At 38.9% G+C, this 115,343-nt stretch carries 110 protein-coding genes and 2 pseudogenes (1 of these 112 running past the window's edge); 84 read left to right on the top strand and 28 right to left on the bottom strand.

The genetic code is table 11. From position 1 onward, the window contains the following. Nucleotides 1-222: the start of a Glu/Leu/Phe/Val dehydrogenase dimerization domain-containing protein gene (locus tag L1S31_RS12665; RefSeq protein ID WP_236465105.1), read on the bottom strand. It extends 1,005 nt beyond the left edge of the window; 222 of the gene's 1,227 nt are visible here — the first part of the coding sequence; it begins with the start codon at nucleotides 220-222; its stop codon lies beyond the left edge, outside the window. Nucleotides 223-566: 344 nt separating this feature from the next. On the opposite strand from L1S31_RS12665, the gene L1S31_RS12660 reads away from it, so the two are divergent. Continuing rightward, complete coding sequence (locus L1S31_RS12660; protein ID WP_236465103.1) at nucleotides 567-4,565, top strand: reprolysin-like metallopeptidase; 3,999 nt, start codon at nucleotides 567-569, stop codon at nucleotides 4,563-4,565. Nucleotides 4,566-4,616: 51 nt separating this feature from the next. Here L1S31_RS12660 and L1S31_RS12655 read toward each other — a convergent pair whose 3' ends face one another. Continuing rightward, the gene (locus L1S31_RS12655) at nucleotides 4,617-5,048 is read right to left on the bottom strand and encodes a response regulator (RefSeq protein WP_236465102.1); all 432 of its coding nucleotides are present in this window, start codon (nucleotides 5,046-5,048) and stop codon (nucleotides 4,617-4,619) included. A gap of 255 nt (nucleotides 5,049-5,303) precedes the next feature. Here L1S31_RS12655 and L1S31_RS12650 point away from each other — a divergent pair, with 255 nt between their 5' ends. The 3 genes from L1S31_RS12650 (at nucleotide 5,304) to L1S31_RS12640 (ending at nucleotide 10,434) form a co-directional block, all read left to right on the top strand. Further along, on the top strand, nucleotides 5,304-6,824 hold the full coding sequence (locus L1S31_RS12650; protein ID WP_236465101.1) for a helix-turn-helix domain-containing protein: 1,521 nt from the start codon (nucleotides 5,304-5,306) through the stop codon (nucleotides 6,822-6,824). 6 nt (nucleotides 6,825-6,830) lie between these two features. Further along, a complete protein-coding gene (locus L1S31_RS12645; RefSeq protein ID WP_236465100.1) occupies nucleotides 6,831-7,973 on the top strand; it encodes a tetratricopeptide repeat protein in 1,143 nt (380 codons plus the stop codon). Nucleotides 7,974-8,127: 154 nt separating this feature from the next. Then, nucleotides 8,128-10,434 (top strand): YCF48-related protein, encoded by a 2,307-nt coding sequence (locus L1S31_RS12640; RefSeq protein WP_236465099.1) that lies wholly within the window; start codon nucleotides 8,128-8,130, stop codon nucleotides 10,432-10,434. Between the two features lie 60 nt (nucleotides 10,435-10,494). On the opposite strand, the gene L1S31_RS12635 is transcribed toward L1S31_RS12640, so the two are convergent. Together L1S31_RS12635 and L1S31_RS12630 are read right to left on the bottom strand one after the other, a co-directional pair. Continuing rightward, nucleotides 10,495-10,779: a hypothetical protein gene (locus L1S31_RS12635; protein WP_236465098.1), complete on the bottom strand. Its 285-nt coding sequence runs from the start codon at nucleotides 10,777-10,779 to the stop codon at nucleotides 10,495-10,497. 65 nt (nucleotides 10,780-10,844) lie between these two features. Beyond that, nucleotides 10,845-11,912 carry an anhydro-N-acetylmuramic acid kinase gene (locus L1S31_RS12630; RefSeq protein ID WP_236465096.1) on the bottom strand — a complete coding sequence of 356 codons (1,068 nt, stop codon included), beginning with the start codon at nucleotides 11,910-11,912 and terminating at the stop codon, nucleotides 10,845-10,847. Nucleotides 11,913-12,005: 93 nt separating this feature from the next. Between L1S31_RS12630 and L1S31_RS12625 the strand changes: the two genes are divergently transcribed. The 16 genes from L1S31_RS12625 to L1S31_RS12550 all read left to right on the top strand — a co-directional run bounded on the left by L1S31_RS12625 (nucleotide 12,006) and on the right by L1S31_RS12550 (nucleotide 29,043). After that, the gene (locus L1S31_RS12625; RefSeq protein WP_236465095.1) at nucleotides 12,006-13,142 is read left to right on the top strand and encodes an acyl-CoA dehydrogenase family protein; all 1,137 of its coding nucleotides are present in this window, start codon (nucleotides 12,006-12,008) and stop codon (nucleotides 13,140-13,142) included. 111 nt (nucleotides 13,143-13,253) lie between these two features. Continuing rightward, entirely contained in the window at nucleotides 13,254-13,934 is a 681-nt protein-coding gene (locus L1S31_RS12620) for a Crp/Fnr family transcriptional regulator (protein ID WP_236465094.1), read from the top strand. After that, entirely contained in the window at nucleotides 13,931-14,464 is a 534-nt protein-coding gene (locus tag L1S31_RS12615; RefSeq protein ID WP_236465093.1) for a GNAT family N-acetyltransferase, read from the top strand. Before L1S31_RS12620 ends, L1S31_RS12615 begins: the two co-directional genes overlap by 4 nt. An 88-nt stretch (nucleotides 14,465-14,552) precedes the next feature. Next, on the top strand, nucleotides 14,553-15,008 hold the full coding sequence (locus tag L1S31_RS12610) for a YHS domain-containing (seleno)protein (protein ID WP_236465092.1): 456 nt from the start codon (nucleotides 14,553-14,555) through the stop codon (nucleotides 15,006-15,008). Between the two features lies 1 nt (nucleotide 15,009). Next, nucleotides 15,010-15,399, top strand: a complete 390-nt coding sequence (locus L1S31_RS12605; RefSeq protein WP_236465091.1) for a DoxX family membrane protein — start codon at nucleotides 15,010-15,012, stop codon at nucleotides 15,397-15,399. Between the two features lie 47 nt (nucleotides 15,400-15,446). Continuing rightward, the gene (locus L1S31_RS12600) at nucleotides 15,447-15,935 is read left to right on the top strand and encodes a DinB family protein (RefSeq protein WP_236465090.1); all 489 of its coding nucleotides are present in this window, start codon (nucleotides 15,447-15,449) and stop codon (nucleotides 15,933-15,935) included. Next, entirely contained in the window at nucleotides 15,923-16,633 is a 711-nt protein-coding gene (locus tag L1S31_RS12595; protein WP_236465089.1) for an NRDE family protein, read from the top strand. The genes L1S31_RS12600 and L1S31_RS12595 overlap by 13 nt, the downstream gene beginning before the upstream one ends. 13 nt (nucleotides 16,634-16,646) lie before the next feature. Beyond that, nucleotides 16,647-17,681: an ATP-grasp domain-containing protein gene (locus L1S31_RS12590; RefSeq protein WP_236465088.1), complete on the top strand. Its 1,035-nt coding sequence runs from the start codon at nucleotides 16,647-16,649 to the stop codon at nucleotides 17,679-17,681. Continuing rightward, the gene (locus tag L1S31_RS12585) at nucleotides 17,681-18,304 is read left to right on the top strand and encodes a hypothetical protein (RefSeq protein ID WP_236465087.1); all 624 of its coding nucleotides are present in this window, start codon (nucleotides 17,681-17,683) and stop codon (nucleotides 18,302-18,304) included. Before L1S31_RS12590 ends, L1S31_RS12585 begins: the two co-directional genes overlap by 1 nt. 54 nt (nucleotides 18,305-18,358) lie before the next feature. After that, nucleotides 18,359-19,036 (top strand): SDR family NAD(P)-dependent oxidoreductase, encoded by a 678-nt coding sequence (locus tag L1S31_RS12580; protein ID WP_236465086.1) that lies wholly within the window; start codon nucleotides 18,359-18,361, stop codon nucleotides 19,034-19,036. Nucleotides 19,037-19,059: 23 nt separating this feature from the next. Further along, nucleotides 19,060-19,413 (top strand): four helix bundle protein, encoded by a 354-nt coding sequence (locus L1S31_RS12575; protein ID WP_236465085.1) that lies wholly within the window; start codon nucleotides 19,060-19,062, stop codon nucleotides 19,411-19,413. 25 nt (nucleotides 19,414-19,438) lie between these two features. Further along, nucleotides 19,439-20,041: a SprT-like domain-containing protein gene (locus tag L1S31_RS12570; protein WP_236465084.1), complete on the top strand. Its 603-nt coding sequence runs from the start codon at nucleotides 19,439-19,441 to the stop codon at nucleotides 20,039-20,041. 6 nt (nucleotides 20,042-20,047) lie between these two features. Next, nucleotides 20,048-20,548, top strand: a complete 501-nt coding sequence (locus L1S31_RS12565) for a hypothetical protein (protein WP_236465083.1) — start codon at nucleotides 20,048-20,050, stop codon at nucleotides 20,546-20,548. Continuing rightward, nucleotides 20,541-21,602, top strand: a complete 1,062-nt coding sequence (locus L1S31_RS12560; RefSeq protein WP_236465082.1) for a mannose-1-phosphate guanylyltransferase — start codon at nucleotides 20,541-20,543, stop codon at nucleotides 21,600-21,602. The genes L1S31_RS12565 and L1S31_RS12560 overlap by 8 nt, the downstream gene beginning before the upstream one ends. A gap of 76 nt (nucleotides 21,603-21,678) precedes the next feature. Beyond that, nucleotides 21,679-25,143 carry a T9SS type B sorting domain-containing protein gene (locus L1S31_RS12555; protein ID WP_236465081.1) on the top strand — a complete coding sequence of 1,155 codons (3,465 nt, stop codon included), beginning with the start codon at nucleotides 21,679-21,681 and terminating at the stop codon, nucleotides 25,141-25,143. 108 nt (nucleotides 25,144-25,251) lie between these two features. Further along, nucleotides 25,252-29,043, top strand: a complete 3,792-nt coding sequence (locus tag L1S31_RS12550) for a T9SS type B sorting domain-containing protein (RefSeq protein ID WP_236465080.1) — start codon at nucleotides 25,252-25,254, stop codon at nucleotides 29,041-29,043. A gap of 1 nt (nucleotide 29,044) precedes the next feature. Here L1S31_RS12550 and L1S31_RS12545 read toward each other — a convergent pair whose 3' ends face one another. The 7 genes from L1S31_RS12545 to L1S31_RS12515 all read right to left on the bottom strand — a co-directional run bounded on the left by L1S31_RS12545 (nucleotide 29,045) and on the right by L1S31_RS12515 (nucleotide 34,743). Beyond that, nucleotides 29,045-29,812 (bottom strand): ABC transporter ATP-binding protein, encoded by a 768-nt coding sequence (locus L1S31_RS12545; protein ID WP_236465079.1) that lies wholly within the window; start codon nucleotides 29,810-29,812, stop codon nucleotides 29,045-29,047. Further along, the gene (locus L1S31_RS12540; RefSeq protein ID WP_236465078.1) at nucleotides 29,812-30,558 is read right to left on the bottom strand and encodes an MlaE family ABC transporter permease; all 747 of its coding nucleotides are present in this window, start codon (nucleotides 30,556-30,558) and stop codon (nucleotides 29,812-29,814) included. Before L1S31_RS12540 ends, L1S31_RS12545 begins: the two co-directional genes overlap by 1 nt. A 115-nt stretch (nucleotides 30,559-30,673) precedes the next feature. Next, nucleotides 30,674-31,525, bottom strand: coding sequence for a glycosyltransferase family 2 protein (locus tag L1S31_RS12535; RefSeq protein WP_236465077.1), 852 nt, complete (start codon nucleotides 31,523-31,525; stop codon nucleotides 30,674-30,676). 99 nt (nucleotides 31,526-31,624) lie between these two features. Further along, a complete protein-coding gene (locus tag L1S31_RS12530; RefSeq protein ID WP_236465076.1) occupies nucleotides 31,625-32,266 on the bottom strand; it encodes a WG repeat-containing protein in 642 nt (213 codons plus the stop codon). Between the two features lie 351 nt (nucleotides 32,267-32,617). Further along, entirely contained in the window at nucleotides 32,618-33,142 is a 525-nt protein-coding gene (locus L1S31_RS12525) for a methyltransferase (protein ID WP_236465075.1), read from the bottom strand. A 39-nt stretch (nucleotides 33,143-33,181) separates the two neighbouring features. Then, nucleotides 33,182-34,240 carry a 3-oxoacyl-ACP synthase III family protein gene (locus L1S31_RS12520; RefSeq protein ID WP_236465074.1) on the bottom strand — a complete coding sequence of 353 codons (1,059 nt, stop codon included), beginning with the start codon at nucleotides 34,238-34,240 and terminating at the stop codon, nucleotides 33,182-33,184. Between the two features lie 122 nt (nucleotides 34,241-34,362). Further along, the gene (locus L1S31_RS12515) at nucleotides 34,363-34,743 is read right to left on the bottom strand and encodes a group III truncated hemoglobin (RefSeq protein WP_236465073.1); all 381 of its coding nucleotides are present in this window, start codon (nucleotides 34,741-34,743) and stop codon (nucleotides 34,363-34,365) included. Nucleotides 34,744-34,914: 171 nt separating this feature from the next. Between L1S31_RS12515 and L1S31_RS12510 the strand changes: the two genes are divergently transcribed. The 3 genes from L1S31_RS12510 to L1S31_RS12500 all read left to right on the top strand — a co-directional run bounded on the left by L1S31_RS12510 (nucleotide 34,915) and on the right by L1S31_RS12500 (nucleotide 38,296). Further along, a complete protein-coding gene (locus L1S31_RS12510) occupies nucleotides 34,915-35,343 on the top strand; it encodes an Hsp20/alpha crystallin family protein (protein WP_236465072.1) in 429 nt (142 codons plus the stop codon). A 292-nt stretch (nucleotides 35,344-35,635) separates the two neighbouring features. Further along, the gene (locus tag L1S31_RS12505) at nucleotides 35,636-36,361 is read left to right on the top strand and encodes a hypothetical protein (RefSeq protein WP_236465071.1); all 726 of its coding nucleotides are present in this window, start codon (nucleotides 35,636-35,638) and stop codon (nucleotides 36,359-36,361) included. A gap of 165 nt (nucleotides 36,362-36,526) precedes the next feature. Next, the gene (locus tag L1S31_RS12500) at nucleotides 36,527-38,296 is read left to right on the top strand and encodes an AAA family ATPase (RefSeq protein ID WP_236465070.1); all 1,770 of its coding nucleotides are present in this window, start codon (nucleotides 36,527-36,529) and stop codon (nucleotides 38,294-38,296) included. Between the two features lie 163 nt (nucleotides 38,297-38,459). Here L1S31_RS12500 and gcvP read toward each other — a convergent pair whose 3' ends face one another. Next, nucleotides 38,460-41,303 (bottom strand): aminomethyl-transferring glycine dehydrogenase, encoded by a 2,844-nt coding sequence (gcvP, locus tag L1S31_RS12495; RefSeq protein WP_236465069.1) that lies wholly within the window; start codon nucleotides 41,301-41,303, stop codon nucleotides 38,460-38,462. A gap of 153 nt (nucleotides 41,304-41,456) precedes the next feature. Here gcvP and L1S31_RS12490 point away from each other — a divergent pair, with 153 nt between their 5' ends. Beyond that, nucleotides 41,457-42,275, top strand: coding sequence for a UbiA prenyltransferase family protein (locus L1S31_RS12490; RefSeq protein ID WP_236465068.1), 819 nt, complete (start codon nucleotides 41,457-41,459; stop codon nucleotides 42,273-42,275). Nucleotides 42,276-42,328: 53 nt separating this feature from the next. Beyond that, nucleotides 42,329-44,248, top strand: coding sequence for a zinc-dependent metalloprotease (locus tag L1S31_RS12485; RefSeq protein ID WP_236465067.1), 1,920 nt, complete (start codon nucleotides 42,329-42,331; stop codon nucleotides 44,246-44,248). A gap of 1 nt (nucleotide 44,249) precedes the next feature. Here the strand turns inward: L1S31_RS12485 and L1S31_RS12480 are convergent, their stop codons facing one another. The 5 genes from L1S31_RS12480 to L1S31_RS12460 form a co-directional block, all read right to left on the bottom strand. After that, nucleotides 44,250-46,277 (bottom strand): M3 family metallopeptidase, encoded by a 2,028-nt coding sequence (locus tag L1S31_RS12480; RefSeq protein ID WP_236465066.1) that lies wholly within the window; start codon nucleotides 46,275-46,277, stop codon nucleotides 44,250-44,252. Nucleotides 46,278-46,296: 19 nt separating this feature from the next. Beyond that, a complete protein-coding gene (locus L1S31_RS12475) occupies nucleotides 46,297-46,887 on the bottom strand; it encodes a hypothetical protein (RefSeq protein ID WP_236465065.1) in 591 nt (196 codons plus the stop codon). A gap of 12 nt (nucleotides 46,888-46,899) precedes the next feature. Beyond that, nucleotides 46,900-47,385: a 5-(carboxyamino)imidazole ribonucleotide mutase gene (gene purE, locus L1S31_RS12470; protein WP_236465064.1), complete on the bottom strand. Its 486-nt coding sequence runs from the start codon at nucleotides 47,383-47,385 to the stop codon at nucleotides 46,900-46,902. 299 nt (nucleotides 47,386-47,684) lie between these two features. After that, nucleotides 47,685-48,839, bottom strand: a complete 1,155-nt coding sequence (locus tag L1S31_RS12465) for a 5-(carboxyamino)imidazole ribonucleotide synthase (protein WP_236465063.1) — start codon at nucleotides 48,837-48,839, stop codon at nucleotides 47,685-47,687. Nucleotides 48,840-48,895: 56 nt separating this feature from the next. After that, nucleotides 48,896-49,426 carry a HEAT-like fold family protein gene (locus L1S31_RS12460; protein WP_236465062.1) on the bottom strand — a complete coding sequence of 177 codons (531 nt, stop codon included), beginning with the start codon at nucleotides 49,424-49,426 and terminating at the stop codon, nucleotides 48,896-48,898. A gap of 105 nt (nucleotides 49,427-49,531) precedes the next feature. Between L1S31_RS12460 and hpt the strand changes: the two genes are divergently transcribed. From hpt to obgE, 4 genes are all read left to right on the top strand, one after another. Next, nucleotides 49,532-50,062, top strand: coding sequence for a hypoxanthine phosphoribosyltransferase (gene hpt / locus L1S31_RS12455; RefSeq protein ID WP_236465061.1), 531 nt, complete (start codon nucleotides 49,532-49,534; stop codon nucleotides 50,060-50,062). 34 nt (nucleotides 50,063-50,096) lie between these two features. After that, nucleotides 50,097-50,669, top strand: coding sequence for an adenylate kinase (locus tag L1S31_RS12450; protein WP_236465060.1), 573 nt, complete (start codon nucleotides 50,097-50,099; stop codon nucleotides 50,667-50,669). Nucleotides 50,670-50,777: 108 nt separating this feature from the next. Continuing rightward, nucleotides 50,778-52,004, top strand: a complete 1,227-nt coding sequence (locus L1S31_RS12445; RefSeq protein ID WP_236465136.1) for a hemolysin family protein — start codon at nucleotides 50,778-50,780, stop codon at nucleotides 52,002-52,004. Nucleotides 52,005-52,008: 4 nt separating this feature from the next. Then, complete coding sequence (gene obgE / locus L1S31_RS12440) at nucleotides 52,009-53,043, top strand: GTPase ObgE (protein WP_236465059.1); 1,035 nt, start codon at nucleotides 52,009-52,011, stop codon at nucleotides 53,041-53,043. Nucleotides 53,044-53,083: 40 nt separating this feature from the next. On the opposite strand, the gene L1S31_RS12435 is transcribed toward obgE, so the two are convergent. From L1S31_RS12435 to L1S31_RS12425, 3 genes are all read right to left on the bottom strand, one after another. Beyond that, nucleotides 53,084-53,311: a hypothetical protein gene (locus L1S31_RS12435; protein ID WP_236465058.1), complete on the bottom strand. Its 228-nt coding sequence runs from the start codon at nucleotides 53,309-53,311 to the stop codon at nucleotides 53,084-53,086. Nucleotides 53,312-53,594: 283 nt separating this feature from the next. After that, complete coding sequence (locus L1S31_RS12430; RefSeq protein ID WP_236465057.1) at nucleotides 53,595-54,617, bottom strand: T9SS type A sorting domain-containing protein; 1,023 nt, start codon at nucleotides 54,615-54,617, stop codon at nucleotides 53,595-53,597. Nucleotides 54,618-54,780: 163 nt separating this feature from the next. Further along, nucleotides 54,781-56,337 carry an FAD-dependent monooxygenase gene (locus L1S31_RS12425; protein WP_236465056.1) on the bottom strand — a complete coding sequence of 519 codons (1,557 nt, stop codon included), beginning with the start codon at nucleotides 56,335-56,337 and terminating at the stop codon, nucleotides 54,781-54,783. Nucleotides 56,338-56,517: 180 nt separating this feature from the next. Between L1S31_RS12425 and L1S31_RS12420 the strand changes: the two genes are divergently transcribed. After that, nucleotides 56,518-58,674, top strand: a complete 2,157-nt coding sequence (locus L1S31_RS12420) for a S46 family peptidase (RefSeq protein ID WP_236465055.1) — start codon at nucleotides 56,518-56,520, stop codon at nucleotides 58,672-58,674. Nucleotides 58,675-58,771: 97 nt separating this feature from the next. Here the strand turns inward: L1S31_RS12420 and L1S31_RS12415 are convergent, their stop codons facing one another. Next, nucleotides 58,772-59,575: a hypothetical protein gene (locus L1S31_RS12415; RefSeq protein ID WP_236465054.1), complete on the bottom strand. Its 804-nt coding sequence runs from the start codon at nucleotides 59,573-59,575 to the stop codon at nucleotides 58,772-58,774. A gap of 326 nt (nucleotides 59,576-59,901) precedes the next feature. Here L1S31_RS12415 and L1S31_RS12410 point away from each other — a divergent pair, with 326 nt between their 5' ends. Both L1S31_RS12410 and L1S31_RS12405 read left to right on the top strand, forming a co-directional pair. Continuing rightward, a complete protein-coding gene (locus L1S31_RS12410) occupies nucleotides 59,902-60,600 on the top strand; it encodes a tetratricopeptide repeat protein (RefSeq protein ID WP_236465053.1) in 699 nt (232 codons plus the stop codon). After that, the gene (locus L1S31_RS12405) at nucleotides 60,600-61,952 is read left to right on the top strand and encodes a UDP-N-acetylmuramate--L-alanine ligase (protein ID WP_236465052.1); all 1,353 of its coding nucleotides are present in this window, start codon (nucleotides 60,600-60,602) and stop codon (nucleotides 61,950-61,952) included. Before L1S31_RS12410 ends, L1S31_RS12405 begins: the two co-directional genes overlap by 1 nt. A gap of 2 nt (nucleotides 61,953-61,954) precedes the next feature. Here L1S31_RS12405 and L1S31_RS12400 read toward each other — a convergent pair whose 3' ends face one another. Next, nucleotides 61,955-63,454, bottom strand: coding sequence for a T9SS type A sorting domain-containing protein (locus L1S31_RS12400; RefSeq protein ID WP_236465051.1), 1,500 nt, complete (start codon nucleotides 63,452-63,454; stop codon nucleotides 61,955-61,957). Nucleotides 63,455-63,578: 124 nt separating this feature from the next. Here L1S31_RS12400 and radC point away from each other — a divergent pair, with 124 nt between their 5' ends. The 3 genes from radC to L1S31_RS12385 are packed head-to-tail and all read left to right on the top strand — an operon-like array spanning nucleotide 63,579 to nucleotide 65,702. Beyond that, complete coding sequence (radC, locus tag L1S31_RS12395) at nucleotides 63,579-64,268, top strand: RadC family protein (RefSeq protein ID WP_236465050.1); 690 nt, start codon at nucleotides 63,579-63,581, stop codon at nucleotides 64,266-64,268. A 1-nt stretch (nucleotide 64,269) separates the two neighbouring features. After that, nucleotides 64,270-64,953: a YjjG family noncanonical pyrimidine nucleotidase gene (locus L1S31_RS12390; protein ID WP_236465049.1), complete on the top strand. Its 684-nt coding sequence runs from the start codon at nucleotides 64,270-64,272 to the stop codon at nucleotides 64,951-64,953. Continuing rightward, nucleotides 64,953-65,702 carry a hypothetical protein gene (locus L1S31_RS12385; RefSeq protein WP_236465048.1) on the top strand — a complete coding sequence of 250 codons (750 nt, stop codon included), beginning with the start codon at nucleotides 64,953-64,955 and terminating at the stop codon, nucleotides 65,700-65,702. The genes L1S31_RS12390 and L1S31_RS12385 overlap by 1 nt, the downstream gene beginning before the upstream one ends. Here L1S31_RS12385 and L1S31_RS12380 read toward each other — a convergent pair. Then, a complete protein-coding gene (locus tag L1S31_RS12380; protein WP_236465047.1) occupies nucleotides 65,699-66,976 on the bottom strand; it encodes a replication-associated recombination protein A in 1,278 nt (425 codons plus the stop codon). The genes L1S31_RS12385 and L1S31_RS12380 overlap by 4 nt on opposite strands. A gap of 91 nt (nucleotides 66,977-67,067) precedes the next feature. Here L1S31_RS12380 and L1S31_RS12375 point away from each other — a divergent pair, with 91 nt between their 5' ends. Further along, complete coding sequence (locus tag L1S31_RS12375; RefSeq protein WP_236465046.1) at nucleotides 67,068-67,820, top strand: rhomboid family intramembrane serine protease; 753 nt, start codon at nucleotides 67,068-67,070, stop codon at nucleotides 67,818-67,820. Here L1S31_RS12375 and rlmB read toward each other — a convergent pair whose 3' ends face one another. The 4 genes from rlmB to L1S31_RS12355 form a co-directional block, all read right to left on the bottom strand. Beyond that, entirely contained in the window at nucleotides 67,821-68,555 is a 735-nt protein-coding gene (rlmB, locus tag L1S31_RS12370) for a 23S rRNA (guanosine(2251)-2'-O)-methyltransferase RlmB (protein WP_236465045.1), read from the bottom strand. Between the two features lie 67 nt (nucleotides 68,556-68,622). Continuing rightward, the gene (locus L1S31_RS12365; RefSeq protein ID WP_236465044.1) at nucleotides 68,623-70,077 is read right to left on the bottom strand and encodes a SusD/RagB family nutrient-binding outer membrane lipoprotein; all 1,455 of its coding nucleotides are present in this window, start codon (nucleotides 70,075-70,077) and stop codon (nucleotides 68,623-68,625) included. 3 nt (nucleotides 70,078-70,080) lie between these two features. Continuing rightward, on the bottom strand, nucleotides 70,081-73,356 hold the full coding sequence (locus L1S31_RS12360) for a SusC/RagA family TonB-linked outer membrane protein (protein ID WP_236465043.1): 3,276 nt from the start codon (nucleotides 73,354-73,356) through the stop codon (nucleotides 70,081-70,083). Nucleotides 73,357-73,569: 213 nt separating this feature from the next. Then, nucleotides 73,570-75,237, bottom strand: coding sequence for a BamA/TamA family outer membrane protein (locus tag L1S31_RS12355; protein ID WP_236465042.1), 1,668 nt, complete (start codon nucleotides 75,235-75,237; stop codon nucleotides 73,570-73,572). Nucleotides 75,238-75,419: 182 nt separating this feature from the next. Between L1S31_RS12355 and rpsL the strand changes: the two genes are divergently transcribed. The 33 genes and pseudogenes from rpsL (at nucleotide 75,420) to carA (ending at nucleotide 94,082) form a co-directional block, all read left to right on the top strand. Beyond that, nucleotides 75,420-75,803, top strand: coding sequence for a 30S ribosomal protein S12 (rpsL, locus tag L1S31_RS12350; RefSeq protein ID WP_007136570.1), 384 nt, complete (start codon nucleotides 75,420-75,422; stop codon nucleotides 75,801-75,803). 23 nt (nucleotides 75,804-75,826) lie between these two features. After that, the gene (rpsG, locus tag L1S31_RS12345) at nucleotides 75,827-76,303 is read left to right on the top strand and encodes a 30S ribosomal protein S7 (protein WP_236400946.1); all 477 of its coding nucleotides are present in this window, start codon (nucleotides 75,827-75,829) and stop codon (nucleotides 76,301-76,303) included. A 10-nt stretch (nucleotides 76,304-76,313) separates the two neighbouring features. Further along, complete coding sequence (gene fusA / locus L1S31_RS12340; protein WP_236465041.1) at nucleotides 76,314-78,470, top strand: elongation factor G; 2,157 nt, start codon at nucleotides 76,314-76,316, stop codon at nucleotides 78,468-78,470. An 11-nt stretch (nucleotides 78,471-78,481) separates the two neighbouring features. Next, the gene (rpsJ, locus tag L1S31_RS12335; RefSeq protein WP_026710316.1) at nucleotides 78,482-78,787 is read left to right on the top strand and encodes a 30S ribosomal protein S10; all 306 of its coding nucleotides are present in this window, start codon (nucleotides 78,482-78,484) and stop codon (nucleotides 78,785-78,787) included. A 99-nt stretch (nucleotides 78,788-78,886) separates the two neighbouring features. Then, entirely contained in the window at nucleotides 78,887-79,504 is a 618-nt protein-coding gene (rplC, locus tag L1S31_RS12330) for a 50S ribosomal protein L3 (RefSeq protein ID WP_236465040.1), read from the top strand. Continuing rightward, on the top strand, nucleotides 79,504-80,133 hold the full coding sequence (gene rplD, locus L1S31_RS12325; protein ID WP_236465039.1) for a 50S ribosomal protein L4: 630 nt from the start codon (nucleotides 79,504-79,506) through the stop codon (nucleotides 80,131-80,133). Before rplC ends, rplD begins: the two co-directional genes overlap by 1 nt. Nucleotides 80,134-80,140: 7 nt before the next feature. Next, nucleotides 80,141-80,431 (top strand): 50S ribosomal protein L23, encoded by a 291-nt coding sequence (gene rplW, locus L1S31_RS12320; protein ID WP_236465038.1) that lies wholly within the window; start codon nucleotides 80,141-80,143, stop codon nucleotides 80,429-80,431. A gap of 5 nt (nucleotides 80,432-80,436) precedes the next feature. Continuing rightward, on the top strand, nucleotides 80,437-81,261 hold the full coding sequence (gene rplB / locus L1S31_RS12315) for a 50S ribosomal protein L2 (protein ID WP_236465037.1): 825 nt from the start codon (nucleotides 80,437-80,439) through the stop codon (nucleotides 81,259-81,261). A 10-nt stretch (nucleotides 81,262-81,271) separates the two neighbouring features. Continuing rightward, a complete protein-coding gene (rpsS, locus tag L1S31_RS12310) occupies nucleotides 81,272-81,550 on the top strand; it encodes a 30S ribosomal protein S19 (RefSeq protein ID WP_007136562.1) in 279 nt (92 codons plus the stop codon). 6 nt (nucleotides 81,551-81,556) lie between these two features. Then, a complete protein-coding gene (rplV, locus tag L1S31_RS12305; RefSeq protein WP_171222652.1) occupies nucleotides 81,557-81,967 on the top strand; it encodes a 50S ribosomal protein L22 in 411 nt (136 codons plus the stop codon). A 5-nt stretch (nucleotides 81,968-81,972) separates the two neighbouring features. Further along, entirely contained in the window at nucleotides 81,973-82,737 is a 765-nt protein-coding gene (gene rpsC, locus L1S31_RS12300; protein ID WP_236465036.1) for a 30S ribosomal protein S3, read from the top strand. A 21-nt stretch (nucleotides 82,738-82,758) separates the two neighbouring features. After that, nucleotides 82,759-83,184 (top strand): 50S ribosomal protein L16, encoded by a 426-nt coding sequence (gene rplP / locus L1S31_RS12295; protein ID WP_236465035.1) that lies wholly within the window; start codon nucleotides 82,759-82,761, stop codon nucleotides 83,182-83,184. Between the two features lie 13 nt (nucleotides 83,185-83,197). Beyond that, a complete protein-coding gene (gene rpmC, locus L1S31_RS12290) occupies nucleotides 83,198-83,389 on the top strand; it encodes a 50S ribosomal protein L29 (protein WP_236465034.1) in 192 nt (63 codons plus the stop codon). Between the two features lie 17 nt (nucleotides 83,390-83,406). Beyond that, the gene (gene rpsQ, locus L1S31_RS12285) at nucleotides 83,407-83,664 is read left to right on the top strand and encodes a 30S ribosomal protein S17 (RefSeq protein WP_162128603.1); all 258 of its coding nucleotides are present in this window, start codon (nucleotides 83,407-83,409) and stop codon (nucleotides 83,662-83,664) included. Between the two features lie 2 nt (nucleotides 83,665-83,666). Further along, on the top strand, nucleotides 83,667-84,035 hold the full coding sequence (rplN, locus tag L1S31_RS12280) for a 50S ribosomal protein L14 (protein WP_007803649.1): 369 nt from the start codon (nucleotides 83,667-83,669) through the stop codon (nucleotides 84,033-84,035). Nucleotides 84,036-84,046: 11 nt separating this feature from the next. Beyond that, on the top strand, nucleotides 84,047-84,331 hold the full coding sequence (gene rplX / locus L1S31_RS12275; protein ID WP_236465033.1) for a 50S ribosomal protein L24: 285 nt from the start codon (nucleotides 84,047-84,049) through the stop codon (nucleotides 84,329-84,331). Nucleotides 84,332-84,333: 2 nt separating this feature from the next. Continuing rightward, nucleotides 84,334-84,885 (top strand): 50S ribosomal protein L5, encoded by a 552-nt coding sequence (gene rplE, locus L1S31_RS12270; RefSeq protein ID WP_236465032.1) that lies wholly within the window; start codon nucleotides 84,334-84,336, stop codon nucleotides 84,883-84,885. Nucleotides 84,886-84,888: 3 nt separating this feature from the next. Continuing rightward, nucleotides 84,889-85,158 carry a 30S ribosomal protein S14 gene (gene rpsN, locus L1S31_RS12265; RefSeq protein WP_169523144.1) on the top strand — a complete coding sequence of 90 codons (270 nt, stop codon included), beginning with the start codon at nucleotides 84,889-84,891 and terminating at the stop codon, nucleotides 85,156-85,158. Between the two features lie 141 nt (nucleotides 85,159-85,299). Continuing rightward, nucleotides 85,300-85,698 carry a 30S ribosomal protein S8 gene (gene rpsH / locus L1S31_RS12260; protein ID WP_236465031.1) on the top strand — a complete coding sequence of 133 codons (399 nt, stop codon included), beginning with the start codon at nucleotides 85,300-85,302 and terminating at the stop codon, nucleotides 85,696-85,698. A 13-nt stretch (nucleotides 85,699-85,711) separates the two neighbouring features. Further along, a complete protein-coding gene (gene rplF / locus L1S31_RS12255; RefSeq protein WP_236465030.1) occupies nucleotides 85,712-86,254 on the top strand; it encodes a 50S ribosomal protein L6 in 543 nt (180 codons plus the stop codon). Nucleotides 86,255-86,265: 11 nt separating this feature from the next. After that, the gene (gene rplR / locus L1S31_RS12250; RefSeq protein WP_236465029.1) at nucleotides 86,266-86,619 is read left to right on the top strand and encodes a 50S ribosomal protein L18; all 354 of its coding nucleotides are present in this window, start codon (nucleotides 86,266-86,268) and stop codon (nucleotides 86,617-86,619) included. A 6-nt stretch (nucleotides 86,620-86,625) separates the two neighbouring features. Next, nucleotides 86,626-87,150: a 30S ribosomal protein S5 gene (rpsE, locus tag L1S31_RS12245; RefSeq protein ID WP_236465028.1), complete on the top strand. Its 525-nt coding sequence runs from the start codon at nucleotides 86,626-86,628 to the stop codon at nucleotides 87,148-87,150. Between the two features lie 12 nt (nucleotides 87,151-87,162). After that, entirely contained in the window at nucleotides 87,163-87,345 is a 183-nt protein-coding gene (gene rpmD / locus L1S31_RS12240; RefSeq protein ID WP_121312865.1) for a 50S ribosomal protein L30, read from the top strand. 11 nt (nucleotides 87,346-87,356) lie between these two features. Beyond that, nucleotides 87,357-87,809 carry a 50S ribosomal protein L15 gene (gene rplO / locus L1S31_RS12235; protein ID WP_236465027.1) on the top strand — a complete coding sequence of 151 codons (453 nt, stop codon included), beginning with the start codon at nucleotides 87,357-87,359 and terminating at the stop codon, nucleotides 87,807-87,809. Between the two features lie 11 nt (nucleotides 87,810-87,820). Next, entirely contained in the window at nucleotides 87,821-89,164 is a 1,344-nt protein-coding gene (gene secY, locus L1S31_RS12230; RefSeq protein WP_236465026.1) for a preprotein translocase subunit SecY, read from the top strand. A 5-nt stretch (nucleotides 89,165-89,169) separates the two neighbouring features. Continuing rightward, a complete protein-coding gene (infA, locus tag L1S31_RS12225; RefSeq protein WP_026714631.1) occupies nucleotides 89,170-89,385 on the top strand; it encodes a translation initiation factor IF-1 in 216 nt (71 codons plus the stop codon). A 10-nt stretch (nucleotides 89,386-89,395) separates the two neighbouring features. Further along, nucleotides 89,396-89,512 carry a type B 50S ribosomal protein L36 gene (ykgO, locus tag L1S31_RS12220; protein WP_002987490.1) on the top strand — a complete coding sequence of 39 codons (117 nt, stop codon included), beginning with the start codon at nucleotides 89,396-89,398 and terminating at the stop codon, nucleotides 89,510-89,512. Nucleotides 89,513-89,514: 2 nt separating this feature from the next. After that, nucleotides 89,515-89,889, top strand: a complete 375-nt coding sequence (rpsM, locus tag L1S31_RS12215; RefSeq protein WP_236465025.1) for a 30S ribosomal protein S13 — start codon at nucleotides 89,515-89,517, stop codon at nucleotides 89,887-89,889. Between the two features lie 8 nt (nucleotides 89,890-89,897). Further along, nucleotides 89,898-90,281 carry a 30S ribosomal protein S11 gene (gene rpsK, locus L1S31_RS12210; protein ID WP_236465024.1) on the top strand — a complete coding sequence of 128 codons (384 nt, stop codon included), beginning with the start codon at nucleotides 89,898-89,900 and terminating at the stop codon, nucleotides 90,279-90,281. Nucleotides 90,282-90,364: 83 nt separating this feature from the next. Next, a complete protein-coding gene (gene rpsD, locus L1S31_RS12205; RefSeq protein ID WP_236465023.1) occupies nucleotides 90,365-90,970 on the top strand; it encodes a 30S ribosomal protein S4 in 606 nt (201 codons plus the stop codon). Between the two features lie 21 nt (nucleotides 90,971-90,991). Continuing rightward, complete coding sequence (locus tag L1S31_RS12200) at nucleotides 90,992-91,984, top strand: DNA-directed RNA polymerase subunit alpha (RefSeq protein WP_136151653.1); 993 nt, start codon at nucleotides 90,992-90,994, stop codon at nucleotides 91,982-91,984. Between the two features lie 61 nt (nucleotides 91,985-92,045). After that, a pseudogene (gene rplQ, locus L1S31_RS12195) lies at nucleotides 92,046-92,528 on the top strand (50S ribosomal protein L17); the annotation flags it as partial. 432 nt (nucleotides 92,529-92,960) lie between these two features. Then, a complete protein-coding gene (gene carA / locus L1S31_RS12190; protein ID WP_236465022.1) occupies nucleotides 92,961-94,082 on the top strand; it encodes a glutamine-hydrolyzing carbamoyl-phosphate synthase small subunit in 1,122 nt (373 codons plus the stop codon). A gap of 39 nt (nucleotides 94,083-94,121) precedes the next feature. Here the strand turns inward: carA and L1S31_RS12185 are convergent, their stop codons facing one another. Beyond that, the gene (locus tag L1S31_RS12185; RefSeq protein ID WP_236465021.1) at nucleotides 94,122-95,183 is read right to left on the bottom strand and encodes a hypothetical protein; all 1,062 of its coding nucleotides are present in this window, start codon (nucleotides 95,181-95,183) and stop codon (nucleotides 94,122-94,124) included. Nucleotides 95,184-95,512: 329 nt separating this feature from the next. On the opposite strand from L1S31_RS12185, the gene eno reads away from it, so the two are divergent. From eno to L1S31_RS12110, 15 genes and pseudogenes are all read left to right on the top strand, one after another. Next, the gene (gene eno / locus L1S31_RS12180; RefSeq protein WP_236465020.1) at nucleotides 95,513-96,805 is read left to right on the top strand and encodes a phosphopyruvate hydratase; all 1,293 of its coding nucleotides are present in this window, start codon (nucleotides 95,513-95,515) and stop codon (nucleotides 96,803-96,805) included. A gap of 101 nt (nucleotides 96,806-96,906) precedes the next feature. Continuing rightward, nucleotides 96,907-99,432 carry a DUF7619 domain-containing protein gene (locus tag L1S31_RS12175; protein WP_236465019.1) on the top strand — a complete coding sequence of 842 codons (2,526 nt, stop codon included), beginning with the start codon at nucleotides 96,907-96,909 and terminating at the stop codon, nucleotides 99,430-99,432. 45 nt (nucleotides 99,433-99,477) lie between these two features. Then, complete coding sequence (gene guaA, locus L1S31_RS12170) at nucleotides 99,478-101,007, top strand: glutamine-hydrolyzing GMP synthase (RefSeq protein ID WP_236465018.1); 1,530 nt, start codon at nucleotides 99,478-99,480, stop codon at nucleotides 101,005-101,007. A gap of 96 nt (nucleotides 101,008-101,103) precedes the next feature. After that, a complete protein-coding gene (locus L1S31_RS12165) occupies nucleotides 101,104-103,167 on the top strand; it encodes a PBP1 and LysM peptidoglycan-binding domain-containing protein (RefSeq protein WP_236465017.1) in 2,064 nt (687 codons plus the stop codon). Continuing rightward, on the top strand, nucleotides 103,167-103,571 hold the full coding sequence (locus L1S31_RS12160) for an OsmC family protein (RefSeq protein ID WP_236465016.1): 405 nt from the start codon (nucleotides 103,167-103,169) through the stop codon (nucleotides 103,569-103,571). Before L1S31_RS12165 ends, L1S31_RS12160 begins: the two co-directional genes overlap by 1 nt. Nucleotides 103,572-103,576: 5 nt before the next feature. Further along, the gene (locus L1S31_RS12155; RefSeq protein ID WP_236465015.1) at nucleotides 103,577-104,257 is read left to right on the top strand and encodes a hypothetical protein; all 681 of its coding nucleotides are present in this window, start codon (nucleotides 103,577-103,579) and stop codon (nucleotides 104,255-104,257) included. Nucleotide 104,258: 1 nt separating this feature from the next. Continuing rightward, a complete protein-coding gene (locus L1S31_RS12150; RefSeq protein WP_236465014.1) occupies nucleotides 104,259-104,495 on the top strand; it encodes a DUF3820 family protein in 237 nt (78 codons plus the stop codon). 131 nt (nucleotides 104,496-104,626) lie between these two features. Beyond that, nucleotides 104,627-106,240 carry a CTP synthase gene (pyrG, locus tag L1S31_RS12145; RefSeq protein ID WP_236465013.1) on the top strand — a complete coding sequence of 538 codons (1,614 nt, stop codon included), beginning with the start codon at nucleotides 104,627-104,629 and terminating at the stop codon, nucleotides 106,238-106,240. Between the two features lie 26 nt (nucleotides 106,241-106,266). After that, nucleotides 106,267-108,165, top strand: a complete 1,899-nt coding sequence (gene yidC, locus L1S31_RS12140) for a membrane protein insertase YidC (protein ID WP_236465012.1) — start codon at nucleotides 106,267-106,269, stop codon at nucleotides 108,163-108,165. Nucleotides 108,166-108,239: 74 nt separating this feature from the next. Beyond that, nucleotides 108,240-109,040, top strand: a complete 801-nt coding sequence (gene proC, locus L1S31_RS12135) for a pyrroline-5-carboxylate reductase (RefSeq protein WP_236465011.1) — start codon at nucleotides 108,240-108,242, stop codon at nucleotides 109,038-109,040. Nucleotides 109,041-109,102: 62 nt separating this feature from the next. Beyond that, entirely contained in the window at nucleotides 109,103-109,930 is an 828-nt protein-coding gene (locus L1S31_RS12130) for a toxin-antitoxin system YwqK family antitoxin (protein ID WP_236465010.1), read from the top strand. A 100-nt stretch (nucleotides 109,931-110,030) separates the two neighbouring features. After that, nucleotides 110,031-111,218: a tRNA 2-thiouridine(34) synthase MnmA gene (mnmA, locus tag L1S31_RS12125; RefSeq protein WP_236465009.1), complete on the top strand. Its 1,188-nt coding sequence runs from the start codon at nucleotides 110,031-110,033 to the stop codon at nucleotides 111,216-111,218. Nucleotides 111,219-111,245: 27 nt separating this feature from the next. Then, complete coding sequence (locus L1S31_RS12120) at nucleotides 111,246-112,856, top strand: S8 family serine peptidase (protein WP_236465008.1); 1,611 nt, start codon at nucleotides 111,246-111,248, stop codon at nucleotides 112,854-112,856. After that, nucleotides 112,856-113,800 carry an NAD(P)H-dependent flavin oxidoreductase gene (locus tag L1S31_RS12115; RefSeq protein ID WP_236465007.1) on the top strand — a complete coding sequence of 315 codons (945 nt, stop codon included), beginning with the start codon at nucleotides 112,856-112,858 and terminating at the stop codon, nucleotides 113,798-113,800. The genes L1S31_RS12120 and L1S31_RS12115 overlap by 1 nt, the downstream gene beginning before the upstream one ends. A gap of 370 nt (nucleotides 113,801-114,170) precedes the next feature. Continuing rightward, nucleotides 114,171-115,343: pseudogene (locus L1S31_RS12110) on the top strand (hypothetical protein); the annotation flags it as partial.

Below are 115,343 nucleotides of genomic sequence, written 5' to 3'. Positions count from 1 at the left end.
ACCAATCGCTGGTCCTGAAACCGAGAATTTAACCTCCATGGTTTTAGCCAACGAAAGTACTTCGTTCATATCAAGTCCTTTTCTCATCCTCGTTCCGCCACCGGCAGCACCTCCGCGAAGGGAGTTGATTACGGTCCATCCTTCAGCCTCAGTTTCAGCATCTTTCCAGTTAAATACTATTTCAGGTGTTTTATTTTCGAATTTTTTAAGTAAATCTTTCATTAGGGTTTAGTTGTATTATTTTGGTGCAAATATAATAATTCAAAACATGAATTTGTTGCCTTGTGAAGAAACTTATTTCGATTAAAGTAATGTTAAAATGATTGACTCCTGAAGAATAAGTTAGTAAATTTATCATAAGAAATAATCGTAAAATATTTAGGTTATCCAAAAAAGCGAAAGACGGGAGTGTTTCGCTTTTTTTTGTGGGTTATAACTTCGTATTTTAGGTTATATGTTTAATTTATTATAATGAAATTGTTAATAAATTAAAGTATTATCAACATTCTGTCAACGGTAATGGGAAATTAATATATTTGGCGTCTAATAATTAACCAACCAAATTTATGAAAAACAAATTACTCCTGATTGCTGCCTTGGCAATCTCAGGTTTTTCCTTTGCCCAAAACGGAAGAACAGCTTGGACCAGAACCACCGAAAAAGCCAATGATGTGGTGGTCGCTAACAAGCAATCAATTCGAAATCCCAATTTATTTGCATTAGACACAAACGCATTGCGGCAGTCTTTAAGCAATGCGCCTAAAAGGTTTTCTTCGGGAAAATCAAATGTGGTTGTAGCTTTCCCAAATGCTGATGGGCAAATGGAAAGTTACCGCATTCAGGAATCCTCAAACATGGATCCGGCATTAGCTGCGCGTTATCCGGAAATCAAATCCTATATCGGACAGGGAGTTGAAAATCCAACTTCGACAATATATTTTAGTTTGTCACCACTGGGCTTGCAGACGATGGTGGTCAGAGCAGACCAAAGTGCCGAGTTCATTGAACCCTACACTACAAACTTAAGTACTTATACTGTATATCGAAAAGCAGATAAGGCTGCATCATTAAACAGGTTTGAATGTAAAATTATTGAAACGGCTCATCAGGATTTGGCAAATACAGCCTTTGCACGTCCAAATGCGGATGATTCTACCTTAAGAACCTATCGTTTAGCAATGTCGGTTACTGGTGAATATACTGCTTATTTTGGTGGAACAAAAGCTTTGGCTTTGGCAGCAATAAATAACACTATGACTCGTGTGAATGGTGTTTTTGAAAAAGATTTTGCCACCAGGATGGTATTGATTTCCAATACGGATGCAGTAATTTACACCAGCGCTTCTACAGACCCTTATTCTCCAGCTTCAGGTTTGGACAACTGGAACCTGCAATTGATGAATACCTTGAGTTCTGTGATTGGCAATGCCAATTTTGATATCGGACACCTTTTTGGAGCAACAGGAGGCGGAGGAAACGCAGGCTGTATCGGTTGTGTTTGTAGCAATGATATGTCTACAGAAGTTGTAGACGGAATTACAACGCCATCCAATTATAAAGGAAGCGGATACACCTCCCCAAATGACGGTGTGCCATCAGGTGATAATTTTGACATTGATTACGTAGCGCACGAAATGGGGCACCAATTTGGAGCGAACCATACTTTTACACATAGCAATGAGGGAACCGGTGTTCAAATGGAGCCAGGTTCAGGGTCAACAATTATGGGGTATGCAGGAATTACGGACTTGGACATTCAGGCGCATTCCGATCCTTATTTCCATGCAGTAAGCATTCAGCAGGTAACCAATTTTATTAAAACAACAACCTGCCAGACAAATACAGCAACAGGGAATTCTATTCCAACTGCCAATGCAGGATTGGATTATACTATCCCAAAAAGCACTCCGTTTATGTTGACCGGAAGCGGAACAGATGCCAATGGAGATACATTGACTTATTGCTGGGAACAAATGAACTCACAAAGTACTGCAGCTGCGCCAAGCGCGACTAAAACTACCGGAGTAAATTATAGGTCTTACACTCCAACAACTTCGCCAACGCGTTATTTTCCAAAAATGTCTTCTGTATTGACAGGAGCAACGACTACAGCTGGAAGCGAAATTACGGTTGAAGCCTTATCATCTGTAGCAAGAACCTTAAATTTCAGATTGACGGTTCGGGACAACAGAGCCGGTGGTTCGGGAAATAATAGCGACGATACGGTTATTTCAGTTAATGGAACTGCGGGGCCATTTAGTGTAACCGCACCAAATACTGCTGTTTCGTATGTAGGCGGAAGCACACAAACCGTTACCTGGGCAGTAGCCGGAACAACAGCTAATGGTGTAAATTGTGCCAATGTTGATATTTTGATTTCAACAAATGCGGGTTCAACCTGGACAACTTTATTGGCGGCTACGCCAAATGATGGAACGCAGGCAGTAACAATTCCGAATACACCGGGAACAACCAACAGGATCATGGTCAAAGGAACCAATCATATTTTCTTTGATGTTTCCAATGCGAATTTTACGATTACAGCAGGTTCTTCTGATACGACTGCACCAAGCGCACCAACAAGTTTGACAGCATCAGGCACAACATATAATTCTACTAACTTATCGTGGACAGCTTCTACAGATAATGTTGCGGTTACGGGTTATGATGTTTATCAAGGGGCAACTTTATTAGGTTCGACTACAACTGCTACAACTTACGCTGTAACCGGATTGTCGGGTTCAACAGCTTACGCTTTTACAGTAAAAGCAAAAGATGCAGCCGGAAACATTTCTGCTGCAAGCAATACAGCCAATGTAACGACACCAGCAGCTCCGATTTCTTATTGTTCTTCACAAGGAAACAGCACAGCTGATGAGAAAATTGGAAGAGTTGTTTTTGGAACTATTGATAATACTTCAACCGGAACTACAGGTTATGAAAATTTTACGGCGCAAACTACAAATGCTACAAGAGGAAGTGCTTATACAATCACAGTAACTCCATCATGGACCAGCACTGCCTACCCGGAAGGTTATGCAGTTTTTATCGACTACAATCAAAATGGGGTATTTACTGACAGCGGAGAAACTGTTTGGACTAACGCTGCTTCAACTACAACTCCGGTTTCAGGTTCTATCACGATTCCGGCAACGGCAACTTTAGGAACTACCAGAATGAGGGTTTCGATGAAATATAATGGAGTACCAACTTCCTGCGAAGCGTTCTCTTACGGACAGGTTGAAGATTACACGGTAAACATTCAGGCTGCAGTGGCTGATACTACGGCTCCAACAGCTCCAACAAGTTTAACGGCATCGGGGACAACACAAACGACCACCAATTTATCATGGACTGCTTCAACTGATAATGTAGCAGTTACGGGTTACGATGTTTACCAAGGAGCTTCTTTGATAGGTTCAACTACTACAGCTACAACTTACGCTGTAACCGGATTGACAGCATCAACGGCTTATGCCTTTACGGTAAAAGCGAAAGATGCTGCTGGGAATATTTCAGCTGCGAGTAATACTGCTAACGTAACTACGCTTACGCCACCAGACACTACAGCTCCAACAGCTCCAACAAGTTTAACCGCTTCGGGAACGACACAGACTACCACCAATTTGTCATGGACAGCCTCAACAGACAATGTAGCTGTAACAGGTTATGATGTGTACCAAGGAGGTTCATTGATTGGTTCAACCACAACTGCCACAACTTATGCAGTAACGGGATTGACAGCTTCAACAGCTTATACTTTTACAGTAAGAGCAAAAGATGCAGCTTCAAATGTTTCTGCAGATAGTAATACGGCCAACGTTACAACATTGGCAAATTCCAGTAATGCAACCGATTTGATGTTCTCTGAATATATTGAAGGTTCATCAAACAATAAAGCACTGGAAATTGCAAACAATACCGGTGCAGCGGTGAGTTTATCAATCTATACGGTTAAAAAACAAACCAATGGAGCAGGAGCTTGGTCAACAGGGATTACACTTTCGGGAACATTGAATAACGGAGCCAAATTTGTCATGGTAAACAGCTCAATCGCTTTGGCTTGTTACAATTCGGCGAGTGCCAATATTTCTACAGCTGGTAATGAGATGACTTTTAATGGTAACGATGCTGTTGGATTATTTAAAAACGGAGTTTTGATTGATATCATCGGGACTTTTGACGGAGGAACAGCCAACTTTGCAATTGACGTTACCTTGAGAAGAAAAACTACTGTTTTATCTCCAAATACAACCTTCAATTTGGCTGGCGAATGGGATTCGTTTGCAACCGATACTTGTGGCGGATTGAACAGCCGTCCAAGTGATGCTTCGGCTAACATGAACAATGTCAAATTATACCCTAACCCTGTTAAAGGAGATTACCTGAACATTTCAGATTCAGAAAATGCAAGCTATAGAATCCTGAATGCATTAGGGCAGCAAATTGCCAAAGGAACCGTTCAGAATGGGCAGATTTCTGTTTCAGGATTGACGACCAATATGTATTTGCTGGAAATTGAAAAGAATGGTCAAATCGTTGTAAAACGTTTTGTAAAGGAATAGTGTAAAGATTTGTAGAATTAAAAACGCCACTTATTGAGTGGCGTTTTTTTATTAATTAGGGAAAACAGAACTTGTGGATATATGTTTGTGTTCAGGATGGATCATTCCAAGAAAATTTTCTATCGGCAGCGGTTTGCACAACACGTCCTTGACATAAGGATTGTTCCTGCCTTTTTTAATTTCCTTTATGCAAAGTGTTGACGAAAGCATGAAGATTTGCGTTCCTTTTTTAATTTCATCCGGAAGTTTGTCATATTTGGCAAGGAACTGGAATCCATCCATTACCGGCATCGTAATATCTGACAGGATAATAAGCGGTTTATTCAATTTTTCCCTATTTGCTTTTAACCAATAAATTGCCTCTTTACCATTGTTGACAATACTTATTTTTGGGGATGAAAATGCCATTTTTAAAATATGGCTGGATATAATCTGGTCAATTACATTATCTTCAATCAGCAAAAAGGCATAATTATATTCCATAACATTCTGGTTTAGTTGTTTTAATTCGGTGCAAGCTATTGTAAATGTTGCGATTATAATAATGATTGTCTTTTGAAATTCGTGAAATTTGGCATTGAAAAAAATTGCATAAACGACTGTTTTTTAGTGATTTAAAAATTATTTTCACTTAAATAAATAACTGTTAAAAAAGCGTGGCGAGAGCCTCGTTTATTGGGTGAAATAATTTATTTTTGTTATACAACCACTCAACTTATGCGCAAGTTTTTAGTCTGTATGGCAACTTTTCTAATTGGGACATCTTTTTTGTTTTCGCAAAAAGGAGAAGAGACAAGTACGCTGATACAAAAAGCGAAAATTGAATTGTATATCAATCCGGGTCAAAGCCTAAAAATAACAGAATACATTCTTCACAATTATGATTATTCGAATAAGGTGCTTGTTCAATGCAATTCGTTATTGGCCAATTATTATTTCGTTACAGGAAAGTATGCCTTGGCTGTAGATAATGTTATGTTAGCTGTGAAACAGTTATCGCAAATTGACGACAAAAGCATTAAAATTGAGACCTTACTCCAGGCAGCAGAAATTTTTAGTTTTTTAGACCTATATGAAGCATCGTCGGAATACATTGCCATTGCAAAAAAAATGGCAAATGGCGATATTAAATGGGAGAAGAAAATAAAAAACTACGAACTCTTATATGCAAAATCCTATACAGGTATTGACACCTACCTCCGTTTACTAAAAGAAACCAATCCAAATCAAATCAACGATTATGCGTCTTTGGCAAAAGGCACTATAACCACCCAATTAGCTGAAAAATATCTTGAAAACGAAAAAGTAGATTCCGCGGCGTTCTATTTTAGCCGGGACATTACAAATAATGCAAAAAATATTTATTGGGAAATGATTGCCGATCTTCATTACAGTGATTGTGATTTTAAAACTGGGAATTATCAGAATGCTGTAAAGGCACTAAAAGCAGCATTTGAAAGAGCCACAATATTCAAAAATCCTTACTTTGATGCAGCGATTTACGAAAAGTGGGCCAAAAATTACCTGGCGTTAAAAGACAAGGAAAAGTATCGTGAGTTTAGCCTAAAGGCTTCGGTAGCAAACAACTTATTAAACACCGAAAAAACGTTGGCTGTCAATGCTGCTTTTGACAAACTGCAGAATGAGGAATCTGAAAATGTAACATTAGTCCAGGAACATGAAAACCGCCTTCTTTGGGTTTTAGGAATTGCTGTAGTTATTGTCGCATTTGTATGGCTTTTTATCAGATGGCAATACCAAACACGTATTAATTACACTTCTAATATAGTCAATTACCTCAAACTAATCAAGGCTACAGAAATTAAGCCTGATGCACCTGAAAAACTTATTCTGAAAAGCAATCAGAGACCCAAGGAAACCGATGAATTATTGTTGAGTAAGTTGGCCAAATTTGAAACCGGCAATAAATACTTAAGCAAGGATATATCGTTGGCGCAGTTGGCTTCGCAGTTTGATACCAATACTAAATATCTTTCGGAGGTTATCAATCAGTACAAAGAGAAGAATTTCAATGTCTATATTAATGAGTTGCGAATTCACTATATCGTTAACAAACTCAAAACCGACCCAATTTATCTTTCTTATAAAGTCAGTTATTTGGCAGAAGAATGCGGTTTTTCTACGCACAGTAGTTTTTCGACAGTATTTAAGAACATTACCGGGATTACACCTAATGTTTTTATCCAGTTCCTGACTCAGGACAAAATAGAGGAGAACAATGTTTTTAGCCTAAATTAAACCAGTATGAAAAGTAAAAAATTGCATATTCGCTTCTTGGTTTTAATGTTAGCATGTTGCTGTACCTCAATGTATGGACAGAAGGAAATTGACAGCCTTTTGAAAGTCATTAATTACGATTTATACAAGAACCCCGACAAAGTCATTGCTCAGGCAGAAAGAATCATCGAATCTGACAATATTACAACAGAAAACAAAATACAGTTTTCAATACTGATTTCTACGGCTTATTCTTCCAAAAGGAATTATACAAAATCCTTGTATTACGCTACCAAGGCATTAAGATTATTGCCTAAAGTGGAAGATGACTTTTTTAAGGCCAGGATTTACAATCGAATTGGGCTGCAGTACCAGCAGTTAAAATTATACGACAAGGCATTGATTTATCTTGATAAAGGATTGCAGATAGCAACCAAATCCAGGCAAACCAAATCATTTGATAAATTACTTGGATTCAACTATGCATCAAGGGCATTCATTTACCGTGAACAGATGAGTTGTGATATTGCCAATGATTACTTTAACAAGGCGCTTTATTATTATAAGAAGTCACTCGATGATCCTTTAATAAATGCTAATTTGAGCGTGATATGCAGTAATAAAGCTAATTGTTTTACGAATTCCAATCAGTTGGATTCAGCCAAAATCTGTTACACACAGGCCATAAGATATGGTAAGATAATTGATGCCAAAACCTTGGTGGCTTACGGATATAAAGGCCTGGGTGAAGTCAATACGCTTGAAGGCAATTACGATGAGTCCATTAACCAACTAACGCAAGCCTTAAAAACATCCACCGATAGCAATGACCTGATTTTAAATCAAGGCATTTATCAGGGATTATCTGATAATTACCTGGCACAAAATAATAGTGAAAAACACCATTTATATGCTACAAAATGCCAGCAAACCATCAAAACAATCAATGCGACCGAGAGCCAATCCATCAATAAGCTGCTTTTCCAGATTAAAAAGAATGGTGAAACAGCAACAGGCCAAATAAAAACAAAGACAATTTGCTACAAAATAGCATTTATAATACTGCTTATATTACTCCTGTTATTCCTGTTTTTTGAAACAAGGACTCTTCATTTTAAACTCAAAAAACTGGAAATAGAAAGAAAAGAACTCGAAAATAGAAATCCATAATAGTATTTTTTTAAATGCCATAAGTATTTGTTTTTCAATTGTTTAATTGTTGTTTTGCTGTATCGAATTTCGTGAATTTGAAAAGTCTTTGTCTTTTTTCATAGTGTCATTTGAGATAAGTTTGTCTCATAAGTTTACTAAATCTATGACAACTATGAAAAAAACTACTTCTATGATGCTATTGGCATGCTTTCTTTTTGCCAATAATTTATTTGCCCAATTTTTAATTAAGGACACTTTTTATGAAACCTGTGGTGTTTCCAATCAGGGAACGGTATCCGGTTATGAAGCTCAGGCTGGTCCTTACTCATTATGGTTCCCTGAAACAAATACTGTACAACAGATAGGTGGTGCAGCCCCTGGATTCGGTATCGGTGGTAGTGCCGAATTTTCCTCAAATGGTAATTTGCTTTCAGGGACCAATAATATTGTTACTCCTTTATCAATGGAATGGCAAAGGAATGTATTGGCGTCGAATCAGTACATTTACAGAAGCATTGCTTTTCCGGACAACCAGGATAGGGTTGGTTTTGCTGCTGGTCAACAATACACGTCTAATGGGAACGGCATTGTATTGAGGACCATAAACGGTGGTGAAACCTGGACTCCTGTTTGGACAGACAACTCTCACAGAGGCATTGAATCGATGAGCTTTGTCAATTTTTCTACAGGCTATGTTTGTGGCTGGAATCAATATTGCGCCAAAACGATCAATTCGGGAATGTCATGGACAGCGTTAACTCCAGGAGGTAGTGATTCTGTTTACATCTACACCAGTATTGATTTTATGGATGAAAGCAACGGAATTGTTGGAGCTCAATTGGACGACAGCCCCGCTCTTTATATAACGAATGATGGGGGTGATACCTGGACAACCGCAACAGGACTTGAAGGAATCCCTTATAAGATAACGCATATAGGAGGTGTTTATTTTTTAATTACTAATGGTGGTACTATTCAAAAATCAACTGATTTAGGCTTGAGCTGGACAACGATTTATAACAATCCGGCCAATTTATTGGTGGGGATTAATTTTTATGATGAAATGACGGCAATAGTAACGTGTGAAACTTATATCCTTAAAACCATTGATGGTGGCGAAACCTGGACACAATCAAGTATATCTCCAATGACTGAAGGGATGATTTGGAGAGACGTTGCCTGGACAACAGCAAACAATCTTATACTTGTTGGAACACCAGATTTAATATTTGAATCTAACGATGGTGGCACAACCTGGAACTGGGCAAATGAAACATTGTTCAATGCTGAACCCGCCTTATATGACATTGCGGTTACGGGTACTGATATCCATGTTTGTGGTTCTCAGGGGAATTTTTATAAAAAATCATTGATTCCAAATAGCACAAGAACCGAAATGGCCCGCTACGATATTACCAATAACCAATGGACAAATTTAGGCAGCCTGGGCATTAACGTAGATGGCAATGTAAGTGGTGGTTTTGATATCTCTGGGGATGGAAATACGCTGGTTGGCCTTTCCTGGGCAAATCCTGCGGTTGGTAACGGGACAACCCTATTCGGTCATTCTGTGGCATGGTCAGCAGCTGAAGGATTTATGGATCTTGGGAGTCTTTATGATAGCACAAACAGGAGTACAAGGGCTAATGCTGTCAGCCATGACGGAAATGTGGTTGTAGGATGGCAGGACCTTAATGGTCCATGGAAATCGGCAGTATGGAGAAAAAATCCAGCTGGAGGATATTTTCCAAATGAGTTCTTATTAATCAATCCCAATGGAAGTGCTACGGACGAATACAATCAATTAGGGGAATGTAGCGCTGTTTCCAGTGATGGTAACTGGATTGGCGGTATCGGGGATTATGCAAATAATAATGAGCCTTGGATATGGAGCCAGAGCACTGGAGTCATTAATTTGGGCAGCCTGACAGGAGGAAATGGCACAGGTTATGTGGCTTCGATAAATCATGACGGAACTATGGTCATCGGATGGTTTGACATTGGTCCCTTTGATCCTACTGTTCCTTTTATATGGACACCAACCGGTGGACTTCAGGAATTTAATGCTTACGTAGAGAATGCATTGGCAACGGATTTGGGGAATAAATTGATTTTCATTCCGAATTCGATGTCGGAAAATGGTAGGTATATTGTAGGATGGGGCGTTGATTTTGATGCCAGTGAATGGGGTGAACTTTTTACTTTCCGTGTTCAATTGCCCGACAGTTTAGGAACCAGTAATCCTGGCATGGCGCATGTAAGTGTTTTCCCAAATCCTGTCAGGGATATTTTAAATCTAACGGCGATGGATTCAATAATCTCAGTTTCTGTCTATACGATTAGTGGACAAATTGTATTTTCAGAAAAATCAGAGACCCCAATCCAAAAAATAGATTTGTCGACATTGAGCAGCGGTGTATATTTTGTAAAAGCAGCTACCAAAAATGGCAGTAAAACAATAAAGATAATAAAGGAGTGATTGTAGTGATTTAAATTAGTTAAGTTAAAAACGCCACTTATTGAGTGGCGTTTTTTATAATTATTTTTTGTTCTCTTTATATCTTTTGTCCGGAGTTCCGTCTTTTTTTACAGGCGCTTTCGGAGCTTTGTTTTCCTTGTAACGTTTGTCCGGCGTACCGTCTTTTTTAAGTGGAGCCTTTGGAGCCTGATTCTCCTTATAGCGTTTGTCCGGAGTTCCGTCCTTTTTCAAAGGTGCTTTTGTTTCGGTAGCTGGTTTTGCAGCCGCTTTTTTTGATTTATCCTGAGCATTTACACTCAAAGTCAATCCTAATAATGCTATTACAGCAAATAGTAGTTTTCTCATAGTATTAAAAATTTTTTGGTTTGAAAAGCTAATGTATGAAAAAGCAAAAAGCACTTTTCTTAAATTCAACTTAAAAAAACAACCCCCGAAGAATGGTCCTGTTTGGCTCCGGTAACACTACTCAAAACATTGATTTCGTTTCGGAGCTTTAATACGCCAAGCAACGCAAAAATCAAGGCTTCCTTAAACTCAAGTGTTTTCTTATCGGGAATTATGATTTCCAAATTGGGTAACCAAAATTTTATTCGTGCGATTAAAAAATCATTGTAGGCACCACCACCTGTTGCTAAAAGTTTTCCCGTTTTATTGGGCAAAGCCTGCGAAACCTGAAAGGCAAGATGCTCTGTGAAAGTATGCATTTGGTCTTCAGTCGAAATGCTGTGCTTTTCAATCAATGGTAAAACAATTTCCTTGACATATTCAAATCCAAGTGATTTTGGGAATGGTTTTTTGTAATAATCCAAAGCATTTAATTCATTCAGCAAATCCTCATTGAGTGTTCCCGATTTTGAAATAATTCCTTTATCATCATAATCCAATCCCAATTTATTGGCATAAAAATTCAAAACCGTATTCACAGGCGAAATGTCAAACGCAATCCGTTTTCCATCCTGTTCAAACGAAACATTCGAAAATCCGCCAAGATTCAGGCAGTAATCATAATCGGAAAAAAGAATCCTATCACCAATCGGAACCAAAGGTGCGCCCTGTCCGCCCAATTCAACATCCTGAACCCGAAAATCGCAAACGACGGTTTGATTCAGGGTTTCGGCAATTTCGGGCAAATTACCAATTTGTAAAGTGAAACCCTTCTGAGGTTGATGTAGTATCGTGTGTCCGTGCGAACAAACCGCATCGAGATTTCCGATTTGATGCTTTTCGATAAATGTTTTGATGGCATTTGCTAAAAGCACCGTATAATCCTGATTCAGTTTTGTCAAATCCTCTTTTGAAAAATCAACGGCATTTTTGAATTTTTCCAGCCAATCATTGTCATAGGAAACCGTTTCCGCTTCCAGGATTTCGAAACTCCATTTGGCATCCGCAATTGAAAAGTGAATGTGGGCCAAATCAATACCGTCGAGCGAAGTGCCCGACATAACTCCAATAACATTATAAGTTTCTTTGTGCATTGGCTAAATTTACGAAAACGTTTGAAATTTTAACTTTATTATTATACTTTTGGGCACCAAAATTAAAGAATAGAAACACATAATTTTCATACTATGGATTTTAATTTAACCGAAGAACAGTTAATGATTCAACAAGCAGCGAGAGATTTTGCTCAAGCTGAATTATTGCCTGGCGTAATTGAAAGGGACGAACATTCGAAGTTCCCAACAGAACAGGTAAAAATGATGGCGGAATTAGGATTCCTGGGAATGATGGTAGATCCAAAATATGGCGGTGCCGGATTGGACAGCGTTTCCTATGTTTTGGCAATGACCGAAATTGCAAAAGTAGATGCTTCTGCAGCTGTAATCATGTCAGTTAACAACTCTTTGGTTTGTGCCGGAATGGAAAAATACTGTTCGGAAGAGCAAAAAATGAAATATTTGGTGCCTTTGGCAAAAGGTGAGGTTATCGGGGCATTTTGTTTGTCGGAACCTGAGGCAGGTAGTGATGCAAGTTCGCAAAAAACAACCGCAAAGGATATGGGCGATTACTATTTGTTAAACGGAACCAAAAACTGGATTACCAATGGTGGAACCGCTTCGACGTATTTGGTAATTGCACAAACCGATATCGAAAAAGGGCACAAAGGAATCAACGCTTTTATCGTTGAAAAAGGTTGGGCAGGATTTGAGATTGGGCCAAAAGAAAAGAAAATGGGAATCCGCGGAAGCGACACACATTCCTTAATGTTCACCGATGTTAAGGTTCCAAAGGAAAACAGGATTGGTGCTGACGGTTTCGGATTTAATTTTGCGATGAACGTACTAAACGGTGGACGGATCGGGATTGCTTCCCAGGCTTTAGGAATTGCAACAGGTGCTTATGAATTGGCTTTGAAATATGCTCACGAAAGAAAAGCATTCGGAAAGGAAATTTTCAAACACCAGGCAATTTCATTCAAATTGGCTGATATGTTTGTGAAAATTACAGCGGCAAAACTTTTGATTATGAAAGCTGCCTGCGAAAAAGACGAAGGAAAAGATATTGCACATTCCGGTTCAATGGCAAAATTATACGCTTCTGAAATCGCTTTGGAAGTGGCAAATGACGCGGTTCAGATTCACGGAGGAAATGGATATGTGGCGGAATACCACGTAGAACGTATGATGCGTGACTCCAAAATCACACAGATTTATGAAGGAACTTCAGAAATTCAAAGAATTGTAATTTCGCGTGGTTTGGTATAATATTTTTTTATATCTTTGAAGAACTACTTTTAAAATTTAAAATTAATACTCATCAAGCCCTTTCAGAAATGAAAGGGCTTTTTGATTTGGAAAAATTGCTACATTTACCTTATGTATGAAGAACTAAAATACTGGTATCTCCGTGACCACAAGCTTTTTCGGACTTTGAGCATGTCTCAAATCAGGCAGTTGTGCATCATTGTTGGATTTAAGAAAGCCAAAAAAGGCGATATCATTTATTTTTCCTCGTCAGATGTGCCTCGGGTTTTCCTGCTCAAAAGGGGAAACATTAAAATTGTCTCCATCGATGAAGAGGGCAACGAAACCATTAAGGATATTATCCAGGAAGGTGATTTGTTTGGCGAACTGGAACTGGAAAACGACCGCAATTCCAACGAATATGCAAAGGCGCTTACTAGCGAAGTCTCCATCTGCAGTTTTACACTTTCTGATTTTGAAGATTTGCTGTTGCGCAATCCAAACCTGGCGCTATCGTATACCAAATTTGTTGGGCTTAAAATGAAACGCCTCAAAAACAATTATGCCAATCTGATTTCCAAAGATGCCAAAACCCGGTTGCTTACCTTTATAAAGGAATGGGCCGAACGCGATGGGAAAATGGAAGGAAACCGCGTAATAATCGAAAATTACCTCACGCAGAATGACATTGCCCAAATCATCTGCACTTCGAGGCAGACGGCGACCTCATTGCTCAACGAACTCGAAGAAAACGGACTGATGCATTACGGAAGGAAAGAAATTATTATTGAGGATATTTTAAAATTAGTATGATAAACTTTGACCATTTCAGGATTCGTCCGTTAGAACTTAGTGATTTGCAAAACTATTTTTCGTTGGTAGAAAATAACCGCAAAAGGCTCGAGGATTTCTTTACCGGAACTGTTTCCCGGACAAAGACATTTGAAGATACAGCAGTTTTCCTGAATGAAATAATCCAAAAACGCGAAGACAAACTGTATTATCCATTTGTGATTGTAAATGTGGAAAATAATGAATTAGCGGGATTCATCGACGTCAAGAACATCGACTGGAATATCCCAAAAGCCGAATTAGGAAGTTATACTGATGAAAAATATGCCGGAAGAGGTATTACATCAAAGGCATTTTCATTATTTGTAAAGTATTGCTTTGAACATTTTGGCTTTACCAAACTCTTTTTAAGAACGCACGAAAGTAATTTTGCTGCCCAAAAGCTTGCTGAGAAAGCCGGTTTTCAAATCGAAGGCAGAATCCGTAAAGATTATAAAACCACAAAAGGAGAAGTCGTAGATTTGATTTATTACGGGAAAATTAAGGAGTAAAAATTATTTGCGCCCAAATGTAAACTATCCGACAATTTGCTTTTTCAGTACGCTATAATTTTGCTTCATAATCAAAACAACATTCGACATGAAGAAACAAATTTTAATCCTTTTCGTTGCTTTTCTTTCAGCAACAACATTTGCCCAAAATACAAGGGTATCCAATTTCAACCTGGAAAATAAACTTGCTATTCAGGGTTATGATCCTGTTGCCTACTTTACACAAAAAAAAGCCGTAAAAGGGAAATCAACCATTGCCACAACATATGAAGGCGTGACATATAATTTTTCGACTCAGGCAAATAAAGAAGCGTTTCTAAAAAATCCTGCGGGCTACGAACCGCAATATGGTGGTTGGTGTGCTTATGCGATGGGAGCCAATGGTGAAAAAGTGGAAATCAATCCGGAAACCTTCAAAATCGTAGATGGGAAACTGAATTTGTATTACAATGCGTTTTTCAATAATACTTTGAAAAGCTGGAACAAAGACGAAGTCAATCTGAAGAAAAAAGCGGATGCTAACTGGAAAAAAATCATCAACTAAAATGGGAAAGACTATATTTATATGGATTGTAAAGCTGATCGCTGTTATCATCCTTGTGCAGACTTTATTTTTTAAATTTACCGGAGCAGAAGAAAGCGTTTATATCTTCACCAAATTAGGGATAGAACCTTTTGGAAGGATTGGTTCAGGAATAGTCGAATTGATTGCATCTATTTTAATACTGATTCCAAGAACGACTTTACTTGGCGCACTAATCGGATTCGGGACGATGCTTGGCGCTATTTTTTCGCACTTATTTGTGTTGGGGATAGTTGTGAAAAATGATGGAGGAGAATTATTTACTTTAGCAATAATTACGTTACTTTGTTGTGCGATCTTAATTTTCCAAAATAAAAATAAGATACCCGATTTATTGCACTTTAAAATCTAAAACTGAACAAGGCTAAAATCCGTAACTGATTAGAAACATCAAAAGATATGCTGATACCCTCTTTACACAAGGCATTAAATGAATTGGTTTCGTTGCTGAACCAACTTTCAAATGATGATTTTACGTCACCCTGCAAAGGACTAAGCAATTCGACCATTGGTGAACACACACGCCATATCATCGAAATGTTCCAGTGCCTGGAAAATCAATACGAAAGCGGCATCGTGAATTACGACAAAAGAAACCGCGATTACCGAATCCAGTCCGATACCCATTTTGCTTTGCAGACCATCGACGAGGTTAAGAATAAATTAGAAAAAGGAGATAAAACACTTGTATTGCAGCAAATCGTTGATGGCGAAGAATTGCGCATTGACAGTAATTATTTCAGGGAGTTGTTATATAACCTGGAACATTGCATCCATCATCAGGCTTTGATCAAAGTGGCAGTTTTACAATTGGAACATTTACAGATTGACGAAGATTTTGGCGTAGCGCGCTCTACTATAGAATACCGAAAACAATGTGCACAGTAAGTTTTGTAAATGCCAATGGCAAAATAATCATCACTTCCAACCGTGATGAAAAAACACTCAGGCCCAACGCCATTGAACCCAAAAATTATAGCATCAATAACAAAAAAATAATCTTTCCAAAAGATCAAAAGGCAGGAGGAACCTGGTATGCCATTAATGAGCATTCCACTGTTTTGGTTTTGTTGAATGGTGCTGAAGAAAGACATCTTATAAAAGATAATTATCGAAAAAGCCGTGGCTTGATTGTCCTCGATCTAATCAGCAGCAATTCGGTAATTATAGCATGGAAAGCTATCGATTTAGACCATATTGAACCCTTTACTTTAGTGCTTTTTGAAAACGGAAAGTTGTATCAGCTGCGCTGGAATGAAGTTGAAAAAAGCACGATTGAATTGGATACAACACAAAGCCATATCTGGTCGTCATCGACTTTATATCCAAAGGAAATCAGGGAAAAACGCGCCAAATGGTTTTATACTTTCCTCGATACCAAGCCCGAAGTCAATGAAACCGAACTCTTCAATTTCCATCGGTACACCGAAACAGAAAACACCGAACACGGTTTGGTTATCAATAGGAATGAGGCGTTGAAAACCTTGAGCATCACGCAAACCGTAATCGAAAAGAACAAAGTTGCAATCCATTACAACGATTTGATTACGGAACGGGATTTTAGCAATACCTTCATATCCGTTTAAATTCAAAATAAATTTGAGACTATTTCTCCATAAATTATTCCATTGGGAATACTGGCCATTTCAGGTTGTCTATATTCCTATTTATTTTTTATGGGCTTATTATGCGTTAAAAGCGAGGTCGATTTTCTTTTTCAATGCCTGCAATCCAACCATCAAAAACGGAGGATTCATGATGGAAAGCAAAATGGAAATCTATAATTTGATTCCGCCTCAATATTATCCAAAAACCAAATTAATCAAGGAAAAAATACAGTTTGATGCTGTTGAAGATATCCTCGAAAATTCAAAAATCAATTTTCCTTTTATAGCTAAACCCGATATTGGGCTGCGTGGTTCTGCGGTTAAAAAGATTACCAATGAAGAAGAATTAAAAAACTATCACAGCAAAGCCGATTTTGATTATTTAGTACAGGATTTGATTCCGTTTGAAAAGGAAGTTGGGATTTTTTATGTTCGTTTCCCGCATCAAAAACACGGAAAGATTACCGGGATTGTTGCCAAGGAATTCCTCATCATTGAAGGTGATGGCTGTTCGACCATAGAAGAATTACTAAAAACAAATCCACGTTTTGAGTTCCAGTTAAAGGCACTAGAGAAGGAATATGGAACTCAGCTGAAAACCATTTTGGCAAAAGATGAAAAGAAAAATCTGGTGCCGTATGGCAACCATGCCCGAGGCGCAAAATTTTTGGATTACAGCCATTTGATTTCGGCAGAATTGACCCAGGTCATTGACGAAATGTGCCTTCAGGTTCCTGAGTTTTATTTTGGAAGAATGGATTTGATGTACAACACCTGGGAAGAATTGGAGCAGGGCAAAAATTTCTCAGTTGTCGAATTGAATGGCGCTGCAAGCGAACCCACACACATTTACGACCCAAAACATTCGTTGTTTTTTGCATGGAAGGAATTGGCAAGGCACATCCGATATATGTTTGAAATCAGCGTTGAAAACCACAAACGAGGCTTTCCTTATTTGCCACACAAGGACGGAATGGAACAGTATCGCTTACATTTGGAGCAATCCAACAAAATAGTACATTTTTAATGCAAAACCTCAAAAACATAGCGGTTGGTTTTTTGGTCAGTTTCCTCGGTTCCATTCCGTTGGGATATTTGAATGTTGTAGGTTTTGAAGTTTATAACAAAGAAGGATTCCGACCAACGATTTTCTTCTTATTGGGCGTCATCTGTATTGAGTTTTTGGTCATTTATTTTACGTTGGTTTTTGCCGATAGATTGGCAAAGAATGAAAAACTGACCAAATACATCGAAGGATTTTCAGTCTTGTTTATGTTTATACTTGCAGCCGTTTTTTACTTCAGTTCCAAATCAAAAACTGAAATGGCTTCTTTAGATTATTCCCCGTTTGTGTTGGGAATTGTATTGAGCTGCCTAAATTTTGTCCAGATTCCGTTTTGGACAGGCTGGAATTTGTACCTGCTGAATGGAAAGTATATTGAAGTTTCAAAAACAAGAAAGTATTTTTATGTTTTGGGAACGGTTACAGGAACTTTCTGCGGAATGCTGACATTGATTCTTTCGCTTCATTATTTTGCAAGCAATGTCGAATTTTTGTCAAAATACCTAATGCAACTCATCATTCCATTAGTCTTTCTCGGACTTGGAATTTTTCAGGGAATTAAGTTTTACCGAAAGTATTACCGTTAAATTTCAATTGTTTCATTTCAACTTTTAGTATATTTACCAGACTTAAAATTGCAAATGAAGAACGTTATCATCACAGGAACATCGCGAGGCATTGGCTATGAATTGGCACTACAGTTTGCAAAAGCAGGCCATCAGGTTTTGGCGATTTCCCGTAAAACTCCACAAGCTTTAATTGAAAACCCGAACATAACTTGTCTTTCGGTTGATTTGTCTAAAGAATCGGACTTGAAAAATGTCGAGGATTTTTTATCCCAAACCTGGAAAAAAGTAGACATTATCATCCATAATGCAGGAAGTTTGGTCAACAAGCCTTTTGCACAAACCTCGATTGAAGATTTTGAAAATGTGTATAAAGTCAATGTTTTTGGTGTTGCCAATCTAACCCGCATTTGTCTGTCTTTTCTGCAAAACGGAAGCCACGTAGTTTCCATCAGTTCGATGGGAGGCATACAGGGCAGCATGAAATTTGCCGGGCTTTCAGCTTATAGTTCGAGCAAAGGGGCCTTGATTACTTTGTCAGAATTATTGGCTGAGGAATATAAAGAGCAGGGAATTGCTTTCAATGTGTTGGCAATCGGAGCGGTGAACACCGAAATGCTGAATGAAGCGTTTCCGGGTTATCAGGCACCAATTTCTGCTAAGGAAATGGCGGACTATATTTTCAATTTTGCCCTAACGGGAAACAAATACCAAAACGGAAAAGTAATACAGGTTTCATCGAGCACTCCGTAGTTATGAATTATGAGTTATAAGTTATGAGTGAAAGTATTATTAAGAATAAGAGTTTTGAATTGGCTATTTCTGGAGTTAATTTTTATAAAAGTTTAGTTTCGGATAAAAAGGAGTTCGTAATGAGTAAGCAGTTTTTACGTTCCATTACTTCAATAGGAGCAAATGTTAGAGAAGCTCTAAATGCCCAGAGTAAAGCTGATTTCATTCATAAGTTGTCTATTTCCCAGAAAGAATGTGATGAAAGCATGTATTGGCTTGAACTTTTAAAAGAAACAAATTATATTTCAAATGACGAATTCAAAACTATTTACCCTGAATGTGAAGAAGTGTTAAAAATCATCAGAAGTATAATTTTAACGTCAAAAGAAAATTCATAACTCATAATTTATAACTCATAACTCATTGAGCGAAGTCTTATCCAAATATTTACCCGAACATGCAGTAATTCCTTGTTTTGAATTGATTAAGGAAAATAATGTGCACCTCAAAATCGTCAACGAGCGGCAAACCCGCCATGGGGATTACCGTCGTGCGGTTGGTGGCAAACACGAAATCACAGTCAATGCCAATTTGAATAAATACCGTTTCCTGATTACCTTGGTACATGAAATTGCGCATTTGGTTGCCTATGAAAAGTATGGGCGGTTTATCAAGCCGCATGGCAATGAATGGAAAATAACCTTTCAGCGCTTGATGGTTCCGTTTATCCGTCCTGAGATTTTCCCGCATTCGGTGCTGCCGTTGGTTGCGAATCATTTCAGGAATCCAACTGCGAGCAGTGATACTGATGCCCGATTGGCTTTTGCATTGAAACAATTTGACGAAAGGAAACCCGATGTATATTTTATACACGAAGTGCCTAGCGGCAGCTTATTCCGAATCAAAAACGGCAGGGTTTTCCAAAAGAAAGGACTGCGGGTAAAACGTTATGAATGCCTTGAAGTAAAAACAGGAAGATTGTATTTGTTTAACGCCAACGCTGAAGTTGAAATAATTCCGAGTTAAGATTTTATGAAAAAACAGTACATCATTTTATTTTTCCTGCTGGTTTCCAAAATAGGTTTTGGACAGGCTTACCTGTTGCCCAATGAAGAAATCCTTTTTTCATTTGAAACCAAAAAAGGCAAAAAAATGGTGTTGGCAAAAGATAAAAACGACAAGTATATTATTTATAGATTTGGAACTTCCAAAAAAATCGAATTAGAATACCCTGAAAAGAATAAAGAGAGTTGGAATAAGTTTACCTTTGCGTATTACAGCAGAGGAGGCGGAGTTCAAAACCTGGCAATGGATCTGGATAAGGTGATTTTTGAAATTGGGAATTACGAATACACGATTTATCAGAGTTATTATTCGGAAGAAAACGATTTTGACACCGGAATTGAGATTTATAATAAAGCAACAAAAAAGAACAGCACCATAACAGGAATTTACAGTTCCATAAAAGGCCACCTTACCAATTTTAGGGATAACGGCCTGCTTAAAATAGATAATGACAGAGCATATGAATAAAAATTATTACGCAATATTGATGGCTGGTGGCGTTGGTTCGCGATTTTGGCCTGTAAGCACAACCGATTTTCCAAAGCAATTCCACGATATGCTTGGTTCGGGCGATACCTTGATACAAAAGACTTTCAGCCGTTTGTCCAAATTGATTCCGGTAGAAAACATCCTGATACTCACCAACGAACGTTACAATGATTTGGTTTTAAAACAACTGCCGATGGTAAAACAGGAGCAGGTTTTATTGGAACCAGCGATGCGCAATACAGCGCCCTGCATTTTGTACGCTTCGTTAAAAATCCAAAAACAAAACCCTAATGCGGTTATGGTTGTTGCACCAAGCGACCACTGGATTGAGGATGAGGATGAGTTTTCTAGGAATTTACAGCAATGCTTCGATTTCTGCCAAAAGGAAAACGCCTTGATGACTTTGGGAATCCAGCCGACTTACCCTAATACAGGTTTTGGTTATATCGAATTTGATAAGGCGGATCCGAATCCGATTAAGAAAGTAAATCAGTTTCGTGAAAAACCGGATTACAAAACCGCCAAAGCATTCCTGGAAGCTGGAAATTTCCTTTGGAATGGAGGTATTTTCATTTGGAGCGTAAAATCGATTGCAGAAGCATTCGAGAAATTCCAGCCTCAAATGAATGCCTTGTTTCAGCAGGGTTCAGAAAGTTATAATACTTCAAATGAAAAACAATTCATAGATCAGAATTATCAAAAGGCTGAGAATGTTTCTATTGATTATGCAGTAATGGAAAAGGCAGAAAATGTTTACGTGCTTCCTGCTACTTTTGATTGGAATGATTTGGGAACCTGGGGTTCACTCCACGATAAACTGGATAAGGATGATAACAATAACACGGTTGTGAATGCGACTGTGATTTTGGAAAATGCATCCAATAACATCATTCGTTCCGAAGCCAAAAAACTTGTTGTCATTGATGGTTTGGATGATTACATTATTGTGGACAATGAAAATGTGTTGATGATCTATCCCAAAAGCAAGGAGCAGGAAATCAAGCGGATTACTGCATTGGCAAACGAATTATAAAACACAAAATGATTCAGGTTTTACGCAACTAAAACGAATTTATTATACTTATTCTTAATATCTAAAAGCAACAATAATGTTTGGTAAAAAACTGTGCCTATTTTTCGTTATCCTTTTTGCACAGTTTGTCCAAGGACAGCTATCCAATTTTACGCTTACTGTTACCAAAACAGATGAAACCTGTACTGCGAATGGCAGCCTTACTTTTTCAGTTTCGAATACGACTGCTGGTGCTACGATAATTTATTCCGTGTTCCTTCTTCCCGATGTGACGACGCCTGTATCGGTTTTATCGGCTACCAGTATTTCAGGTTTGTCTTCGGGAACCTATATGGTAAGGGCAACCCAATCATTGGGCAGTGATAGCGGTTTTCAGGAGCAGACTGTTACGATTGATGACTTAAGAGGTGTTTTGACCTACCAATTAAATACAGGCTCACTGAGCGAAACTTGTGGAAATGATGCGGTAATACAGGTCAATGTAGTGACTGGGAATGCCGTAAGTTATGAGCTTTTTTCGGGGCCAATGATTAGGCCGTTGCAACCATCAAATATTTTTACCGGCTTGACGGCAGGAGCGTACCAGGTAAGGGTCATTGATGCCTGTGGAGAAGCTGTGGTACAAACCTTTACCGTATTAAGGCGGGATACGCGTATTGCAGTATCACTGGTAAATGCCCAGGTGATTTCGTGTACTGAAATAAGGTTGAGGGTAAAGGTAGAGACATTATCTGCTGCTCCTGTAGGGGTAATAAAATACCCGCTTCAGGTGACTGCTACGACTTACCCACAGTCTGGTTCTCCTGTGGTTTCAACCCAGACAATAAATTTTTTTTCTGGGCCAACAAATCAGTTTATTCAGATGATACCTTTTTATGTCAATCAGCCTTACAACTATACCATTTCAATAACAGATGCCTGCGGGGATGTTTACACTTACAGTGGTATTATTCAAAATCTGTCAGTGCCTAACGTAGCCCATTCCCAAATCAATGTAGATTGTACCCATCAAGATGTTATTTTTAGTAATATAACTGCCTTGACTATGGTTACTGCTCCATCAAGTTATACTGGCGTGGTTCCACAAACCTATTTGGTGCAGGCATCTTCTCAAAGTTACACGATTTATAGTTTGCCAGTGGGGACTTATACTTTTGATGCGGCAGATCTGTGTGGGGTAGTGCAGCACATTACGATTGAGATAACAGCTAGTCAGGCTACGCCACCTTATTATTCGCTTTTTAACCGTACCTGCAGCGGAGCAACAGCTTTTGTTTTTAATGTCAGCCAACTCATATTGGTTTCAGCACCACCCGATTTTGGAACTCCATTGCCTCATGAATATTCGGGACCACCAGGTGGTTTTATAACGCTTTCAAACTTTCCTGTAGGAACCTTTGTGTTCAATATACTGGATTCATGTGGGAACCCCTCAATATTGACAATGAGTATTTCTCCAAACCCGATAATACCTTTTGCAGATGTTTTGGAAGGTTGTGATACTGGAGAAGGGTCGGTAGAAATCGTAGGAGACTTAGCTGCTATTAGACTGGTTTCTGCACCAACGACCTTTACGGGAACACTGCCTTATGATTATACCTCAGGAATTGTTTCAGGATCAGCATTTAGCGTAGGTTATTTACCGGCAGGTGACTATGTATTTGAAGCAACCGATAGCTGTGGTCTTATCCAAACGGTGAACGCAACTATTTCGGGCTATCAGGAAAGTACCAATGTTGAAATTACCCCGCACTGTGGCTCATTCGATTTTTATTTGGAACATACCAGCAATAATTCATCCGTTTCGCAATATTGGTTTCAGGAATTTAATCCACAAACCAATCAATGGTTTAACCCCTTAACGAATATTGATTATCCCGATGGAGGTATTTTTTACTCGTCAGTTGCAATTCCCGTAACCAATAATGCCATCAATTATAATTTTGCCTACACAGGCCATTTTCGTATAGTGAAAGTATCTAGGTCTTACGGGGATGACACCTCATATGTTACATGTATAAAAGTCATTCACGAATTTGATTTTTTTGATACGCCACGGATTGTTGATGTCTTTACCATCAGCTGTGGGAATACTTACGAAGCGGTTGTGCAGGCTGAAGGAAATTCGACCCTAACTTACAGGATTACTACCAAAGACGGACAGCCGTTTTTAATTGAAAATGGTAATTCAAACCTCTTTTCGGGGCTTGCACCGGCTACCTATAATTTTCAAGTTGAAGATGCCTGTGGGAATAGGCTAAATAGTGAGTATGATGTTGACAGTCCCAATCCGATGTTGATAACGCCCAGCGCAATCCCGTGTAACGGTGGTTCTTTCTCTTTGACAGCTCCCAATTTTTCATTTCTGACGTATCAATGGTGGAAAGGCAGTAACACGGCAGACATATTGAGTAACGCCAATTCGCTGAACTTTCCGGTTTTTAATCCGGCTACAGACAATGGAACGTATCACGTAAGGATTACCTATTTGGGAAACCCAAATTCATGCCTTAACCAGGTTTTGGATTATAGCGTAAATATTGGTGATGATACTCCAAATGCAGGAAACGACAACGCAGTCTCTTATTGTGGAAGACAGGGTATTATGGATTTGAATGTTTTGTTAACCGGAAGTTTTGACACTACCGGAACCTGGTCGGAAACCACTTCAAGCAATATGCTGACCAATAATTTATGGGATTCCTCGACTATTTCTTTTGGAACGTATCAGTTTAATTATAATGTTGCCGGTTCCTGCAACCTGTCGGATGACGCCTCGATAAGCATTACCATAAAAGAGATTCCGCAAATACCAACAGCAAGCGCAGATCCGATTATTTGTGAAACCCAGGATTTAAACCTGTTTGCAACAACAGTAACGAATGCTGTTTATCATTGGACCGGCCCAAACGGATTTACATCGAATGTTCAAAATCCAATCCTGAATGCAATTTCTTCAAACCAAAACGGAACGTATACCGTTTACGCAACGGACAATGGCTGTCAATCCGGTGATTCCAGTGTGGCTGTCTTGGTAAATCCTTTGCCGGACTTTGTTCTGAATCAGGATTGCGTGAACCGCGAATACCAGGTTTGGGTTACCAAATTGAATGAAACTTCCTTTGATGAAAATAATTCAACATTCAGCTGGACAGGCCCAAATAATTTTACAGGCAATCAACAGGTAATAACGATTACCGGTGCAGAAACAGGAATTTATTCGCTAACGATTACCAACGAATTTGGCTGTGAAACTACAAATGTAATCGATGTTCCCCGAACCAATTGTTTTATACCCAACGTAATTACGCCAAATAATGATAATGCTAACGAGAGTTTTGATTTGACAGGATTTGATGTAGTAAAGCTTGAAATATACAGTCGTTGGGGTAGAAAAGTTTATGAGAAAAACAATTATCTGGATGAATGGCATGGTCAAAACATGGATGGAGGCCTGCTTCCCGACTCGACTTATTACTACATCATTAAATTGGCAACTGAGGAAACCAAGACCGGCTGGATTTTCCTTCACCGAGGCTAATTGATTCTCTTTCATTGTTAAAGAATAATAAGTAAAAAGCAGGTTTTAATAAATGAGCTATTAAAGATGGAATTTTTATAAGTATATTTGAAAGTCAAAATCTAAGCCATGAAAAAATTATACCTTGTAATTTTTCTTTTTTTATGTGTTGGACAGGCCACTTATGGTCAGTTATCCAACTTTGTGTTGACCCTTACCAAAACTGATGAATCATGTACAGGTAATGCCTCGTTAACATTTAATGTAACCAATACCACTCCGGGTTCAACATTCATCTACAGGATTTACCGATTGCCCGATGTCGTCAATTCGATAGCAGTTACGTCTGCCAATACCTTTGGTGGCTTGACTTCGGGAACTTACAGGGTTGTTGCCACCCAAACCTTAGGTGCTGCAAGCGGTACCCAGCAGCAGGATATCACAATTCTGGATACACGGGTTTATATCACTTATTCCTTAAGCCATACGGCAATAAATTGTGATACAGGAACGATAAATGTAAATGTGCTCACCGGGAATCCTGTAAGCTATGAAATTATTAGTGGACCCATTACGGTGCCTCCTCAGGCGTCGAATTCTTTTCCCAACCTTCCGGCAGGAACATACAATGTAAGGGTTAATGATAATTGCGGAGAAGGGGTAGTACAAACCTATACCGTAACCTTTTATAATCCACTTAATCTGAATATAGGTCCTCCTAGTACACCTTGCGAATTGGAATCCTGTAATACCATTGAGGTCAGTCATAACATCGCATCAGATCCTACTACTACGATTCGTTATCCTTTAACAATACAGATAACTGTTTTTCCACCATCTGGAGGAACTCCTATAATACTAACTCAAACCTTAACTTCAGGAAATCCTACGCTTCAGGGAATCTCTAATATCATTCCTTTTTACCATGCGCAGGGCTACAGCTACAATATCAGGGTTACAGACGCTTGTGGTAACGTATATGTGAGGAATAACAATCAGATTAATTTACAACTTCAGGCAGTTGTACAGCCAACCTATATTAATTGTTTGAAGGTTATAAGTATTGGTTTATGTAACTATGTGCCTCCTTTTACGGTTAACTTCCTTTCAGCACCTCCAGGGTTTAATCCAACAACTTATAATAGTGGTCATCCGGGACCTTTTGCTGGTGGAGGAACAAATTATTATTCAATCACCGGAAATCAGATTCCGAATGGGAATTACACTGTTCAGGTAACAGATGGCTGTGGCAGATCGGTTACCAGGCAGATAGTGATGCACGATTTTGGGCCAGGATACATCTTTAAATTAGCCAACCCATGTGATATTTTCGAATCAGTACAGATTCCCGCTGATGAAAATTTTGGGCCATTCATTACCTCAGCAATTATCACCGCATCAACCAATGATTTGGGGCATCCAATCCCTTACAATGTTACAGGATTGATCAGTGGAGGAGTATTGCAAATGCAGCTTCCTCCCGGAACTTATACCATACAGGGAATGGATACCTGTGGCAATCCTTTTAGTTATACTTTTGAAATGCCCCCCAAACCTGAAGCAGTAATTGTAAATTCGACTCCGGAAGCGGGCTGTGCAGGTCTTCATCTTGGCAATATTAAGATTACTGGCACAATAACCTCTGCCATTATTACCAGTGCACCAACAGGCTACAACCATCCGATGCCCTACGATGTTTCCTTCCTGATCCCTACGACAGTTGGTAGTACTATGACAATTCCTGATTTGATTACGGGAGATTATGGTTTAGATATAACCGATATTTGCGGCATACATCATATTATGGTAGTCAATGTAGGCCATACAATTTCACAAGACCCGTTGCTTTTCTTTGAGATGAAGGGTTGCGGCGAGAATTATGATTCTATTGCCTTGGTAACACCAAATGATATCCTGACCATAGTCAGGATTATTGCTGCGCCACCTTCATTTCCGCATCCACTGCCTTATGATGTTTCATTTAATATTGGAGGTGATGGCCAATTTTATATGAATTCGTTTCCTGAAGGAAGCTATACCTTTTACACCAAGGACATTTGTGATGTGGAGAAAACTACAACATACAACCTAATCGGTTACCATCAGGGAGTAGATGGCATTGACGTTATTACCAATTGTGGTTCGTTTGATGTGAATATGAATTTTACTGACAATATCATACCGACGCAGCTGCCGAGTTACTGGTTGCAAAGACTTGATCCGGTAACCAATCAATGGGGGCATCCATTAACGGGCGTTGCTTATCCACTCGGATCAGTTCCAAATGCGAGTAATTCTTTCAGCCTAAGCAATCCGGCTATGAATTACAATATTGCCGCTACAGGTACATTCAGGATTCTAATCAAGTATAATTATTTCGGTAATGGTTATTCATCAGAGAATTGTGTCCATACCATCAAAACATTTATCCATTCAGGCGATTTGGAAATCATAAACGCATACGGGATTCCCTGTGTAAATGGTGGTTCACAGGTTTACATCATCGCTAATGGTGCAGCGCCACTGAATTATAGGATTACCTCCTGGAATGGGGTTTCATTTATTGTCAATAACGGCACATCCAACTCATTTGCAGGTTTGCAGCCGGGAATCTATAATTTCAGGGTTCAGGATGTTTGTGGAAATGTTGTAAACAGGCTGTTTGATATCAATACGTTACAGCAACCTGAGATAACGCCTAACAATTTATGCCAGGGCCAAAACGGACAGCTTTCGGTTCAGCCATTCTCTTTCCTGAATTATGAATGGTGGAAGGATAACGATACCGCTACGATTTTGAGTACCACCAATACGTTGAATTTTACTCCGTTTACAAATGCCAATATTGGCGTGTATCACGTGAGGATTTATTCTACAACAACAAACTCCTGCGTCGATAGGATCCTTAATTATACAATAGCTCCAAGCGTACCACCCAATGCCGGTATTGACGCCAACAGGACTATCTGTAGCAACGCTTCAACCGTCAATTTATTTACGATACTGGGAACTCCTTTTGATACCGGAGGAGACTGGGAGGAAATAACCTCAAGCGGAATGTTGGTAGGAAGCAATTGGCTTTCTTCAGGTGTTCCTCTTGGAACCTATATTTTTAGATACACCGTCAATGGTTTTTGTGGTGCTGTCGATGATGCAACGGTTACCATTACATTACTGCCTGCACCAGAAGTTCCTGTTATTACCGGAAATACATCGTATTGCATAGGTGAAGATATTGAGTTGTTTGTCCAGTCCATCCCAAATGCAACCTATCAATGGAGTGGTCCTGATAACTTTTCGTCATCATTGCAAAATCCGATAATAGCGGATATCACTGCTGCGAATGCCGGAACCTATTCGGTGAATGCGATAATAGGAAACTGTCAGTCGCCTGCAAGCATTGTTGTAACGATAAAACCGGCACCGGATTATACCCATGAAGAATTATGTGAATCGGGAGGAGCTTACACGGTAAGGATAATTCCGGCCGAAGGCTCTTCATTTGACCCAAATACAGCAACGTATTTATGGAGTGGGCCAAACAATTTTACCAGCACTGCCAATCCATTGATCATCACCAATCAGCCAACAGGAGATTATAGTGTAGTTGTGACCAACAATGAGGGATGTTCTTTTCCACAAACCATAAATATAACCAGCACATTCTGTGATTTTCCTAATGTGATAACGCCTAATAATGATGGGGCTAATGATGGCTTTGACCTGACCAATTATGATGTTGACCGTTTAGAAATCTATAGCAGATGGGGAAGGTTGGTGTATGAGGAAAACAATTATACCAATGGATGGTACGGACAGAACATGCATGGTGGATACCTTCCGGATTCGACCTATTATTATATTGTCCGATTAAGGAATGGGGTTGAAAAGCACGGTTGGATTTTCGTAGGAAGGGGATAATTTATTCGTCTTCCTTGTTCTGTGCTTTCCTGATTTTTTTGAAAAGATTGGAAGAGTAGACAAAATCTACAACCGCTTCATTATCGGTTTTGAAAATCTCTTTTTTGCTTCCTTCCCAGGCCAGAATCCCTTCTTTGAGGAAAACAATCTTTTCACCAATTTCCATCACCGAGTTCATGTCGTGGGTGTTGATAACAGTTGTGATATTGTATTCTTTGGTAATTTCCTGGATAAGGTTGTCAATCACAATTGCCGTTTTTGGGTCAAGCCCCGAATTGGGTTCGTCACAAAATAGGTATTTCGGATTGTTTACAATGGCGCGCGCTATGGCAACACGTTTCTGCATTCCTCCGGAAAGTTCAGATGGTTTCTTTAGGTTTGCATTTTGAAGGTTAACCCTATTGATAACAAAATTGACGCGTTCCTTAATTTCCGCAGCCGATTTGGTAGTGAACATCTTCAACGGGAAACCCACATTTTCTTCAACAGTCATGCTGTCAAACAAGGCACTTCCCTGAAAAACCATCCCGATTTCGGTACGCAGTTCCCTTTTATCGGCATCAGAAAGCTCTGTATAAATCCTTCCGTCAAAGGCAATGGTTCCTTTGTCCGGAGTATGGATTCCCAGCAGGCTTTTAAGCAAAACCGTTTTTCCCGAACCACTCTGCCCGATGATAAGATTGGTTTTCCCGGTCTCAAAAGTGGTGGTAATCCCTTTTAGGACTTTGGCATCGCCAAATGATTTCTCAACATTTTTTACTTCTATCATTAGGTTAAAAGTAATTGCGTTAATATATAATTCACTAAAATTATCGTAACCGATGTCCACACGAATGAAACCGTACTTGCCTTACCAACCTCGAGCGCTCCGCCCTTCATATAATAACCGTGAAAGGAAGGAATGGTTGCCAAAATCAAGGCAAAAACAAAGGTTTTGATAAAAGCATACGTAATGTGAAACGGAATAAATTCCATCTGAAGCCCGCTTATAAAATCGGTACTGTTTCCGAAACCGCCATAAACGCTGGCAATGAAACCACCGGAAATTCCCAGAAACATTGCAATTCCAATCACAAAAGGGTAGAGCAGCAATGCTATCAGTTTTGGAAAAACCAAATAATTCAAGGAATTGACACCCATTACCTCAAGTGCATCAATTTGCTCGGTAACGCGCATGGTTCCTATACTTGACGTAATGAACGAACCCATTTTCCCTGCCATGATTATCGAAATGAATGTAGGTGCAAATTCGAGGATGATTGACTGCCTGGTCGCAAAACCGATAAGGTATTTCGGGATTAACGGATTGGTAAGGTTCAACGCAGTCTGGATGGCCACAACGCCACCTACGAAAAACGAAATGAATGCTACGATTCCAAGTGAGTCAATAATTAAATCATCGATTTCCTTAAAGATTAAGCTTCGCATCACCGACCATTTTGTAGGCTTCCTGAAAATTTCAGCAAGCATTAAAAAGTATCTTCCGATTTGCGATAAATAACGAACGAGCATCATAGGTTTAAAATAATGTCAAAAATAGCTATAAGTTATGACCCGAGAAAAATAAAAACCCTTTATTTTTTGAATTGACGAAGCAGTTATGGGTTATGAGTTATGAGTTTTTTGGAAATTAGAACAGCTTTTCCTTCATCTTTTTCCAACGGTAGTTCCTGATGAATTGTGCCTGCTCTTTAGTAACCAAAAGTGGCTTTTTTGCCGATTGGGCTTTTCGGAATCCGTTGAGGTAATCCAGGAAAAGCATTGGTTTTCCTTTTCGCATCGCCAATTTTAAGGATGCGATGGAAGTAATTAAAAATCCGTAACCCAAACTGTAAAACGCCTCGCCTTGTTTGTAACGCGCTTCTTTGTTGTAATTGGCTCCTGTTGGTTTCAGGTGCTTTACCTTTAAGGATTCATCGGTAACCACTTTCCAATTGTAGAATTTGCATAATAATTCGTCAACAGTATCCCAACCCATAGCGGGTTTCAAACCGCCAATCTGCTCAAAGCATTCCTTTCGGTAAGCTTTGAAAGCACCACGGATATGGTCTTTATCAGTCAGGTTTTCCAAAATCCAGTCACCGTTTTTATGAATATAGGCAAATCCGCCCACCATTCCGATGGTATCGTCAGATTCAAAATGTTTTATAATGGTTTCAAAATAATTGGTTGGAAAGATAAGGTCGGCATCAGCTTTTACGATAATATCGAAATCGGTATCAATCGTTTTATATCCATGATTAAAAGCATTAATCACCTTGCTTCCCGGTAAATGCTTGGCTTCTGATTGTAGGCGTATCGATGAAAACAGATTGGGGAACCGTTGAATGTATTTGTCGATAACCAGCTGCGTACCATCTATGGAATTGTCATTGACAATCAGTACATTTTTGGGCAAAACACTTTGGACTGTAAGGGAATGAAGGGTAAAGTCGATATCCTTTTCTTCGTTATGTGCCGGGATGATTATCTGATAATTCATTAGTGCCTTATAGGTTGTGTAAAAGTATAAATTTGAAACATAAAAAAAGGATTTCCGTTAAGAAATCCTTTCTAAATTCAAATTCTAAAAACTACCAACTTACTCGGCATTTGCCACTTCAGTCGCTTTCTTTTTGCCTGTAAAGGCTTCAATATTGTCATAGATTACCGGAATAACCTCTTTACCGGTTTTGTCGATAAATCCAAGTTTCTCTTTTCTGTTTTTTACCAATGCCCAATTTTTCCTGACACCGTCAAATTTGGATACTTCAGTATATTGCACCGGAACCGCGATATTCCCGTCTTTGTCAATAAATCCTTTTAAACCCTGGCTTTCTACAAGTATCCATTCTTTGGCATAATCGCCAAATCGTCCAACTTTGTCATAAATAGGCGGAACGATTTCTTTTCCGGCTTCGTTCATGAAACCATATTTTCCATCCTTGATGATCATGGCCCAACCCGAATTGTACTCATCGTAATTGTCGATAGTCTGGTATTTTGGTTCCACCACAATTTTGCCACTTTTATCAACGAAACCGTATAGGTTTTCCAACTCTACTTTAGCCCAATTTGGGTGCATTTTGTCAAAGTCATCAATTGCATTATATTTTGGCGGAATAACTTCTACTCCGGACTCATTTATAATTCCGAATTTTTCATCAGATTTAACAATAAACAACTTTTGACCGAAAGAGAAAGTGACTACAGTCAACATTGAAAAAGTAAATAATTTCTTCATAATAATAGATTTTAGGGTTATGTTTTATTTCGAGTCAAACATACAGGTATTGTCGACAAAATGACAAATAAAATCGATGAAATGCACTATATTTGTTAAAAAGTAAGAATTCATTATATAAAAAACTTACAAGAGTTATATATTCTAATTTCTAATTTTAACAGTTTTTGGTACAGATTGCGATTTCTTAAAAAACTGCATTTTACTCAAAAAATTAACAATCCTGTAAGTCTACTTTTACGGCAGGAACATCAGGATTCTGAAAATCAAATAATTACGAAAAAGCTCTAAAAAAAGCATAAAAAAACCACCTGATTCAGATGGTTTTAGATAAAAAACTAAAAGATGGAACTATTTCACCTTTTCAGCATAAATCATATAATATCTTGGTGTGAAATATCGCAGCAAAGGGCGTATGCCTAATTTCTTTACAGGATGGGTAAATTGCTGCCTGTCGATGATTTTCCAGCCGGTCTTTTCCAAAAGCCAGTCGAGCTGCCAGTCTTCGAATTCGTGGTAATGTCGGTCCCATTTGTCGGTTTTGCTTCGGTAAGCCGAAGAAAACCATAAACGAAGTGGAATGGATATAAGCAGTTTATCGCATTTTACATTTTCCAAAACCGTATACGGGTTCAACAAATGCTCAAAGATTTCGAATGCGGTAAACACTTCATAACTTTCATTCTGCAAAGCCGTTTGGTCATTGTCCAGATCCTCGCCTTTGGTATTGATAACGGTAAACCCATTTTCTTCCATGATTTTGGAAAACGGATTGGGAACTCCAAGGTCAAAAATGGTCTCAGAGGTTTTGATGTGTTTCTTTAAAAAGGCTAACGTTAAATTGAAGCGTTTGCTTGGATAGGTCTTCTCGTACATGAGTTGCAAAGTTACAAAGTTGCAAAGTTACAAAGTTTATTACATTTTATAAACGATGGCATTGATATTCATTCCGGCACCTACAGATGCAAAAAGAATAACATCGCCTTTATGCAGGCTTTGGTTTTCAATCTGGCCTCTGACTAAGGAATCGTACAAAGTGGGAACTGTTGCGACACTCGAATTCCCCAATTTATGGATGCTCATCGGCATGATGCCTTCCGGCGGTGTCTGGCCGTATAATTTGTAAAAACGGTGAATTATGGCTTCGTCCATTTTTTCATTGGCCTGATGGATCAATACCTTTTTGATGTCTTTGATGTCAACACCACTTTTGTCAAGGCATTCCTTCATCGCTTTGGGTACATTGCTCAAGGCAAATTCATAGATTTTCCTTCCCTGCATTTTGATGTAACGAACATCAGGGTCATGGGTCTTGTTGAAAGAATTCCCAAAATACAGATAATAGGCTTCATCATAGGTAAAGCTGGCAGTTTCGTGTGCCAATATTCCGGCATCATCCTCTGTGGTTTCTATAATTGTTGCACCGGCACCATCAGAATAAATCATGCTGTCGCGGTCGTGCAGGTCAACGACACGGGAAAGCGTTTCTGCGCCAATCACCAAACATTTTTTTGCCATTCCGGCTTTGATAAACGCCTGTGCCTGAATGACGCCTTCCACCCAACCCGGACAGCCAAAAAGCATATCATAAGCCACGCATTTTGGGTTTTTTATACGCAAATCAAACTTAACCCTTGTAGCGAGGCTCGGAACCAAATCGGTTTGAATGGCACCTTTACGGACGTTCCCAAAGTTGTGGGCAAAGATGATATAGTCTAAGGTTTCGGGATCGATATTAGCGTCTTCAATCGCCTTTTTGGCAGCAATGGTGGCGATGTCTGAAGTCAGCAAATCATCGGTAACATATCTTCGTTCCTGGATTCCGGTAATTTCAAGGAATTTCTCGGCAACAATATCGTTCGGATGTGGAAAAGGCGTTCCGTCATCATTCAAAAAAACATGTTGTGCAAAATCCTTGTTGGATACTATTTCTGTTGGAATGTAACTTCCGGAGCCCGTTATTTTGATATTCATTATTTTCAATATTTCGTTGCCAAATTATTAATAAAAATAATTATTCTTTGAGCAATTTGCAATTAATTGAAAAATATTGTGAATAATTTAAAAAACGAGGAATATTATTGTTGAACTAACAATTATTTATCTTTTTCCTGTGCGATTTTTATCTGCATAATGGTGGCAATGCTCAGTGCCTGCGTTTTGATTTGTTCCGCTTTTTCACCTTTGAAGTGCTCGTCAACCGTTTGGTAGAAATGGCCGAGCCAGATTTTGAACAGCTCGGGAGTCAGGTGCTCTTTAGCGTTGATATCCAAATGGATTTGCGTGAGGTTCCGCGTATAACCGCCAGTCCCTAATATAGCCTGTGACCAGAACGTAACCAAAATAGGTAAATGTTCCTCAATATGGATTTTCACCACATCGGTAAAGATGTAGCTGATGGCGTCGTCCGCCAATAGTTTTTTGTAGAATTCGTCTACGAGTAAATATAAATCGTCCTGGTTTTGGATGTCGTGCATGCTGTGCCTGGTTTGTGTGTCAAAAGTAATTAATTTATAGGCGTCAATCCTGAAATTTTTTCAGTCATCCGCTGTCAATCTGACATTTTGAGGATGCTTAAACCCTGGTTTTTGCCTCTGGTATTTTTTTTGAGGAAAGAGAATCATGTTTAACTTTAAATTTTATATATCATGGACTTAGTGAAAAGAAGCAACAATTCAGCTTTTCCATCTCTATTGGATGAAATTTTTAAGACTGACTGGAATGGCGGAAGCCAAAATTATTACAACACGCTCCCAGCAGTAAACATCAAGGAAAACGACACCACTTTTAAACTGGAGGTGTATGCTCCCGGACTTGCAAAAGAAGATTTCAAGGTAGAGATTAGCCAAAAGACCTTAACGGTTTCCAGTGAAAAGCAATTTGAAAATGAGGTGAATGAAGAGCAGTATTCCAGAAAGGAATTCGCTTCCACCTCGTTCAAAAGGACTTTCAACCTGCCTGAAACGGTTAATTACGACGCCATCGAGGCCAGCTATGACAATGGTGTCTTAAACATTTCCCTGCCTAAGCGCGAGGAAGCGTTGCCAAAACCAAAAAGGCTGATTGAAATAAAATAAGTTTTAGTTAGAGCAAAGAAGGCTTTCGGATCATTTCCGGAAGCCTTTTTTATTTGTAATAGGGTGTGTTTCCAAGTGGTTTTATCCAGGGTGTGTCCGATGTGTGTCCGATGTGTGTGCGATGTGTGTCCGATGTAAAGGGGGTTTTAATCGGACACACATCGCACACAACCCGAAGGCATCCCGAACACATGTTGACCAAGACTGGCACAGTTTATGAGAAAAACCACACTACAGCCTTAACCAAGGCAGTTAGGCAGCAACCATTGTTTAATTTAAACCGAACGGGATTATGGCAAACCTACACCACAAACAACAACTGCAGGGACTGATTGGCCCGCTGTATGTGCGCAGCCTGAATGGCAAATCGATAGTGCAGACCCGCGCGGTCAACCCGAAGCAAAGCCAGGGTACGCGGGCGAGTTCCACGAATTTTAAATATGCGGTGGCGCAATCAAAAGCAATTCGGAATGCGTTGCGTCCTTTGCTGCTGGTGGGCACCGACCCGTATGCCAGCCAACGCCTTACCGGAGCCCTGCACAAAGCCTTTCATTTCCCACAGGGATACCAGGAACACCTGACGTTGTTCTCGGCGGACTTGTCGGAGTTGGTGGGGTTTGAATTCAATGCTAACACCAGGCTGCAGGACTGCCTGCCGATGGCACTGCCTTTTACCATTACCGAAAATGATACTGTGCAACTGCCCGAAGTGGCGATAGCACCGATAATTCCTCATTCAATACCAATGCACTATATAGGCGCTGAGCTGGCAATATTGGTCGTAGGCTTTCCTGCGGAAGGCGGAAGGAATGTGATGACCGAGGTCTTTGGTTTTGAGCTGCAATCGCATGGTCCTACTAACATCACGCTGGAAACCCAGCCGTTCCCGGAAGGTACCCGCGTTATCGTAGCGGCACAGCTGCTGTTATGGGACCACCGCACGGTGCTGGGGGATAAGAATTATTGTAATAGTAAACAGTTTAACCCGGTGCAGGTGGTGTTTACGGGGGTGGTGTAGGGGAGAAAAAATCTATAGGCACGGATTACAAATCCGCGCTGTCCGGGTTGCAAATCCGCGCTATCGTTTTTTTTTTAAATAGGTGGAAAATATTAGGTTGAAAATTAGATTCTTGAAGCAATTTTGTTATAAATTGTAACATATATTATTTCAAAATCTATCCAGATGAAATTTAAGAAGTTTATTATTAATGGTTATCGAGGTATCAGTGAGATTACAGAAATTGACATTTCTAAAGAGTCCCTAATTCCTATAATTGGAAAAAACGAAAGTGGGAAAACTACGTTTTTAGAAGCAGTTTTTGCTTTCGATCACTTCAATGATTCTAGAAATGGAGGAAGACATCTAGATAATGTCACAAATTTATATTCAACCGCAATAAAACCTGTTATAGTTTCAGCGGAAATAGAATATAATGGGTTTAAAAAAATTGAAAACATTTTTGAGGAATCGTTAAAAAAGTTTACAAATTTATATTCTGAAACCTTTGACGCTAAATTTAGTTTAGAAAAAATCGACTTTAATGATGATAGTGTAAAATTAGAAAATTGGGAAGAAGTAAAAGGATTAAAAATACTTAAACAAATAAGTTCTTCAAATAACTTGGTTATTGATAGAGATTTGAAAACAAAAAAGTATTCTATAAAATCGTTTGAGGGACAAATATCAGAGGATGTAGCTGATAAAATTTGTAGAGAAATTGTTCGTAAATTACCTTATGTTCTATATTTCGATGATTTTCATGATCGACTACCCGAAGAACTTCCCATTAATGAAGATGGTGATAGCGATTGGATTGAATATATAGAAGAACTTTTTAAGCAAACTGACGCATCTTATAGTGTCTATGATTTACCAAATAGAGAACAAAGTGTTAGGTATAGTATTATTAGCGATGTTCAACAAGAACTAAATAGTAAATTACTAGAGGAGTGGAGTAAATATAAATTTGAGAAAACAGAAAATATAAGTGTTAAAATCGATTATCTTCTTAAGGAAAATGTACCTCATTTAATTTTCAATATTGTAGAGATTATTTTGGTGGATGGGAAACCAAGAGACAGACATTTTAAGATTTCACATAGGAGTAAGGGATTCTATTGGTATATTAACTTTATGATTAAACTTCACTACAATCATGATAAACGTGAGGAAGACGATAAGGATACAGTTTATTTACTTGATGAACCAGGATCATATCTACATACTTTTGCCCTAAATAAATTAGTTGAACAGCTTAAAAATCTTTCTATAAAAAATAAAGTCATATATTGTACTCACTCACATAATTTATTAAATCCGGAATTTGTTCCAATTAATTCCATTCGATTAGCAGAAAAGAATAAAGATGGAAAAATTGTTTTAGATAGATTAAATCATAAAGGAATAGTAAGGCCGAAAAATAATTCTGCTTACCAATCAATATTTGATGCTCTAGAGGTTCGCCCGCCATTAATCGAATTTGATTATAATAATATCGTTCTGTTAGAAGGAATTTATGATTATTATTGTTTTAAGATGTTTACAGGAGATAAACTTACTTACTTCCCTTGCGTCAGTGCATCTTCTGTACTTAATCAAATTCCTTATATGATATTTTTAGGGAAAAAATATTTAGCATTATGGGATAACGATTCTGAAGGTAGGGCTAGATTAAAAAAAGCCGTTGAACTTTTTGGAGAAGTTGAAGGCAGAAAATTTATGACGTTGGATTTAATCGAAGGAAAAAATAATACAAAGTTGGAAGACTATTTTGATCTTTCTGAAGTTCAATCTTATTCTGATTTAAAGGATTTATCTAATAAAGATCTTTTTTGCAAATTTGTATTGAGTTTATTTTATTCAAAAAATAGAGAAAAAATAATTAATAAACATTTTAAAAATACAAAGTCAAATTTCAAAACAATGGAAACAAAATTAATTGGCTCATTATAAGTTGGTGATTTTGATGATTTTCCAAGAAAATGTGTAGTAACTTGTCGATTATAGACAAGTCGACTACCAAAGATAAAATTTTTCTAAACAATTTGTAGCAATAAAAAAAGCCCCGGTTAATCCCGAGGCTTATTATCTTTTGGCTAATGCCTTATTAGTTATTTTACATATACGCTTCAATCGGAGCACAGGAACAAATCAAATTCCTATCGCCATAGGCATCGTCTACACGGCGTACGCTTGGCCAGAATTTGTTGTCGGCAATGTAATCCAACGGATAGGCTGCCTGTTCACGGGTGTATGGCATGTTCCAGTCGTTTGACGTCAGCATTGCTAGAGTGTGCGGAGCGTTTTTCAATACGTTGTTGGCGTCTTCGGCAGTGGCTGCGTTAATTTCCTTCCTGATGGAAATCATCGCGTCACAAAAACGGTCCAATTCCGCCAAGTCTTCTGACTCTGTTGGTTCTACCATAAGCGTTCCTGCTACCGGGAATGAAACCGTTGGTGCGTGGAAACCATAGTCCATCAAACGTTTTGCGATATCGGTAACTTCAATTCCGTTTTGTTTGAACGAACGGCAGTCCAAAATCATTTCGTGTGCTGCGCGCCCCATTTCCCCTGAGTATAAAACAGGATAATGTTCTTCCAATCGGGCTTTGATATAATTTGCATTCAAAATGGCGTGTTGTGTGGAGCTTTTCAAACCTTCGGCACCCAGCATCGTGATGTAACCATACGAAATCAGACAAACCAAAGCAGAGCCATAAGGCGCAGAAGAAATCGCTGTGATTGCTTTTTCACCACCCACCTGAATCACAGGGTTTGTTGGTAAAAACGGAACCAGTTTGTCGTTTACGCAGATAGGTCCAACTCCAGGTCCACCACCACCGTGTGGAATGGCGAAGGTTTTGTGAAGGTTTAAGTGGCACACGTCAGCACCAATCGTAGCCGGATTGGTCAAACCAACCTGTGCATTCATATTGGCACCGTCCATATACACCAAACCGCCATTGTCGTGGATGATTTTGGTAATTTCACAGATAGCACTTTCGAAAACCCCGTGAGTAGAAGGATAGGTTACCATCAAACAAGACAAGTCGTCTTTGTGCTCAATCGCTTTTGCCCTTAAATCTTCCACATCGATGTTCCCGTTTTCCATGGTTTTGGTTACGATGATGTGCATTCCTGCCATCGCCGCAGAAGCCGGATTGGTTCCGTGAGCCGAAGATGGAATCAGGCATACATTTCGGTGGTTGTCGCCACGGGATAAATGATACGCACGGATTGCCATTAAACCGGCATATTCGCCCTGCGCACCAGAATTAGGCTGCAATGTAGTCCCTTGGAAACCGGTTACTACATTCAGTTGTTGCTCTAGTTTTTTAAGCATGATTTGGTAGCCTTCCACCTGCTCGATAGGTGCGAATGGGTGGATGCTGTTCCAGTTTGCCATAGATAACGGCAGCATTTCGGCAGCAGCATTTAGTTTCATCGTACACGAACCTAACGAAATCATCGAGTGGTTTAACGACAAGTCGCGACGCTCGAGTTTTTTGATATAACGCATCAATTGGGATTCCGAATGATGGTTGTTGAATACTTCATGCGTCAGGAAATCAGAAGTCCTGATAGACGCAACAGGGATATTATTGTTTGCTGCCAAAGCCGTAACCTTGAAAGCTTCTTTTCCGGTTGCTTCCGCAAAGATGGCAATGATTTGGTTGATGTCGGCAGTCGAAGTCGTTTCGTTTAGCGAAATAGAAATCGTTTCGGCATCCGCATAAAAGAAATTCACTTCGTTTTTCTCGGCAATTGCCTTTACTTTATTTGCATCCGCTTTCACTGAAATCGTATCAAAGAAAGCGGTGTTGGTTTGGTATACGCCCAATTTATTCAAGGCATCCGCCAAGGTTACTGCCGAAGCGTGTACTTTATCGGCAATGTATTTCAGTCCTTTTGGACCGTGGTACACTGCGTACATTCCCGCCATAACAGCCAATAAAACCTGAGCGGTACAAATATTTGAGGTTGCTTTTTCACGTTTGATATGCTGCTCACGGGTTCCTAAAGCCATACGTAGTGCACGCTTTCCGTTGGCATCGATGGAGACACCGATGATCCTTCCCGGCATCGAACGTTTGTATTCTTCTTTGGTCGCAAAATATCCTGCGTGCGGTCCGCCGTAACCCATTGGGACACCAAAACGCTGAGTAGTTCCCACCACTACTGAAGCTCCCATTTCACCTGGTGAAGTCAATTTCACCAATGATAAGATATCGGCAGCAACAGCAACCCTGATTTCGTTTTGATTTGCTTTAGCGATAAATGCGCTGTAGTCATTTACCTGTCCGTATTTCCCAGGATACTGTAAAATAGCCCCGAAGAAATCGGTAGAGAAGTCGAAATCCTCATGGTTTCCTACCACTAATTCAATGTTTAGCGGAGTGGAACGGGTTTGTAATATGGAAAGTGTTTGTGGTAAAATCTCTTCTGAAACGAAGAACTTGCTTATGTTGTTTTTCTTCTGGTCACGCGAACGAACGTCGAATAACAATGCCATTGCCTCAGCAGCAGCAGTTCCTTCGTCCAGTAAGGATGCGTTTGCGATTTCCATTCCTGTCAATTCAATTACCGTGGTTTGGAAATTCAGAATCGCTTCCAATCGTCCTTGTGCAATTTCTGCCTGATAAGGTGTGTAGGCAGTATACCAACCCGGGTTTTCAAAAATATTCCTTTGGATTACCGCAGGGACAATCGTTGGGTGGTAACCCAAACCGATGTACGATTTGAATACCTTATTCTTTTTGCCCAGTTCATGTATGTGCTGTGAATACTCATATTCGGTCATTGCCGGTTCCAACTGCAGATCGTTTTTCAAACGGATGTCGTCCGGAATGGTTTCATAAATCAGCTGGTCAAAAGTTTCAACTCCTATGGTTTTGAACATGTGGTTAAGGTCGCTCTCACGTGGACCTATGTGGCGTAATGCAAATGCGTCTGTTCTCATTAAATGATAAGTTCTTAGTGTAAATAAGTGTGTTGTTTTTAACGCCAACAAAAGTAATTATTAAAGTCTAAATTTTAGGTTAAAAAGGATGCATTTTTTTGGTTTTTTTCAACTAAAAGGATGGCTTGTTAACATAATGCGTATTTTTGTTGGATGGGTATATTTAAGAGGCTTCTCGACTTTTATATCAACAGCAGCATCCATGTGTCGCTGGCGGTCTATGCTATGGTAAGGATGACCGGATTTATGTTTGGGATAAACGATATCCATCCGTCTGCGCTGTTTGCTTTTTTCGGAACCATAGTCGCTTATAATTTTGTCAAATACGATGCACTTGCCCGAAGGCAGAAACAGCAGATGCGTACCGAATTAAAGTTGATCGCAGGCCTGAGTTTCGTTTCTTTTTTAGCTGCTGCATATTTCTTTTTCCAATTATCGCAAACTACTAAAATCATTGCATTTGCATTCCTGGTATTGACGATGCTGTATACGCTCCCGTTCTTTCCCAATAGGAAAAATGCACGGAACTGGACTGGTGTCAAAATTTATATGGTAGCGCTTTGCTGGGTTGGGATTACCTTGTTCCTGCCTGTGATTGACGCCGGCATCCCGATTAGCTTTGTCATGTTCATGGTGGGTTTGCAGCGGTTTATACTGATTTTTGTATTGATATTGATTTTTGAAATCATTGATTTGAAGGTGGACGACCTGAATTTAAAAACCGTTCCGCAACAGATAGGAGTGAAGAATACTAAAATCGTTGGAAGCATCCTTTTATTGGTTTTTGTGGTGGCTCCTTTTTTTATCACAACGTTTCCTGCTCCGGCAACGTATGTCAGGATTGGCATTGCAATTACTACCTTTCTTTTTCTTCTTTGTGCCAATGAGGAACGGTCTAAATATTACACTTCCTTTTGGGCAGAGAGCATTCCTATACTTTGGTGGGTTTTGGTTGTGGTGGTTTTTGGGTGATTATTGATATATCAAATATTTTATTTAAATTTGGATACTAATGATCAATTACTATGAAAAAGATTTACCTATTGTTATTGCTCACCTCGCTAACGTCCTTTTCACAAGTCCTAGAATGTGGTGTCAGCAGTGTTTCAGATATTAATGATGAACTCCTTCGCAGGCAAACCCTCGAACAACTAAAGGCGGCGCCCAATCAGGTCAATGGGAATGGCATTACTTATGTTCCAATCAAAGCCCATTTGATTGGAGAGGATGACGGTTCGGGCTATCTTGATTCGGGCAGTATTAATAAGGCACTTGCCCGTTTGAATAATGAATTTTATGAGATAAATGTCCAGTTTTATTTTAGTGGTACCGACTTTAACCGATATCCAAACAGCGATTTGAATGATGGTGATACTACTTTTACCGACAATGCCAACTTCTCCAATAGCAATGGGCATAACAATGCGATTAATGTTTATTTTACAAGGGTGCTGCTGGTAAATGGTACTACTGCGGGAGGACTTTCTCCGGTGTCTCCAACACAGCAGAGCCAGAACAGGATATGGTACCGCAATACATCGGTTATGAACGGCAAGTCCTTTGTTCATGAGTTTGGGCATTTTTTCGGGTTGCAGCATACCTTTTATAATTCGGCAAATCCGGTGATTGCCAACCGTGAATTGGTAACGCGTGATTTTGATGAAGTAGCGCCGCGTATTGCGGCGAATTGCGATTTGAAAGGCGATTTCCTTTGTGATACGCCTGCCGATGCGTACGGAAGCCCCAATACCGATATGAATTTTTGTATTTATTCGGGCACGGCTACTGATGCCAATGGCGATACATTCACTCCCGATTTAACCAATTATATGGCGTACAATACCTGTGTGCCTTATATCTTTACCGAGGGACAATACGCGCGAATGCGCGACGGAACGTTGCTTTTGCACAATCCATCCAATACGTATACGCTTGATGCTCCTGAGACTTTACAACCCGCACCATCCAATTTAACAGCTATCGCCGATGCTTATGGCGTAACCCTTACCTGGACAGACAATTCCAACCTTGAAACAGGTTATATGATTGAGCGTGCTTCGGCTGTTGGAGGTCCTTATAGAGTTGTTGCCGGTACTGCAGAAAATGAAACGATGCTCGAACATGTCCCTGCAGTTTCCGGAGAGCAGAACTTTTACAGGATCAGGCCGTCAAATTCAATAAACAGTTATTCTACGGTTTCCAATGCAGTAGTTTCCGATTTCTATTGTGCCAATTATTCGGCGCAATCCTGCAGTATGCCTGCACCGCAAATCCCGGCATTGGTCATAGACGATTTTACGTTGTTCAGAAGTGGGGATATACTAATGCAAAACCTGAATTCCGGTTGTTCAGAAGGTGGAATAGCAGATTATTACAATGCTTTTTCAGCACCGGTAGCTACAGGCGAAACACTCGATTTTACTGTCAGTTCCCGTGCTGCAACAACAGGAGGCGTGTTTGCAGTAGTAGTTAATTTGTATGCCGATTGGAATCGGGATTATGATTTTGATGATGCTGGAGAATTGCTTTTCGCAAGTGGCTCTTCGCCACTTGGGGTTTCCGGAAGTTTTCAAATTCCTTCAGATGTTGCGATAGGAGATTACAGGATTCGGGCAATTTTGACCAATACGGTAAACCATATTGAGCCCTGCTACATTTTTAGTGGTGAAATAGAGGATTATAAACTTACTGTGAATTCGTTGTCGAATGCACAATGGAATTCAAATACGATGGCCATTGCTCCCAATCCGGCAACGCAAATCCTCGAAATACAATCGGATATCAATCTGGACAGATTAATCATTACCGACATGACCGGCAAAATCGTTTTGAACGAAAATACCAATGCCAAAAAGGTAAACGTTGGGATGCTGGCTTCGGGAATTTATATTATCCAGGCCTTTGCCGGAGAACAAAAATTCCAGGCAAAGTTTGTCAAACAGTAAGCTAAATCAATCCCGCTCTTTTTAATAAAGCTTCCGGTTTTGGTTCCTGTCCACGGAAACGCTTGTAAAGTTTCATTGGCAGTTCTGTTCCGCCTTTTGACAATACATTTTCCTTGAATTTTGTAGCCACTTCCTTGTTGAAAATCCCTTTTTCCTGAAAATAGGCAAAGGCATCGGCGTCCAATACTTCAGCCCATTTGTAGCTGTAATATCCTGAGGAATAGCCGCCTTGGAAAATATGCGAAAACGAAACGCTCATGCAGTTTTCTTCTACATCAGGATATAAATTGGTGCCTTCAAAAGCTGTTTTTTCAAATGCCTTTACATCGGTAATCGTGTTTGGATTGTTGCTGTGGAAAGCCATGTCAAGGATTCCAAAACTCAATTGGCGCAAGGTTGCCATGCCTTCCAGAAAGCTTGCACTTTCCTTGATTTTATTGACAAATTCCTGTGGGATGATTTCTCCCGTCTCGTAATGTTTGGCAAAAATAGCCAAAGCTTCCGGTTCGTAGCACCAGTTTTCCATAACCTGGCTTGGCAATTCGACAAAGTCCCAATACACCGAAGTTCCCGATAAACTTGGATACGTTGTATTGGCTAACATTCCGTGTAAGGCGTGGCCAAATTCGTGGAATAAGGTTGTCACTTCATTAAAGGTTAGGAGCGAAGGTTTGCTGTCGGTCGGTGGCGTAAAGTTGCAGACGATTGAAACATGCGGTCTTTCGTTAACACCATCCTTGATATATTGTGGTTTGAACGAGGTCATCCAGGCACCGTTTCGTTTTCCTTTTCTTGGGAAGAAATCGGCGTAGAAAATCGCAACCAGTTTTCCTTCGAAGTCCAAAACCTCAAAAGTCTGCACATCTTCATGGTATTTTTCAATGTCAAAAACTTCCTTGAACGTGATTCCGAATAATTTTTCGGCAACTGTGAATGCTCCGTTCAAAACATTTTCAAGCTTGAAATACGGTTTTAGTTTTTCGTCATCAAAGTCGAATAATTTTTGTTTCAGCTTTTCCGAATAGTATGCGCCATCCCATTTTTCGAGTTGGTCAATTCCATCAAGTTCTTTGGCAAAGGCAGTCAGTTGTGCAAATTCCTTTTGCGCTGCAGGTTTAGCCTTAGCCAGTAAATCATTCAGGAACGATTTTACTTTTTCGGGAGTCTGCGCCATGCGCTCTTCCAAAACAAAATCGGAATGCGTTTTATAGCCTAACAGATTGGCGCGTTCAAAACGCAGTTTGGCAATCCTTAATGTGATTTCCTGGTTGTCGAATTCGTTGCTTTGAAATGCTTTTTTTCCGTTGGCAATGGCGAGTTCCTTGCGCAATTCACGATTGTCGGCATAGGTCACAAACGGAATATAGCTTGGGTAATCCAAAGTAAACACCCAGCCTTCGAGGTTTTTTGATTTTGCCAGGCTTGCAGCAGCTTCGATGGTTCCTTCGGGCAGGCCTTTTAATTGCAATTCATCGTTGATGTGCAATTGGTAGTTGTTGGTTTCGGCCAAAACATTTTCGCCATACGTCAGTTTGAGTTTGGCGAGTTCGGTATCAATTTCACGTAAGCGGGACTTTTTATCGTTTGAAAGCAAGGCTCCATTTCTTGAAAAGCTTTTGAATTTTTTGTCCAATAAAGTAGCTTGTTCCGGACTTAGTTTTAACGAATCCCTTTGTTCGTAAACCGCTTTTACGCGTTTGAACAACTCTTCGTTTAGTGCAATATCATTGCTGAAAGCCGTTAGCAGTGGAGAAACATCCTGCGCAATTTTCTGCATTGCGTCACTGGTTTCAGCCGAATTCAGGTTGAAGAAAATAGACGAAAGCCTATCCAACGCTTCACCAGAAAAGTCCAATGCTTCGATGGTGTTTTCAAATGTTGGCGTTTCAGGATTGTTGGTAATGGCATCTACTTCAGCGCGTGCTTTGGCGATATTTTCCTCGAAAGCAGCTTGGTAATCCTCTAATTTAATCTGGCTGAAAGGTGCCGTATTGTGTTTTGTAGTAAATGTTTCTGTTAAGATTTTCATGGTATAATTCAAAATGTATTTACATCTCTATTAATTTTTGTAATATTTCTTGTGGAATTGCGTCCCATTTAGTGCCCTCTGTACTGCCATCGCCAACAATTTCGGGTAAAACAATTTTCCACCCATTGTATTTCGGATTAAAAGCAGCATATACATAATTGACATATTTGGCAATAGCCTTAAAATTCTTTTTGTCAACAGTTACACTGTCTTTACCAAATCCGTATTCTAATCTTTCGATAAAATAATTAACATTGTCAGGGTCTTTATTCTCTTTAAAATCAAATATCCAATTGACTTTGTATGAGATTTTTACATATTTGATATTCGCTTTTTCAAGTGTTTTAGAAATCCTGTATATTTTTTCATCAATTGTCGTTATCGACTTCCGGGTTTCATGCATTGACATGAAAAGGGTTTTAGGGTATTCATCAAACTGCTCCTCATATAAAAATTTAAGTTCCTCCTCTTCATTATCGCTTTTAGATGCGTGTATGTAGTTATAGAACACAGCTTCAATTTCCTTATTCTGATCTTTTGGTTGGGAATAAGCAGCAATTGCCGTAAACAAATGCAAAAGCAGGATTATATTTCTAACAGTTGTTTTCACAGGAATACCTAATTATTTCTTCATTTCATCCGATGACTTGTTCACCGCGTCTTTCAGGGATTCCTTGTATACAATGATTTTGTCAAGTACCAGCCTGTCATGGCTTCCGATGATTTGCGCAGCCAATATGCCGGCATTTTTGGCACCGTTCAAAGCGACAGTCGCTACAGGAACGCCGCCAGGCATTTGTAATATGGACAAAACCGAATCCCAGCCATCGATGGAATTGCTCGATTTTACCGGTACACCGATTACGGGTAATGGCGACATGGAGGCAACCATTCCCGGTAAATGCGCAGCGCCGCCAGCACCGGCAATGATTACCGAAATGCCTCGGGTGTGTGCTTTTTTGCTGAAATCAAATAATTTTTCGGGAGTTCGGTGTGCCGAAACAATGTCGACTTCGGTTTCGATGTCAAAACTTTTCAGGATGTCAATGGCTTCCTGCATAACCGGCAGGTCGCTTTGGCTTCCCATGATGATGGCTACTTTGCTCATATTATTTTCTTTTAATAATCAAATGTTTGTAGTTTGTCAATATAACAACGATAAGGCAAATTAAATAATTAAGGATGAAATAGCCAACATTGGAGCCATGCAATAAATCAAGGCCATCACAATTGTCGGCGACAGCATATTGGTAATAATAATTTAAAGGAAATCCGATCCTCAAATTAGGAACAGTTTCGTTTAAATGGTTGCTGATAAAGGAAAATAAAAAGGACAGGAAGGAAACCACACAAAATAATATCATGGAGTTCAGGACAGCTTTTAATATTTTCTTTACCATCACTGATTTAATTTGAAATGACTTTTATTGTATTCTTTACTTCTTCGGCAATTTTGCGGGCTGTGTCCATATTCTCATTTACAATGGTTACGTGTCCCATTTTGCGGAAAGGACGTGTTTCCTTTTTGCCGTAAATGTGCGGCGTTACGCCATCAATCGCCATGATTTTTTCGATGTTTTGATAAATTACGTTTCCGGAATATCCTTCGGCGCCCACCAAATTTACCATAATTCCGACGACTTTGCTGGCAGTACTTCCCAAAGGCAAATCCAAAATGGCACGCAGATGGTTTTCGAACTGCGAGGTATAACTCGCTTCGATGCTGTAATGACCCGAATTGTGAGGCCTTGGTGCTACTTCGTTTACCAAAATCCCTTCGTCGTGCGTTTGGAACATTTCTACCGCGAGCAGACCAACGTGGTTGTAGGCTTCTGAAACCTGAAGTGCAATCTTATTGGCTTTTTTGGCGATGTTAAAATCGATGCGTGCCGGGCAGATTACATATTCCACCTGATTGGCTTCGGGATGGAATTCCATTTCGACCACAGGATAGGTTTTTACTTCACCTGAAGCAGAACGTGCAACAATTACCGCCAATTCATTTTTGAACGGAACCATTTGTTCGGCGATGCATTCCACATTGGGTAAATTCTCAATATCCGACATCGAGCGCACTACTTTTACGCCATTTCCGTCGTAGCCAAACTGGGCGCATTTCCATACAAAAGGCATTTCAATCATGCCGTTTTCCATTTCAGTCCTTAGTCCGTTTATGGATGGAAATCTTTTGAAAGCTGCAGTTGGAATTTGGTTCTGGACATAAAAGTCCTTTTGAACGCCTTTGTTCTGGATTAGCCTTAGCGTTTTTGGTGAAGGATAAACTTTGAGTCCTTCGGCTTCCAATTTCTCCAAGGCATCCAGATTGATGTTTTCAATTTCGATGGTCAGCAAATCGACTTTCTTGCCAAATTCGTAAACCGTATCATAATCCATCAAATCGCCAATAAAGAAATGCGTGGCGCCAAACTGGCACGGCGCATCCATGCTTGGGTCGAAAACATAGGTTTGAATATCAAATTTTCGGGTTTCGGCTAAAAGCATTTTGCCAAGCTGGCCGCCACCAAGGATTCCCAGTTTGAAATCGGAAGAGAAATAATTCATTATTTGTTGTTGTAGTTGTTGGCACAAAGATACTATTTCAAATCAAAAAAACAGCCTTATATTTTTCTTAAAACTTCCCTTGCGGCAGCTTTATATCCAGCGGACTGTTGCGCAAAATCCTTGTTGATGATAATGTGTAATTCGTCCTTAATCCATTCGTGCTGTTTTGAAAAATGCGACAGGGCGTACATGGCAAATACTTTGGGTGCTACCTTATCATCGCCAATCAATCGGTCCAAACTGATTTCGATAAATTTTTCCTGCTGCGTTTCGGTTAGCGCAATTTTTGGAGATTTGGCCAGGAAAAGTATCGTTCGTGAAATGCCTCTGATGGCGGATTCGTGTTTGTATTTTCCGGCAACATCAGCGATTGAATCTATAAAAGGGATTAGTAACTGAGGATGTGTTTCGGCAAGCATTTCTATAATCCAAACGGCTTTGTATTGATTTTTGTTGTTCAGGTCTGTTCCGAATGCAACCAATTCAGGAAGAAGCCCAGGATTTTGCAATACAAAATCGCGGATACCATTTCGGGTAGCGGTACCGGCGTTGCTTTTGCTGATTCGGTCAAAAAAAAACATATCCATTCGGTAAATATAAAAAATACATTTTATTTGAGATTTTCACTTACAAGGGCTAACTTCTAAGCTTCAAGTTCTTATCTTTGCACCTTATTTTAAAACCAAAACGACATGATACATCTTCACGACAAAACTTTCGAGCCGTTTATTTCTTCTGAAGAAATTGATTTTGCCATCAAGAATATGGCTAAGCAGATGGATGATGATTTTTTTGATGAAGTGCCGGTATTCATTGGCGTTTTGAATGGGGCATTCATGGTATTGTCTGATTTAATGAAACAATACCGGGGCATGTGTGAAGTGAGTTTTGTGAAAATGGCTTCGTATGAAGGAACGCAGTCCAGCAACAACATGAAACAATTGATCGGTTTGAACCAGGATTTGGAAGGAAGAACCGTTGTGGTTGTTGAAGACATTGTTGACACCGGGAATACGGTTGAGGAATTGAAAGCCATCTTCAAGGAAAAAAAGGTAAAGCATTTGAAAATCGCAACGCTTTTCTTCAAGCCCGAAGCGTATAAAAAAGATATTAAACTAGATTATATCGGTATCCGGATCCCAAACAAATTCATTGTTGGTTATGGTTTAGACTACGATGGATTGGGAAGGAATTTACCGGACATTTATCAGTTAGCCCAATAATTCAAAATTTATAATTCAAAATTTAAAATAACTAATGATTATCATCGTTCTTTTCGGAAAACCTGGCGCAGGTAAAGGTACACAAGCTGAATTTTTAAAAGAGAAATACAATCTGACCCATCTTTCAACCGGAGATATTTTCAGATACAACATCCAAAATAATACTGAATTGGGTAAACTGGCCAAATCCTACATGGATAAAGGCGATTTGGTTCCGGATGAGGTTACAATAAAAATGCTGGAAGGCGAAGTGGGTAAACATCCTTATTCTGCCGGTTTCCTTTTTGATGGTTTCCCAAGGACTATTGCGCAGGCTGAAGCTTTGGATGCATTTTTGGAATCGAAAAATGAAAGCATTACGGCAACTGTAGCTTTGGAAGCAGATGATAATATTTTGGTTGCCCGTTTGCTGGAAAGAGGAAAAACTTCGGGAAGGCCTGATGATCAGGACGAAGAAAAAATCAGGAACCGTTATGACGAATACAACCAAAAAACGGCACCTTTGATGGACTATTACAAAGCGCAGGGCAAATTCCATGCGGTTGACGGAATCGGGAGCATTGCTGAAGTAACGGAAAGGCTGACCAGCGTTTTCGACAAATTTTAAAAAACAATTTTTTGTTATCGGTTATCACAACTCATAACTCATAACTTATAACTCAAAATGGAAATACTTATAATCTTTTTTTTAATCCTAATAAATGGGGTTTTTTCGATGTCGGAGATTGCGCTGATTTCGGCGCGTAAAAACCGTCTGGAAACTGCAGCCAAAAAAGGGCACAATAATGCAAAAGTAGCATTGGATCTGGCCAATTCGCCAAATAAATTCCTTTCAACGGTTCAGATCGGGATTACGCTTATCGGAATTTTGACCGGTATTTATTCGGGTGAAAAAATCACCACCGATGTCCAAACTTTTGTTTCGGGTTTTGCAGTTTTAAAACCTTATGCCGATTCAATCGGTGTTGGGATTGTGGTAGTGGTATTGACATTCTTTTCGTTGGTTTTGGGTGAATTACTGCCTAAAAGAATAGGGTTGAATTATCCGGAAGCCATTGCCAAAGCAGTTGCTGTTCCGATGAAAATGGTTTCGATTGCTACGGCACCTTTTATCTGGCTGCTGACCATTTCCACCGAAGGAATACTGAAGTTATTCAACATCAAACCAACTGCCGACGGAAAAGTGACCGAAGAGGAAATCAAGGCGATTATCAAGGAAGGAACCGAAGTTGGTGAAGTCCAGGAAATAGAGCAGGATATTGTGGAACGTGTTTTCCATATTGGTGACCGAAAAATCAATTCGTTGATGACACACCGCCAGCATATAGTCTATCTTTCACTTGATGATAAAGTTGAGGATTTGAAAGAGAAAATGTTGGAGGAACTGCATTCGTTTTATCCGGTTTGCAAAGAAAACAATATGGATGATGTGGAAGGCGTGGTTTTGCTAAAGGATTTGTTTGCGAGTTTTGAAAAAGGGAAATTCAACTTAAAGTCGATTACCAAAACTCCGGTTTACCTTATTGAACATACTTCGGCTTACAAGGCATTGGAAAATTTCAAGAAATCAAAAGTGCATTATGCTTTTGTTACCGATGAATATGGTGTGTTTCAGGGAATCATTACACTGAATGACATCCTCGAAGCTTTGGTTGGCGATGCTGCCGATTTTGATGAAGATGAATACCAATTGATTGCCCGTGAAGACGGAACGTGGTTGGTTGATGGCTTGTATTCGCTGCATGATTTCCTGACGTATTTCGACATGGATGATCTTACCAACGATTATGAAGTGACTACCGTGAGTGGATTGATTATGACCGAAATGGGTAAAATTCCAACACAGGGAGAAAAACTGGTTTGGAACCGATTGGAACTTGAAGTCATTGACATGGATGGCGTGAAAATAGATAAAGTGCTGGTTAAGGCATTAAAAGAATAGGATTATGACAGAAGGCAATTTCGTAGACTACGTAAAAATATATGTTTCTTCCGGAAAGGGAGGAAAGGGTTCTTCGCATTTACACCGCGAGAAATTTATTGAAAAAGGTGGCCCTGATGGAGGTGATGGAGGTCGCGGTGGACACGTAATCCTAAAAGGGAATAAAAGCCTTTGGACGTTGTTTCATCTAAAATTTGCGCGTCACGTCAAAGCAGGCCATGGTGGTGACGGAGGAAGTTCAAGAAGTACGGGTCATGATGGTGAAGATAAGGTAATCGAAGTTCCGTTGGGAACAGTTGTCCGTGATAAGGAAACCGAAGAAGTCCTGTTTGAAATTACCGAACATGGTGAAGAAGTAATCTTGATAAAAGGCGGAAAAGGAGGATTAGGAAACTGGCACTTCAGAAGTTCTACCAACCAAACGCCGCGTTATGCACAGCCCGGAATGCCAGCTGAAGAGATGGATGTGATTTTGGAATTAAAAGTTCTTGCCGATGTAGGTTTGGTAGGTTTCCCAAATGCAGGAAAATCGACTTTGCTTTCGGTGCTCACTTCGGCTAAACCCAAAATTGCCGATTATCCGTTTACGACCTTAAAACCCAATCTGGGAATTGTGGCGTATCGTGAATTCAAATCGTTTGTAATGGCTGATATCCCCGGAATCATTGAAGGCGCAGCCGAAGGAAAAGGTCTGGGGCATTATTTCCTAAGGCATATTGAACGTAATTCGACCTTATTATTTTTGGTTCCTGCTGATGCCGATGATATCAAGAAAGAGTATGAAATCCTGTTGGATGAATTGCGTCGTTACAATCCTGAAATGTTAGACAAAGACCGACTGATTGTGGTTTCCAAAAGCGACATGCTCGATGAGGAACTAAAAGCCGAATTGGCTGCACAATTAGACAAGGAATTCAAAGGAATACCGTATATGTTCATTTCATCTGTGGCCAATCAAGGATTGACGGAACTAAAAGATAAACTTTGGGAAATGCTCAATGTAGACACCGAAGAGCCTGAAAACAGTCATGGTATATAAATAGTAAATCCCGCTTATGAGCGGGATTTTGTTTGAATTTTTATTTGTCCTCATCTTCTTGTCCAAAATAGGCAGCTCCCATCCATATAAGCCCAAAGCCTATTCCTCCACCGGCACCAAGCTGCAGCATGTCAAAGATAAAACCTATGACAGTTCCCAATAGCGCACAGACAAAAAAGACCAGTAATGCCTTTCTGAAAGCAGGTTTCTTTATTTCCTTCTGTATAAATCCTGAAATACGTTTTCCTACGGTTTGATTTGCTTCCATAACTATTTAATTTTGGGTTACTGTTTTGGCATAGGTCACATGCCACAATTTTATTCAAGATAAATATAATACTTTTTTTCAAGATAAATGTCTGATAAAAAGGAACTAATGAACAAAATTATGTTAATTATGCCCTAACGAGGGAGCATCAAGGCTTAGCCGAATTGGATAAAAGACTCTGGGAAATGCTCCATATTGATGCACAGCAGCCTTAAAACAGCCGTGGCATATAAAACAAAATCCCGCTTAAGAGCGGGATTTTTTTAATTGGAATTCAAAGAAATTATTCCTTGATTATTTTTCCGGTTTGTTTATAACCATCTTTTCCGTTTATCATATAAATGTAAATGCCGTTACTCAATTTTTCAAGGCTTAAAGAAGTGTTGATGCCGGTTTGGGTTAAAACCTGCTTTCCAGCCTCATCATATACCGCAATTGAATAATCGTTAAGCTTGCTGCCTTCAAAAGTTACTACTGTTTTTGTAGGGTTAGGCGATAAAATAATCCGGTCTTTTTGGACTTCAGATTTTCTTTCTGGCGCTTTTTGAATTTCCTTGACGCCAACTTTATTTTCCCCACTACCAGTGTCGCCGCAACCATTCGGGCAGTCATAAGGGACTATGGACAGGACGTGTGCGATTTTTTTGGAATAACAGTACATTAAACGATCATTACCGTTAAAACTAACGTTTATAACCGTTGAGGTTCCATCATCAAATACAACTGTAACCAAATAACAGCCTGGGCATTTTTTTGGATCTTTTACAGTTAGGATCAGGCAGTTCATATCACAACATTTTTTAATGTCGTATCCTAAACAGTTTTCGGTTCCCGGTGGACAAAATGCACAAGGGTCAATAGGGTTAACAGGACCAGGACCATCACCACTACACATGTTGATAGCTGCTTTCACCCTTAACCCATTACACTGGATACCCGAAATTGTAATCGGCCCTCCAAGGATGTTGGTTACAAACTCGGTAAGAAAGCCATTGGTATAAACTTCTGAGCCCGCTACCGGAAAATCATAATTGCCGTGAAAATTGGTTACGGTAAAATGTGGAGTGGTTTGACAGCCGCTTCCATCGGGGCTGTTGGAACAATCTTCCTGGATTTTGATCCGAATGGTGGCTTCCGGACCCGTGACACATCCTCTTGAAGAATAAACGGTTCCGTTTTTAATTTCCTGGACTACATTTCCTGTGGATTCGTCGATAATGGTTATCCACGTGTTACACGATTGTGCATTGACAAATTGGATGGACAATAAAAAAATTGCTACCATCAGTTTACTAAATAATCTCATAAAGATAAAGTTTTTAATTTTTGCTTACTTTCAGTCATTAGCCGCTGTTTCAGCTTCTTCCGGCCGTGGCATTTGAAAAATTAAAAACTAAACTGTGGTAGGGTAAATATAGGAAGATAATTACGGTTGATGAAATATATTCTGTTAAATAAATGGCTCAAATTTATTTTTTCTCTGAAAGTTTGATTTTATTGAGGAAGTTTCGGCATTCCTTAACATCATTTCCAATATAGGAAACATGGTTGTCAGGACGCAATAGGATATAAAACTCCGAATTGTTTCCAAAAACTGAAGCCGGAATTTCAGTAAAGGACTGAAAGCTCATGGTAATCCCAATTTCTCCAACAGGATTTTCAACAGGCTTGCTTCCGAAATAAAGCAATTTGAAAACCGGTTCGTTCAGGTAACTGAATATCGTCCTGCCATTTGCAAAAATGAAATAATGCATTCGGTCGCCGGCTTTTACTTTGCCAACGGAACTTTGTTGGGTCAGATAACTATCAGGATAGGCAATTCCAATCTGCGAAAGCAAAGGGAAAATTTTGCGTTTTACAAAATTGCTGGTCGAAAGCACTATCAGGAAAATAGGGAAGAAGGCAAGCCTTATAATATTCCAGAATGCATTCACGCCCGACATGACATCAAACATTCGGTCTGTGGTATTCAGCAATCGTTTGGCATTTTCGGTGCGTTCGGTATTGTAGGTTTCCAAAACGGTGTCATTCACTTCACCTCTTAGTGTGTAAGCCATTTTCCATGCCAGGTTATAGGCATCCTGGATTCCGGTATTCATTCCCTGTCCGCCGGCAGGCGTATGGATGTGTGCGGCATCACCGGCTATAAAGCAGTTGCCTTTCCTAAAAGAATCGGCTTTGCGGCTATGTACCTTATAAGTGGAAAACCATCGCAGTTCTTCAAAATCAACGGGCGTAATGATGCCTTTTTTTATATTCGGTTCAATTTCAGCGAACGAATATTCATGGCTGTCATCGGTATGTTCGGGAAGGACACCTATGATACGGTAATGCCCTGCACCTTCCATCGGGAAGAAGAGTACAAAGCCTTTCGGAATCAAATGCATGTACAACCTGTTTTTATTGATAACCGGACTTTGGAGGACAACATCCGCAACATAAAATAATTTGGATTCCGTACTGCCTTCAAATGTCAAGTCTAATTGATGCCGCACAACACTGCCTGCACCATCACAACCAACCAGATAATCGGCTTCTATTTTATGCTCGGTTCCGGTTTTGTCCTTATAGTAAACTGTTACTCCATTTTCATGCTGTTCAAAACGGCTAAGCTCAGAACCCCATTCAACCTGTTTTCGATTATTTGCTACAAACTCAGCCAAAAGTTTTTCGGTTTTGCTTTGTTCCAAGGAAAGCGCAAACGCAAAATCACTCAATCCTTTTCCCAAATCGGCCAAATCTACAGCGGCTTTTTGTTTGCCATTCCGGAACAAATTCATTCCGGTTGTCATCTGGCCTCTTCTAATTGCTTCCTCTACAATCCCCAATTCCTGGAAAATCTCAAGTGACCTTGCCTGCAGCACTATCGCTTTGGATAAATGAGTGGTTTTCTCATTTTTTTCAATAATGATGAAATCAATGTTATAGCGGATTAATTGGGCCGCCATACTCAACCCGGTTGGACCGGCACCGACAATTACGACCTGTGTTTTTGAGTTTTTCATTGCAGAAGAAATTACTTCCATAAAGATAAAGTTTTTTCTAAAAACGGCTGTTACATAACTTCCATCCGGAGTAATATGTTAAATTTCTTTTGTTGACATATCAAAAAAATTATATTCGCAACGATTTTAAAGGGTGTCATTGTAACAATTCCAAATAATGACAGACTACTAGCATTCAACCTAATAACTTATAACACAAAAATGAAGAAGATTATTTTATCCCTTATCGCCGGTATACTATTGATGCCAATGAGCATGAAAGCCGACGAAGGAATGTGGTTCCTAATGTTTATCGAACGTTTAAACCACCGCGATATGCAAAAAATGGGTTTACAACTTACCGCTGAGGAAATCTACAGCATCAACCACCACAGTTTGAAAGATGCCATCGTTCAGTTCAACGGAGGTTGTACCGCAGAAATCGTATCAAAAGAAGGTTTGGTCCTAACCAACCACCACTGCGGTTACGATGCGGTTGCCGAACTTTCATCTGCCAATGACAATATCCTGAAAAATGGTTTCTGGGCAAAAGATAAAGCCGCAGAAAAACATCCTGAAACCAGTTTGTTCGTGCGTTTCTTTGTGCGTATGGATGATGTTTCCAAAAGGATACTGTCAAAAGTAAATCCTTCGATGACCGAAGCTGAAAGAGAAAAAGCAATCGCCACTGAAATCGCGCTTATCGAAAAGGAAAACAGCGAAGGCGGAAAATATACGGTTAACGTAAGGCCGTTTTTCCAAGGAAATGAATACTACTATTTTGTATACCAGGATTACCGCGATGTGCGTTTGGTTGGAGTTCCTTCTGAAAGCATCGGAAAATTTGGTGGCGATACCGACAACTGGGTTTGGCCACGCCACACCGGAGATTTCTCTATGTTCCGTGTGTATGCTGATAAGGACGGAAATCCTGCTGCCTATTCTCCAAACAATGTTCCGTTGAAACCGAAACATTACCTGCCTGTAAATTTAAGCGGAGTTAAGGAAAATGACTTTGCGATGATTTTAGGATATCCGGGAAGAACCAACCGTTGGATGCCTGCAGGCGGAATCGAGCAAAACGTAAAGTTTGCTTATCCGGCATGGGTTGAAGGTGCAAAAACAGGAATGGACAATATGAAAAAATACATGGAGCAAAGCGAGGCGTTGAACCTGGTTTATGCTTCAAAATACGCTTCTACAGCCAACTACTGGAAAAACCGCCAGGGAATGATTGATGCTTTGAGCAAATTTGGCACAGCCAAAACCAAAGCAGTCCAGGAAGCCAAATTCAATGCCTGGGCAAACAAAGCCGAAAACAAAGCGAAATACGGAAATGTTGTAACCAATATCAATAAGTTCTACAGCATTACCAACGAAAAATCAAGACACGATAATTACCTGCAACAGTTATTCAGGACCAGTGCTTCGGGTAATATTGGAAGGACATTAGGAAGATCGCTGGATGTTTATACCAAAGCTGATGCGACGAAACGTGCGGCTATGAAAGCGGATGTCCTTGATGCAGCTGAGCAGTTTTTCAAGGATACGTACCTGCCTGCAGAAAAAGACATTCTAGCTGCACAACTCGATTTGTATGTGGCTAAGGCAAAAGGATATCCTTTGGCACCTTCAATCGTAAAATTGAATGGCGAGAATAAAGGTCAGGGATTCAAGAATTATGTGGATGCTGTGATGAACATGAGTATGTTCTCTTCGTTGGATAGGGTAAAGGCATTCGTAGAATACCCAAGCCAGGGAATGTTAGACAACGACCCGTTATATGTATTGTCCAATGATTTGTTCAACCATTTTACTTCTAAATCAGACGAAATAGCGAAAGCGCAAAACGATTACACAGCAGCTTTCCGTTTATTGGTGGAAGGTTTGAGGGAGTCAAAAATTGGCGACATCAAATATCCTGATGCCAATTCAACACTACGTCTGACTTACGGAAAGGTACGTTCGTTGCCTGCTGACAAAAAAAATGATGCCAAAATCAACAACTACACAACCCTTGACGGACAGGTGAAAAAATATAAAAAAGGCGACGAGGAATTCGATTTGCCGGTAAAGGTTTTGGAAATGGCAAAAAACAAGGACTACGGACGATTTGCTGACAAGGACGGTTCGCTTCACGTGAATTTCCTAACTGATAACGACATTACAGGTGGAAACTCGGGTTCACCGGTACTGAACGGAAAAGGGGAACTAATCGGAGTGGCTTTCGACGGAAACATCGAAGCGATGGCTGGTGACGTAATCTTTGACAAAAAACTGCAAAGAACCATCAACGTTGATATCCGCTACGTGCTTTGGATTATCGAGAATTTATCGGGAGCCAAAAACATCGTAGACGAAATGACATTGGTAAAATAGTGATTATTTAAGGTTAATGAAATCCGTCCTGATGTATGTTGGGACGGATTTTTTTGTTTTAGGGTAAAGATAAATGAAATATTACTTTAAATCGCTGTTAGTAGCAGTCGCTGATTTCAATTTTTGGATTTAAAATATGTCTTCTGTCTGGATTGTTTCCGGTTTCCTTAAACAAGATATCCTTAACCTGATTTTCTATCAACGCTTCTTTCAATCTTGGAGAAATATAAGTTCTGCTTGAGAATAAAGGCAAAGAAAAAAGATCCAGTTCTTTATCAAAATTCTCTTTGAACACAATTTTTTCAGCCCGCCAACTAATAGCATACAAATCTTTTTCTCTAATCATTTTGTTGATGATTGAAGTCTCACCTAAATGAGTTTTATACAATTCATTTATTTCGGATGTAATTATTTTATTTGATTCTTTTATAGAATAAATGTCTGATATAGAATTTATTTTTAAATCAATTATATTTTCATTTCGTGAAAAACCTATTTCGCTTTTCGAAAAATCTATATAGTCATAATAGTTGGAAATATTATCAGCGTTATGATTAAACCAGTGATATTCGTATCTCACTAATTTGCTGTTAAAAAGAGTTTTTTCTTTTCTGTAAACTTCAACGGGAACAAAATCATGAATAGGTAGGTTATATTTTTCTAATATATTTTTAACCTTATCATTTATTATAAAATCATAAACTGAATGAACAAAATCATTGACTGAATTAAATTCTTTCTCTTTATATAACTTAATCCAAATCGGAGGTTTCTCAGCTGGGAAGTCATTGTGAGTATCGATAAAATCTCTGTAATTGTGAATATTATATGAGAAATCATAACATTCTTTCATCATTTCCCCTGCTGAAGAATCATTTACAATTAGAGTTTCGTATTTCATGATTGAGTTGGTTTTCGATTACCGCTAACTTAGTTACACGCTAATATATAAAATAATCCCCAATAATAAGAAAACCCCACATTACGGTGGCTTCGGCACCTGGTATTTCTGGACCATTCCAATGTAAATTTTAACATTTCTGTGTCAAATTTGTTCGCAAAAATAATTTTGACACACTTTTTGTGGCAAACTTTAAAAAAAAAGATATTTTGACACAGAAATGTTAAAATTTTTCAATCAGAACTTTGGCTCACTACTCTTTTTCCTGCGGGGATATTTCAAAATCCCAATAATAAAACTACATTTGCTTTATAGAAGGTGACCCAATGACAAAATTCTTCCTCATTCTTTTAGCACTGCCAATAATGGCTTTCTCCCAAACCAGTTTCGAGAAAGCGGAAAAGCTGTTCAGTCAGGGGAATTACTATGCAGCAAAGCCAATCTTCGAAAACATAATCGTTGAGAATCCCAAAAACCTTAAAGCCTTAGAATATCTAGGCGACATCGAAGGCTACAGTAAATCCTGGGACAAGGCAATGTCCTATTACAGCAGGCTAAAAACCCTCAATCCAGCTAACGCCAATTACCATTATAAGTATGGTGGCTGCCTCGGCATGAAGGCCAAAGACTCCAATAAGTTAAAGGCACTCGGAATGATAGGCGACATCAAAGCTTCTTTTGAAAAAGCAATCCAGCTCAATCCAAAACACATCGAAGCACGTTGGGCGTTAATAGAATTATACCTCCAGTTACCCGGAATCGTTGGCGGAAGCGAACGCAAAGCCGAAAGGTATGCCAACGAACTGCTCAGGATTTCTCCTGTCGACGGTTATCTTGCCAAAGGCCATATTGCTGAATATTTCAAAAGGTATAAGGATGCCGAAAAGCAGTACAGCAACGCCATTGCCGTTAGTGGCTCTAAAACTACCTATCAAAAACTGGCTGATTTATATAAAAATAAAATGAACCAGCCTGAAAAAGCCCGAACCGTATTAGAAAATTATCAAGAAAGAAATAAATCATAATGAGGACTCATTTCATTGCCATTGGTGGCGCAGCCATGCACAACTTAGCTTTGGCATTACACAATAAAGGATATCAGGTCACCGGAAGCGATGACGCCATATTCGAACCTTCAAAATCACGATTGGAAAAGAAAGGATTACTGCCCGTAGAATTTGGCTGGTTTCCCGAAAAAATCACTTCAGATATCGAAGCCATCATCCTCGGAATGCACGCCAAAGCAGACAATCCCGAGTTGCTGAAGGCACAGGAATTGGGTTTGAAAATCTATTCCTATCCCGAATTCCTATACGAACAATCCAAAAACAAAACCCGCGTGGTTATTGGTGGTTCACACGGAAAAACCACAATTACTTCAATGATACTGCACGTGATGCATTACCACAACATCGAAGTGGATTATATGGTGGGTGCCCAATTGGAAGGCTTTGACACGATGGTACATCTAACACACGAAAATGACTTCATTGTTTTGGAAGGCGATGAATACCTTTCGTCACCCATTGACAGAAGACCGAAGTTTCATTTATACCAACCTAATATTGCCTTGCTTTCCGGGATTGCGTGGGACCATATCAATGTGTTTCCGACCTTTGAAAATTATGTGGAGCAGTTTGAAATCTTTGTAAACCAAATCACCAAAGGCGGTATTTTGGTGTATAACGAAGAGGACGAAACCGTTAAGAAAGTAGCCGAAGAAACCACCAATACCATTCGTAGGCTTCCTTATAAAACACCAAGTTACAGCGTTGAAGACGGAACAACCTTACTCGATACTCCCGAAGGTCCAATGCCAATTGAAGTTTTTGGTGCACACAACCTGAACAATCTGGCCGGAGCCAAATGGATCTGCCAAAACATGGGTGTCGACGAAGCCGATTTCTATGAAGCCATTGCCAGTTTCAAAGGTGCCAGCAAACGTTTGGAGAAAATAGCCGAAGGAAAAGGAAAAGTCGCGTACAAGGATTTTGCGCATTCGCCAAGTAAGGTTTCCGCAACGACTAAGGCTGTAAAATCGCAATATCCCGATAGGAAATTGGTCGCCTGCCTCGAACTGCATACCTACAGCAGCCTCAATCCCGAATTCCTAAAAGAATACGAAGGAGCACTCAATGCTGCCGATGTTGCTGTGGTGTTCTATTCGCCTGATGCGGTTAAGATCAAGCAGCTTGAGGAAATAACCTATGAACAGATTGCAGCGTCATTCAAACGCGATGATTTGATTATCTATACCAATCCGGCAGAATTCAAGGATTTCCTGTTTAATTATGATTTGAACAATTCAGCTTTGCTGTTGATGAGTTCGGGTAATTACGGCGGATTGAATTTTGACGAAGTTAAACAGTTAATGTAATCTTATCGTTTTATAACCAATTGCTGCTGGTTGATTTTATCCTCAGTGGTTTTGGTCTCAATGATATAAATGCCTTCCTGCAAATTGGAAACATCCATTTGCCCGAAGGTATTTTTTTGTTTGGCCACAAGTTTTCCATCTAAAGAAAAGATGGACGCCTCAGCAATGTCTTCCGTAAAATTGATGGTCTGTGCAACAGGATTGGGGTAGAAACCAACAGTGTTGCTTTCCAATTCCGTAAGTCCCAATTCGTTTCCGGTAAAGATACGGGCTATCATAAAATTATTACCTCCAGAATAACCGCTAATCAAAATCTGCCCTGTTGATTGAAGTTTGGTATCATACACCACCGGGCCATTGCCGTTTGGGGGTAAAAAATTTGCTTTTCCATCGCCGCTAAAACTCGTATCTAAATCACCGCCTGTTGTCAATCGTATGGCAAAGATGGATGTGCCGCTTCCATTACCGTTATAGTAAGACCCAGCCAAAATGATTTTTCCATCAGGCTGAATGGCAACTCCTTTCGGGAAGTCACTCGTATTGTTCATCGTGGTGCTGAATTTACCGTCACCACTAAAAGTAGTATCCAATTCGCCTGCGGTCGTCAATCGTATCGCACCAATGATTTGGTGGGAACCAATATAACAATCCGACAATACCACAATTTTACCATCAGCCTGTAAAGCCATATCCTGCACCGTATCATTGCCATAGCTGCTGGCTACTTTGGTAGTCATGATTCCGTCTCCGTTAAAGGTGTTGTCAAGGTCTCCTGTGCTGGTCAGCCTTACAACCGCAAACGAACAAACAGGACCTGGATAGGAATACCCACAGACTAAGATTTTGCCATCAGGTTGTATCAAAACACTTTTGGCATAATCGGAACCAAGGATGTTTAACGTCAGTTTTCCATTGTTACCAAAGTTGTTATCGAACGTACCATCGGGATTGATGCGTGCCATAGCAAAATCGGTGGCGCCCGAACTTCCGGTATGGCCGGCAACAACAATTTTCCCATCAGTTTGCAACGCCACAGAGTAACAATAATTTTTTTCTTGCGCGTTATAATCAAAAGTCAGGCTTCCGGTTCCATTAAAAGTAGTATCTAATGAACCATCGGCATTCAGCCTGGCAATGGTAGTATGGTATTCTCCACCAACAAGGTAGGTACAGCCTGCAAGGATAATCTTTCCATCAGGTTGTATTGCAATATCGTAGGCTCCTGCATTAAGGCCTTCAAAAGTCACATACGCTTTTCCGTCAGTATCAAAAGAGGTATCCAAAACTCCGTTTGGCGATAGTTTGATACAGCTAAAATGGTCATGCCCTCCAATCATGATGATGGAATTATCCGGCAAAATGGCCATGCCATCACCGGTATCCAATTCTTCATCATCACTGATGAAAAAACCGGCAACCCCAAAGTTAGGATCAAGTTCACCAGCCTGTGGCATTGCTTTATTGATGATAAATAAGAATAAAAGGAAGTATATCTTTCTCATAGTGAGTTTTTTGGCAAATGTAATCAAAAATGCTGCTGATGGAAATTACTTTGCAAATATGAACAAAAAGTAGACGGTTTCCATTTTTTAAGTGTTTAGATTTGAATCTGATAAAGTATTTGTTTTGGATCAGAATTTTTCCATAAAACACTGGGCAGAAGATGATAAGCCCCGCGAAAAACTAATGCTCAAAGGTAAAACAGCTTTGAGCGATGCCGAACTCATTGCCATTCTCATAGGTTCGGGAAGCAGGAACGAAAGTGCTGTGGGTTTGAGCAAACGGATTTTGTCGAGCGTAGACAATAACCTCAATGCTTTGGGAAAATTATCATTAAAGCAACTAATGGAATTCAAAGGAATAGGAGAGGCGAAAGCCATTTCAATTACCGCAGCAATGGAATTGGGGAGAAGGCGCAGGGCGGAAGAATCTGTTGAACTCCAAAAAATAACTTCAAGCAAAGCCGTTTTCGAAATCATGCAGCCTCTTATCGGCGAACTGCCGCATGAGGAATTTTGGGTACTTTATTTAAATAATTCCAATAAGGTAATTTACAAATCCCAACTATCAAAAGGTGGCATTACAGGAACAGTGGTAGATGTGCGATTAATTTTCAAAACCGCATTGGAACATAATGCTACTTCCGTAATTTTGTCGCATAACCATCCTTCGGGAAAATTGCTGGCAAGTGACGCCGACAGGGAAATAACCAAAAAACTAAAACTGGCAGGAGATCAATTGGACATCAAAATCCTTGACCATGTCATTATTACCGAAACAGGTTATTTCAGTTTTCAGGACGAAGGCATTTTTTAAAATGAAAAACATAACAGACATTTTTTTTGACTTAGACCACACGCTTTGGGATTTTGACAGAAATTCGATTTTGGCCTTTGACAAAATATTCAGGCAGCATTATCCAACCATTGACACCCAAAAGTTCATCGAAATCTACGCGCCGATAAACCAGGCATGCTGGAAATTGTATCAGGTTGATAAAATCACCCACGAGGAATTGCGTTATAATCGCTTGAGGCAGTCATTCGATGCTATGGATTATAATATTTCCGATGAGGAAATCAATCGGATTTCGCATGATTACATTGAATTCCTGCCAGACAACAACCAATTGTTCGACGGAGCAATAGAAATTTTAAAATATTTGCAACCAAAATACAATCTGCACATCATTACTAATGGATTTGCTGAGGTACAGGGAAAGAAAATAAACAATTCGGGTTTGGGGAATTATTTCAAAACCATTACCAATTCGGAAATGGCAGGCGTAAAGAAGCCACACCGCAATATATTTGAATTTGCTTTATCTTTGGCTAACGTCAAAAAGGAAAACGCCATAATGATTGGAGACTGCATCGATGCTGACGTGCGCGGAGCAATTGAATTTGGCATGGAAGCCATATTATTTGACGAAAAGGGAATCCATGATGTTGGCGGCATTAGAAAAATAAATCATTTGTTGGAACTAAAAAACATATTATAATGAAGAAGATTGTCCTGCTATTGCTTTTGATATCAAGCCATGCCTTTTCGCAAAGTGTTAATGACTATCAATACGTAGTTGTGCCTCAGAAATTCAGTATTTTCAGCGAAAGCAATAAGTTCAACCTGAATAATAGTGTTAAGATGTTGTTGCAGAAATATGGTTTCAAGTCTTATCTTGAAACAGAAACGCTTCCTTTTGAAATTATAAACTCCAATTGCAATAAACTCCATGCCGACTTGGTTAAGGAAAGCAACGTTTTTGCTACCAAAATAAAAGTGGTGCTCAAGGATTGCAGTGAAAAAGTCCTTTACGAAACTGCTTTTGGAAAAAGTAACGAGAAAGATCTTGCGATAGCTTTCAATCAGGCATTGCGTGAGGCTGGGAAATCGTTTGAAAGCCTGAATTACAAATACAATGGGAAAAATGGAAGTGTCACCGAGACTAATCTTTCAGAGAAATTGGCAAACAAAGCACAAAGCCTTGAAATAATAGAAGCAACGCCAACTTCAGCTGCAACAAAAAATCCGGAAACTTTTTATTTTGCCCAACCAACTGCAAATGGTTTTCAGGTTGTAAACAACGAACCAAGAGTCATTATGCGTTTGTTCAACACTTCACAAAAAAATGTATTCATTGCCAATAAGGATGCTGTAAACGGGGTTGTGATTAACAAAGAAGGGCAGTGGTTTTTTGAATTTTATGCCAATGGAAAACTCGTTTCAGAATCCCTGAACCTGAAATTCTAATAGCCGTATTTATCTTTCCAGCGATTTTTAAGGAAATTGCGAAGCTCATTTTCCCGCGCATTATTTCCGGGTTTGTAAAAGGCCGTGCTTTTGATTTCGTCGGGTAAATATTCCTGTTCGGTAAAATTGTTGGCATAATTATGCGAATACAGGTATTCTTCGCCATAACCCAATTCCTTCATCAATTTGGTTGGCGCATTCCGCAAATGAATGGGAACCGATAAATCACCGGTTTGTTTTACGGTTTGCTGCGCTTCGCTAATCGCCATATAGCTTGCATTGCTTTTAGCAGAGGTTGCCAGATATACCGCACATTGGCTTAGGATTATCCTGCTTTCGGGATTTCCAATGGCTGAAACCGCCTGAAACGTGTTGTTGGCCATAATGAAAGCTGTCGGGTTTGCGTTTCCAATATCTTCACTGGATAAAACCAACATGCGTCGGGCAATGAATTTCACATCTTCGCCACCTTCAATCATTCGCGCCAGCCAATATACAGCTCCGTTTGGATCGCTTCCGCGGATTGATTTTATGAAAGCCGAAATAATATCGTAATGCTGTTCACCGGTTTTGTCATAAAGCACCGTATTTTGCTGAACCAATTCCATTACCTTATCGTTGGTAATGGTAATTTGGCCTTCAGGGCTTGCGTTTACAACAAGTTCAAAGATATTTAATAGTTTGCGTCCATCACCGCCCGAAAGCCTGAGCAAGGCTTCGGTTTCCTTTAGCTTGATTTTTTTGGATGCCATAAAGGCGTCCTGCTTCATCGCCCTATTCAATAAAGCAAGCAAATCTTCCTTTGAAAACGGATTGAGCACATAAACCTGACAACGTGACAAAAGCGCAGGAATGACTTCAAAACTTGGATTTTCTGTTGTGGCACCAATGAGTGTGATCCAGCCTTTTTCAACCGCGGCCAAAAGCGAATCCTGCTGTGATTTGCTGAACCGGTGAATCTCATCAATAAACAAAATCGGATTTTTTGCGGTAAACAAACCACCGCTCATTTTGGCTTTGTCAATAACGTCGCGAATGTCTTTTACACCGCTGTTTATGGCGCTCAGCTCATAAAATGGGCGATTGCTCTGTTTGGCAATAATCTGGGCCAAAGTGGTTTTTCCGGTTCCCGGAGAACCCCAAAAAATCATCGAAGGAATTACGCCACGGACAATTTGCTGCGTCAGTGAACCATTCTCGCCAACGAGGTGTAACTGGCTGATATAATCTTCTAAACGTTGTGGCCTGATGCGCTCGGCTAGTGGTGCTTCCATGTTGTAAAAATAGCTATTTCTGCCAAAATATCATTATTTTTAACTTTGGCTGCATTTTTGAGCAGGGCAGAATGCATTTAAATTTTTAGGTATGTATAATGATTACCATCATTTTAAGTTTACACCATCGGTTTGGCTTGTTCCTTCTTTATTGATTGTTGTGATTTGGGCTGTTTTTCTATTTGAAAACATTTTCAATGTCGATTTGACGATGTTTGGTATTTTGCCAAGAACTGTTTCAGGTTTAAAGGGAATTCTCTTTAGCCCTTTTCTGCATGGAGACTTAAAGCATATTGCCAATAACACGCTACCCCTTTTTATACTCTCCACAGCGCTGATTTATTTTTACAGGGATATTTCGCTTAAGGTTATATTCTTTGGCATACTGCTTTCTGGGCTGATAACCTGGGTTATTGGAAGAAACTCCTATCATATTGGTGCAAGCAGCCTGATTTATGTTTTGGTTTCCTTTATCTTTTTTAAAGGAATAATGTCAAAATACTTTCGTTTGATAGCATTGTCATTGACTGTCGTGACATTTTATGGGGGAATGATTTGGTATGTCTTTCCACAGGTTGGGAATAATATTTCCTGGGAAGGCCATTTAGGAGGATTAATAACAGGTTACCTATTTGCCAGATATTTCAAGACTCCCGATTATGTCAAGGCTATACAATACCCTTGGGAAAAACCCGATTTTGATCCACAGGATGATCCATTCATGAAACGTTTTGATGAAAATGGGAACTTTGTAAATCCGCCACCGCCAGAAGAGGTAATTGAGGAAATTACCCCAATTGAAGTAAAGTATTTTTACAACTCAAATCAAACACCTAAAGAGTAATTATTGTCTTTGTCTTACGGTTTCATATAAGAAAGCACCGCACGCAACAGAAACATTTAGTGAGCCAATGGTTCCAAACATAGGAAGTTTGGCTTTTTCATCTACAATTTTCAATACTGATGGATTGATTCCGCGGTCCTCACTCCCCATGATAATTGCCACGGGCTCGTTGAGTGAAATATCATAAATGTTTTGGTCCGTTTTTTCGGTAGCGGCTACAGTTTTTATTCCGCTTCCCTGAAGATGGAAAATTGCATCCTTAATGTGTTCCACTTTACAGATGGGAACATTGAAGACAGCACCTGCAGATGTTTTGACGGTATCGCCATTCACAGGAGCAGAACCTGCTTTTTGAACAATGATTCCGTCAACCCCGGTACATTCAGCAGTACGGATAATGGCACCAAAATTTCGGGCATCGCTTAGTTGGTCCAAAATTAAGAACAAAGGAGGTTTTCCACTTTCCAATACTTTTTCAATTAATGTTTCCAAATCATGAAAAGCAATGGGGGATATGGTGGCTACAGCACCCTGATGGTTATTCGAGGTTAATCGGTTAAGTTTTTCAACAGGAACATAGGAGAAGTTGATGCTTTTTTGTTTCATCACCTTCATAAGTTCCTTCATTAAATCACCTTGTGTATCTGATTGGATAAACACTTTATCAATAGCTGCACCCGATTGTATTCCTTCGATAATTGCCCTAATCCCGAAGATTTGATGTTCTTTTTCCATGGCGCAAAGATATAAAAAAACCATCCCGTTTTGGGATGGTTTTATAGTTTATAAAGTATTTTAAGGATTAATGGATATCCCAGAATAATTTAGTTGTTAACGTATTTCCACCAATTGCAGTGATAGCAGCTTCAACATTCGTTGCATTTAAAGTTTCCTCTCTTGCAGGATAGGTTAATCTTGTTGGGACTTCAGTCTCATTAGCATCAGCAGGAGCAATCAATACAGGGAAATCCAATCTTCTGAAAGATGTCCATGATTCGAAACCTCTATTGTAAAGACCAAGGTAAGCCTGTTCTCCAATTTTTTGCTGCCATGTTCCTGTTGCTGTTGTGTAAGCAACATCTGTTTGCGCTAAGTAAGCTGCCTGATCGGCACCAGATACACCCCAGTAATCCATAGATGCTGTAATTGCAGCATTGTAGTGAGATTCTGCAGAACCGCCAACAGCGATTCCTCTTTCAACAGCCTCAGCTAAAAGGAATTCAACTTGTGCTGCATCCATAATCAAACCTTCAAATGTTGGCTCTAAAATCATAGGTCCAATGTGAGAGAAGTTGGCGAAGTTGTTACTTGATCCTGGTTCTCCACCTTCGTAGATTCCACCAATTTGAGTAAAATACATTGCTCTTCTTGGGTCATTCAAATTGTTCATTTGTTCAATAATTGTAGCAGTAGGAACAAAATCATCCCTTCCGCTGGCAACTACGTCTACATAAATTGGATTTGTATTTGGTTGAGCTGACAAATAAGTAAGGCTTGCATTGTCTGCGTTGTCTACAATCACACCGTCAGTTACAGCAGCAAGTGCCTGAGCTGAAGCATAAGTGTGATCGATGTCATCTAAGTTGATAGCCATTTGCAGACGTACAGAGTTTGCAAATTTCTGCCATTGAGCAGTATCACCACCATACATTAAATCCTGTGAACCAAAACTTCCGAAATTAGTATCAAGGCCATGAGAAGCCGCAGTTAACTTAGCAATCAGATCTTTGTAGATCGTTTCACCATCATCATATTTAGGAAGCGGATGCTCAAGCGGATCTAAAGCTTCTGTGTAAGGAACATCTCCAAAAGTGTCTACCAATACATAATATGCATAAGCACTCATGATGTCGATAACGTGTCCTTTGTTGATTCTTTCAGCTTCCTGAGTAGCAATTTCTGCAGGAGTACCAGTGTATACTTCTTCAGCCAAAACGGTTCTTGATTCTTTTAAATCCCTTAGAACGTCTCTGTAAATAACCTGCCAGTGATTGTCAGGAATTGTTCTTGTAGCAACGTCATAGTTACTTTCGTCAGTGTAAGTTGTTTCAGTCCATTGTTGGGTAAACAATCTGAAAACATTAAAGTTTACACTGGTACTGACCATTTGGTCAACCATGTTTTTCTGAGCATTGGTAAACAAAAACTCAGCAGGAACCTCTGTTGGATTAACGGTGTCCTCATTAAGATCTGTAATATCGTCAGAGCAAGAATATAATCCGGCAAAGACAAACAGAAATAAAAATATCTTTTTCATAAATTAAAATTTAAGTGTTAAGTTACATCCAATGTTTCTAGTAGTTGGTAATGATCCAACAGAATAACCAGATGATAAGTTACCTGAACCTAATCCACTTTCCGGGTCTGCGTCTGGTAGATTTTTATGAATGATCCATAAGTTGGTACCAACTAAACTGAATTTCATATTTTCTAACTTCAAACTGTCTACCCATTTTTTAGGGAAGCTGTATGATATAGAAACCTCTCTTAACTTGATGTAAGAAGCATCATATACGAATGCTCTGTTAGGCTGTCTTCTGTAACCGTAGCTGTTTCCGAAGAATTCTGGTCCAGGAGCTCTTACGTCATTTGGAGTTCCGTCAGCAAAAACACCCGGAAGGATGATACCTCCTGAATCAGGACCACCAGTTATAGGGTTTCTGATTGGATTTCCAAGGTCGTTAAGTTCAGCAGTTTCGTTAGGTAAACCTGTAGCCAAACCATAGTATCTGTCTAATGAGAAGATGTCTCCTCCTTTTTGCATGTCAATTAAGAAACTGAATGCAAAATCTTTGTAAGTGAATTTGTTTCTAACACCACCAGTCCAATCAGGGTTGATGTCACCAATGTTGTTGTTAGAACTGTTGTTCAATACATAACGGCCATTAGCACCAACGATTTTTTCACCATTCAAATAAGTGAAATCAGAACCTTTGATGATACCGTAAGGCTGACCAACAGAAGCGTTAATGGTAACACCACCTTGGAAACTACCTAACTGTAAGTTGTCAATTCCATCAGCTAATGAAACTACCTCATTTCTGTTTCTTGCCCAGTTCACGTTAATGTCCCATTGGAAATTAGCCGTTTTAACCGGAGTACCATTCAATTGTAACTCGATACCTTTGTTTTCGATAGAACCTGCGTTTACCAATCTTGAAGTAATACCTGTTGCTTCAGAGTAAGGAACCCTGAAAATTTGGTCATCACTCAAAGAACGATAGTAACTGATGTCAAAACCGAATCTTCTGTCAAACATCTGCATTTCCAAACCAGCTTCATAACTTGATGTTACTGTTGGTCTCAAATCAGGATTGTTTTTGATTGAGTTTACAGAGAATAAACCGTTACCGTCAAAAGCAGGGAATTTAGCATAGCTGTCAGCCAAAGATTGTGCTGGAGCACCATTTCCTACCTGCGCCCAGTTTAATCTGAATTTACCAAATGACAACCAGCTTTGTTTGATTAGATTAGAGAATAATAAACTTCCTGAGATAGAAGGATATGTACTTACGTTATCGTCTTCAGGTAGTGTAGAGTAAGCATCACGTCTCACTGTTCCATCAAGGAAAAGGAAATCGTCATACCCAAAAGACACCTGACCGTAGTAACTGTTGATTCCTTCAGGAACTCTTAATTCCAAAGGATCGGAAATAGGTTGTTGAGAGTTCAGTAAACTGTATACTCCAGGAACGATAAGACCACCATTGGTAGAAGCAAAGATACTGTTGTTGTCAATTCTGTTGATAGATCCTCCTAATAAACCGGTTAAGTTGATTTTTCCAAAATCTTTTTTGAAATTGAAAATCAAATCATAGTTATTTTCACGATACGTTTTGTTGAATCTTTGGTATCCTGAACCTTGATCAAAACGTACGTTGTCAGCATTTGGCACACCAAATTCTGCTGCAACCGAACCAATAGCTCTTCTTTCTTCCTGGATTTCTGAATAGGTATCAGTAGAAATACGAGCTGTTGCAGTTAACCAATTGTTTACTTTATAATCCAATTTAGCATAACCTAAGAATCGGTCCCTGCTGTCATTTTGATAGTTTTGGTAACGTTGGAAATATGGGTTATCCCAGTAAGCCGGAGATAAATCGGTTGGCGATTTAATGTTCCAGGTAACGTTTTGTCCTCCTGAAGCATTGTAAACCTGCTGTTGTGATTTGATATCCACGTTAGTCTGCCACCATTGACGGAAGTTGGACATAATGTTGTCATTGTATCCGGTAGAGTTTCTACCAACCGCTTTTTGAACATTGTAATTTGCAAAAACAGAAAGTGTAAACCTGTCAGTTAGGTTGTGGTTTAACTTAATACTGAAATTGTTTTTCTTGATTTCACTATTTGGCATAAGCCCAGTTTGCTTCAAATTACTGTAGTTGAAAACAAAGTTTGATTTTTCATTTCCGTCTTCTAAGGAAATGGAATTGTTTAATGAAAGCGGAGTTTCAAAAAATTCAATCGGGCCATTTTTAGCTGCTCTCCATTCGGTTTTTTGACCAAAGTTTGGAGAATAAGGGGTAAACGCATCCCACTGATAAACCATTTGTCCATCAAATGGAGCTCCAAACGAAGCATCTTCGTAGAATGGAACTAAAAGATCCTGTGTTCCGTCTCCATCAATATCATCCTGGTTAAAATAGGCATCTTCGTCCGGACCATAGTACAATCCATAACCTGCTCCATATTTTTTCTGATATTCGATAAAAGTGCTTTTATCAATGCTTCCAACAACGGCTTCAGTAGTAAAAGTAACTCCTAAACCTTTTTTGCCGGCTTTTCCTTTTTTGGTGGTAATCATTAAAACACCATTACCTGCCTGATAACCATACAAGGCACTCGCAGCAGCTCCTTTTAAAACGTTTACTGATTCAATGTCTTCAGGATTGATGTCGGTTGCAGTGTTTCCATAATCGAAAGTGGTACCTCTACCATTGGTTTGTGCTTTTGAGTTGGTGTTAGAGTTGTTTACTGGAACCCCATCAACTACGATAAGCATCTGGTTGTTTCCGGTTAAACTTTTAACCCCTCTGGAAACCAAGTTGGTTGAACCTCCAAAGTTGTTGTTTCTTCTAACCTGAACTCCGGCAACTTTTCCAGACAAGTCGTTAATGAAGTTTCCTCCCGCTGTTCCTGATTTTAAATCGGCAGCCTTAACTTCTTGCGTGGCGTAACCCAGGGATTTCTTATCCCTTTTAACACCTAAAGCGGTCACAACAACACCTTCAAGTTCAACAGCATCTTCCTTCATTGTCACATTGACAGTGGTTGAAGCAGCTGAGACTTCTTGCGATTTCATCCCGACAAAATTGAACACCAGTGTTTGAGTTGCTTCTGCCTTGATGGAGTACTTACCGTCAATATCGGTTTGGGTACCCATCGCAGTTCCTTTAACAAGGACATTTACTCCAGGAAGTGGTAAACCGCTGTTGTCTGAAACAACACCAGAAACTACCCTGTCTTGTGCAAAAGAAATTTGCACCAATAACGCTATGAATAACGTTAGGAATCCGTTTAACTTTGTTTTCATTATTTATTTTGGTTATAATTAGTGTTCCAAAATTGCTAAAAAATTATTAAAAATCCTAATGAAAAGTTAAAATTCGCTGTTAAAGTTTATAAACAGCTAGAAGCTAGTTAAAAATGCTTAAAAAATCATCAAAAAATGTCCGAAATCCGCAATAAAGAATCGACGAACTACACGTTTTTTTAACATTTGTATGCGTGCATACATTGTCGGTTTTTAGAAATTAGCTTTAAAACTAATGTGGACAATGGAATTGGAGAGTTTGATGGCTTGATTATTCGTGCTTCCATTGGCATAAACAAGATTGAATAATCCGTTTTTGGTAAAAAGGCCAAAGCCAAAACCAAGACCAAGAAGGTTTTGATTGCTTTCTGATGTTTTGTCCTGAAGGTATCCATAGTCAATAATGCTGTGGACGTACAATCCTGGAGAAAGTACATAGCGGTATTCGGAAAGAATGGAACCGAATAAATTTCCCTGCAGGCTGTTTTCGTTAAAACCTCGTATTGAATTTATCCCGCCAAACCGCTGGAGTTCGTTAACAATGTAATTGCTGCTTTGCAGGTAAAAATTTTGCGTTTTAATATTGACAATGTTTTTGTCGTTCAGATAGAAATTGTGCTTTAAAAACAGGCTTCCAAAAAATTGGCTGTCGGAAAGGAGTTTGGAATCTCTTTTTCCGGTTCCGATTTTTAAATCAAAATACGTTTTCTCGGGGAAAAGAAAATCATCGTTCTTAAAATCGACAAATTCAAATGCGGTTGTGATAAAGGAATTTTCAAAATCGCTCAGGCTTGCCGTGTTTGCATTTTGGATATCGCTCGATTCAGTAGATTGATAGCCCAAATATAAACGGGTGTTGTAATTGAAATAGTAACCTAAGTCTATTGCCGTCTTTGTATTCTGAAAAGTGCTGTCCTGTTTGAAAATATTCAATTGGGCTTTTAGGCCAAGCGGGCTTTTGAATATATAAGGCAGTTCAACCCCTAAATTGAATGTCTTTTGGTCCTGTCCGTCACTTTTCCAGTATAAGGCAAATTTTTCTCCCGAATTCAGTATGTTGTTCAGGGTCAAATCAACATAGCCGCTAAAAACCACTTTTTTATTTTCATCATTGGTAAAGCCAACATAACCATCAAAAGTATTGGGTTTTGTTTTTTCGAGGTAGACATAAATTTTTGTGGAATCTTTGGTAAAAAGGATTTCAGGGTATTTGCTTTGTTTGACAAATCGGAATTTCTCAAAATCATTGTAAAGCCGGTCCAGGTTTTTTTGATTGAAAACTTTATTGCGGTATAAGCGGAGGATATTCTTTTTGTGGCTGAATGGGAATTTGTCATAACCATTAATCACAATGTCGTTAACCTGTCTCTTGATCTCGGTAGTAATCGATAGGTCGGCGATAATGAAATCTTTTGATTTTTGGATATTGACCAGTTTGACTTTGGCCATTGAAAAACCATTGGTTTCCAGTTTTTTTAAAGTGGCAGTTAAAAACCCTTCAATTTCTTCATACGCGAGAATCAAAGTATCTTTTTTAACCGTGTAATTTGCAGCGACATTTTCCTGAAAATTTCTACCTATATATATGCGTGCATAATTTATCCTTTTTCCGAGGCTGTATTTGAAGATGAAAACAGAGTCATTTTGCTTGAAGTTTTCCAGGAATTCGCTTTCGGCATATCCCTTTTTAGTGAGTTTTTCATAAAAGGAATTGTTCTCGTCAATGATGGATTTGGTGTTTTTGTGTTTTGAAACATATCCAATACTGTCAATAATTTTGTTTTCAGTTTCATTTTTGCCGACAATTTTCAGCTGAAATTCCTGTGCAACGGAATTCCAAAAGTTGATAATTAGCAAAAAAAGGACGAAAATCTTTTTCAAATCGGTTAGTTGTTTGCTTCAAAATAACGCAAAAAATCTGTTTTTATTGTTGTTAATCGAATCTAAATAGAATTTGTTTGAAAATTAATTAATTACGATTTGTTTCATTGAAAATAATTACTACATTTGCAACCCCTAAAAAAGCGGGAATTTAATAAATAAAGAAAAATTAGTATTTAATTATGCCAACAATTCAACAATTAGTAAGAACAGGAAGAACTCAGATCACTAAGAAGAGTAAATCGGTTGCTTTAGATTCTTGTCCTCAAAGAAGAGGTGTTTGTACGCGTGTTTACACTACTACTCCAAAAAAACCAAACTCTGCAATGCGTAAAGTAGCGCGTGTACGTTTGACTAATGGAAATGAGGTGAATGCTTACATCCCAGGAGAAGGACACAATCTACAAGAGCACTCGATAGTATTAGTGCGAGGCGGAAGGGTAAAAGATTTACCAGGAGTTAGATACCACATTGTGCGTGGTGCGCTTGACACATCAGGTGTAGCAGGAAGAACACAAAGAAGATCTAAGTACGGTGCTAAACGCCCAAAAGAAGCAAAAAAGTAATCTAAAAACTTTAAAGTAAAGACATGAGAAAAAGAGCGGCAAAGAAAAGACCACTTTTACCAGATCCGAAATTCAACGATCAGTTAGTAACACGTTTTGTAAACAACTTAATGTGGGATGGTAAGAAATCAACAGCTTTCAAAGTATTTTATGATGCTATGGAAATTGTAGAAACAAAAAAGAACAATGATGAAAAATCATCATTAGAAGTTTGGAAAGATGCTTTAACAAACGTTATGCCTCACGTAGAAGTACGTAGTCGTAGAGTAGGTGGAGCTACATTCCAAATCCCAATGCAAATCAGACCAGACAGAAAAATTTCTATGGCCATGAAGTGGATGATACTTTATGCAAGAAAAAGAAATGAAAAATCAATGTCAGGTAAATTAGCTTCAGAAATCTTAGCTGCGGCTAAAGAAGAAGGTGCTGCTGTTAAAAAGAGAATGGATACTCACAAAATGGCAGAAGCAAACAAAGCATTCTCTCACTTCAGATTTTAATATTTAAGAAATGGCTAGAGATCTAAAATTTACAAGAAACATCGGAATCGCGGCTCACATTGATGCTGGTAAAACAACAACAACTGAGCGTATATTATTCTATACTGGAAAATCACACAAAATTGGTGAGGTGCACGATGGTGCTGCAACAATGGACTGGATGGCACAAGAGCAGGAAAGAGGTATTACCATTACTTCTGCTGCAACAACTTGTGAATGGAGTTTTCCAACTGAGCAGGGTAAACCATTACCAACTTCTCAGGATTACCACTTTAACATTATTGATACCCCAGGACACGTTGACTTTACCGTAGAGGTAAACCGTTCGTTACGTGTATTGGACGGATTGGTTTTCTTGTTTTCTGCTGTTGATGGTGTTGAGCCACAATCAGAAACTAACTGGAGGCTTGCTGATCAATATAGAGTTCCACGTATGGGATTCGTAAACAAAATGGACCGTCAGGGTTCTAACTTCTTAATGGTTTGTCAACAAGTTAGGGATATGCTAAAATCTAACGCTGTTGCCATTACTTTGCCAATTGGTGAGGAAAATGACTTTAAAGGAGTTGTAGATTTAGTAAAAAACCAAGCTATCGTATGGCATGATGCAACTCAAGGGGCAACTTTTGATATCGTTGACATTCCTGCTGATATGGTTGCAGAGGTAAAACAATACAGAGACATCCTTATTGAAGCAGTTGCTGATTATGATGAAAACCTACTTGATAAGTACATGGAAGATCCAGACTCTATCACTGAGGAAGAAATCAACAACGCTTTAAGAGCAGCTACAATTGACATGGCTATCATCCCGATGATTGCCGGTTCTTCTTTCAAAAACAAAGGAGTTCAGTTCATGTTGGATGCTGTATGTAAGTATTTGCCATCTCCTTTGGATAAGGAAGGTATCGAAGGTATTCACCCTGATGATGCTGAATTATTAGAAGAAGATCAAAAGAAAATCTTACGTCGTCCTGATGTAAAAGAGCCGTTCGCAGCTTTGGCATTTAAGATTGCTACTGACCCTTATGTTGGTCGTTTGGCTTTCTTCCGTGCTTACTCAGGTCGTTTGGATGCAGGTTCATACATCCTAAACACTCGTTCAGGAAACAAAGAAAGAATTTCCCGTATCTACCAAATGCACGCTAACAAACAAAACCCAATCGAGTACATCGAGGCAGGAGATATTGGAGCTGCAGTTGGATTTAAGGATATCAAGACTGGAGATACAATGTGTGACGAAAAACACCCAATCATTCTTGAGTCAATGAAATTCCCAGCACCGGTAATTGGTATCGCTATCGAGCCAAAAACTAAAGCTGACGTTGATAAAATGGGTATGGCTTTGGCAAAATTAGCTGAAGAGGATCCAACATTTACAGTAAGAACAGACGAGGCTTCAGGTCAAACGATCATTTCAGGTATGGGTGAGTTACACTTAGACATCCTTGTAGATCGTATGAAACGTGAATTCAAAGTTGAGGTTAACCAAGGTGAGCCACAGGTTGAGTACAAAGAAGCTTTCACAAAATCGGCACAACACAGAGAGGTTTACAAAAAACAATCTGGAGGTCGTGGTAAATTTGGTGATATCGTATTTAGATTGGAGCCAGCTGACGAAGTTGACGGAAAAGTACCGGTAGGTTTACAGTTCGTTAACGAAGTAAAAGGTGGTAACGTTCCTAAAGAATATATCCCATCTGTAGAAAAAGGATTTAGAGAAGCTATGAAAACTGGTCCATTAGCTGGATATCAGGTTGATAGTTTGAAAGTTACTTTATTGGACGGATCTTTCCACCCTGTGGATTCTGATGCTCTTTCTTTCGAATTGGCAGCAAGAATGGGTTATAGAGAAGTTGCAAAAGCAGCAGGAGCTGTAATTCTTGAGCCTATCATGAAAATGGAAGTTATTACACCAGAAGAAAACATGGGAGATATCGTAGGTGATATCAACCGTCGTAGAGGTCAGGTGAATGACATGGGTGACAGAAATGGCGCGAAAACCATTAAGGCTAATGTGCCTTTATCTGAAATGTTTGGTTATGTTACAACATTAAGAACATTATCTTCAGGTAGAGCTACGTCTACAATGGAATTCTCTCACTACGAGCAAACTCCTTCTAACATCTCTGAAGAAGTAATCAAAAAAGCAAAAGGTAACGCTTAATTTTTAACAAGATGAGTCAAAAAATTAGAATAAAATTAAAATCTTACGATCACATGTTGGTGGATAAATCAGCTGAGAAAATCGTAAAAACTGTGAAAAGCACAGGTGCTGTTGTAACAGGTCCAATTCCGTTACCAACTCACAAAAAAATATTTACCGTATTACGTTCTCCACACGTTAACAAAAAAGCGAGAGAGCAGTTTGAGGTAAGTTCATACAAAAGATTACTAGATATCTATAGTTCTTCTTCGAAAACTATCGATGCTTTAATGAAACTTGAATTGCCAAGTGGAGTTGAAGTAGAAATCAAAGTATAACGAAACAAGTTTCTGAAATGAGTATCAGAAGTAAATTTATTTCTGATACTTATTTCTTTATTAAAAAAGTAAACAAGTAATAATTATAAATAGTTTAATATGTCTGGGTTAATTGGAAAAAAAATCGGCATGACAAGCATCTTTGATGAAAACGGGAAAAACATTCCTTGTACAGTAATCGAAGCTGGTCCATGTGTCGTTACCCAAGTCAGAACCAATGAGGTTGACGGGTATGCAGCTCTTCAGCTTGGTTTCGATGACAAAGCAGAAAAACACGCTACTAAAGCGGACTTAGGTCACTTTAAAAAAGCGGGAACATCTGCTAAGAAAAAAGTCGTTGAATTCCAAGGATTTGAAGAAGATTACAAATTAGGTGATAATATCACTGTGGAAGTATTCAGCGAAGGAGAATTTGTTGATGTACAAGGTGTATCAAAAGGTAAAGGTTTTCAAGGTGTTGTAAAACGTCACGGTTTTGGTGGTGTTGGACAAGCAACACATGGTCAGCACAACCGTTTGAGAGCGCCAGGTTCTGTAGGAGCATCTTCTTATCCATCACGTGTATTCAAAGGAATGCGTATGGCAGGAAGAATGGGAGGAGATAATGTAAAAGTACAAAATCTTAGAGTTTTGAAAGTAGTTGCTGAAAAGAACCTACTTGTTGTTAAAGGAGCAATTCCTGGACACAAAAACTCTTATGTAATCATTCAGAAGTAATGGAAGTAAAAGTTTTAGATATCACAGGAAAAGATACTGGAAGAAAAGTACAGCTTTCTGATTCAGTATTCGGCATTGAGCCAAATAATCACGCAGTATATCTTGATGTTAAGCAATACTTAGCTAATCAAAGACAAGGAACGCACAAAGCTAAAGAAAGAGCTGAAGTTGCAGGTTCAACGCGTAAGATTAAAAAACAAAAAGGTACAGGTACTGCTCGTGCAGGATCTAAGAAAAGTCCATTGTTCAAAGGTGGAGGTACAGTTTTCGGACCACGTCCAAGAAGCTACTCTTTCAAATTGAACAAAACTGTTAAGAGATTAGCTCGTAAATCGGCTTTCTCTATCAAAGCAAAAGAATCAAATTTAGTAGTTGTTGAAGACTTCAATTTTGAGACACCAAACACTAAAAATTTCATTAATGTTTTGAAAGCATTAGGGTTAGAAAACAAAAAATCTTTGTTTGTGTTGGGTGATTCAAATAAAAATGTATATTTGTCGTCACGTAATTTGAAAGCGTCTAGTGTTGTAACTAATTCAGAATTAAGCACTTACGAAATTTTAAATGCTAACAATTTAGTTCTTTTAGAGGGTTCTTTGGAAGGAATTGTTGAAAATTTAAGCAAATAATTAGACCATGAGTATCATAATTAAGCCTATCATCACGGAAAAAATCACCAAAGAAGGTGAAGTTTTCAATCGTTTTGGTTTTGTTGTTGACAAAAAAGCAAACAAAGTTCAGATTAAGAAAGCTATCGAAGCTGCTTACGGAATTTCAGTTGTTACCGTTAACACGATGAACTATAGAGCTGATAGAACTACTAAATATACAAAAAGTGGTTTAATCAGCGGAAAAACTAACAGTTACAAGAAAGCTGTAGTACAAGTAAAAGAAGGAGAAACAATAGATTTTTATAATAATATCTAATAACAATGTCAGTTAGAAAATTAAAACCTATTACCCCTGGTCAGCGTTTTAGAGTTGTGAATGGTTTTGACGCCATCACGACTGATAAGCCGGAGCGTTCATTATTAGCACCGATAAAAAACTCAGGAGGTAGAAATAGTCAAGGAAAAATGACCATGCGTTATACAGGCGGTGGTCACAAGCAAAGGTATCGTATGATTGATTTCAAAAGAACTAAAGTTGGAATTCCAGCTACAGTGAAATCAATTGAATATGATCCAAACAGAACTGCTTTTATCGCATTATTGTGGTATGTAGATGGAGAGAAAACGTACATCGTTGCTCAAAATGGTCTGCAAGTAGGACAAACTGTTGTATCTGGAGAAGATGCAGCTCCTGAAATTGGAAACACTTTGCCATTGAGCAAGATTCCATTGGGAACTGTAATCTCCTGCATCGAGTTACGTCCAGGTCAGGGAGCTGTAATTGCTCGTTCGGCTGGAACGTTTGCTCAATTAATGGCAAGAGACGGAAAATATGCTACAATCAAAATGCCATCAGGTGAAACAAGATTGATCTTGCTTACCTGTTCAGCAACAATTGGAGCTGTTTCTAACTCTGACCACCAATTGATCGTATCTGGTAAAGCAGGTAGAACAAGATGGTTAGGAAGAAGACCAAGAACAAGACCAGTAGCAATGAACCCGGTTGATCACCCTATGGGAGGTGGTGAAGGACGTTCATCTGGAGGTCACCCACGTTCTAGAAAAGGTTTACCAGCTAAAGGTTACAGAACTCGTTCTAAAGTTAACCCGAGCAACAAGTATATTGTAGAACGCAGAAAGAAATAATTAGATAGACATGGCACGTTCATTAAAAAAAGGACCATTTGTTCACTATAAATTAGATAAGAAAGTTCAGGAGAATATCGCTGGAGGAAATAAAGGAGTTGTTAAGACCTGGTCTAGAGCTTCAATGATTACACCAGATTTCGTTGGACAAACTATCGCAGTTCACAATGGTCGTCAATTTGTTCCGGTTTATGTAACTGAGAACATGGTAGGACACAAATTAGGAGAGTTTTCACCAACTAGATCTTTTAGAGGTCACGCTGGAGCAAAAAATAAAGGTAAAAAATAAGAAGCAATGGGAGTTCGTAAAAGAGAAACAGCAGATGCGAGAAAAGAGGCTAATAAGTCTATTGCTTTCGCGAAATTGAATAACTGCCCTACTTCACCTAGAAAAATGCGCTTAGTAGCGGACTTGGTAAGAGGTCAGAAAGTGGAAAGAGCTTTAAATATATTAAGATTTAGCTCTAAAGAAGCTTCAAGAAAACTAGAGAAACTTTTGTTATCTGCAATCAACAACTGGGAGCAGAAAAACGCAGAAGGTAATGTAGCTGAAGCAGGCTTAATTGTAAAAGAAATCCGTGTAGACGGTGGAATGATGTTGAAAAGACTTCGTCCAGCTCCACAAGGAAGAGCACACAGAATTAGAAAACGTTCTAACCACGTTACAATCGTATTAGGACAATTAGATAACACACAAGCAAATTAATTAAGATGGGACAAAAGACAAATCCAATAGGAAACAGACTTGGGATCATCAGAGGATGGGATTCAAACTGGTATGGTGGAAATGACTACGGTGACAAAATCGCTGAAGATTACAAAATCAGAAAGTATATCCACGCTCGTTTATCAAAAGCTAGTGTATCAAAAGTAATCATCGAGAGAACTTTGAAACTTGTAACCGTTACTATCACTACTGCAAGACCTGGTATCATTATCGGGAAAGGTGGCCAAGAGGTAGACAAGTTGAAAGAGGAACTTAAGAAAGTTACTGACAAAGAGGTTCAAATCAACATCTTTGAAATTAAAAGACCTGAACTGGATGCTTACTTAGTAGGTACTTCTATCGCGCGTCAGATCGAAAGTAGAATTTCTTACAGAAGAGCTATTAAGATGGCAATTGCGGCTGCAATGCGTATGAATGCTGAAGGTATTAAAGTATTGATTTCTGGTCGTTTGAACGGAGCTGAAATGGCACGTTCTGAGCAATTCAAAGAAGGAAGGATTCCTCTATCAACTTTCAGAGCCGATATTGATTATGCTTTGGCTGAAGCACATACTACTTATGGTAGAATGGGTATCAAAGTATGGATCATGAAAGGTGAGGTTTATGGAAAAAGAGATCTTTCTCCACTTGTAGGCATGGACAAAAAACAAGCTGGTCAAGGTGGTGGAAAAGGTGGAGATTCTCCAAGAGGTGACAGAAAACCTTTTAACAAGGACAGAAAACCTGCGGGAGACCGTAAAAGAAAGTAATTTTTTAAAAAGTAAAGAAAAATGTTACAGCCTAAAAGAACAAAATACCGTAAGGTACAAAAGGGTAGAATGAAAGGGAATGCTCAAAGAGGGCACGAACTTTCAAGTGGAATGTTTGGAATTAAATCTGTACATGAAACAGGAATGTTCATGACATCTCGTCAAATCGAGGCTGCGCGTATCGCTGCAACCCGTTACATGAAAAGAGAAGGTCAGTTATGGATCAATATTTTCCCGGACAAACCAATTACAAAGAAACCTCTTGAGGTACGTATGGGTAAAGGTAAAGGTGCAGTCGAATATTGGGCTGCAGTTGTAAAACCAGGAAGAATCATGTTTGAAGTTGGTGGAGTACCACTTTCTGTAGCAAAAGAGGCTTTGCGTCTTGCTGCTCAAAAACTTCCGGTAAAAACTAAGTTTGTCGTTGCTAGAGATTTCGAAGCATAATCTAAAATTAATTATGAAACAATCAGAAATTATAAATCTATCTGTAGCTGAGTTACAAGAAAAACTTAGTCAATTAAGAAAAGCGTATGCTGACTTAAGAAATGCTCACGCTATTTCGCCTATTGCCAATCCACTTCAAATTAGAAGTGCTAGAAGAGCAGTTGCTAGAGTAGCAACTGAACTAACTAAAAGAGAGTTACAATAATTGTACACTAGCAAAAGATGGAAAAAAGAAATTTAAGAAAAGAAAGAATTGGTGTTGTTACGTCAAACAAAATGGATAAGTCTATTGTTGTGGCACAGGTAACAAGAGTAAAACACCCATTATATGGTAAGTTCGTATTGAAAACTAAAAAGTTTCATGCACACGACGAAACAAATGACTGTAACATTGGTGATACAGTAAAGATCATGGAAACAAGACCTTTATCAAAAACTAAATGTTGGAGATTAGTTGAAATCATTGAAAGAGCTAAGTAATTATGGTACAACAGGAATCGAGATTAAAAGTAGCAGATAACACAGGAGCAAAAGAAGTTTTGACTATCCGTGTTTTAGGAGGAACGAAACGTCGTTATGCCTCTGTTGGAGATAAAATTGTAGTTTCAATTAAAGACGCAACACCAAACGGAAACGTTAAGAAAGGTGCTGTATCGACTGCAGTTGTTGTACGTACCAAAAAAGAAGTGAGAAGAGCTGATGGTTCTTATATCCGTTTCGATGACAATGCATGTGTTCTTTTGAACGCTGCAGGGGAAATGAGAGGAACTCGTGTTTTTGGTCCGGTTGCAAGAGAGCTTCGTGAAAAACAATTCATGAAAATTGTATCATTAGCGCCTGAGGTGCTTTAATTCATAGTAAGATGATAAAGTTAAAAGTAAAAACTGGAGATACAGTAAAAGTTATCGCTGGAGACCACAAAGGTACTACAGGTAAAATTACGCGTGTTTACAGAGAGAAAAACAAAGCGATCGTTGAAGGTGTAAACATGGTTTCGAAACATACAAAACCAAGTGCTAAAAACCCTCAAGGAGGAATCGTTAAGATGGAAGCTCCTATCCACATCTCAAACCTTTCATTGGTTAGTGGTGCAGATACAGCTAAAGGCGGAGCGAAAAAAGATTCAAAAAAAGCTAATAAAGCATAGTTATGGCATATATCCCAAGACTTAAGCAAGAATATAAGGACAGAGTAATTGCTGCCCTTAAAGAAGAGTTCGGTTACAAAAACGTAATGGAAGTTCCTAAATTGGAAAAAATCGTTTTGAGCCGTGGAGTTGGAGCTGCAGTATCTGATAAAAAACTAGTTGACTATGCAGTTGAAGAGTTGACAAAAGTTACTGGACAAAAAGCAGTTGCTACAATCTCTAAGAAAGACGTTGCGTCTTTCAAATTGAGAAAAGGCATGCCGATTGGAGCAAAAGTTACTCTTAGAGGAGAAAGAATGTATGAGTTTTTAGACAGACTTATCACATCATCTTTACCACGTGTTAGAGATTTTAATGGTATCAAAGCTACTGGTTTTGACGGAAGAGGTAATTACAACCTTGGTGTTACTGAGCAAATCATTTTCCCTGAAATTGATATTGACAAAGTAAACAAAATATCAGGTTTGGATATTACATTCGTAACGTCTGCAAACACAGATAAAGAAGCTCAATCATTATTAGCAGAATTAGGTTTACCTTTTAAAAAGAATTAAGACATGGCTAAAGAATCAATGAAGGCCCGTGAGGTTAAAAGAGCTAAAACGGTAGCAAAGTACGCTGAGAAAAGAAAGGCTTTATTAGAAGCTGGAGATTACGAAGGGTTACAAAAATTACCAAAAAATGCTTCACCAGTTCGTATGCACAATCGTTGTAAATTAACTGGAAGACCAAGAGGTTATATGCGTCAATTCGGTATTTCACGTGTTACATTCCGTGAAATGGCCAATCAAGGATTGATACCAGGAGTAAAAAAAGCCAGCTGGTAATAGTTGGTATTTCAGCAGATAATTGTACATTTGCCGGATTTTTGCCGGGAACCGTGCAATTATCTGCTTTAAAGTAGAGTTTAATGGCTTCAGGTTCAATAGAATAGTTCTTTTGAAAACCGTTGCCGCAATTTAATAAATATGTATACAGATCCTATTGCAGATTTTCTGACTAGAATTAGGAATGCAGTGAGAGCTAACCACAAAGTGGTTGAGATCCCAGCATCTAATCTAAAAAAAGAAATCACAAAAATTTTATTCGATCAAGGGTATATTTTGAGTTACAAGTTTGATGACGCTACCGTACAAGGTACCATCAAAATCGCTCTTAAGTATGATAAAGATACTAAAGACTCAGTAATCAAAGATATCCAAAGAATTAGTAAACCAGGTTTACGTAAGTACGCAGGTGCTTCAAAATTACCTAGAATCCTTAACGGTTTAGGAATTGCTATTGTTTCAACTTCAAAAGGTCTTATGACTGGGAAACAAGCTAAGCAATTAAATGTTGGTGGAGAAGTAATTTGTTACGTATACTAAAAAATAGTTAAACATGTCAAGAATAGGTAAAAATCCAATTTCAATTCCTGCAGGTGTAACTGTTGAAGTAAACGAAACTACAGTTACCGTAAAAGGAAAATTAGGTCAACTTACACAAGACTACGCAGACGTAGCTATTAAAGTTGAAGAAGGTCAAATCACTGTTGAAAGACCATCTGATAGTAAAGATCACAGAGCAAAACACGGATTATACAGATCATTAATCAGCAATATGGTTACTGGTGTATCTGAAGGTTTTACAAAAGAACTAGAATTGGTTGGAGTAGGTTACAGAGCTTCAAACCAAGGACAAAAATTAGACTTAGCATTAGGTTTCTCCCACAACATTGTTTTAGAATTAGCTCCAGAAGTTAAATTGGAAACAATCTCTGAGAAAGGTAAAAACCCAATCGTGAAGTTAACATCTCATGACAAACAACTTATTGGAGCTATCGCTGCGAAAATCAGAGGTTTCCGTAAGCCAGAGCCTTACAAAGGTAAAGGAGTTAAGTTTGTTGGTGAAGTATTGAGAAGAAAAGCAGGTAAATCAGCGTAAAAAGTAGTATTATGTCATTAACAAAAACTGAAAGAAGACAGAGAATCCAGTATAGAATCAGAAAGATTGTTAGCGGTACTGCTGCTAGACCAAGGCTTTCTGTATTCAGAAGTAATAAAGAAATCTATACACAACTTATTGATGATGTGAATGGAGTTACTTTATTGGCTGCTTCATCGAGAGATAAAGGAGTAGATACAAAAGGAACAAGTATTGAAGTTGCGACTGCAGTTGGAAAACTGGTTGCTGAGAAAGCTTTAAAGGCTGGAATCACAGAAGTAACTTTCGATAGAGGAGGTTATTTATATCACGGTCGTATTAAATCATTAGCTGAAGGCGCAAGAGAGGCCGGATTAAAATTCTAAGAAATTATGTATAACGGATATAAAAACGTAGAAATAGTAAAACCTAGCGGTCTTGAATTGAAAGATCGTTTGGTAAGTGTAAATCGTGTTACCAAAGTAACAAAAGGAGGAAGAGCTTTCGGTTTTTCTGCAATTGTTGTTGTAGGTGATGAAAACGGTGTTGTGGGTCACGGATTAGGAAAATCTAAAGACGTTTCTGAAGCAATCGCAAAAGCGGTGGAAGATGCAAAGAAAAACTTGGTTAGAATTCCTTTGAGCGGACAATCAGTACCTCACGAACAAAAAGGAAAATTTGGTGGAGCAGCAGTATTTTTGATGCCAGCTTCTCATGGTACAGGAGTTATCGCCGGTGGTGCGGTACGTGCGGTACTTGAGTCAGTAGGTATTCACGATGTATTGTCAAAATCTCAAGGTTCATCAAACCCTCACAACGTGGTAAAAGCAACTTTCGATGCTTTATTACAAATGAGAAGTGCCGTTACTGTTGCAAAACAAAGAGGTATTTCTTTAGAAAAAGTTTTTAAAGGATAATTCAAGGAAAACATGGCAAAATTATTAGTAAAACAAGTTAGAAGCAAAATCAACTGTCCACTTACACAAAAAAGAGGATTAGAGGCTTTAGGTCTTCGTAAAATGGGCCAGGTTGTAGAGCATGATTCAAATCCTGCGATCCTTGGAATGATAAATAAAGTTAAACACTTAGTTTCCGTAGAGGAAGTTAAATAACAATCATAGTTATGAATTTAAGTAACTTACAACCTGCTGAAGGTTCGACGCATAATCAAAATAAAAGATTAGGTAGAGGAGAAGGTTCTGGTAAAGGTGGTACTTCTGCAAGAGGTCACAAAGGAGCTAAGTCTCGTTCTGGTTATTCTAAAAAGATTGGTTTTGAAGGAGGTCAGATGCCACTTCAAAGACGTGTGCCTAAGTTTGGTTTCAAAAACGTTAATCGTGTAGAATATCAAGGCGTAAATCTTGACGCTCTTCAATTATTGGTTGACAACGGAATTGTTACCGATACTGTAGATTTTACAGTATTTGTTGAAAACCGTTTGGCTACTAAAAACGAAGTAGTTAAAATCCTTGGTAGAGGAGAATTAAAAGCAAAATTAAAAGTATCTGCACATAAATTTACTGCTACTGCAAAAGCTGCTATCGAAGCTGCTGGTGGAGAAGCTGTAGAACTATAATCATAAGAACAATGAAGAAATTTTTTGAATCATTTTTGAATGTTTGGAAAATAGAAGAGCTAAAGAATAGAATCTTAGTAACTCTAGGACTATTATTAGTTTACAGATTTGGAGCGCACGTAACGCTACCAGGTATTGATGCTACTCAATTGCACAGCTTAGCTGGTCAGACAGATAAAGGTATCGGATCGATCCTTGACATGTTTACCGGAGGAGCTTTCTCAAAAGCGTCAGTATTTGCGTTGGGTATCATGCCGTACATTTCTGCTTCAATCGTTGTTCAGTTGATGGGTATTGCTATTCCTTATTTGCAAAAATTACAAAAAGACGGAGAAAGCGGTAGAAAGAAATTAAATCAAATTACAAGATGGTTAACCATCGCTATTACTTTGGTACAAGGTCCAGGTTATATCTATAACTTGTACAGAACTTTACCAAGTAGTGCATTCCTTTTAGGATTTGATTCATTCTCATTCTTATTCTCATCTGTTTTGATCCTTACAACGGGAACTATTTTTGCAATGTGGTTAGGAGAAAAAATTACGGATAAAGGTATTGGTAATGGTATTTCACTATTGATTATGGTGGGTATCTTGGCAAGGCTTCCACAAGCATTATTCCAGGAATTTACTTCAAAGGTTACCAATAATAATGGTGGACCAATGTTGTTGGTACTTGAAATCATAGTTTGGTTATTGGTAATTATTGCATGTGTATTGTTAGTAATGGCTGTTAGAAAAATCCCGGTACAATACGCCCGTCGTACAACAACAGGAGATTTCGAACAAGACATGATGGGAGGAAACAGACAATGGATTCCATTGAAACTGAATTCTGCCGGAGTTATGCCAATCATCTTTGCACAGGCAATCATGTTCATACCAGCTGCAGTTGCAGGACTTTCAAAATCTGAAACATCGCAATCTATTGCAAGTACTTTCAGTAATATGTTTGGTCTATGGTATTGTGTGGTTTTTGCTTCATTGATTGTAATTTTTACATTCTTTTATACAGCAATTACTGTCCCTACAAATAAAATGGCTGATGATTTGAAAAGAAGCGGCGGATTTATTCCTGGTGTTAAACCTGGAATCGAAACGGCTGATTTCTTAGATAGAATCATGTCTTTAATAACATTCCCTGGTTCATTATTTCTTGCTTTGATTGCTGTGTTCCCAGCTCTTGTAGTAGGTCTTGGTGTTCAACAATCTTGGGCAATGTTCTATGGTGGTACCTCATTGATCATTATGGTTGGTGTTGCTATCGATACTATTCAACAAATAAATTCTTATTTATTGAATAAGCACTATGATGGATTGATGAAAAGTGGTAAAAATAGAAAAGCAGTAGCTTAATTTTTATGGCAAAACAATCAGCAATAGAACAAGACGGATCAATAATTGAAGCATTGTCAAATGCAATGTTCCGAGTAGAATTAGAAAACGGACACGTCGTGATTGCTCACATCTCTGGAAAAATGCGTATGCATTACATCAAATTGTTACCTGGTGACAAAGTGAAACTGGAAATGAGCCCTTACGATTTATCCAAAGCAAGAATTACTTATAGATATTAAAAGTATTACAATGAAAGTAAGAGCATCAGTTAAGAAAAGAAGTGCCGAGTGTATTATTGTACGCAGAAAAGGCAGATTATACGTAATCAACAAAAAGAATCCTAGATTTAAACAAAGACAAGGATAGTTATGGCAAGAATAGCAGGGGTAGATATACCTAAAAACAAAAGAGGAGTTATCGCTTTAACCTACATCTTCGGAATTGGTAAAAGTAGAGCTATTGAGATTTTAGAAAAAGCTCAAGTAAGCCAAGATACAAAAGTTCAAGATTGGAATGATGAGCAAATCGGAGCAATCCGTGATGCTGTGTCGTATTACAAAATTGAAGGTGAGCTTCGTTCAGAAGTTTCATTACACATCAAACGTTTAATGGACATTGGATGTTATAGAGGTATCCGTCACAGATCTGGTCTTCCGTTAAGAGGACAAAGAACTAAGAACAACTCTAGAACAAGAAAAGGTAAAAGAAAAACTGTTGCTAACAAGAAAAAAGCAACTAAATAATAAGTAATATGGCTAAAGCGACTACAAAAAAACGTAAAGTTATCGTTGAATCAACGGGCGAAGCGCATATTAATGCAACCTTTAACAACATCATTATTTCGTTAACAAACAAAAAAGGTGAAGTTATTTCTTGGTCATCAGCTGGTAAAATGGGCTTTAGAGGTTCTAAAAAGAACACTCCGTATGCAGCTCAGATGGCAGCAGAAGACTGTGGAAAAATTGCATTAGAAGCAGGACTTAAAAAAGTAAAAGTTTATGTAAAAGGACCAGGAAACGGACGTGAGTCTGCAATCCGTTCTATTCATAACTCAGGAATTGAAGTAACAGAAATCATTGACGTTACTCCAATGCCGCATAATGGATGTCGTCCTCCTAAAAGACGAAGAGTATAATTATAGTATAACACAGGCAGAGTTACGGTTATCGGAGGATTTATTGACCTGAATTCATAACCGCTGTCTAAAAACAATTTAAAATGGCAAGATATACTGGTCCACAAACAAAAATTGCTCGTAAATTTGGCGAAGCAATCTTCGGAGAAGACAAAGCCTTCGAAAAAAGAAATTATCCTCCTGGACAACACGGGATGGCTAAAAAAAGAGGTAAAAAATCAGAGTACGCTGTACAGTTGATGGAAAAGCAGAAAGCTAAATATTCTTATGGAATATTAGAGCGCCAGTTCCGTAAAATGTATGAAAAAGCAGCTGCTTCCCACGGTGTAACAGGTGAAATCCTTTTGCAATTATGTGAAGCTCGTTTGGATAATGTTGTTTACAGAATGGGAATTGCTCCATCTCGTAGAGGTGCAAGGCAAATCGTTTCTCACAGACACATTACCGTAAACGGAGAAGTAGTAAACATTCCTTCTTACCACTTAAAGCCAGGTGATAAAGTAGCAGTTCGTGAAAAATCAAAATCTGTTGAAGCTATCGAGCGTTCATTATCAAATTCATCTCAGGTTTATGAGTGGATTACTTGGAATAATGACACTAAGGAAGGAACTTTCGTTTCTGTTCCTCAAAGACTTCAAATTCCAGAAAACATTAAAGAACAATTAATCGTAGAGTTGTACAACAAATAATAATTGACATTAGTCTAAATTATGGCAATATTTAATTTTCAGAAGCCCGATAAAGTTATCATGATCGATTCAACCGATTTTGAAGGTAAGTTTGAATTCAGACCTTTAGAACCAGGATACGGATTGACTGTTGGTAACGCACTAAGAAGAGTTTTACTTTCTGCTTTGGAAGGTTATGCGATTACATCTATCAGAATTGATGGAGTAGAGCATGAATTCTCAACTATTTCTGGTGTTGTAGAGGACGTTACTGAAATTATCCTAAACCTTAAACAAGTGCGTTTCAAACGTCAGATTGAGGATGTGGATAACGAAACAGTTTCGATTTCTATCTCAGGAAAAGATCAGATTACAGCTGGTGATTTCCAAAAATTCATCTCTGGTTTCCAGGTGTTGAATCCGGAATTGGTTATCTGTAACTTAGATAGCAAAGTAAATCTTAATATGGAACTGACTATCGAGAAAGGTCGTGGTTATGTTCCTGCAGAAGAGAACAAAAAACAAAACGCAGCAATCGGTACTATCTTTACAGACTCAATCTTTACTCCGGTAAAGAATGTAAAATATGCTATTGAAAACTTCCGTGTAGAGCAAAAAACAGATTATGAAAAATTGGTTTTCGAAATCAAGACTGATGGTTCTATCAATCCAAAAGATGCCCTAACAGAAGCTGCCAAAGTTTTAATTCACCACTTTATGTTATTCTCTGATGAGAGAATCACGCTTGAAGCTGATGAAATTGCTCAAACTGAGTCTTATGATGAGGAATCATTACACATGAGACAATTGCTTAAAACAAAATTAGTTGACATGGATCTTTCAGTTCGTGCACTAAACTGTTTGAAAGCAGCAGAAGTTGATACACTTGGAGATCTAGTATCTTTCAACAAAAATGACTTAATGAAGTTCCGTAACTTCGGTAAAAAATCGCTAACTGAGTTAGACGAATTGGTTGCCAACAAGAATCTTACTTTCGGAATGGACTTAGGTAAATACAAATTAGATAAAGAATAAATTACTTCATATTTTGCTCTCCAAAGAGGATTGAGCAAGATGAAGGTTAAAAAAACACGTCATGAGACACGGAAAAAAAGTAAATCACTTAAGCAGACAGACTGGACATAGAAAATCTATGTTGGCTAACATGGCTTGTTCTCTTATCGAGCACAAACGTATCAACACTACTGTTGCTAAAGCAAAAGCGTTGAAACAATTCATTGAGCCGCTTATTACAAAATCAAAAGAGGATACAACCCACAACCGTCGTATTGTTTTCGCTTACTTGAGAAACAAATACGGAGTTACTGAACTTTTCAGGGAAGTAGCTGCAAAAGTTGGTGACCGTCCAGGTGGATATACACGTATCATTAAGATGGGTAACCGTCTTGGAGATAACGCTGATATGGCCATGATCGAATTGGTTGACTTCAACGAACTATACAACGGAGGTAAAAAAGAAGAGAAAAAAGGTAGAACACGTCGTGCTAAGAAAACGACTGAAACTCCTGCTGCTCCTAAAGCTCCGGTTGCTGCTGCACCAGTTGTAGAAGAAGTAGCTCCAATTGTAGAAGAAGTTGTTGAAACTCCTGCTGCAGAGGTTGTAGAAACTCCAGCAGTTGAGGAAACTCCGGTTGCTGAAGTAGAAACTCCTGAAGTTGTAGAAGAAGCTCCTGCAGTTGCAGAAGTGGAAGAGACTCCAGCTGACGAAGCACCAGAAACTCCAGAAGCACCAGCTACTGAAGAGGACAAAAAAGACGAAGAGGCATAATGACTGCCAACTCAAATATTAAAAGGATAAACATTTTTGTTTATCCTTTTTTTTTGGATTTTTTGAAGCACACGTTTTCCTTTCTAAACAAGTTCAGTCCCGCTTTCCGCGCTACATGGTAGCTTGCTGCAATCGGGGCTAAGCGAAATGTTTATAAACTTTAATAATTCTTTCTAAAATATTTCTAAGGAAATAAATAAATTTGCACAACACAACTACACTATGCAACACACAACAAGATCAAAAGCCATTTTATTACTAGCCGACGGAACCATCTTCCACGGCAAATCCATCGGAATCTCAGGCAAAACCTTTGGCGAAGTCTGCTTCAATACCGGAATGACCGGTTACCAGGAAATCTTTACTGATCCTTCTTACTTTGGGCAAATCATGGTAGCAACCAATCCACACATTGGAAACTACGGAGTAAACGCTCAGGAAGTGGAATCTGAAAAAATCATGATATCCGGATTGGTTTGTAAAAACTTTAGCTTTAACCATTCACGCCCCGATTCTGAATCAAATCTTTATGATTATTTCGAAAAACAAAACCTAATCTGCATCTCTGATGTGGATACACGTGCCTTGGTAAGCTATATCCGCGATCACGGCGCGCAAAACGCAGTGATTTGTACTGACGGAACAGCGGTTTCCGAATTGAAACAGCTTTTAGGAAACGTTCCCGATATGAAAGGTTTGGAACTGGCTTCCAAAGTTTCCACTAAAGAACCTTATTTCTTTGGAAATGAAAATTCAAAATATAAAATCTCAGCTTTGGATTTAGGGATTAAAAGAAACATCCTGCGAAACCTTGCCAAAAGGGACTGCTACATCAAAGTGTTTCCCTATAACGCAAGCTTTGAAGAAATGCAGGCTTTCAATCCAGACGGTTATTTCCTGTCCAATGGTCCTGGAGATCCTGAACCATTAACCGAAGGAATCGAGATTGCCAAAAAAATAATTGCAGCCGATAAACCGTTATTCGGAATCTGCCTTGGGCATCAAATGATTGGATTGGCTAACGGGATTTCAACCTATAAAATGTTTAACGGGCACAGGGGAATCAATCATCCTGTAATGAATGTGCTAACCGGAAAAGGAGAAATCACTTCGCAAAATCATGGATTTGCAGTCAATAGGGAAGAATTGGAAAACCATCCCGATTTAGAGGTTACGCATTACCACATCAATGACAATACGGTGGCCGGAATGCGGATGAAATCTAAAAATGTGTTTTCGGTGCAATACCATCCAGAAGCAAGTCCGGGACCACACGATTCATCGTATCTTTTTGATGATTTTATTACCAACATAAAAAAGGCGAAAAGCTTACTCGAAGTATAACTTTCCGCCGATTTGGCTTCTAAACCTTTATTGATTGGATTAATCGTTGTAGGCAAATTTTCCGTGAAGTGCCTCGAATTCTCCATTGTGTTTTAGGAACTCTGCATTGGTAACATACCAATTGTTGTACATATTATCTTTAGTAGACTGAAGGCTGTTGAAAACTGAATAGAACGCATTCTTTTTAGCGTTGTAGCTTCTTACTGTTTCATTGTAACGGGCCACATTTTCAGCAGTTTCAGCATTATTTGATTTTTTCAAGGCTTGTAGCGCTTCGTATTCTGTTACATATTCTTCGAATAAGCTGCTAAGTTGATCTTGTTGGTTATTGATGAATGTCGAATATTGGATGTTTGCTTCATTAAGTGAATTGTCTCTGAAGTAATTGTTGTATTGTGCTGTTTTCAACATAATTTGTTCGTGCATCAAAGCAATCATGTTCATACATTCGGTAAACCCTTTTCTATCCATGGCAGCAATAACTTTGGTAAGTTTTTCATCCATTACATTCAATTTGTAGAACATGATATTTTGTTGCGCATTATATTCCAGAATATTTTTTCCAACTGGGCTTTTAAAGTGGTATCTATGGCATGACCCAAAATATTTTTTGTCTTTTTCATAGTTTTCAAGCGCTTGGTAATAGGTCATCATTTCCTGTTCCTTTCTATTAAGGTTTTCCCCAATTTCAGGTAATGACAGGCTGCTTTGGTAATCATAGTCAGTTAAGATAAGGCTTCCATTTTTCAAAGACTCAACCGTTCTCTCGTTCATTTTGATAAAGCTGTCCCTAAGTGAAGTATTGCCTTGAAATCCTTTGTCGGTAGTTTTTAGGATTCTATTGATGTTTTCTATTTTTTCAACAATTCTTTGAGAAGTCACTTTAGATCTCGAATCCAATTGAGACTCAACAATAGTAACAGTATAATCCATCAATGCTTTTTTAATGAACATTTCATTTTTTCCAAAATCTTCAAGGTAGGCATCAATCGTTCTGTAATTTTGGGCATGTAAAACTGTTGACAGAAGACTAACGAATAAAAGTAAACCAACTTTTTTTAGGTTGCTTTTAGGACTGTTTGTAATAGTAGAATTTTTCATGGCGCAATTGTTTTATTTTGATGATGTAAAATTAGCTCCACGATGCTCTGGATTTGTTATAAGAAAAAATAAAATGATTATATAATTCGCACAACCCCTTATTTTACTGGTATTGGCAAATTTATAAATTTGTCAAAACATGTAAATTCTATAACCATTATTTACGATTCTATAAACACCACAATATTCAATTCATTAAAAACCCGTATCGGATGATAATTTTATATAGGCTAAATCGATTGCGTTTATAAGTTCTCTAAATAATTAGAGGAAATTTTTCCAAATTCCTTAAATTTGTGAACCTATTTTAAATCTTAAACTATAGCAAAATGAGTATAATCATTAAAGTTCATGCAAGACAAATCCTTGACTCAAGAGGAAATCCAACAATTGAAGTAGATGTAGTAACCGAAAACGGTGTTTTAGGAAGAGCAGCAGTTCCATCAGGAGCTTCTACAGGAGAACACGAAGCGGTTGAATTACGTGATGGAGGAAAAAAATACATGGGTAAGGGAGTTTCAAAAGCTGTTGCCAATGTAAATACTAAAATCGCTCCTGAATTGATGGGCGTTTCTGTGTTTGAACAAAACCATATTGACAACTTAATGATTGAATTGGATGCAACACCAAACAAATCAGAACTTGGAGCCAATGCTATTTTAGGGGTTTCACTGGCTGTGGCCAAAGCAGCTGCAAATGAATTAGGCCTTCCTTTATATAGATACGTTGGAGGCGTTTCTGCCAATACCTTACCGGTTCCTATGATGAACATCATCAATGGTGGTTCGCATTCCGATGCTCCGATTGCATTCCAGGAATTTATGATCATGCCGGTAAAGGCAACTACGTTTACCCATGCAATGCAAATGGGAACGGAAGTTTTCCACAACCTTAAAAAAGTACTACACGACAGAAACCTTTCCACTGCAGTAGGTGATGAAGGTGGATTTGCACCAAACCTTGCTGGAGGAACTGAAGATGCTTTGGATACCATCAAAACGGCAGTTGAAAATGCAGGATATAAATTTGGCGACGAAATCATGATTGCGCTTGATTGTGCGGCATCTGAGTTTTACGTGGACGGAAAATACGACTATACCAAATTTGAAGGCAAGGCCGGAAAAGTAAGGTCGTCAAAAGAGCAGGCAGAATATCTGGCTTCATTAGTTGAAAAATATCCAATCATATCCATCGAAGACGGAATGCAGGAAAATGACTGGGATGGCTGGGCTTACCTAACTGAATTGGTTGGAAACAAAACACAGTTGGTTGGGGACGATTTATTTGTAACCAATGTAGAGCGCCTTTCCACAGGAATTGAAAAAGGGATTGCCAATTCAATTTTGGTAAAAGTAAACCAGATTGGGACTTTGACAGAAACCATTGCAGCTGTAAACATGGCACATAATGCAGGATATACTTCGGTAATGTCACACCGTTCAGGTGAAACCGAAGACAATACCATTGCCGATTTGGCCGTAGCATTGAACTGTGGGCAAATCAAAACAGGTTCGGCTTCGCGTTCAGACCGTATGGCAAAATACAATCAATTGCTCAGGATAGAAGAGGAGTTGGCTGATACCGCTTATTTTCCTGGATTGAAAGCATTCAAACAGAAGTAAAACGTTAAAGTAACATTATATTAAACCTGGCAAATACTACTGTCAGGTTTTTTTGTTATTTTTACTTGGCAAATTTAAACCTACCATCAAAAATACAAGCCATGAAAAAACCATTACTCTTTTTATTGTTTTTGACCGCCTTCGCTAATGCTCAAATCGTAAATATCCCCGATGCGAATTTTAAAACCCTGTTATTGCGTCCGGCTGAATATCAGGTTGCAAAAGATATCAATGGGAATTACGTCGCTATCGATACCAATAATGATGGTGAGATTCAGGTAAGTGAGGCATTAGTCATCAGGTCGCTTGAAATTTCACAACAACAAATAGCAAATATTACCGGTCTAGAGGCCTTTGTGGAATTGACAAGGCTGAGTTTGGGAGGAACCCAAATCACAAACCTGCCACTAAACAGCCTGGCGAACCTTAATTATATTTTTTTAGGTGGAAACCAATTACTAACAACTTTGGATTTGTCACCATTACACAATCTTGTGACTGCTTATTGTGACTATAACAGTTTTACATCTGTAAATGTTTCCGGATTGACAAATCTGCATACCTTCACTTGTAATGAGAACGAATTAACATCCTTAAATGTAACAGGCCTTACCAACTTGGTTGAATTGCGGTTTACCGATAATCAGCTGACAAACATAAATTTAAACGGGCTTACCAATCTTGAAATCCTGCTTTGTTACCAAAATCATCTTTCAACTTTGGATTTAACCGGATTAACAAATCTTCAATATTTGCATTGCGACAGTAATTCACTGACTTCACTCGATGTTAGTGGCAACCCAAACCTGGTTCAGTTTAGTTGCGCAGCAAACCAGTTGACATCAATCAATGTGGATAATCAAACGCATTTAAGGACTTTTGCCTGTTCCGATAATCTGCTTACTTCCTTAAGCTTTCATAATACTCCACAACTGGCCTATGTAGGATGCCAGGAAAATCAGCTTACTTCGCTGGATGTGTCTACTTTAACCAACCTGGATAATTTGTACTGTAATGATAATTTGCTGACCAGCCTTGATTTGAATAATAATATCAACTTGGTTTTTGTCAATTTTATGACTAATCCATTGGAAATCGTAATGATGAAAAATGGCAGGTTCCAACAATATCCTACAGGAATCGAAACGGGAACAGGCCCAATTGATAATGAGCATACACCACTCCAGATTATTTGTGCCGATGAATTCGAAATCAATTACTGGCGCAGTATTTTTGAAAATAATTTGATTTCAACTACCTATTGTACCTTCACTCCCGGAGGTAGTTATAACACCATTACAGGTTCGCTTGTTTTTGATGCTGCAAATGATGGTTGTGGTGCCGGAGATTTATCGTTTCCAAACACAAGGGTTAGGATAAACGACGGGACAATCTCGGAGTCGAATTTTACCGAAACAGACGGGACTTATAACTTTTATACCCAGGAAGGCGATTTTACCATCACACCAACTGTAGAAAATGCGGCTTGGTTTAATTTTTCACCAACAACCGCCAGCATTCATTTTGATGACCACAATAACAATATTGAAACCCGCAATTTCTGCCTTACGGCCAATGGCGTGCATCCCGATTTGGAGGTATTGATTGTTCCTTCAATTCCGGCCCGTCCTGGTTTTCAGGCAGTTTATCAGGTCGTTTATAAAAATAAAGGGAATCAGATACTTTCAGGAGATATTGCCTTTACTTATGATGAAGATTTAACCGATTATGTTTCAGCAACAGTAAACCCAAATTCTCAAGGCGCTGGAAGCCTGCAATGGACATTTGGCAATTTACGTCCTTTTGAGGAGCGTAGTTTTACCATAACTTTCAATGTCAATGCACCTAATGCAACGCCTCCAGTTTCAATTGGCGACGTATTGCATTTTGCTGCTACAATTAACCCGATTGTGGGAGATGAAACACCAGGTGATAATGGAGCAGAGCTGAACCAAATTGTTGTTGGTTCGTTTGACCCAAATAATAAGACATGCGTTGAAGGAACCTTGGTTTCCACAATTAAAATTGGAGATTACCTGCATTACACGATAAACTTTGAAAATACAGGAACAGCAGCAGCTGAAAATATTGTGGTAAATGATGTAATCGATACAGCCAAATTTAACCTGACTACGTTTCAGGTGATGCACAGTTCGCATCCGGTTGTTACAAAGATTAATCAAAACCTAAGTAAAGTGGAATTCGCTTTTGAAGGAATTAATTTGGCTGCAGGCGGACATGGCAATGTGGTGTTTAAGGTAAAGACAAAAAGCAATTTGGTTGCCGGGAATTTTGTGACCAATAAAGCCGATATTTATTTTGACTATAATTTACCTATTGTTACCAATACCGCTACCACTAGCTTCCAGGCTTTAGGATTAAATGAAAACGAAATGGACCATACCGTAACCATTTACCCAAATCCGGCAAAAGACCATATCAATATCAATAGCCAGAATACCATCAAATCCATACAGCTTTTTGACATCAATGGCAGGATTTTATTGACTAAGATTAGTGCTGGTTTAGAAGAGGTTGTGCCGTTTTCCGATTATAGCAAAGGAATCTATTTCTTGAAAATAACAACGGAAGCGGGAATGAAAACAGAGAAAATAGTAAAAGAATAATGCTTTAGCAGTTTTTATTTTCAATCGGGAATTGTACTTTTGCACATGCAACACAACGTACTGATTTTAGATTTTGGCTCGCAATACACACAACTAATTGCGCGCCGTGTAAGGGAATTGAATATCTTTTGTGAAATCTTCCCTTTTAATCATTTTCCAGATGATTTATCGTCCTACAAAGCGGTTATCCTTTCGGGCAGCCCTTATTCTGTGAGAGCCGAAGATGCTCCTCATCCTGATTTATCCCAAATTCGTGGAAAATTTCCTTTGCTTGCGGTTTGTTATGGTGCCCAATACCTGGCACATTTCAATGGAGGCGAAGTAGCTCCGAGTAATATTCGTGAGTATGGAAGGGCGAACCTGTCTTTCATCAAAGACGATGAGAGTTTCCTTGACGAAGTCGCCCTGAATTCCCAGGTTTGGATGAGCCACAGTGATACCATTAAAAAATTGCCAACAAACGGCATTCGCCTTGCGAGTACCAAGGATGTTGAAAACGCGGCATTCCGAATTGAAGGCGAAACAACCTATGCAATCCAGTTTCATCCGGAAGTTTATCATTCAACCGATGGAAAACAAATACTGGAGAATTTTTTAGTAAAGATTGCAGAAGTCCCACAAAATTTCACGCCAAATGCCTTTGTTGAAGATTGTGTCAAGGAACTGAAAGAAAAGGTAAAAGACGACAAAGTCGTTCTCGGGCTTTCGGGCGGCGTTGACTCGACAGTAGCAGCAGTGCTATTGCACAAAGCCATTAGAAAAAACCTGTATTGCATTTTTGTAAATAATGGTTTGCTCCGTAAAAATGAATTTGAAAATGTTCTGCACCAATACAAAGACATGGGATTGAACGTAAAAGGAGTTGACGCTTCTGACCGTTTCCTGGCTGCTTTGGATGGCATTGAAGAACCCGAAGCAAAAAGAAAAGCAATCGGTCGTGTCTTTATCGAAGTTTTTGATGATGAGGCGCATCGCATTGAAGATGTAAAATGGCTGGCTCAGGGAACTATTTATCCCGATGTTATCGAATCGGTTTCGGTCAAAGGACCATCGGCAACCATCAAATCACACCATAATGTAGGCGGTCTTCCGGATTATATGAAACTGCAGATTGTTGAGCCTTTACGAATGCTGTTCAAGGATGAAGTGCGAAAAGTTGGCAAAACATTGGGCATCGACCCTGAACTTTTAGGAAGGCATCCTTTTCCTGGGCCAGGATTATCCATCAGGATTTTGGGAGCGATTACTCCGGAAAAAGTTAGGATCCTGCAGGAAGTTGACGCAGTTTTTATTAATGGTTTGAAAGAGCACGGTTTGTATGATAAAGTTTGGCAGGCCGGAGCCATTCTGCTTCCTGTAAATAGTGTTGGAGTTATGGGCGATGAGCGTACTTATGAAAAAGTGGTAGCGCTTCGTGCTGTTGAATCAACGGATGGAATGACGGCAGACTGGGTTCATCTGCCTTATGAGTTTTTGATGAAAATCTCGAACGAAATCATCAATAAGGTAAAAGGGGTCAATCGGGTAGTGTACGATATCAGCTCAAAACCACCAGCTACAATTGAGTGGGAATAGTTTTTGTTAACAAAAAAAAGTTAAAGAAAAAATTTAACATTTGAATTGCATTTAAAAAGAATTGTTAACTTTAGACGTTAAATAAATAATAAGTAGATGAAAAACCGTATTCTTTTCTCAATATTTCTAACAGTATTTTCTTTTGTTTTTACTGTTTCAGCGAAGCAAGAGAAATACATCAAACATACTGTTGTTAAAGGGGAAACTATTAATATTATTGCCCAGAAATATAAGGTTACACCCTATGATATTTACAAGATAAACCCAGATTCCCAAAACGGTATTCAGTTAGACAGCGTGCTGCTCATTCCATCAACAGGAGAAGTTGCAGCTACTGCAGCGCCAACTACGACAAGTGCTGTTCCAACTACAACGAATGCAGCACAAACCAATCCAACGACACATTTGGTTCAGCCAAAGGAAACTTTATACAGCCTTTCAAAACAATACGGCATTACCATCGACGAGTTGAAGGCGGCCAATGGAGATTTGTTGAACAACGGATTGAAAATAGGGATGAATATTAAAATCCCAGCTTCAGGCGGAATGCCGGTTGCGGCGGTTAGTAAACCTGTAGAAGCTCCAAAGCCAGTAGTAAAGGAAACGCCAAAAGTTGAATCCAAACCTGAAGTTTCTTCAGCCGGGACTACTTACCACATCATTGAACCTAAAGAAACCAAGTATGGCATTTCCAAAAAATACGGAATGACCATTGCTGAGCTCGAGCGTTTGAATCCGGCAATAGCAAATGATTTTCCTATTGGGCTTAAACTTGTGGTTTCAGGAAATACGCCTTCTACGGCAACTGTAGCGGAAACAAAACCTGCCGCTGAAAAGCCGGTTGCTGAAAAACCATCCGCTGATAGTGCTCCGGCATCAAGCACCAAAAAATATTTGGAGGAATATGTCGTTAAGCCTAACGAAACAATAGCAACAATTGCCAGCGATTATGGCATTACTGAAAAAGAACTGATTTCCCTCAATCCCGAATTAAAGAAAGGCGTGAAGCTTGGAATGATTCTCCGGGTTCCGAAAGGTCAACGGAAAGAACCTGTCAAAAAGGAACAGGGAAATTTAATGAAATCAATCAACACTAATGCGAGGAAACAACTCGCATTACTTTTTCCATTTAATATCTCAAAGATTGAAAGTGACACAGTTAACTCAACTCAGGCCCGTTTAAAGAAAGATAAATTCCTGAACCTGACTTTGGATTTCTATTCCGGTGCTTTGATGGCAATTGATTCTGCTAAGGTTTTGGGAATGAATGTAGACATCAAAATCCTTGATTCTCAGGAAACCAAAAACACTTCGAATGTAGCGGCTTTGGTACAGCAAAACAACCTTCAAACCATGGATGCGATTGTTGGGCCATTCTATCAGGCAAATGTTGAAAAACTGGCCGAATTGGTTGAGCCTACAAAAACGCCGGTTATTTCTCCCTTATCAAAAGAAAGCGGGAAAAAGTATTCCAATTTATTCCAATCAATGCCTTCAACGGAGCTTTTGCGTACTTCGATTTTTGATTTCATGAAAACAAAAGGTGGTAATATCCTAGCTGTCATAGATAACAAAAAAGGAAGCGTCAGGCAGTACGTTCAGGAAATGCAGAAAGAAACCAGGATTGTGGGTTTGAGCGAAAAAGGAACTGTTGTCGCCGACAGCCTCAAAGTATTGCTCCAAAAGGATAAAATGAATTATGTCGTCCTGGCTTCAGAAAGTACGGGAATGATACTGGCAACTACTTCGGCGATGCTCGCAGCCCAAAAGGAATACCAGGTGCAGTTGGTTATTTTGGAGCCCAATGAAACGTTGGATTTTGAAGAAATATCATTAACCCGTTTGACCAAACTCAAACTTTTATACCCATCGCTTTCAAGGCCAAACGAAACAGACGAAGCCAATCAGTTTGACGCAAAATATAAAAAGCTGAATAAAATCCTGCCCAATCAATATGCCATTCGCGGCTTTGATGTAACCTTTGATACCTTGGTTAGGTTATCGCAGGATAAAACGTTTGAGGAAACCGTTCAGGCTTCTTCGTCAGAACAAATAGAAAACAAATTTGATTACGTTCAGAATCTAACTTATGGTTATTCCAACAACGGAATTTACATTTTGTATTACGACACCGATTTAACCATAAAAGAAGCATTGTAATGGCAACATCAATAGTTAGGTATTTAGGCGAATTACGCACTTCGTCAATGCACATGCAATCCGGAACAGAAATCCTTACCGATGCACCAACAGACAATCACGGAAAAGGGGAAGCTTTTTCTCCAACAGACATGGTTGCAAATTCTTTGGCAACCTGCATGATTTCCATTATGGCAATCAAAGCGCAGGATATGGATATCGAGTTAAAAGGAACTACTGCAGAAGTAACCAAAATCATGGCTCAGGAACCAAGAAGAATTGGGGAAATCCACGTTCACTTTGAAATGAACCACGCAGCAGATGCCAAAACCAAAACCATTTTGGAAAGAGTTGCAATGCAGTGTCCTGTCCATTTCAGCCTGCATCCTGATATCAAAAAGAAGATTACTTTTAATTGGAAGTAATTTATATGAGATCACTTGTTTCCTTTTTGGTTTTAATACTGTTGGTCTCATGTAATAAATCGGTAAAGGATAAACAGGCCAAAGCTGTTGTTTTCAAGGACACAATTAAGGCAACCAATGATTCTGTATTTAAGGTAAATAATATACTGTTAAGGGCTAAAATCGATCCGGAAAAGGAAAGGCTCTATTCACTGGAAACCCTTGATGGAAAAGTTATCATCGAGCCCGCAGATTATTACGTCAATATTGAAATTTTAGACATCAACGAAGACGGTTTCAAGGACATCCGGATTTTTGAAGTTTCAAATACACCGAATCAATGCCAAAACTTTTTTTTCGATCCAAAAGAAAAACTATTCAGGAAAATTAAAGGAAGTGACTTAGACATCAAACGCCTTCCAAATGCTAATTTATATTATTCCTATAATCGTGCAGGATGTGCCGATATGAACTGGGAAAGCCATTTGATTAAAATTGAAAACTTTGAAGAAATAACCATTGGCTGGATGGAAGCCCATGATTGCAATGATGAGGATGACGGCATAACTTTTTACAAAATTGTGACTCTAGATAAAATACTCAAAATTGACCAAAAGCCCGATCCTAATTTTGAAATCGAAGGCAAAAACAATAAATGGAATTATATGGAGAACTATTGGATGAATAACTACAAAAAATACCAATAGTTTGGATAATCAGCAGAAACTCCTTATCAAACTTGCACATACAAAAATGCCCTTCGGGAAATACGAGGGCTGGTATCTTATTGATCTTCCCGAATATTATGTGGTTTGGTACAGCAATAAAGGCTTTCCAAAAGGACAGCTTGGCGAGCAACTGCAATTGGTTTATGAACTCAAATTGAACGGTTTGGAGGAATTGGTTCGGAATATTAAAAAACAATATCCGAATAAAGATTATTAGACTTCATGCATAATTGGATTAACAGATTCTTTTTTCTAAAAATCTAACGATCTAACAATCTAACAATCCAATTTTAATTGTATTTTTGCCTCGTTTTTTACAACAACTACAACACAACAACTACTAAGAAAATGAATCAAACAAAATACATTTTTGTTACTGGCGGTGTGACTTCTTCTTTGGGAAAAGGAATCATCGCAGCGTCTTTGGCCAAGTTACTACAGGCCAGAGGTTATCGAACGACCATTCAGAAATTTGATCCCTACATCAATGTGGATCCGGGAACACTAAATCCGTATGAACACGGAGAATGTTTTGTGACTGATGATGGTGCTGAAACCGATTTGGATTTAGGTCATTACGAACGATTTTTAAATGTTCCTACATCGCAGGCAAATAATGTTACTACGGGAAGGGTTTATCTTTCTGTAATTGAAAAGGAGCGAAGAGGGGAATTTTTGGGGAAAACGGTTCAGGTTGTCCCTCATATTACCAACGAAATTAAGGAACGTATGCAATTGCTGGGCAAGTCTGGCGATTTTGATATTGTAATTACTGAAATTGGTGGAACGGTCGGAGATATTGAATCGTTGCCTTATATCGAATCGGTGCGTCAACTGGTTTGGGAATTGGGTGAACATAACAGCATTGTGGTTCATTTGACCTTGATTCCGTATTTGGCTGCAGCCGGAGAATTGAAAACAAAACCAACACAGCACTCGGTAAAAACTTTGATGGAAAGCGGAATCCAGGCAGACATTTTAGTGTGCCGTACAGAACACGATTTGTCTGATGATTTACGCCAGAAACTGGCGTTATTCTGCAATGTAAAACGCGAAGCGGTAATCCAATCCATCGATGCTTCAACGATTTATGAAGTTCCGAATTTAATGCTTGATGAAGGTTTGGATATAGTAGCCTTGAAGAAATTAAACCTTCCTAAAAAGGCGGCTCCGGATTTGAAAAACTGGAACACCTTTTTGCATAGATTAAAACATCCAAAGCAGACTGTGAATGTTGGTTTGGTTGGAAAATACGTAGAATTACAGGATTCCTATAAATCAATTTTAGAGTCATTTATTCATGCTGGTGCAGCAAATCAAACCAAAGTGAATGTAATTTCGATTCATTCGGAGTATTTGGATGCCAAAACGGCAGAAGAACAGCTTCAGGATTTGGATGGCATATTAGTTGCTCCGGGATTTGGCGGTCGTGGAATTGAAGGGAAGATTGATACGGTCCGTTATGCGCGTGAAAAAGGAATTCCGTTTTTTGGGATTTGTTTGGGAATGCAGATGGCTGTTATCGAATATTCAAGAAATGTTTTGGGATTGGAGGAAGCCAATTCAACTGAGATGAATGAGGAAACCAAGAATCCGGTAATCTCGATCATGGAAGACCAAAAAACAATTACAGACAAAGGTGGAACGATGCGTTTGGGTGCCTGGAAATGTGATATCGCTGAAGGGACTTTGGCACATCAGATTTATGGGAAAGACCAAATTGAGGAACGTCACCGTCACCGTTACGAATTCAATAACGAATACAGAAAAGAATTAGAAAAAGCAGGATTGGTTTGCTCTGGAATAAACCCGGAAACCGGTTTGGTGGAAATCATCGAATTGAAGGATCATCCGTTTTTTATAGGGGTACAATACCATCCCGAATATAAGAGTACCGTTGCGAATCCACACCCAATTTTTGTTAGCTTTGTGGCCGCAATGGTAAAACATAAGAAACATTAACATACTGATAGAGGTTCAGCATTATTATGGAAGAAAAAAAGAAATTAGATTTTAATACAATTATTGGCTTTGGTTTGATATTCGTTATCATCATGTGGATGATGTATAACAACAGTAAAACAGAACAAAAAGAGCAACTGGAAAAAGCCAAAACCGAAAAAGCAGCAAAGGCTGCTGCAGCCGCAGCTCCGAAAGTAACTGCAACTCCCATAATAGATACCACTGCAACTGATTCAGTACAAATCCAAAAACTAAAAGGAACTTTGGGAAGCTTTGCTTACTCGGCAACGCTGCCTTCTGCCAAAGAGAATATCACGACTTTAGAAAACGAATTCGTAAGCCTCAAGATTGCCAACAAAGGAGGTTATATCGTTGAAGCTGTTTTAAAGAATTACGAAAAATTCCAAAAGAATTCAGGAAAATTGGTTGAACTTGTTAAAGACAACAATGCCAGTTTTAATCTTCAATTGCAGACAAAGGATAACCGACTTTTAAATACTAAGGATTTATATTTTGAGCCGACTTTAACCAAAGTAGGAGCGAACCAAATCCTTTCGATGAAATTAAAAGCCGGAGCAGATCAATACCTGGAGTATAAATATGTTTTGGCGCCAAACCAATATCTGGTTGATTTTGACATTCATTCGCAAGGATTGAATACTGTTTTGAATACGGCTAAGCCTGCCGACCTGCAATGGGATTTGAAAACTTACAGGAATGAGAAAAGCATTTCCTATGAAAACCGTTATGCCGAGATTTATTTTGAGCACAATGACGGTAAAATTGATTACGTAGGGCAAGGCGATAACAAGGAAGAAGAGCCAGAGAAAACTACTTTCATTGCCTACAAGCAACACTTCTTTACAAGTATTTTATTAACCAAAACCCCTTTTGAGAAAGCAAAACTGCATTCCCAAAATTTGGTTCACGACGAAAAGAAAGATACGATTTTCACGAAACAGTACAAAGCCACAATGCCATTAGCCTACACCAACGGCGAATTGGATTATAAAATGAACTGGTATTATGGCCCAACAGATTATAAAACCCTGAAGGCTTATGACCGAAACATGGAAAAAATTGTTCCGCTTGGCTGGGGAATTTTTGGATGGATTAACAAATTCATATTCATTCCTCTATTCGGATTTTTGAGCTCGTTTATGGGATTGGGAATTGCAATCATTGTCTTTACGATTTTGATAAAACTGGCTATGTCGCCAATTACATTCAAGTCATTCCTGTCGCAGGCAAAGATGAAAGTATTGCGTCCTGAGATTATGGAAATAGGGGAAAAGTTCAAAAAAGACCCAATGAAAAAACAACAGGAAACAATGAAGCTTTACAACAAAGCGGGCGTAAATCCAATGGCGGGTTGTATTCCGGCATTGATACAGATTCCGTTTATGTATGCCTCGTTCCAGTTCTTTCCATCGGCGTTTGAATTAAGGCAGAAAGGGTTCCTTTGGGCAAACGATTTATCCTCATTTGACCAGATAGCCAAGTTGCCGTTCCATATTCCGTTGTATGGAGACCATATCAGTTTGTTCCCAATTTTGGCTGCAATAGCGATTTTCTTCTATATGAAAATGACTTCGGGCGATCAGGCAATGGCACAACCACAACAGGACGGAATGCCGGATATGGCTAAAATCATGAAAATCATGATTTATGTTTCACCGGTAATGATGTTGATTTTCTTCAACAGCTATGGTTCGGGATTGAGTTTGTATAACTTCATTTCCAATTTGATTACCATCGGAATTATGTTGGTTATCAAAAGATATTTTATCGACAGCGAAAAAATCCATGCCCAAATCCAGGAAAATAAAGCTAAGCCAAAAACCGAAGGCAAATTCCAAAAGAAGATGCGCGAAATGATGGAACAGGCTGAAGCCCAAAAGCAAATCCAAAACAAAAAGAAATAATATTTCAACGATACATTTTCAAAACTCTGTTTAAACACCTATCTTTAAACAGGGTTTTTTAATTTATAACAGCCATGAAAGTTTTAATTGTAGGTTACGGGAACATGGGTAAAACCTATGCAAATAGTTTTATCAGCTCGCGATTCATCAAGCCGGAAGATATTTTTGTTTTGGTTCGGAATGAGAATTCCGCTATGGCAGAAACCAGCATTCCAAGAGTCAATTTTTCGCAGGTTGCCACTAACAGGATCAGCGATTTTGACATCGTGATTTTGGCTGTAAAACCACAGGATTTTGATGTGTTGGCACAATCAATAAAGCCATTCCTGAAAGACAACCAGATTATTTTTTCGGTCATGGCCGGTATAACATTAGCCAAATTAGAGTTGGCACTTTCCTGTTCCAAAATAGTGCGGTCGATGCCTAATATCCCAACCCAAATCGGAATGGGAATGACAGTGTTTTCCGCTTCGGCAAATGTGGATCGAAAGGAATTATTCATCATCCAGAACCTTATCAATACAACCGGGAAATCGGTTTATGTCGAGAATGAAAAACTGATTGATGCCGCTACAGCCATTTCGGGAAGCGGACCAGCCTATGTCTTTTATTTTATGCAATCGATGATAAAGGCCGCAGTCGATTTGGGATTCAATGAATCGGAAGCAGAATTATTGGTAAACCAAACATTTATGGGTTCGGTTGCCATTCAGAACAGCTATTCAATATCCAACGAAGAATGGATTGCAAAGGTGGCTTCAAAAGGCGGAACTACCGAAAGGGCGTTGCAGGTTTTTGAAAAAGGAGTTTTGGAAAAAACAATTGTGCAAGCTGTCAAAGCTGCCAACGACAGGGCACTGGAATTGGGATCTTAAATTTTGGAACCATTTTTGAATACTAAAACCGAATTTTTTTCGTTTATATAAAAATTAAAATCATGAAACCACAGGTTCACGAACACCAAAAAAAATTAACCCACGTGAGTAAATACATTATTGCCTTATTGTTTTTAACCACTGTTGGTTTTGCCCAAAACATTAATAAACTGGATGAAAACGGGCAGAAACACGGACTTTGGAAAGGCGTTTACGAAGAGTCAAAACGACCGCGTTATGAAGGAACTTTTGAGCACGGTAAAGAAGTTGGGATGTTCAAATTTTTTGATGATACCAAAGCCGGAACTGTAATAGCGACTAGAGAATTCAACGCAAAGGATAATTCCTGTTATACAATTTTTTACAATCAGAATAAACATAAGGTAAGTGAAGGTAAATTGGTAAACAAGCAATTTGAAGGCGAGTGGAAATATTATCATGAAGACCTGCCGTCGGTAATGACTTCTGAAATATATGTGAATGGTAAATTGAATGGCATTCGGAAAGTTTTTTATAAAAGTGGCGAAATAGCAGAAGAGACGAGCTATAAGGACGGAATTAAAAACGGGCCTTATAAAAGTACTGCCGAAAACGGAATCGTTCTTGAAGAATCGGTTTATAAAAACGGAGTCTATGATGGGCAGACGATTTACAGGAATGTTGATGGGCAGGTTTCAGGGCAGGGAATGTATAAAAACGGCAAGAAAGTTGGCATGTGGAAAATGCTCCAGAAAGGAAAGTTGAAAGACGTGAACATGAATTATCAAAATAAAAACTTCAAAAAACCTGTGATGCCAAAACAAGGCGATGTGAGGGTTGAAGTTAAGGACGAAACCAAAATTCCACAGGATAACATCGATGAAAAAATGGGTCGGAAAATGACCAAATAACTTTTGTCTACTTTCGGATTATTATAACTGATATTGAAACACATAATTTTACAGAATTTGCGGTAACTTTGCCGCAAATTTTTTTTGTTTATAGATTGATATGAAACGAGTTGTTGTTGGACTTTCTGGTGGTGTTGATTCGAGCGTTGCTGCTTATCTTTTAAAGGAGCAGGGCTATGAAGTCATTGGTCTTTTTATGAAAAACTGGCACGATGATTCGGTTACCATTTCCAATGAATGCCCATGGCTTGAAGACAGCAATGATGCACTACTTGTAGCCGAAAAACTTGGGATTCCTTTCCAGACAGTTGATTTAAGCGAACAGTACAAAGAGAAAATCGTGGACTATATGTTCAACGAATATGAGCAGGGAAGAACTCCGAATCCCGACGTATTGTGCAATCGCGAAATCAAGTTTGATGTTTTTATGAAAATTGCCTTGTCGCTTGGCGCGGATTATGTTGCAACAGGTCATTATTGCAGAAAAGGAGAGGTTGAGGTAAATGGAAATCCGGTTTATCAATTACTTGCCGGAAAAGATGGAAATAAAGACCAGTCGTATTTTTTATGCCAGTTATCGCAGGAACAATTGGCAAAATCCTTATTCCCGATAGGTGAATTGACCAAACCTGAAGTTCGTGAAATTGCAACCCAGTTGGATTTGGTTACTGCCGAAAAGAAAGATTCACAAGGATTATGTTTTATTGGAAAGGTTCGTTTGCCAGAATTTTTGCAGCAACAATTGCAGCCAAAAGAAGGTTTGATTTATGAAATTGATGCCAATAGCCCAATATATAATCAAGAGCAGCCAACGTTTAATTCACTGGAAGAACAATTGGCTTTTGACTCCCAAGGGATTGCCTATTCACCTGAAGATGGAAAAATTGTTGGCAAACATCAGGGTGCGCACTATTTTACCATCGGACAACGTAAAGGCCTGAATGTGGGCGGAACCAAAGAAGCACTTTTTATAATCGCTACCGATGTACAGTCGAATGCAATTTATACCGGACAAGGTCCAAACCATCCAGGTTTATTAAGAAAAACGCTTCGCGTTCAGCCTTCTGAAATCCATTGGATAAGAGAAGATTTGGCTTTAAAAAATGGAGAAACAATGGAAGTCATGGCACGAATCAGATACCGTCAGGCTTTACAGAAAGCTACCCTTTACCAATTCGAAAGCGGTTTGTATGTATGCTTTGACGAACCACAATCTGCTATTACTGAAGGACAGTTCGTAGCCTGGAATATTGACGATGAATTAGTTGGTTCAGGAGTAATTTCATAAATTAGCTTTTTCTAACGAATCAATGCTATGAACAAACTCTTCGTTACTCTATTTGTCCTTCTGGGTTATTTTGGATATTCTCAGGAAGATGCCTGGGTTTTCTTTACTGATAAACCCGATGCCGCTACACAATTGGCAACGCCATTAAATTTTCTTACCCAAAGAGCGCTCGACAGAAGAGCCAACCAGGGAATTGCATTAAATGTAAATGATGTCCCTGTTTACCAACCTTACATAGATGGTGTGATGGCGACTACAGGGATTGAAGTAATGGCCAAATCCAAATGGATGAATTGTGTCCATGTGCGCGGAAGTGTTGATGATATTAATTCGCTAACGCAATTGTCATTTGTAGACCACATTCGTTTTGCAGATGCTTCGTTAAATCTGAAAAAACCAATTCCAAGAACTATAGTTCCGGTAAACAAGCAAATGGATGTAGCGACCATTTTTAATTATGGGAATTCCGACAATCAGATTCAAATGCTTAATGGTCATTTACTGCATCAGGCTAATTATACAGGTGCAGGTAAAATAATAGCCGTTTTGGATTCGGGGTTTATCAATGTCGATTCGACTGCGCCATTCCAACGTTTGTTTGATAATAATCTAATTTTGGGAGGTTACAATTTTGTAACTCAGGACACCAATGTTTATTCTTTGCACAATCACGGAACAATGACGCTTTCCTGTATGGGAGGTTATGTCGACGGCCAATTGGTGGGAACTGCACCTGATGCTCAATATTATTTATTTGTTACTGAAGATGTTTCTCAGGAAAATCCTGTTGAAGAAAGTTATTGGGTTGAAGGAGCAGAAGAGGCTGACAGGCTTGGTGCAGATGTCATTTCTACATCGCTCAGCTATTATGAATTTGATAATCCGAATTATGGGCATGTTTATGACGAATTCACAGGTGACGATGCATTCGCTTCAAAAGGAGCTAATATTGCTTTTAGCAAAGGGATGATTATTGTTGGCAGTGCAGGCAATTCTGGCGCAAGCCCTGCGCCGTTAAACCATCCGGGTTCACCGGCTGAAGCTTCACATGTATTGGCTGTTGGTGCCGTAAAATCAGATGAAACCTTTGCCACCTTCAGTTCAGTAGGGCCTACATTTGACGGCAGGATAAAGCCCGATGTAATGGCTCAGGGACAGGCTTCTGTTGTGGCCAATATAAATGGTAATGTTCAAACAGCAAGCGGCACTTCCTTTTCGTGTCCGATTATGGCCGGAATGATTGCAAGCTTTTGGCAGGCAGTTCCTGATTTAACAAACCAACAGGTAATCGATTTTGTAAAGCAATCGGCAGATAGATTTGCCAATCCTAACAATCAATTTGGTTATGGGATTCCGGATTTTCAATTGGCGCTGAATAATGCCCTTTCAGTAAATGATATCAGCAAAGCGAAATTTTTAGTATATCCCAATCCGGCGCATGACAATCTGCATGTTTCTTTTCCTGATAATTTTGATCAGGCTAAAGTAACTTTGTGCAATGCTTTGGGTCAAAGTGTTTTTGAAAAAACAATCGATGCAACTGAATCAGTTTCATTGGAAAACCTAAATATAGGTGTTTACCTTTATAAAATAGAGAGCAATTCCTTTGTTCAATCCGGAAAAATCATTAAAAATTAATGAATAAAATTACCCAACTTTTCAATATAAAATATCCAATTGTTCAGGGAGGAATGATTTGGAATAGTGGTTATAAATTAGCAAGTGCAGTTAGTAATGCAGGAGGTTTAGGTTTAATAGGAGCAGGATCAATGTATCCTGATGTTTTACGCGGGCATATCCAAAAATGCAAAAAAGCAACTGACAAACCGTTTGGGGTAAATGTCCCAATGTTATATCCCAATATTGAAGAAATCATCCAGATTATCATTGAAGAAGAGGTGAAAATTGTTTTTACTTCGGCTGGAAACCCAAAAACCTGGACGGCTTATTTAAAGGAAAAAGGAATTACTGTTGTACATGTTGTAAGCAGTTCCAAGTTTGCCCTGAAAGCTCAGGAAGCCGGAGTAGATGCTGTTGTTGCCGAAGGTTTTGAGGCCGGTGGGCATAATGGGAGGGAAGAGACCACAACACTAACCTTGATTCCAATGGTTAAGGAACAGATAAATATTCCGTTAATAGCTGCCGGCGGTATAGCTACCGGAAAAGGAATGTTGGCTGCTATGGTTTTAGGTGCGGATGGGGTTCAGATGGGTTCCCGTTTTGCGGCATCCTTTGAAAGTTCGTCACACGATAATTTTAAGCAGACAATAGTAGATGTAAAAGAAGGGGACACGCAACTTACCCTGAAAGAGCTTGCTCCGGTGCGGTTAATTAAAAACAAATTTTACAATGATATTCAGGAATTGTATTCGGAATGCCCAACGACTGAGGATTTGAAAGCACTTTTAGGAAGAGCCAGGGCAAAGAAGGGGATGTTTGAAGGAGATTTGGTAGAAGGAGAGCTTGAAATAGGTCAGATTGCAGGTTTAATCCATGAAATTAAATCAGTTACGGATATCATCAATGAAGTCATTTCAGAATTCGAATTTTCCCGAAATGAAATTCGCGATTTGAAATTTTAATTTCTTAAAAATTTTAACATTTTATTGTTAATGGGTCTAAATTTCGATTTAGACTTATTAACAATTTTTTATTTTTAAGAAGCTTGAAAAATTATTGAAAACTTCTGGTTTGTTATTTTATTTAATTTAAATAATTGTAAATCAATAAATTAAAATTATTTTTATTTGCAAGTTTATTGTTAATAATGTTGATTATTTTGTTTATAACATTTTAATAAGTGAAAACCTCTGACTATTATAATGAGTAATATAGTGGAAGCTTTTTTTGCTTAGGTGTATACTGTCGAATTCCAACTTATTTTTTTAACAAAATATTAAGAGGAAGAGTATCACATCCAGAGTAAAAAATAGTTCAAAAACTGAATTGCTTATGAGGATAATTACTCTTATTAAAAACCATTTTGCTTACTTAATTTTATTTGTGTCGCTTTTGACATGTAATGAAATAGTATATTCTCAATGTCCTACTGTTACAAATTCTGCTCAGTCATTTTGTGATATTCAATCACCAACGGTTGCAAATCTTGTTGCTACCAATAATGGAGGAGGTATTAGATGGTATGCGACTGCAACTTCTACAACTGCGTTAGCAAATTCTACAGGATTAGTTAATGGAGAGGATTATTTCGCAGATGATAACACGGGCACTTGCGGAACCAGGCAAAGTGTTACCGTTACAGTTTACTCGGCACCTACGGGAGCTAATTTCCAAGGGGTTTGTGTTACCAATGCAAGTTTAGCCACGCCTTCCAATCCACAATTCGTAATAAATGGAGTTGGATTACAGTGGTATACCGTGCCTAATGGCGGTACACCCATTTCAAATTCCACAATACTTAATGATAATACTATATATTATATAGCGCAGACTAATCCTTCTACAGGTTGCCAGACTTCAAGATTACAGCTGTTTGTGAATGTTGGTATCGTACCTGTTCCAACCGGACCAGCAACACAAGAGTTTTGTAATACCGGAACTCCTCCAACAGTAGGTGATTTGGTGGCTTCAGGTGACAATAATTGGTATTTGACGTCAACTTTTGGCGTTCCGTTGGACTTATCGACTCCTTTGGTAAATGGCCAGCATTATTATGCTACAACTGTCGACCCGCCTTGTGAAAGTAGCGATAGGTTGGATGTGCTCGTTAATATTTATGAACCAAATGATGCCGGTTCTGATGGAGCCAGAGGGATTTGTGTCAGCCAAATACCAACCACAAATCCAATTGACTTATTCGATTTATTAGGAGGAACACCAGATACGACGGGAGTTTGGACAGGTCCAATGCCTACAACAAATGGGTTTCAGGGAACAATTGATCCTTCTACCATGACTTTGGCAGGAAGTCCTTATGTATTTACTTATACAGTATCGTCAGCCCTATGTGCAACCGATACCGCTACTGTTACCATTACGATTAATCCAAACCCTACGGTTACGGTAACCAGTGCTCCGGTATGCCAGGGCACACCTGCCACGGTAACGGCTACGCCAACCCCTGCAGGTACTTACAGTTATGTATGGACCGTTCCTGCGGGAGCG

It is taken from the genome of Flavobacterium wongokense (genome assembly GCF_021608265.1).
Lineage (GTDB): Bacteria > Bacteroidota > Bacteroidia > Flavobacteriales > Flavobacteriaceae > Flavobacterium > Flavobacterium wongokense.
Note: the sequence above shows the minus strand (reverse complement) of the source record. Positions and strands in the feature narration are given on the sequence as shown.

Coding starts and splice junctions, on each gene's coding strand:
- rpsH (WP_236465031.1), top strand. CDS start 85,300: ATGTATACAGATCCTATTGCAGATTTTCTGACTAGAATTAGGAATGCA.
- L1S31_RS12165 (WP_236465017.1), top strand. CDS start 101,104: ATGAAAAACCGTATTCTTTTCTCAATATTTCTAACAGTATTTTCTTTT.
- L1S31_RS12360 (WP_236465043.1), bottom strand. CDS start 73,356: ATGAAAACAAAGTTAAACGGATTCCTAACGTTATTCATAGCGTTATTG.
- rpsQ (WP_162128603.1), top strand. CDS start 83,407: ATGGAAAAAAGAAATTTAAGAAAAGAAAGAATTGGTGTTGTTACGTCA.
- L1S31_RS12560 (WP_236465082.1), top strand. CDS start 20,541: ATGAATAAAAATTATTACGCAATATTGATGGCTGGTGGCGTTGGTTCG.
- ykgO (WP_002987490.1), top strand. CDS start 89,396: ATGAAAGTAAGAGCATCAGTTAAGAAAAGAAGTGCCGAGTGTATTATT.
- L1S31_RS12640 (WP_236465099.1), top strand. CDS start 8,128: ATGAAAAAAACTACTTCTATGATGCTATTGGCATGCTTTCTTTTTGCC.
- eno (WP_236465020.1), top strand. CDS start 95,513: ATGAGTATAATCATTAAAGTTCATGCAAGACAAATCCTTGACTCAAGA.
- L1S31_RS12415 (WP_236465054.1), bottom strand. CDS start 59,575: ATGAAATACGAAACTCTAATTGTAAATGATTCTTCAGCAGGGGAAATG.
- L1S31_RS12620 (WP_236465094.1), top strand. CDS start 13,254: ATGTATGAAGAACTAAAATACTGGTATCTCCGTGACCACAAGCTTTTT.
- L1S31_RS12420 (WP_236465055.1), top strand. CDS start 56,518: ATGAAGAAGATTATTTTATCCCTTATCGCCGGTATACTATTGATGCCA.
- L1S31_RS12550 (WP_236465080.1), top strand. CDS start 25,252: ATGAAAAAATTATACCTTGTAATTTTTCTTTTTTTATGTGTTGGACAG.
- purE (WP_236465064.1), bottom strand. CDS start 47,385: ATGAGCAAAGTAGCCATCATCATGGGAAGCCAAAGCGACCTGCCGGTT.
- L1S31_RS12610 (WP_236465092.1), top strand. CDS start 14,553: ATGAAGAAACAAATTTTAATCCTTTTCGTTGCTTTTCTTTCAGCAACA.
- L1S31_RS12185 (WP_236465021.1), bottom strand. CDS start 95,183: ATGAAAAATTCTACTATTACAAACAGTCCTAAAAGCAACCTAAAAAAA.
- carA (WP_236465022.1), top strand. CDS start 92,961: ATGCAACACACAACAAGATCAAAAGCCATTTTATTACTAGCCGACGGA.
- pyrG (WP_236465013.1), top strand. CDS start 104,627: ATGAATCAAACAAAATACATTTTTGTTACTGGCGGTGTGACTTCTTCT.
- rplC (WP_236465040.1), top strand. CDS start 78,887: ATGTCTGGGTTAATTGGAAAAAAAATCGGCATGACAAGCATCTTTGAT.
- L1S31_RS12390 (WP_236465049.1), top strand. CDS start 64,270: ATGAAAAACATAACAGACATTTTTTTTGACTTAGACCACACGCTTTGG.
- L1S31_RS12655 (WP_236465102.1), bottom strand. CDS start 5,048: ATGGAATATAATTATGCCTTTTTGCTGATTGAAGATAATGTAATTGAC.
- L1S31_RS12130 (WP_236465010.1), top strand. CDS start 109,103: ATGAAACCACAGGTTCACGAACACCAAAAAAAATTAACCCACGTGAGT.
- L1S31_RS12465 (WP_236465063.1), bottom strand. CDS start 48,839: ATGAATTATTTCTCTTCCGATTTCAAACTGGGAATCCTTGGTGGCGGC.
- rpmD (WP_121312865.1), top strand. CDS start 87,163: ATGGCAAAATTATTAGTAAAACAAGTTAGAAGCAAAATCAACTGTCCA.
- L1S31_RS12525 (WP_236465075.1), bottom strand. CDS start 33,142: ATGTACGAGAAGACCTATCCAAGCAAACGCTTCAATTTAACGTTAGCC.
- hpt (WP_236465061.1), top strand. CDS start 49,532: ATGATACATCTTCACGACAAAACTTTCGAGCCGTTTATTTCTTCTGAA.
- L1S31_RS12535 (WP_236465077.1), bottom strand. CDS start 31,525: ATGAATTATCAGATAATCATCCCGGCACATAACGAAGAAAAGGATATC.
- L1S31_RS12585 (WP_236465087.1), top strand. CDS start 17,681: ATGCAAAACCTCAAAAACATAGCGGTTGGTTTTTTGGTCAGTTTCCTC.
- rpsL (WP_007136570.1), top strand. CDS start 75,420: ATGCCAACAATTCAACAATTAGTAAGAACAGGAAGAACTCAGATCACT.
- rplO (WP_236465027.1), top strand. CDS start 87,357: ATGAATTTAAGTAACTTACAACCTGCTGAAGGTTCGACGCATAATCAA.
- yidC (WP_236465012.1), top strand. CDS start 106,267: ATGGAAGAAAAAAAGAAATTAGATTTTAATACAATTATTGGCTTTGGT.
- rpsS (WP_007136562.1), top strand. CDS start 81,272: ATGGCACGTTCATTAAAAAAAGGACCATTTGTTCACTATAAATTAGAT.
- L1S31_RS12435 (WP_236465058.1), bottom strand. CDS start 53,311: ATGGAAGCAAATCAAACCGTAGGAAAACGTATTTCAGGATTTATACAG.
- rpmC (WP_236465034.1), top strand. CDS start 83,198: ATGAAACAATCAGAAATTATAAATCTATCTGTAGCTGAGTTACAAGAA.
- L1S31_RS12445 (WP_236465136.1), top strand. CDS start 50,778: ATGTCGGAGATTGCGCTGATTTCGGCGCGTAAAAACCGTCTGGAAACT.
- L1S31_RS12175 (WP_236465019.1), top strand. CDS start 96,907: ATGAAAAAACCATTACTCTTTTTATTGTTTTTGACCGCCTTCGCTAAT.
- L1S31_RS12200 (WP_136151653.1), top strand. CDS start 90,992: ATGGCAATATTTAATTTTCAGAAGCCCGATAAAGTTATCATGATCGAT.
- L1S31_RS12485 (WP_236465067.1), top strand. CDS start 42,329: ATGAAAAAGATTTACCTATTGTTATTGCTCACCTCGCTAACGTCCTTT.
- rplD (WP_236465039.1), top strand. CDS start 79,504: ATGGAAGTAAAAGTTTTAGATATCACAGGAAAAGATACTGGAAGAAAA.
- rpsE (WP_236465028.1), top strand. CDS start 86,626: ATGTATAACGGATATAAAAACGTAGAAATAGTAAAACCTAGCGGTCTT.
- L1S31_RS12400 (WP_236465051.1), bottom strand. CDS start 63,454: ATGAGAAAGATATACTTCCTTTTATTCTTATTTATCATCAATAAAGCA.
- rpsN (WP_169523144.1), top strand. CDS start 84,889: ATGGCTAAAGAATCAATGAAGGCCCGTGAGGTTAAAAGAGCTAAAACG.
- obgE (WP_236465059.1), top strand. CDS start 52,009: ATGACAGAAGGCAATTTCGTAGACTACGTAAAAATATATGTTTCTTCC.
- guaA (WP_236465018.1), top strand. CDS start 99,478: ATGCAACACAACGTACTGATTTTAGATTTTGGCTCGCAATACACACAA.
- L1S31_RS12575 (WP_236465085.1), top strand. CDS start 19,060: ATGAGTGAAAGTATTATTAAGAATAAGAGTTTTGAATTGGCTATTTCT.
- rplF (WP_236465030.1), top strand. CDS start 85,712: ATGTCAAGAATAGGTAAAAATCCAATTTCAATTCCTGCAGGTGTAACT.
- fusA (WP_236465041.1), top strand. CDS start 76,314: ATGGCTAGAGATCTAAAATTTACAAGAAACATCGGAATCGCGGCTCAC.
- L1S31_RS12385 (WP_236465048.1), top strand. CDS start 64,953: ATGAAGAAGATTGTCCTGCTATTGCTTTTGATATCAAGCCATGCCTTT.
- L1S31_RS12520 (WP_236465074.1), bottom strand. CDS start 34,240: ATGAATATCAAAATAACGGGCTCCGGAAGTTACATTCCAACAGAAATA.
- L1S31_RS12630 (WP_236465096.1), bottom strand. CDS start 11,912: ATGCACAAAGAAACTTATAATGTTATTGGAGTTATGTCGGGCACTTCG.
- secY (WP_236465026.1), top strand. CDS start 87,821: ATGAAGAAATTTTTTGAATCATTTTTGAATGTTTGGAAAATAGAAGAG.
- L1S31_RS12375 (WP_236465046.1), top strand. CDS start 67,068: ATGTATAATGATTACCATCATTTTAAGTTTACACCATCGGTTTGGCTT.
- rpsC (WP_236465036.1), top strand. CDS start 81,973: ATGGGACAAAAGACAAATCCAATAGGAAACAGACTTGGGATCATCAGA.
- L1S31_RS12120 (WP_236465008.1), top strand. CDS start 111,246: ATGAACAAACTCTTCGTTACTCTATTTGTCCTTCTGGGTTATTTTGGA.
- L1S31_RS12500 (WP_236465070.1), top strand. CDS start 36,527: ATGAAATTTAAGAAGTTTATTATTAATGGTTATCGAGGTATCAGTGAG.
- mnmA (WP_236465009.1), top strand. CDS start 110,031: ATGAAACGAGTTGTTGTTGGACTTTCTGGTGGTGTTGATTCGAGCGTT.
- rplV (WP_171222652.1), top strand. CDS start 81,557: ATGGGAGTTCGTAAAAGAGAAACAGCAGATGCGAGAAAAGAGGCTAAT.
- L1S31_RS12430 (WP_236465057.1), bottom strand. CDS start 54,617: ATGAGATTATTTAGTAAACTGATGGTAGCAATTTTTTTATTGTCCATC.
- rpsJ (WP_026710316.1), top strand. CDS start 78,482: ATGAGTCAAAAAATTAGAATAAAATTAAAATCTTACGATCACATGTTG.
- rplE (WP_236465032.1), top strand. CDS start 84,334: ATGGCATATATCCCAAGACTTAAGCAAGAATATAAGGACAGAGTAATT.
- L1S31_RS12505 (WP_236465071.1), top strand. CDS start 35,636: ATGGCAAACCTACACCACAAACAACAACTGCAGGGACTGATTGGCCCG.
- L1S31_RS12515 (WP_236465073.1), bottom strand. CDS start 34,743: ATGCACGACATCCAAAACCAGGACGATTTATATTTACTCGTAGACGAA.
- L1S31_RS12410 (WP_236465053.1), top strand. CDS start 59,902: ATGACAAAATTCTTCCTCATTCTTTTAGCACTGCCAATAATGGCTTTC.
- L1S31_RS12645 (WP_236465100.1), top strand. CDS start 6,831: ATGAAAAGTAAAAAATTGCATATTCGCTTCTTGGTTTTAATGTTAGCA.
- L1S31_RS12490 (WP_236465068.1), top strand. CDS start 41,457: ATGGGTATATTTAAGAGGCTTCTCGACTTTTATATCAACAGCAGCATC.
- infA (WP_026714631.1), top strand. CDS start 89,170: ATGGCAAAACAATCAGCAATAGAACAAGACGGATCAATAATTGAAGCA.
- L1S31_RS12660 (WP_236465103.1), top strand. CDS start 567: ATGAAAAACAAATTACTCCTGATTGCTGCCTTGGCAATCTCAGGTTTT.
- rlmB (WP_236465045.1), bottom strand. CDS start 68,555: ATGGAAAAAGAACATCAAATCTTCGGGATTAGGGCAATTATCGAAGGA.
- L1S31_RS12605 (WP_236465091.1), top strand. CDS start 15,010: ATGGGAAAGACTATATTTATATGGATTGTAAAGCTGATCGCTGTTATC.
- L1S31_RS12380 (WP_236465047.1), bottom strand. CDS start 66,976: ATGGAAGCACCACTAGCCGAGCGCATCAGGCCACAACGTTTAGAAGAT.
- L1S31_RS12160 (WP_236465016.1), top strand. CDS start 103,167: ATGGCAACATCAATAGTTAGGTATTTAGGCGAATTACGCACTTCGTCA.
- rpsK (WP_236465024.1), top strand. CDS start 89,898: ATGGCTAAAGCGACTACAAAAAAACGTAAAGTTATCGTTGAATCAACG.
- L1S31_RS12405 (WP_236465052.1), top strand. CDS start 60,600: ATGAGGACTCATTTCATTGCCATTGGTGGCGCAGCCATGCACAACTTA.
- L1S31_RS12365 (WP_236465044.1), bottom strand. CDS start 70,077: ATGAAAAAGATATTTTTATTTCTGTTTGTCTTTGCCGGATTATATTCT.
- L1S31_RS12650 (WP_236465101.1), top strand. CDS start 5,304: ATGGCAACTTTTCTAATTGGGACATCTTTTTTGTTTTCGCAAAAAGGA.
- proC (WP_236465011.1), top strand. CDS start 108,240: ATGAAAGTTTTAATTGTAGGTTACGGGAACATGGGTAAAACCTATGCA.
- rplX (WP_236465033.1), top strand. CDS start 84,047: ATGATAAAGTTAAAAGTAAAAACTGGAGATACAGTAAAAGTTATCGCT.
- rpsM (WP_236465025.1), top strand. CDS start 89,515: ATGGCAAGAATAGCAGGGGTAGATATACCTAAAAACAAAAGAGGAGTT.
- L1S31_RS12580 (WP_236465086.1), top strand. CDS start 18,359: ATGAAGAACGTTATCATCACAGGAACATCGCGAGGCATTGGCTATGAA.
- L1S31_RS12155 (WP_236465015.1), top strand. CDS start 103,577: ATGAGATCACTTGTTTCCTTTTTGGTTTTAATACTGTTGGTCTCATGT.
- rplR (WP_236465029.1), top strand. CDS start 86,266: ATGTCATTAACAAAAACTGAAAGAAGACAGAGAATCCAGTATAGAATC.
- rplN (WP_007803649.1), top strand. CDS start 83,667: ATGGTACAACAGGAATCGAGATTAAAAGTAGCAGATAACACAGGAGCA.
- L1S31_RS12450 (WP_236465060.1), top strand. CDS start 50,097: ATGATTATCATCGTTCTTTTCGGAAAACCTGGCGCAGGTAAAGGTACA.
- rplP (WP_236465035.1), top strand. CDS start 82,759: ATGTTACAGCCTAAAAGAACAAAATACCGTAAGGTACAAAAGGGTAGA.
- L1S31_RS12510 (WP_236465072.1), top strand. CDS start 34,915: ATGGACTTAGTGAAAAGAAGCAACAATTCAGCTTTTCCATCTCTATTG.
- rpsD (WP_236465023.1), top strand. CDS start 90,365: ATGGCAAGATATACTGGTCCACAAACAAAAATTGCTCGTAAATTTGGC.
- rpsG (WP_236400946.1), top strand. CDS start 75,827: ATGAGAAAAAGAGCGGCAAAGAAAAGACCACTTTTACCAGATCCGAAA.
- rplW (WP_236465038.1), top strand. CDS start 80,141: ATGAGTATCATAATTAAGCCTATCATCACGGAAAAAATCACCAAAGAA.
- L1S31_RS12460 (WP_236465062.1), bottom strand. CDS start 49,426: ATGGATATGTTTTTTTTTGACCGAATCAGCAAAAGCAACGCCGGTACC.
- L1S31_RS12540 (WP_236465078.1), bottom strand. CDS start 30,558: ATGATGCTCGTTCGTTATTTATCGCAAATCGGAAGATACTTTTTAATG.
- L1S31_RS12115 (WP_236465007.1), top strand. CDS start 112,856: ATGAATAAAATTACCCAACTTTTCAATATAAAATATCCAATTGTTCAG.
- L1S31_RS12615 (WP_236465093.1), top strand. CDS start 13,931: ATGATAAACTTTGACCATTTCAGGATTCGTCCGTTAGAACTTAGTGAT.
- L1S31_RS12425 (WP_236465056.1), bottom strand. CDS start 56,337: ATGGAAGTAATTTCTTCTGCAATGAAAAACTCAAAAACACAGGTCGTA.
- L1S31_RS12565 (WP_236465083.1), top strand. CDS start 20,048: ATGAAAAAACAGTACATCATTTTATTTTTCCTGCTGGTTTCCAAAATA.
- L1S31_RS12595 (WP_236465089.1), top strand. CDS start 15,923: ATGTGCACAGTAAGTTTTGTAAATGCCAATGGCAAAATAATCATCACT.
- L1S31_RS12625 (WP_236465095.1), top strand. CDS start 12,006: ATGGATTTTAATTTAACCGAAGAACAGTTAATGATTCAACAAGCAGCG.
- L1S31_RS12555 (WP_236465081.1), top strand. CDS start 21,679: ATGTTTGGTAAAAAACTGTGCCTATTTTTCGTTATCCTTTTTGCACAG.
- L1S31_RS12530 (WP_236465076.1), bottom strand. CDS start 32,266: ATGAAGAAATTATTTACTTTTTCAATGTTGACTGTAGTCACTTTCTCT.
- gcvP (WP_236465069.1), bottom strand. CDS start 41,303: ATGAGAACAGACGCATTTGCATTACGCCACATAGGTCCACGTGAGAGC.
- rplB (WP_236465037.1), top strand. CDS start 80,437: ATGTCAGTTAGAAAATTAAAACCTATTACCCCTGGTCAGCGTTTTAGA.
- L1S31_RS12600 (WP_236465090.1), top strand. CDS start 15,447: ATGCTGATACCCTCTTTACACAAGGCATTAAATGAATTGGTTTCGTTG.
- L1S31_RS12635 (WP_236465098.1), bottom strand. CDS start 10,779: ATGAGAAAACTACTATTTGCTGTAATAGCATTATTAGGATTGACTTTG.
- L1S31_RS12545 (WP_236465079.1), bottom strand. CDS start 29,812: ATGATAGAAGTAAAAAATGTTGAGAAATCATTTGGCGATGCCAAAGTC.
- L1S31_RS12480 (WP_236465066.1), bottom strand. CDS start 46,277: ATGAAAATCTTAACAGAAACATTTACTACAAAACACAATACGGCACCT.